This is a genomic window from Psychrobacter sp. N25K4-3-2 (genome assembly GCF_015351755.1).
Taxonomy (GTDB): domain Bacteria; phylum Pseudomonadota; class Gammaproteobacteria; order Pseudomonadales; family Moraxellaceae; genus Psychrobacter; species Psychrobacter glaciei.
In genome coordinates this window covers 403,700-519,042 of the sequence record NZ_JADKLX010000002.1, presented here as the reverse complement: position 1 = coordinate 519,042, position 115,343 = coordinate 403,700, and the positions used below count along the sequence as shown (strand labels likewise).

The 115,343-nt window shown below is 43.6% G+C and carries 96 protein-coding genes, 2 tRNA genes, 2 other RNA genes and 2 pseudogenes (2 of these 102 running past the window's edge); 49 read left to right on the top strand and 53 right to left on the bottom strand.

Translation table 11 applies throughout. The annotated features are described in order from the left end of the window. The 4 genes from secB to rsgA form a co-directional block, all read right to left on the bottom strand. A protein-coding gene (gene secB / locus IOD06_RS07190; protein ID WP_010199239.1) for a protein-export chaperone SecB crosses the window boundary here: on the bottom strand, positions 1-192 show its start. 261 nt of this gene lie to the left of the window's left edge; 192 of the gene's 453 nt are visible here — the first part of the coding sequence; it begins with the start codon at positions 190-192; its stop codon lies beyond the left edge, outside the window. A 205-nt stretch (positions 193-397) separates the two neighbouring features. Continuing rightward, on the bottom strand, positions 398-661 hold the full coding sequence (grxC, locus tag IOD06_RS07185) for a glutaredoxin 3 (RefSeq protein ID WP_010199242.1): 264 nt from the start codon (positions 659-661) through the stop codon (positions 398-400). Positions 662-963: 302 nt separating this feature from the next. After that, complete coding sequence (locus tag IOD06_RS07180) at positions 964-1,419, bottom strand: rhodanese-like domain-containing protein (RefSeq protein WP_010199245.1); 456 nt, start codon at positions 1,417-1,419, stop codon at positions 964-966. Positions 1,420-1,560: 141 nt separating this feature from the next. Continuing rightward, on the bottom strand, positions 1,561-2,664 hold the full coding sequence (gene rsgA, locus IOD06_RS07175; protein WP_194620202.1) for a ribosome small subunit-dependent GTPase A: 1,104 nt from the start codon (positions 2,662-2,664) through the stop codon (positions 1,561-1,563). Positions 2,665-2,893: 229 nt separating this feature from the next. On the opposite strand from rsgA, the gene orn reads away from it, so the two are divergent. Further along, positions 2,894-3,481, top strand: coding sequence for an oligoribonuclease (gene orn, locus IOD06_RS07170; RefSeq protein WP_037033272.1), 588 nt, complete (start codon positions 2,894-2,896; stop codon positions 3,479-3,481). A 115-nt stretch (positions 3,482-3,596) separates the two neighbouring features. Here orn and IOD06_RS07165 read toward each other — a convergent pair whose 3' ends face one another. Beyond that, a complete protein-coding gene (locus tag IOD06_RS07165; protein WP_194620201.1) occupies positions 3,597-4,439 on the bottom strand; it encodes a UDP-2,3-diacylglucosamine diphosphatase in 843 nt (280 codons plus the stop codon). Between the two features lie 101 nt (positions 4,440-4,540). Further along, positions 4,541-5,056: a peptidylprolyl isomerase gene (locus IOD06_RS07160; protein ID WP_010199251.1), complete on the bottom strand. Its 516-nt coding sequence runs from the start codon at positions 5,054-5,056 to the stop codon at positions 4,541-4,543. 326 nt (positions 5,057-5,382) lie between these two features. Here IOD06_RS07160 and IOD06_RS07155 point away from each other — a divergent pair, with 326 nt between their 5' ends. The 5 genes from IOD06_RS07155 (at position 5,383) to IOD06_RS07135 (ending at position 11,078) form a co-directional block, all read left to right on the top strand. Beyond that, a complete protein-coding gene (locus IOD06_RS07155) occupies positions 5,383-7,122 on the top strand; it encodes a glutamine--tRNA ligase/YqeY domain fusion protein (protein WP_194620200.1) in 1,740 nt (579 codons plus the stop codon). A gap of 146 nt (positions 7,123-7,268) precedes the next feature. Continuing rightward, complete coding sequence (locus IOD06_RS07150) at positions 7,269-8,015, top strand: phospholipase D family protein (RefSeq protein WP_194620199.1); 747 nt, start codon at positions 7,269-7,271, stop codon at positions 8,013-8,015. A gap of 247 nt (positions 8,016-8,262) precedes the next feature. Continuing rightward, positions 8,263-8,901, top strand: a complete 639-nt coding sequence (locus tag IOD06_RS07145; RefSeq protein ID WP_194620198.1) for a peroxiredoxin — start codon at positions 8,263-8,265, stop codon at positions 8,899-8,901. 230 nt (positions 8,902-9,131) lie between these two features. After that, complete coding sequence (locus IOD06_RS07140) at positions 9,132-9,794, top strand: glutathione S-transferase family protein (protein WP_194620197.1); 663 nt, start codon at positions 9,132-9,134, stop codon at positions 9,792-9,794. Between the two features lie 369 nt (positions 9,795-10,163). Next, positions 10,164-11,078, top strand: coding sequence for a DUF4377 domain-containing protein (locus tag IOD06_RS07135; protein WP_194620196.1), 915 nt, complete (start codon positions 10,164-10,166; stop codon positions 11,076-11,078). Between the two features lie 129 nt (positions 11,079-11,207). Here IOD06_RS07135 and ruvC read toward each other — a convergent pair whose 3' ends face one another. Continuing rightward, on the bottom strand, positions 11,208-11,792 hold the full coding sequence (ruvC, locus tag IOD06_RS07130; RefSeq protein ID WP_010199263.1) for a crossover junction endodeoxyribonuclease RuvC: 585 nt from the start codon (positions 11,790-11,792) through the stop codon (positions 11,208-11,210). 259 nt (positions 11,793-12,051) lie between these two features. On the opposite strand from ruvC, the gene IOD06_RS07125 reads away from it, so the two are divergent. Next, positions 12,052-12,675, top strand: a complete 624-nt coding sequence (locus IOD06_RS07125) for an FxsA family protein (protein WP_025652823.1) — start codon at positions 12,052-12,054, stop codon at positions 12,673-12,675. Between the two features lie 140 nt (positions 12,676-12,815). Here IOD06_RS07125 and ssrS read toward each other — a convergent pair. Then, a non-coding RNA gene (gene ssrS, locus IOD06_RS07120) (6S RNA) lies at positions 12,816-13,011 on the bottom strand. Between the two features lie 352 nt (positions 13,012-13,363). On the opposite strand from ssrS, the gene gpmI reads away from it, so the two are divergent. Then, positions 13,364-15,019, top strand: a complete 1,656-nt coding sequence (gene gpmI, locus IOD06_RS07115) for a 2,3-bisphosphoglycerate-independent phosphoglycerate mutase (protein ID WP_194620195.1) — start codon at positions 13,364-13,366, stop codon at positions 15,017-15,019. Positions 15,020-15,444: 425 nt separating this feature from the next. Next, positions 15,445-16,881 carry a S41 family peptidase gene (locus IOD06_RS07110; protein WP_227669945.1) on the top strand — a complete coding sequence of 479 codons (1,437 nt, stop codon included), beginning with the start codon at positions 15,445-15,447 and terminating at the stop codon, positions 16,879-16,881. A gap of 97 nt (positions 16,882-16,978) precedes the next feature. On the opposite strand, the gene IOD06_RS07105 is transcribed toward IOD06_RS07110, so the two are convergent. Genes IOD06_RS07105 through IOD06_RS07095 form a run of 3 tightly spaced genes read right to left on the bottom strand, consistent with a single transcriptional unit; the run spans position 16,979 to position 21,157 of the window. Further along, positions 16,979-18,682, bottom strand: coding sequence for a sigma-54 dependent transcriptional regulator (locus IOD06_RS07105; RefSeq protein ID WP_194620192.1), 1,704 nt, complete (start codon positions 18,680-18,682; stop codon positions 16,979-16,981). A gap of 3 nt (positions 18,683-18,685) precedes the next feature. Further along, the gene (locus IOD06_RS07100) at positions 18,686-20,488 is read right to left on the bottom strand and encodes a PAS domain-containing sensor histidine kinase (protein ID WP_194620190.1); all 1,803 of its coding nucleotides are present in this window, start codon (positions 20,486-20,488) and stop codon (positions 18,686-18,688) included. Positions 20,489-20,521: 33 nt separating this feature from the next. Continuing rightward, on the bottom strand, positions 20,522-21,157 hold the full coding sequence (locus IOD06_RS07095) for a response regulator (protein ID WP_025652828.1): 636 nt from the start codon (positions 21,155-21,157) through the stop codon (positions 20,522-20,524). A gap of 400 nt (positions 21,158-21,557) precedes the next feature. Between IOD06_RS07095 and IOD06_RS07090 the strand changes: the two genes are divergently transcribed. Continuing rightward, on the top strand, positions 21,558-22,652 hold the full coding sequence (locus IOD06_RS07090; protein ID WP_010199283.1) for a serine hydrolase: 1,095 nt from the start codon (positions 21,558-21,560) through the stop codon (positions 22,650-22,652). 112 nt (positions 22,653-22,764) lie between these two features. After that, positions 22,765-23,436, top strand: coding sequence for a thiamine phosphate synthase (locus IOD06_RS07085; RefSeq protein ID WP_194620188.1), 672 nt, complete (start codon positions 22,765-22,767; stop codon positions 23,434-23,436). Positions 23,437-23,495: 59 nt separating this feature from the next. Here the strand turns inward: IOD06_RS07085 and IOD06_RS07080 are convergent, their stop codons facing one another. Continuing rightward, entirely contained in the window at positions 23,496-23,825 is a 330-nt protein-coding gene (locus tag IOD06_RS07080) for a TraR/DksA C4-type zinc finger protein (RefSeq protein ID WP_194620186.1), read from the bottom strand. 386 nt (positions 23,826-24,211) lie between these two features. Here IOD06_RS07080 and IOD06_RS07075 point away from each other — a divergent pair, with 386 nt between their 5' ends. From IOD06_RS07075 to ruvB, 5 genes are all read left to right on the top strand, one after another. Continuing rightward, positions 24,212-25,417, top strand: coding sequence for a phosphoglycerate kinase (locus IOD06_RS07075; protein WP_194620184.1), 1,206 nt, complete (start codon positions 24,212-24,214; stop codon positions 25,415-25,417). A 257-nt stretch (positions 25,418-25,674) separates the two neighbouring features. After that, positions 25,675-26,061, top strand: a complete 387-nt coding sequence (locus IOD06_RS07070; protein WP_189584269.1) for a hypothetical protein — start codon at positions 25,675-25,677, stop codon at positions 26,059-26,061. Between the two features lie 408 nt (positions 26,062-26,469). Beyond that, complete coding sequence (gene fba / locus IOD06_RS07065; protein WP_194620182.1) at positions 26,470-27,507, top strand: class II fructose-bisphosphate aldolase; 1,038 nt, start codon at positions 26,470-26,472, stop codon at positions 27,505-27,507. Between the two features lie 84 nt (positions 27,508-27,591). Beyond that, entirely contained in the window at positions 27,592-28,215 is a 624-nt protein-coding gene (gene ruvA / locus IOD06_RS07060) for a Holliday junction branch migration protein RuvA (protein ID WP_010199297.1), read from the top strand. A 175-nt stretch (positions 28,216-28,390) separates the two neighbouring features. Next, the gene (gene ruvB, locus IOD06_RS07055) at positions 28,391-29,371 is read left to right on the top strand and encodes a Holliday junction branch migration DNA helicase RuvB (protein ID WP_026037210.1); all 981 of its coding nucleotides are present in this window, start codon (positions 28,391-28,393) and stop codon (positions 29,369-29,371) included. A 121-nt stretch (positions 29,372-29,492) separates the two neighbouring features. Here ruvB and IOD06_RS07050 read toward each other — a convergent pair whose 3' ends face one another. From IOD06_RS07050 to IOD06_RS07035, 4 genes are all read right to left on the bottom strand, one after another. After that, the gene (locus tag IOD06_RS07050) at positions 29,493-31,154 is read right to left on the bottom strand and encodes an AarF/ABC1/UbiB kinase family protein (protein ID WP_194620180.1); all 1,662 of its coding nucleotides are present in this window, start codon (positions 31,152-31,154) and stop codon (positions 29,493-29,495) included. A 116-nt stretch (positions 31,155-31,270) separates the two neighbouring features. Continuing rightward, a complete protein-coding gene (locus IOD06_RS07045) occupies positions 31,271-31,975 on the bottom strand; it encodes an SCP2 domain-containing protein (protein WP_194620178.1) in 705 nt (234 codons plus the stop codon). A gap of 98 nt (positions 31,976-32,073) precedes the next feature. Then, positions 32,074-33,192, bottom strand: a complete 1,119-nt coding sequence (ubiE, locus tag IOD06_RS07040; RefSeq protein WP_194620176.1) for a bifunctional demethylmenaquinone methyltransferase/2-methoxy-6-polyprenyl-1,4-benzoquinol methylase UbiE — start codon at positions 33,190-33,192, stop codon at positions 32,074-32,076. A 108-nt stretch (positions 33,193-33,300) separates the two neighbouring features. Further along, positions 33,301-34,014, bottom strand: a complete 714-nt coding sequence (locus IOD06_RS07035) for a hypothetical protein (protein ID WP_194620174.1) — start codon at positions 34,012-34,014, stop codon at positions 33,301-33,303. A 248-nt stretch (positions 34,015-34,262) separates the two neighbouring features. Here IOD06_RS07035 and IOD06_RS07030 point away from each other — a divergent pair, with 248 nt between their 5' ends. Together IOD06_RS07030 and IOD06_RS07025 are read left to right on the top strand one after the other, a co-directional pair. Next, entirely contained in the window at positions 34,263-35,954 is a 1,692-nt protein-coding gene (locus tag IOD06_RS07030; protein WP_194620172.1) for an ATPase, read from the top strand. Between the two features lie 601 nt (positions 35,955-36,555). Further along, complete coding sequence (locus IOD06_RS07025; protein ID WP_194620170.1) at positions 36,556-38,163, top strand: inorganic phosphate transporter; 1,608 nt, start codon at positions 36,556-36,558, stop codon at positions 38,161-38,163. A 98-nt stretch (positions 38,164-38,261) separates the two neighbouring features. Here IOD06_RS07025 and IOD06_RS07020 read toward each other — a convergent pair whose 3' ends face one another. Beyond that, entirely contained in the window at positions 38,262-39,896 is a 1,635-nt protein-coding gene (locus tag IOD06_RS07020) for an aminotransferase class I/II-fold pyridoxal phosphate-dependent enzyme (protein ID WP_194620168.1), read from the bottom strand. Between the two features lie 437 nt (positions 39,897-40,333). Between IOD06_RS07020 and msrB the strand changes: the two genes are divergently transcribed. The 14 genes and pseudogenes from msrB to IOD06_RS06955 all read left to right on the top strand — a co-directional run bounded on the left by msrB (position 40,334) and on the right by IOD06_RS06955 (position 52,935). Continuing rightward, on the top strand, positions 40,334-40,759 hold the full coding sequence (gene msrB / locus IOD06_RS07015) for a peptide-methionine (R)-S-oxide reductase MsrB (protein WP_194620166.1): 426 nt from the start codon (positions 40,334-40,336) through the stop codon (positions 40,757-40,759). A 146-nt stretch (positions 40,760-40,905) separates the two neighbouring features. After that, a complete protein-coding gene (locus IOD06_RS07010; protein ID WP_010199315.1) occupies positions 40,906-41,391 on the top strand; it encodes a glutathione peroxidase in 486 nt (161 codons plus the stop codon). A gap of 213 nt (positions 41,392-41,604) precedes the next feature. Beyond that, positions 41,605-41,680, top strand: a tRNA-Val gene (locus IOD06_RS07005). Positions 41,681-41,733: 53 nt separating this feature from the next. After that, positions 41,734-41,810, top strand: a tRNA-Asp gene (locus IOD06_RS07000). Positions 41,811-42,113: 303 nt separating this feature from the next. Next, positions 42,114-42,252, top strand: a pseudogene (locus IOD06_RS13730) (IS256 family transposase); the annotation flags it as partial. Positions 42,253-42,694: 442 nt separating this feature from the next. Then, complete coding sequence (locus tag IOD06_RS06995) at positions 42,695-43,309, top strand: YceI family protein (protein WP_194620164.1); 615 nt, start codon at positions 42,695-42,697, stop codon at positions 43,307-43,309. Positions 43,310-43,427: 118 nt separating this feature from the next. Next, entirely contained in the window at positions 43,428-44,825 is a 1,398-nt protein-coding gene (locus tag IOD06_RS06990; RefSeq protein ID WP_194620163.1) for a cytochrome c, read from the top strand. A gap of 353 nt (positions 44,826-45,178) precedes the next feature. Continuing rightward, positions 45,179-46,795 (top strand): flavin monoamine oxidase family protein, encoded by a 1,617-nt coding sequence (locus IOD06_RS06985; protein WP_194620162.1) that lies wholly within the window; start codon positions 45,179-45,181, stop codon positions 46,793-46,795. Between the two features lie 77 nt (positions 46,796-46,872). Then, positions 46,873-47,535: a cytochrome c gene (locus IOD06_RS06980; RefSeq protein WP_194620161.1), complete on the top strand. Its 663-nt coding sequence runs from the start codon at positions 46,873-46,875 to the stop codon at positions 47,533-47,535. Positions 47,536-47,678: 143 nt separating this feature from the next. Continuing rightward, positions 47,679-49,355, top strand: coding sequence for a phosphoethanolamine transferase (locus IOD06_RS06975; RefSeq protein ID WP_227669944.1), 1,677 nt, complete (start codon positions 47,679-47,681; stop codon positions 49,353-49,355). Positions 49,356-49,426: 71 nt separating this feature from the next. Further along, complete coding sequence (locus IOD06_RS06970) at positions 49,427-50,116, top strand: response regulator transcription factor (protein WP_194620160.1); 690 nt, start codon at positions 49,427-49,429, stop codon at positions 50,114-50,116. Positions 50,117-50,235: 119 nt separating this feature from the next. Then, complete coding sequence (locus IOD06_RS06965; RefSeq protein ID WP_194620159.1) at positions 50,236-51,582, top strand: HAMP domain-containing sensor histidine kinase; 1,347 nt, start codon at positions 50,236-50,238, stop codon at positions 51,580-51,582. A 218-nt stretch (positions 51,583-51,800) separates the two neighbouring features. Then, positions 51,801-52,187 (top strand): diacylglycerol kinase, encoded by a 387-nt coding sequence (locus IOD06_RS06960; RefSeq protein WP_201591853.1) that lies wholly within the window; start codon positions 51,801-51,803, stop codon positions 52,185-52,187. A gap of 22 nt (positions 52,188-52,209) precedes the next feature. After that, positions 52,210-52,935, top strand: a complete 726-nt coding sequence (locus tag IOD06_RS06955; protein ID WP_194620158.1) for a PAP2 family lipid A phosphatase — start codon at positions 52,210-52,212, stop codon at positions 52,933-52,935. Positions 52,936-52,956: 21 nt separating this feature from the next. On the opposite strand, the gene IOD06_RS06950 is transcribed toward IOD06_RS06955, so the two are convergent. Next, positions 52,957-54,561, bottom strand: a complete 1,605-nt coding sequence (locus tag IOD06_RS06950; protein ID WP_194620157.1) for a phosphatase PAP2/dual specificity phosphatase family protein — start codon at positions 54,559-54,561, stop codon at positions 52,957-52,959. 188 nt (positions 54,562-54,749) lie between these two features. On the opposite strand from IOD06_RS06950, the gene IOD06_RS06945 reads away from it, so the two are divergent. Both IOD06_RS06945 and IOD06_RS06940 read left to right on the top strand, forming a co-directional pair. Continuing rightward, on the top strand, positions 54,750-55,382 hold the full coding sequence (locus tag IOD06_RS06945) for a DedA family protein (protein ID WP_194620156.1): 633 nt from the start codon (positions 54,750-54,752) through the stop codon (positions 55,380-55,382). Positions 55,383-55,726: 344 nt separating this feature from the next. Beyond that, positions 55,727-57,010, top strand: coding sequence for an adenylate/guanylate cyclase domain-containing protein (locus tag IOD06_RS06940; protein ID WP_227669942.1), 1,284 nt, complete (start codon positions 55,727-55,729; stop codon positions 57,008-57,010). A 93-nt stretch (positions 57,011-57,103) separates the two neighbouring features. Here IOD06_RS06940 and fdx read toward each other — a convergent pair whose 3' ends face one another. The 8 genes from fdx to IOD06_RS06900 all read right to left on the bottom strand — a co-directional run bounded on the left by fdx (position 57,104) and on the right by IOD06_RS06900 (position 64,550). After that, entirely contained in the window at positions 57,104-57,442 is a 339-nt protein-coding gene (gene fdx, locus IOD06_RS06935) for an ISC system 2Fe-2S type ferredoxin (RefSeq protein ID WP_010199366.1), read from the bottom strand. Between the two features lie 92 nt (positions 57,443-57,534). After that, the gene (hscA, locus tag IOD06_RS06930; RefSeq protein WP_194620152.1) at positions 57,535-59,415 is read right to left on the bottom strand and encodes a Fe-S protein assembly chaperone HscA; all 1,881 of its coding nucleotides are present in this window, start codon (positions 59,413-59,415) and stop codon (positions 57,535-57,537) included. A gap of 248 nt (positions 59,416-59,663) precedes the next feature. Next, positions 59,664-60,245, bottom strand: coding sequence for a Fe-S protein assembly co-chaperone HscB (gene hscB / locus IOD06_RS06925; protein WP_189584326.1), 582 nt, complete (start codon positions 60,243-60,245; stop codon positions 59,664-59,666). A gap of 149 nt (positions 60,246-60,394) precedes the next feature. Continuing rightward, positions 60,395-60,715 carry an iron-sulfur cluster assembly protein IscA gene (gene iscA, locus IOD06_RS06920; protein WP_025653020.1) on the bottom strand — a complete coding sequence of 107 codons (321 nt, stop codon included), beginning with the start codon at positions 60,713-60,715 and terminating at the stop codon, positions 60,395-60,397. A gap of 395 nt (positions 60,716-61,110) precedes the next feature. Then, on the bottom strand, positions 61,111-61,521 hold the full coding sequence (gene iscU, locus IOD06_RS06915; protein WP_194620150.1) for a Fe-S cluster assembly scaffold IscU: 411 nt from the start codon (positions 61,519-61,521) through the stop codon (positions 61,111-61,113). 169 nt (positions 61,522-61,690) lie between these two features. Beyond that, positions 61,691-62,917: an IscS subfamily cysteine desulfurase gene (locus IOD06_RS06910; protein WP_010199377.1), complete on the bottom strand. Its 1,227-nt coding sequence runs from the start codon at positions 62,915-62,917 to the stop codon at positions 61,691-61,693. Then, complete coding sequence (locus tag IOD06_RS06905; RefSeq protein ID WP_010199379.1) at positions 62,914-63,423, bottom strand: Rrf2 family transcriptional regulator; 510 nt, start codon at positions 63,421-63,423, stop codon at positions 62,914-62,916. The genes IOD06_RS06910 and IOD06_RS06905 overlap by 4 nt, the downstream gene beginning before the upstream one ends. Before the next feature lie 482 nt (positions 63,424-63,905). Next, positions 63,906-64,550, bottom strand: coding sequence for a hypothetical protein (locus IOD06_RS06900; RefSeq protein WP_194620148.1), 645 nt, complete (start codon positions 64,548-64,550; stop codon positions 63,906-63,908). Positions 64,551-65,060: 510 nt separating this feature from the next. Here IOD06_RS06900 and IOD06_RS06895 point away from each other — a divergent pair. Both IOD06_RS06895 and IOD06_RS06890 read left to right on the top strand, forming a co-directional pair. Further along, positions 65,061-65,333 (top strand): HU family DNA-binding protein, encoded by a 273-nt coding sequence (locus IOD06_RS06895; protein WP_045445077.1) that lies wholly within the window; start codon positions 65,061-65,063, stop codon positions 65,331-65,333. Positions 65,334-65,740: 407 nt separating this feature from the next. Beyond that, positions 65,741-67,615: a SurA N-terminal domain-containing protein gene (locus tag IOD06_RS06890; protein WP_194620146.1), complete on the top strand. Its 1,875-nt coding sequence runs from the start codon at positions 65,741-65,743 to the stop codon at positions 67,613-67,615. 216 nt (positions 67,616-67,831) lie between these two features. Here IOD06_RS06890 and purH read toward each other — a convergent pair whose 3' ends face one another. The 6 genes from purH to mrcB all read right to left on the bottom strand — a co-directional run bounded on the left by purH (position 67,832) and on the right by mrcB (position 75,943). Continuing rightward, complete coding sequence (purH, locus tag IOD06_RS06885) at positions 67,832-69,412, bottom strand: bifunctional phosphoribosylaminoimidazolecarboxamide formyltransferase/IMP cyclohydrolase (protein WP_194620144.1); 1,581 nt, start codon at positions 69,410-69,412, stop codon at positions 67,832-67,834. Between the two features lie 152 nt (positions 69,413-69,564). Next, positions 69,565-69,810: a helix-turn-helix domain-containing protein gene (locus IOD06_RS06880; RefSeq protein ID WP_189585244.1), complete on the bottom strand. Its 246-nt coding sequence runs from the start codon at positions 69,808-69,810 to the stop codon at positions 69,565-69,567. A gap of 303 nt (positions 69,811-70,113) precedes the next feature. Continuing rightward, on the bottom strand, positions 70,114-71,262 hold the full coding sequence (locus IOD06_RS06875; protein ID WP_194620143.1) for a DUF3426 domain-containing protein: 1,149 nt from the start codon (positions 71,260-71,262) through the stop codon (positions 70,114-70,116). Positions 71,263-71,459: 197 nt separating this feature from the next. Then, the gene (prmA, locus tag IOD06_RS06870; RefSeq protein ID WP_194620142.1) at positions 71,460-72,386 is read right to left on the bottom strand and encodes a 50S ribosomal protein L11 methyltransferase; all 927 of its coding nucleotides are present in this window, start codon (positions 72,384-72,386) and stop codon (positions 71,460-71,462) included. A 194-nt stretch (positions 72,387-72,580) separates the two neighbouring features. Continuing rightward, on the bottom strand, positions 72,581-73,432 hold the full coding sequence (locus tag IOD06_RS06865; RefSeq protein WP_194620141.1) for a tetratricopeptide repeat protein: 852 nt from the start codon (positions 73,430-73,432) through the stop codon (positions 72,581-72,583). 33 nt (positions 73,433-73,465) lie between these two features. Next, positions 73,466-75,943, bottom strand: a complete 2,478-nt coding sequence (gene mrcB / locus IOD06_RS06860; protein ID WP_194620140.1) for a penicillin-binding protein 1B — start codon at positions 75,941-75,943, stop codon at positions 73,466-73,468. 404 nt (positions 75,944-76,347) lie between these two features. On the opposite strand from mrcB, the gene IOD06_RS06855 reads away from it, so the two are divergent. Further along, on the top strand, positions 76,348-79,182 hold the full coding sequence (locus IOD06_RS06855) for a heavy metal translocating P-type ATPase (protein WP_194620139.1): 2,835 nt from the start codon (positions 76,348-76,350) through the stop codon (positions 79,180-79,182). A 434-nt stretch (positions 79,183-79,616) separates the two neighbouring features. On the opposite strand, the gene IOD06_RS06850 is transcribed toward IOD06_RS06855, so the two are convergent. Next, positions 79,617-80,339, bottom strand: coding sequence for a Bax inhibitor-1/YccA family protein (locus IOD06_RS06850; protein WP_010199412.1), 723 nt, complete (start codon positions 80,337-80,339; stop codon positions 79,617-79,619). A gap of 298 nt (positions 80,340-80,637) precedes the next feature. Here IOD06_RS06850 and IOD06_RS06845 point away from each other — a divergent pair, with 298 nt between their 5' ends. Together IOD06_RS06845 and IOD06_RS06840 are read left to right on the top strand one after the other, a co-directional pair. Continuing rightward, entirely contained in the window at positions 80,638-81,642 is a 1,005-nt protein-coding gene (locus IOD06_RS06845) for an NAD(+) kinase (RefSeq protein ID WP_010199415.1), read from the top strand. 38 nt (positions 81,643-81,680) lie between these two features. Further along, positions 81,681-81,992: a YeaC family protein gene (locus IOD06_RS06840; protein WP_010199419.1), complete on the top strand. Its 312-nt coding sequence runs from the start codon at positions 81,681-81,683 to the stop codon at positions 81,990-81,992. A gap of 110 nt (positions 81,993-82,102) precedes the next feature. Here IOD06_RS06840 and IOD06_RS06835 read toward each other — a convergent pair whose 3' ends face one another. The 5 genes and pseudogenes from IOD06_RS06835 to IOD06_RS06815 form a co-directional block, all read right to left on the bottom strand. Further along, positions 82,103-82,477 carry a HopJ type III effector protein gene (locus tag IOD06_RS06835; protein WP_010199421.1) on the bottom strand — a complete coding sequence of 125 codons (375 nt, stop codon included), beginning with the start codon at positions 82,475-82,477 and terminating at the stop codon, positions 82,103-82,105. 194 nt (positions 82,478-82,671) lie between these two features. Beyond that, positions 82,672-82,839: pseudogene (gene csrA, locus IOD06_RS06830) on the bottom strand (carbon storage regulator CsrA); the annotation flags it as partial. A 325-nt stretch (positions 82,840-83,164) separates the two neighbouring features. Continuing rightward, entirely contained in the window at positions 83,165-84,451 is a 1,287-nt protein-coding gene (locus tag IOD06_RS06825; protein ID WP_189584354.1) for an aspartate kinase, read from the bottom strand. A 310-nt stretch (positions 84,452-84,761) separates the two neighbouring features. Beyond that, positions 84,762-87,434 carry an alanine--tRNA ligase gene (gene alaS / locus IOD06_RS06820; protein WP_194620138.1) on the bottom strand — a complete coding sequence of 891 codons (2,673 nt, stop codon included), beginning with the start codon at positions 87,432-87,434 and terminating at the stop codon, positions 84,762-84,764. Between the two features lie 169 nt (positions 87,435-87,603). Next, positions 87,604-89,439: a DUF389 domain-containing protein gene (locus tag IOD06_RS06815; protein WP_194620137.1), complete on the bottom strand. Its 1,836-nt coding sequence runs from the start codon at positions 89,437-89,439 to the stop codon at positions 87,604-87,606. Positions 89,440-89,749: 310 nt separating this feature from the next. Here IOD06_RS06815 and IOD06_RS06810 point away from each other — a divergent pair, with 310 nt between their 5' ends. Further along, on the top strand, positions 89,750-89,962 hold the full coding sequence (locus IOD06_RS06810) for a hypothetical protein (RefSeq protein WP_189584363.1): 213 nt from the start codon (positions 89,750-89,752) through the stop codon (positions 89,960-89,962). Positions 89,963-90,164: 202 nt separating this feature from the next. Here the strand turns inward: IOD06_RS06810 and IOD06_RS06805 are convergent, their stop codons facing one another. Next, positions 90,165-91,538, bottom strand: coding sequence for a L,D-transpeptidase family protein (locus IOD06_RS06805; RefSeq protein WP_227669941.1), 1,374 nt, complete (start codon positions 91,536-91,538; stop codon positions 90,165-90,167). A 355-nt stretch (positions 91,539-91,893) separates the two neighbouring features. On the opposite strand from IOD06_RS06805, the gene prmB reads away from it, so the two are divergent. Together prmB and aroC are read left to right on the top strand one after the other, a co-directional pair. Then, entirely contained in the window at positions 91,894-93,060 is a 1,167-nt protein-coding gene (gene prmB / locus IOD06_RS06800) for a 50S ribosomal protein L3 N(5)-glutamine methyltransferase (protein WP_194620136.1), read from the top strand. Positions 93,061-93,136: 76 nt separating this feature from the next. Beyond that, a complete protein-coding gene (aroC, locus tag IOD06_RS06795; protein ID WP_194620134.1) occupies positions 93,137-94,240 on the top strand; it encodes a chorismate synthase in 1,104 nt (367 codons plus the stop codon). A 208-nt stretch (positions 94,241-94,448) separates the two neighbouring features. Here aroC and IOD06_RS06790 read toward each other — a convergent pair whose 3' ends face one another. From IOD06_RS06790 to IOD06_RS06775, 4 genes are all read right to left on the bottom strand, one after another. Further along, on the bottom strand, positions 94,449-94,649 hold the full coding sequence (locus IOD06_RS06790; protein ID WP_194620132.1) for a hypothetical protein: 201 nt from the start codon (positions 94,647-94,649) through the stop codon (positions 94,449-94,451). Positions 94,650-94,810: 161 nt separating this feature from the next. Further along, the gene (gene creC / locus IOD06_RS06785) at positions 94,811-96,640 is read right to left on the bottom strand and encodes a two-component system sensor histidine kinase CreC (RefSeq protein WP_194620130.1); all 1,830 of its coding nucleotides are present in this window, start codon (positions 96,638-96,640) and stop codon (positions 94,811-94,813) included. A gap of 214 nt (positions 96,641-96,854) precedes the next feature. Next, on the bottom strand, positions 96,855-97,637 hold the full coding sequence (locus tag IOD06_RS06780; RefSeq protein ID WP_194620128.1) for a response regulator: 783 nt from the start codon (positions 97,635-97,637) through the stop codon (positions 96,855-96,857). 244 nt (positions 97,638-97,881) lie between these two features. Beyond that, positions 97,882-99,267: a glycerophosphodiester phosphodiesterase family protein gene (locus IOD06_RS06775; RefSeq protein ID WP_194620126.1), complete on the bottom strand. Its 1,386-nt coding sequence runs from the start codon at positions 99,265-99,267 to the stop codon at positions 97,882-97,884. 174 nt (positions 99,268-99,441) lie between these two features. On the opposite strand from IOD06_RS06775, the gene IOD06_RS06770 reads away from it, so the two are divergent. From IOD06_RS06770 to IOD06_RS06760, 3 genes are all read left to right on the top strand, one after another. Then, the gene (locus tag IOD06_RS06770; protein WP_194620124.1) at positions 99,442-100,113 is read left to right on the top strand and encodes an alpha/beta hydrolase; all 672 of its coding nucleotides are present in this window, start codon (positions 99,442-99,444) and stop codon (positions 100,111-100,113) included. A gap of 85 nt (positions 100,114-100,198) precedes the next feature. Further along, positions 100,199-100,577, top strand: a transfer-messenger RNA (tmRNA) gene (ssrA, locus tag IOD06_RS06765). Between the two features lie 366 nt (positions 100,578-100,943). Then, a complete protein-coding gene (locus IOD06_RS06760; protein WP_194620123.1) occupies positions 100,944-101,321 on the top strand; it encodes a hypothetical protein in 378 nt (125 codons plus the stop codon). Positions 101,322-101,467: 146 nt separating this feature from the next. Here IOD06_RS06760 and IOD06_RS06755 read toward each other — a convergent pair whose 3' ends face one another. The 3 genes from IOD06_RS06755 to IOD06_RS06745 form a co-directional block, all read right to left on the bottom strand. Continuing rightward, entirely contained in the window at positions 101,468-103,129 is a 1,662-nt protein-coding gene (locus tag IOD06_RS06755) for an alkaline phosphatase (RefSeq protein WP_194620122.1), read from the bottom strand. 148 nt (positions 103,130-103,277) lie between these two features. Then, a complete protein-coding gene (locus IOD06_RS06750; protein ID WP_194620121.1) occupies positions 103,278-103,667 on the bottom strand; it encodes a hypothetical protein in 390 nt (129 codons plus the stop codon). A gap of 108 nt (positions 103,668-103,775) precedes the next feature. Then, positions 103,776-104,009, bottom strand: coding sequence for a hypothetical protein (locus IOD06_RS06745; RefSeq protein WP_194620120.1), 234 nt, complete (start codon positions 104,007-104,009; stop codon positions 103,776-103,778). A gap of 182 nt (positions 104,010-104,191) precedes the next feature. Between IOD06_RS06745 and IOD06_RS06740 the strand changes: the two genes are divergently transcribed. Further along, positions 104,192-104,506 carry a hypothetical protein gene (locus IOD06_RS06740; RefSeq protein ID WP_194620119.1) on the top strand — a complete coding sequence of 105 codons (315 nt, stop codon included), beginning with the start codon at positions 104,192-104,194 and terminating at the stop codon, positions 104,504-104,506. A 115-nt stretch (positions 104,507-104,621) separates the two neighbouring features. Here IOD06_RS06740 and IOD06_RS06735 read toward each other — a convergent pair whose 3' ends face one another. Next, positions 104,622-105,137, bottom strand: coding sequence for a hypothetical protein (locus IOD06_RS06735; RefSeq protein WP_010199475.1), 516 nt, complete (start codon positions 105,135-105,137; stop codon positions 104,622-104,624). Positions 105,138-105,457: 320 nt separating this feature from the next. Between IOD06_RS06735 and recJ the strand changes: the two genes are divergently transcribed. Further along, positions 105,458-107,269 (top strand): single-stranded-DNA-specific exonuclease RecJ, encoded by a 1,812-nt coding sequence (gene recJ / locus IOD06_RS06730; RefSeq protein WP_194620118.1) that lies wholly within the window; start codon positions 105,458-105,460, stop codon positions 107,267-107,269. A gap of 93 nt (positions 107,270-107,362) precedes the next feature. Here recJ and IOD06_RS06725 read toward each other — a convergent pair whose 3' ends face one another. The 6 genes from IOD06_RS06725 to IOD06_RS06700 form a co-directional block, all read right to left on the bottom strand. Continuing rightward, positions 107,363-108,028: a trimeric intracellular cation channel family protein gene (locus IOD06_RS06725; protein WP_010199481.1), complete on the bottom strand. Its 666-nt coding sequence runs from the start codon at positions 108,026-108,028 to the stop codon at positions 107,363-107,365. Positions 108,029-108,117: 89 nt separating this feature from the next. Further along, positions 108,118-108,753, bottom strand: a complete 636-nt coding sequence (locus IOD06_RS06720) for a trimeric intracellular cation channel family protein (protein WP_194620117.1) — start codon at positions 108,751-108,753, stop codon at positions 108,118-108,120. A gap of 14 nt (positions 108,754-108,767) precedes the next feature. Further along, complete coding sequence (locus IOD06_RS06715; protein WP_194620115.1) at positions 108,768-109,904, bottom strand: multidrug resistance efflux transporter family protein; 1,137 nt, start codon at positions 109,902-109,904, stop codon at positions 108,768-108,770. A 70-nt stretch (positions 109,905-109,974) separates the two neighbouring features. Continuing rightward, positions 109,975-110,706 (bottom strand): 7-carboxy-7-deazaguanine synthase QueE, encoded by a 732-nt coding sequence (gene queE / locus IOD06_RS06710; protein WP_194620113.1) that lies wholly within the window; start codon positions 110,704-110,706, stop codon positions 109,975-109,977. Positions 110,707-110,932: 226 nt separating this feature from the next. Beyond that, positions 110,933-111,754, bottom strand: coding sequence for a 2,3,4,5-tetrahydropyridine-2,6-dicarboxylate N-succinyltransferase (dapD, locus tag IOD06_RS06705; RefSeq protein ID WP_010199491.1), 822 nt, complete (start codon positions 111,752-111,754; stop codon positions 110,933-110,935). 165 nt (positions 111,755-111,919) lie between these two features. Continuing rightward, a complete protein-coding gene (locus IOD06_RS06700) occupies positions 111,920-112,861 on the bottom strand; it encodes an alpha/beta fold hydrolase (protein WP_194620111.1) in 942 nt (313 codons plus the stop codon). 302 nt (positions 112,862-113,163) lie between these two features. Here IOD06_RS06700 and IOD06_RS06695 point away from each other — a divergent pair, with 302 nt between their 5' ends. Together IOD06_RS06695 and arsS are read left to right on the top strand one after the other, a co-directional pair. Further along, entirely contained in the window at positions 113,164-114,279 is a 1,116-nt protein-coding gene (locus IOD06_RS06695) for an FAD-dependent oxidoreductase (RefSeq protein ID WP_194620109.1), read from the top strand. 270 nt (positions 114,280-114,549) lie between these two features. After that, positions 114,550-115,343, top strand: partial view of an arsenosugar biosynthesis radical SAM (seleno)protein ArsS gene (gene arsS / locus IOD06_RS06690; RefSeq protein WP_194620107.1) — the 5' portion only. Its footprint extends 205 nt past the window's final position; the window shows 794 of its 999 coding nt (coding positions 1-794); the start codon lies at positions 114,550-114,552; its stop codon lies beyond the right edge, outside the window.

Below are 115,343 nucleotides of genomic sequence, written 5' to 3'. Positions count from 1 at the left end.
AGCCGTGACGCTTACCGTCAAAATTACTTGATAATGATCGTCGTCAAGTTTTTCAGCGTTACTTGATAAGTTGATATCCAGCTCAGGGTTCCACTCTTTGGTGAATACGCCAGCGCCTGGTACTTCAAGTGACATGTCTTTGACATAAATGCGTTCTAGTGCCAATTGTGGTTGTGCTTGTTCTTCAGCCATGATAATTCCTCTAAAAGTTAATCAAATGAGTGGGCAAATAATAATTGTAATATAAATCGAGACTATGTTTCGAGGTTATTTAGACATTATCTCGATATTTTTTTTACCAATTTTTTATTCTTGCCGTTGTTGATCTTCGAATATCAAATCTTTACAAACGCAAAGATAGCACAGGTAAAGAATGACAGTCAGCAAAGTTAACAGATTAACCTGCTAATAGCTCGTCAAGTTTGCCCTGTTGGTTCATTTGATTGAGCTCATCAAAACCACCAACGAAAGTCTCACCGACGAAAATTTGTGGTACGGTGCGATAGTTATTGGTTTTTTGCATCAAAGCACGGCGCTCATCGCTGCTCATGTCATGCATACCGATTTCTTCATAGTCAACGCCTTTAGATTTTAGCAGTTGTTTGGCGTTTGAGCAGTAAGGGCAGATAGGAGTGGTGTAAACTTTAACAGATACAGTCATGGTAAATCCTTATTTATCAGTTTATGCGGCAACAGTTTTATTATAAACACTCATGTTATAAAAAATATTATAATCCGTCACCAACGAGTAAATTACAAACGTAATTGATTATGCTCATTATAAAGTGGGGATGGGTAGCATAAATTCAAGCTGGCTAAGCCCAAAAGGTGTGACAGTAGCATAAATGCCACACAAAAAAAGACACCCAATGAAGAAGTGTCTTTTTTCTAACTTTGCGCTGCTAGTAGTGAGAACGAGCGTGTAGCCTGAGCAAGCTATTTAATTAAGTAGGTTTACGCAAGCTACTTATGCAAGCTCGGTTTTGCCTTACCTTTATTCTTAGATTTGGCATCTTTTACACCGACCAATGGCATGCCAGCACTTTGCCAACCGCCAACACCGCCTTCTAAGCGGTAAACACTGTCTTTGCCAATCATTTGGATGGCTGCGCCTGCTTGCACGCCCATATCGCAAATGATGATGACTGGATGCTCAATCGCACGAATCTCTTCGATGCGGTCTTTGAGATCAGTAAAAGGTATGTTGCGGCTGCCTTGGATATAACCGGTCTCAAACTTCTTTTTGGCTCGAATATCGATAAGCTGCGCGTTTTGCGAGTTCACCATCATCCCAAGGGTATTGGGTGATATTTTCTTACCGCTACGTTTGTTTTCGATGGCAAAGAACAGTACGGCAAGTACGGCTAATATGCCAAATAAAAACGGGTGGTTACCCACAAATTCTAGCGCACGATCCAAAACATACCTCCAAAAATGAGTGTTCTGTTAAGCTGAGAAGACAGCCTAACGATATTGAACAAGGCGCTATTATACCGATAAGGTCATCTATAGTAAACGTGCGATGCTCAACCTAATGTTTAACAGTTAATAAGGCAACGGTTAATAAGGTTTGGTGTCAGCTTCTTCTCTTAGCGTCACCAAATTTTCAACGCGGCGTTGCAGCACTTCACCGTCAGCAACGGCTTGCCATAACGCGCAGCCTTTACTGTTGTGAGTGTGGCGACAATCACGGAATTGGCAGTCACCTGACAGTGGTGCAAGCTCAACGAAGCCTGAGATGATATCATCCGGTGTCAAATGCCAAATACCATATTCGCGAATACCTGGCGTATCAACGATACCGCCTTGGGTTAAATCATCAGGGTTGAAGGGTAACAGACGGCTGGTGGTGGTGGTATGTTGACCAAGCTTTGAGTTCTCAGAGATGATATTGACGATCTGCCCAGAGTCTGGCAATAGCGCATTGATTAAACTGCTTTTACCAACGCCCGATTGTCCGGCAAAAATAACCAGCTTTTTATCTATGTAGCGCTTGAGCTCATCCAGTCCTTCTTGTTCATCGCTATCTGCGACGTTTTCTGGGCAATCAACTGAGGTTAATACGCTCTCATAACCAAGGGCAGCATACTGTGCCAACAGCTCACTGGTATCGACGCCGTTTTCTGCTGCTAGTAAATCGGCTTTATTCAGCACCAATAGTGGCTTTACACCAGCATGATGACAGACGACCAAATAGCGATCGATTAAAGTTGGTGCAGCAGCAGGCAGCGGCGCAAACACAATGGCGAGAATATCGACATTGGCAGCAACCGGTTTGAGCTTATGATAGCGATCAGGCCGTGAGACGAGAGACGTGCGCGGTTTGACTGATTCGATACGTCCAAAGCCCGTATTAGAATCGGCGCTCCAGCGTACTTGGTCACCAGCGGCCAGCATCGGCAAGTTGGTACGTACATGACAGCGCCAAATATCACCCAATTCAAGCGTTTGCCAAAACGGCTCAGGATCATCAGGGGCAACTGCTGGCTGCGCTGGGATGACCGCTGGCAAGCTGGTGACTTGTACTTCTAATTGCTTACCATAGTGCGCCATGACCACGCCATCCATCAAACTCTCATCGATGCTGTCTTGACTGATCAGCTGTTGTTTGTCGATGCGCCGAATCTGTTGTTTGGTCAGCTTGCGTTGCCGGATTAATGCCATGAGAGTGTGACCTATTAAAAAAATATTGCTAAGTGTAGCGTGAAAATTTGCTAACATACAGCCTAAAGCGCCTGTGCCAGACAGTGGTTTTGTAATGTTTAAGTTTTTTTGGATGTTATGAGCTACTAAGCGCACAGCAATGCCATCTGCGCGTTGCCAGCTGGCGATGATTTACGTAAGTAATACTGCGCCAAAGTTGTTCCACACTTTTTTGACCATAGGACAAAATATGAGTACCGATGACCATCCCAATAAGATTAAAATCAGAAACCAAGGCAAAAAAGGGCTGGTATGGATTGACCTAGAAATGACCGGACTTGATACCATCAACGATGAGATTATCGAGATTGCTACCGTGGTGACGGATGAGGATCTCAATGTCCTTGCTGAAGGACCTGTATTCGCTATCAAAGTGTCTGACCGTATTTTAAACGGCATGGATGATTGGAATACCAAGCAGCATGGGCAGTCAGGGTTGGTGGATCGTGTGCGCCGTAGTACCGTGACATTGGCAGAAGCTGAAGCTGAGACGATTAAGTTCCTCAATAAATGGGTCGATAGCGGCAAGTCACCTATGTGTGGCAACTCCATCTGTCAAGATCGCCGCTTTATGGCGCGCCAAATGCCAGAGCTTGAGCGATTCTTCCATTATCGCAACCTCGATGTGTCATCGATTAAAGAGCTGTGTTTCCGCTGGCGTCCTGATATTCTCAGAAACTTTGAAAAAGGTGGCAGTCATTTAGCATTGGATGATATTCGCGATTCTATCCGTGAGCTAAAACATTATCGTCAGCATTTCTTTAAACTCATGCCTTAGGATAATGGTTAGCAGAATAGCGATTCGCAGAATGTGAAATGGTACAAAAAAGGGTCTGTTACTTATGCAACAGACCCTTTTTCTTTTAAATGAAAAGTACTTAATGAGGCGCACCCTACACTAAATAGCTAAACTCAACCAAATCAAATTCTGTATGGTCGTTTTCTACGCTGGCCTCTGTCACAACTGCGCCAATCACCGCACTGACTTTGGGTTGGCGTGTTTCTTCATCGAGCAAGCGCCAATCCCCAAGGACATAACGTATCTTGTCATTATCCCTTTGATGAATGGCAGGACGATGAGTATGTCCATGTAATAGCGCATCATTGTTATTCACTGCGGCTGCCACAGCTTTGTCATTAACATCCATAATATGCGCGGCTTTATTGGCATTGTTCTTTTGACTTTTTTTACGCATGTTATCGGCGATAGCCAGACGTTTTTTTAGCGGTTTGTTCAGCAAATACCATTGGGTCATAGGATTGCGCATTACTTTGCGAAAAAACTGATACTTTTTATCATCAGTACACAAGGCATCGCCATGCTCTAAGCGGTAGTCTTGTTGACCGACTTTTAAGGCGTAAGGCTCAAAAATAAGCTCGCCACCGAATATATTACAAAAAGGCTGCCCCAATAGAAAATCACGGTTGCCATGCATGACTAAAATCTCGCAGCCAGCTACCCGTAGTTTTTTCAACTTAATGATAAGTGGGGTAAGCCAATGACTTTGTCGCTCCTCTTCTGATAAGGACAAATACACATCATCGCCTAGCCAAACTTCGAACCAATCGCCCAAAATGAATAGTCGCTTAAGCGCAGGCAAGGCAAGGCAATCATCCAATAGCGCCAAAAAAGCCTGCACTAAGGCAGGCTCTTCAGGCGATAAATGCAAATCGCTAATCAATACTTGCCGCACCTCATGAGGGCGGGTGGTAATTAGATGGTCAAAACTTTGCATTTATCCTTATCCTCGTGACTTGTCATAAGCTTCTATCAATAATGCTTATATCTTAACTATCACTTAATAACCATTACTTAATAACTATTACTTAATAACTATTACTGAGTAATGATGGTCGCTGAGTTGATAACGACTGGCTCTTTTGGTACGTCAGCATGCATGCCGAAACGACCAGTAGGAACGCCGCGCATTTTTTCGATCACATCCATACCGCTTGTTACTTTACCAAATACAGTGTAGCCCCAACCTTGCATGTTTTTGCCAGAGTGGTTTAGGAAATCGTTGTCTTTTACGTTAACGAAAAACTGACTGGTTGCTGAATGTGGATCTTGGGTACGTGCCATCGCAATCGTACCAGCATCATTTTTTAGACCATTGTCTGCTTCGTTTTCAACTGGGGCATTGGTTGCTTTTTCATTCATTTCAGCGTCCATTCCGCCGCCTTGAATCATAAAGCCGTCAATGATGCGATGAAAAATCGTGCCATCATAATGACCAGATTTTACATAGTTTAAAAAGTTTTCTACGGTTTTTGGCGCTTTTTCTTCATTGAGTTCGATAACGATCGCACCCATATTGGTTTCAAGCTCTACTACTGGTGGCATGTCTACCATAAGATATTCCTTTTTGATTGCAGCGCCTAAAATGACGCTGTTAAGTGGTGGATAAAAAGTTGGTGGTTAAAAGTTATGGCTAGTCTAACGGCTTTTTTATCCCGTGTCATGTATCTGGCTGTTAATGCGTTTGCAAAAGCTGATAGAATAACGCAACTTTCCATTTTTAATGATTTTTGAACGCTGATTTTAACAGCGCCAATTTTAACAATTAGGTTTATGATCATCCATTTTTAGTAGCTTAGTTTTAGTAGTTTGGTTTAAGTTTTCATGAGGCGTGATGGCACGCTGCATGAATGGACAATTTGCGTTAGGAGCAATGCCCGATGAGTGAGCACTCAAGCAACAATGCACAAAAAGATGAACAAAAAAACGACTTTATTCGTAATATCATTCGTGACGATGTCAATGCGCAAAAATACCAGCAGATTGTGACCCGTTTTCCGCCTGAGCCAAATGGCTACTTGCATTTGGGTCACGTAAAGTCTATTTGTCTAAACTTTGGCGTCGCTAAAGAGTTTGGTGGTATCTGTCATTTGCGCTATGACGACACCAACCCAACGGCCGAAAAGCAAGATTACATCGATAATATAAAAAACGATGTGCAATGGTTGGGCTTTGACTGGGCAGGCGAGGCGCTGCATGCTTCTAGCTACTTCGACCAGCTATATGTCTGGGCGGTGCAATTGATCGAGCAGGGCGATGCATACGTTGACCTACAGACCCCTGAGCAAATCAAAGAAAATCGTGGCTCATTCAATGAAGCAGGCAAAGCATCACCGCAGCGTGATGCCAGCGTAGCAGATAATTCAGCATTGTTTGAAGACATGAAAAACGGCAAATATGCAGACGGTACTGCCGTATTACGTGCCAAAATTGACATGACTGATGCCAATATGAATATGCGCGACCCAATTATCTACCGTGTGATGCATCAAGAACATCATCAGACCGGTGATAAATGGTGCATCTATCCTATGTATGATTTTGCCCATCCGTTGTCAGATGCCTTAGAAGGCATTACTCATTCGTTATGTACCCTTGAGTTTGAAGACCATCGTCCGTTTTATGATTGGATTGTCAATAAAATCGGCTTCGAGCAACCGCCGCATCAGTATGAGTTCTCACGCCTCAATGTTGACCATACATTGACCAGTAAGCGTAAGCTCAAGCAATTGGTCGATGAAGCTATCGTCGATGGCTGGGATGATCCACGCATGCCAACCGTCGCTGGTATGCGTCGTCGCGGCTATACGCCTGAAGGCTTGCGTGATTTCTGTGATCGCGTTGGTGTCTCCAAAGCAGATGGCGTGACCGATATGCGTTTGCTAGAATTTAGTATTCGTCAGTCGTTAGACAATACTACAGCACGTGGTATGGCAGTGCTTAAGCCATTAAAAGTGACCATTACTAACTTCAGCGATGCGGTCAGTCAGTGGGAAATGCTAAAAGCGGACAGCGTCAATGCGCGCTTTGACGCTGAGGCACAAACCTTATGGTTGACGCAGCCAAACCATCCTAATATCGATATGGGCGAGCGTGAGATTCCGTTTACCGAGACCCTTTATATCGATAAAGGTGATTATGAGATTGAACCGCCAGCAGGCTATAAGCGTCTATCACCTGAAAAGCCAGAAATTCGTTTGCGTAATACTTATGTATTGGCCGTGACCGAGCATATTACCGATGATAGTGGCAACGTCGTGGAGCTAAAAGCGACGATTGATCCGACGACTTTGGGTCAAAATCCTGAAGGCCGCAAGGTTAAAGGCGTGATTCATTGGGTATCGGCGAGCCAAGGGATTCCAGCCACCGTGCGTCTATACGAGCCGCTATTTAGTGTCGAAGATCCGAGTAATGTCAGTGACGTCCATCAAGCATTGAACCCTAACTCATTGACTAAACTTAATGCCGTGGTTGAGCCATCATTGGTCAATGCTGATGCTGGCACGCGCTTCCAGTTTGAGCGTGAAGGCTACTTTATCTCTGATAGCGAAGAGCACAGTAGTGACCAGCCCGTGTTTAATCAAATTGTCAGCTTGCGTGACAGTTATAAACCAGCTTAATCTGTGTCAGTCGTAGCCTTATCGATAGTATTTTAATCTGATAATCAACAATAGTAGTTTGCAATGTTGCCCATTTCTAGTACGCTAGGGATGGGTTTTTTTGTGACTACGCAAAAATTTTGATAATAGATGTTGGGGGCATTAGAATGGCAAAGTTTTTAAATAGCAGTGGGACGACTTATCATTTAGAAGAGTTGATTAAAAACGCGTCTGACAGATTGATTATTATCAGCCCCTATTTAAAACTCAATGAGCGCATCAAAGAGCTATTAGAGGATCGTAACCGTCTTAAAATCGATATTCGCATTGTCTATGGCAAAAATGACTTGCACCCCGAAGAGATTAATTGGCTGAAAAACCTCACTTTTATCCGTACCAGCTTTTGCAAAAACTTGCATGCCAAATGCTACCTTAACGAAAATGAGTGCATCATTACCAGTCTGAATCTCTATGAATTTAGCCAAGTCAATAATAATGAAATGGGTGTGCTGATTTACCGCAACGAAGACGCCAAGCTTTATGCCGACACTTACGAGGAAGCCCAGCGCATTATTCGTATCAGTGATGAAGTCCGCATGTCCCTTGAAAAAGTAAGCGGATCTGATAACAAGACTGACTCTAATGCTAAAACGGCAAGCGCTACTGTTCAAGCGACGGCTATCGCCACTACAGAAGCGGCAACGCCTAATTACTCCAAGCTTACTACGGCGAAGCTTGCGAAAGAATTAGGCTTGAAGACGCAAGAATTAAACGACAAGCTCCTTGCCGCAGGCTATCTAGTAGAGCAAGAAGGTGAGTTGGTATTGACGGATATTGGACGTACGGCTGGAGGCACTAGCAAACGCGGTAAATTTGGTGAGTTTTGTTTGTGGGATTCAGGAATGGTGGTTTAAATAAAAACTCTATCATCTGTTATTTTTTCAAACCCAAATGGTATAACCGCATTACAATCCGTCACAAGACATTGATAATCAGTTTGTTAAGATAAAGTAAGTTTTTCCTGACGTGTAGCCAGTCCTTTCTTATAGCGGCGCACGTCAATGATAATAATAGAGCGCATGATTTTCTTTATATGCTAATGCTTAAACATTGGCTTTTAGAGACCAGCGCTCATCACTAACAACAGCTAAGGAATTAAGCATGGCACATTTACGTTTAGGTGATAGCGCACCGAATTTTGACGCCACTACGACAGACGGCGACATCAATTTTTATGATTGGGCAGGAGATAGCTGGGTGGTTTTCTTTTCACATCCTGCAGACTACACGCCAGTATGTACGACTGAGCTTGGTCGTACCGCGGCATTAGGCGGCGAGTTTCAAAAGCGCAATGTGAAACCAATTGCTTTATCAGTTGATGGCTTAGAAGATCACAAAGGCTGGGTTGGCGATATTGAAGAGACTCAAGGAACTGCTGTCAACTTTCCAATCATTGCTGATTCTGAGCGCGCCGTGGCCAATCTTTATGACATGATTCATCCCAATGCGGATAATACAGCGACGGTTAGAAGTGTCTTTATTATTGATCCTAACAAAAAAGTACGTTTGACCTTAACGTATCCAGCCAGCTGTGGTCGTAATTTCGACGAGATTATTCGCGTTATTGACGCTATGCAATTGTCGGACAAATATAACGTCGCCACTCCCGTCGACTGGAAAGACGGCGATGATGTCATCATTCCACCAAGCGTAAAAAATGAAGACATTGCGGCCAATTATCCTAAAGGTCATACAGAAATTAAGCCTTATTTGCGCACCACGCCAGCGCCTAACAAATAAAGTGCGCGTTTTTATAATTGCTTAAAAAATAAAAACCCTATAACTTACTGTTATGGGGTTTTTTACTATTCATATCACAAGCAGCGACAAGGTTTTGCTATGATAAAAAAACCAATAGTCACTGCGCTAAGCGAGCAATAATAAACTTCTGTGCTTTGATAATATAACGATAATCATAAAAATTTACCGTTATCGTTCTTTTCGGAAATAATACTTAAAAGGAATTTGCCATGAAAAAACTATATATAACCCGTACTGCACCTAACCCTCGTAAAGCCCTTATTTTGCTTGCATCAAAAGGCATTGATGTCGATGATATGGATGACATCGACGTGATAGACATTGATTTTGCTGCTAACGAGCAGATGTCAGAGGCTTTCACTCAAATGAATCCGATGCAGACGGTACCTGTTTTAACGTTAGATGATGGTACGATGCTCAATGATTCGCAGGCGGTTTGTGAGTATCTTGATCGCGTTTATGGTGAGCGCTCAGTGATGGGTAACGATGTGGTACAGCGTGCCCAAGTTTGTTCTATGCGCCGCATCGCGGAGTTTGAAATATTGTACAACTTGATGCTGGCATTTCAGCACAGTCATCCATTAAAGGCACAACGTGTTGATCAAGTACCAGAATTTGTAGCCCCGTCCATTGCGCGCGCTGTCAAAGCCTTAGCATATTTCGAAACAAGTTTAGAAGGTCATGAGTATCTAGTCGGGGATCAACTGAGCTTTGCAGATATCGTGCTATATCTTGGTTTGGACTTTGGTAAGGCATTAAAAGTAGACCCCAAGGCTCATGGCGCGAATCTTGCGCGATTTTATGAAAAAATGCATGAGCGTTTTAGTATTAAAAAACTGGCAAAAGCAGAACCTAAAGCGACCAATGAGTAGTGGACAGTAAATAAATCTGATTTTTTCTGTGCAATTAGAATATGTTACATCGTCAATCGTGCTTTAGGTTTTAGTGATTTGAAGTGCTAACTATCAACTTTGTAAATAGCTGTATTGAACACCCAAATAGGGATGGTTAACAAGAACTGTTAGCCATCCCTATTTTTTGGAAACTCACTATGTTTATTTATTAAAAAATCATTAATAAAATGAAACGTTTCATTACATACGATAATAGGATCGAGGTTATAGTGGTTAAATTGTATCGGATTGCTGCTATTGGTTTTGTTTTATGAATAGCTATAAGAATCCTTATAAGTTAATACAGTCATAGCAGGCATCAGATAAGCTTAGTAAGAGAGGCGTAGTATGGTAGACATAAAAAGGCAACCAATCACAAAACTACTGTTATTATCCAGCGTATTGGCAGTCAGTCTGACACTAGGTGCTTGTCAAAAAAATGCCCCATCTACGGAGAGCGAAGGGACAGATGCTACGGCAAGTGCAGAGATGAGGGCTACGCTAGCAAACACAGAAGTTGAGCCTGATGCTAATGAGACAGTGGCGGCATCTGAAGTAACTGAGCTCAGCGTCGAACAACAGATGATTGCCAATCTTGCGCGCCATCGTTGGACACTGATGACTGCCAAAGGTGCGAGCGATCAACCATTAGCGCCCCTGATAAATATCAAGGATCAGGTGACGCTGTTATTTAATCAAGGTCAAGATACCTTAAGTTATAGCGTTGGCTGCAATACGATGAGCGCTGCCTATGAATTACAAGCTCAAAGGTTAACGATAGAAGATAGTATGAGCACTAAGATGTCGTGTGGCAATCTTGATAGCGCAGAGAGTCTTTTAAATACGCTCATGCAAGGTAGTAGCGAGTTAACTGTCACTGAAGGTGAGACGCCACTATTGACCCAAGTGACTAATGATTCGATGACCTTGATTTGGACAGGTAGGCTCACTTCACAAGCCAAATATAATAGCAAAGGTGAGACCGTCTTTTGGGCAGTAAGTAGTGAAAAAATCGCTTGTGGCGATGCTGACTCTAGGATGTGTCTGCAAGTCAAGCCTGTCACTTATAATGATCAAGGCCTGAAAACCAGCGAAGGCAAGTGGACAGCATTCAAGGGTGACATTGATGGCTATCAACACGACGGCATGCACGAAGAAGTATTACGCCTACAACGCTACCAGATCGACAATAACGAGAGTGCAGAAGGCGAAGAATATGCTTATGTGTTAGATGCGGTGATTGAGAGTGCCGTCGCAGAGTAGAGGACGGGTGAAGCTATTTTATTATTATAGTTAAATGATTTGAATCATTTAGATGGTTGAAACAAAAAACACGCGCCATTTGATCGCGTGTTTTTTTTATGGTTGTTTGCTGTATTTTGGCTTCTTATCTTATCGTAAATTACCTAAATCTTCTTCTGTCAAACGCCAGCGACCTTTTTTCTTAGATGCCCCGCGTCCACGCATAGCGCTATTTAGGAGCAACTTGTTCATTGAATGGCTTGAATGCGCATGACAAATAGCGCAGGCAAGACCATCAGCGGCATCTTGTTGTGGTACGACATCTAAAGACAGTATCCGGCAGACCATCTCTTGTACTTGCTCTTTGGCTGCGGCACCATAACCGCACACAGCTTGCTTGATCTGGCGTGCGGTATATTCTGATACTTCCAAATCCAGTGCCACCATCGCTGCAATGGCTGCGCCTCGTGCTTGCCCCAGTTTCAGCGCAGAATCTGGGTTTTCTGCCATAAACACCTGTTCAATTGCCGTATAGATAGGCTCTTCTGCATATTTTAAATGATGCTGAGTAATACGCGTCAAGCCATTAAAAATACGCTTTAGGCGTTCAGGCATCTCTTTGGTATCCGTACGAATAGTACCCGCATCAATATACGTCAGCTTATCGCCCGTTTGTTGCACGATACCATAACCCGTCATACGTGAGCCTGGGTCAATCCCGATAATAATTGCCATAATCTTCCGTCTTGCTCTCATTTTGTTTTATATTCAATCCTATATAAATCGGATACGGTGTCAGACTCGCTCAGCCTACTACTCGTAGTACTTTTACTCATCTTCCTTGTATCCAAATTATATTGCCCCGACTATATGGCTTAAAAATAGGCCTTAAGTTTGATAGTATAGCAATCAATCCCCATATACATCATATGTTAGCCATCTTAATTTGCATGGCGCTCAATTTATTGGTTTTTATTTTATAGGACGACACTTTATGGGTCAGATAGTTGGTATTGCCATCGTTTGGTTTATTATCGAGATGCTACTGTGGTATTTAATTGCTCAGTTTATGAGCGGTTGGTGGGTATTCATGTGGTTCATTATCGCCGCTGTCATCGGTATCACCTTTATTCGTAAAGGTATGGCAGCGCTAAATCCGATGGCTCAGCAAATGAAAGCGGGCGGCATGATGAACCCAGCGATGCGTCCACAAGAATCAACCATGCTTAAAAGTGTGGCCATGGCAGCGGCTGGCATTTTGCTACTTATTCCAGGTGTGCTTAGTGATTTGCTCGCGTTATTGGTGGTACTACCGCCGGTGCAAAAGAAGCTCAAAGACTTTGCTAATAATTACGTCATGAACAACCAACAAAAAATGATGGAGATGATGGCCAAACAGATGGGCGGCGGTCAAAACCCGTTCGGCGGTGCAGGTGGTATGGGTGGACAAAATCCATTTGGTGGCGCTGGCGGCGGTATTAATGGTCAAAACCCATTCGGTCAACAACAACAAAATCCGTTTGGGGATGTGTTCAAGCAGCATACAACTGTTGACGGCACGGCAAAAAATATACCTAAAGATGTCAAAAAGATTACCAAATCTGCTAATGATGAATAAAAGTTAGTGAAAAATCGAACATAAAAAAGCCCCTTACGTCAGTGACGAGAGGGGCTTTTTGGTGGTTGTTATCAGCTTTTTACAAACTTATAGGTATTAATAAACCTAGTGAATATAAATAGAGAGACAACTAACCGAATATAACAACCGAAGTGCCGCCGTAAGATGGTGACCCATGAACCGTGAAGTTCAGGGCGGATGCGTCATTGCCTCTGCAGGTTTCCTGATACACCGCAAGCGGTGCAGGCATACACAATGAAGCAATAGGTACCACATCCTGGTAAAGCATTATCGGCTCAGGGAATAAACATCTACTAGCCAACACTTCAGAATAGATTTATCTTAACCAATGGCATAGCTGATTGCAAGCGCGGTTTACAGATTTATACGTCTCTTTAGAAATGCGCAGCAATCATAGCAGCGGTATTTTATGAAGTAACTATAGTCATTCCAATATAAAAGTATTACTGCGTTGACCTCGCTTGAAGTATTAAATATACATTTACACTCGGTTGCCTTGTACTACTTTTAAATTGAATCGAATATAACAGAAAAAGGCTTGAAAGCGTTGAAACAGCAGGATAAACGCGCAGTTTTTCAGCAATTTCAAGATGTATGCTAATATAGACAACTTTCGACATCCTAATATAGCAGTATAGGCGTTCATTCACTTGAGGAGCGGTAATCTATGACCAGTACCCAGCAACAATCTGAATCTATTGACGACAATCAGGCGCAGCTTGATAGCAAGCAAGAAAGCGCACAGCATAAAAAAACACCGCATGTCTTAATGATATTGGACGGCTTTGGTCATCGTGAAGAAGACAAGGATAACGCCATTGCTGCGGCTAATATGCCGAATCTAGATAAGATCTATCAGCAATATCCACATGGATTGATTTCGGCGTCAGGTGAGGATGTTGGTTTGCCAGATGGTCAGTTTGGTAATTCTGAAGTGGGACATATGAACCTAGGTGCTGGTCGTGTGCTATATCAAGACTCAACCCGTATCTCAAGTGAGCTTGCCAATCGCGAGTTCTATAAAAACGAAGCCTTGGTCGATGCTGTCAAAGCGGCTAACGAAAAAGGGGGTAATGTCCATATTATGGGCTTGCTCTCTGATGGTGGCGTGCATTCGCATCAAGACCATATCGAAGGAATGTGTCACTCGGCATTGGTTCACGGTGCCAAAAACGTGTTTGTTCATTGTTTTTTAGATGGTCGTGATACGCCGCCTAAATCTGCTGATAAGTACATCAATCGTTTGCGTGAATACTTGAACAAGCTTAACGCCCATTATGAAGGTCGCGTACAGATTGCCAGTATCATCGGTCGCTATTATGCGATGGATCGTGACAATCGCTGGGATCGAGTACAGAAGGCCTATGAGCTTATTACGGAAGGTAAAGCCGATCGTCTATCTACCCGTGCTGATGGTGCTGTTCAAGCCGCTTACAAAGCCCGTGAAACTGATGAGTTTATCAATCCAACTACCGTGATTGAGAGCGGTGACACGCCCTATACCGTCGATGATAATGATGCACTTATCTTTATGAATTTTCGTGCTGATCGCGCTCGTGAGCTAGCGCAAGCGTTTGTGCTGCCAGATCATGAGTTTTCAGGTTTTGCCCGTCATAAACAGCCAAAACTGGCAGCATTTGTTATGTTGACCAAGTATTCAGATATTTTAGCGGATAGCCCGAAGACTAGTATTGCTTATTATCCGACGTCTTTGACCAATACGCTGGGTGAATATTTGCAAGCGCAAGGTAAAACGCAACTGCGTATTGCCGAAACTGAAAAATATGCGCATGTGACGTTTTTCTTTAGTGGTGGCCGCGAAGCAGAGTATAAAGGTGAGACACGTATTCTTGTGCCGTCGCCAGATGTCGCCACTTATGACTTGCAGCCAGAAATGAGCGCTCCTGAAGTGACCGATAAGTTGGTGGCTGCTATTGAGTCGGGCAAATATGATGTGCTAATCGTCAATTATGCCAACGGTGATATGGTAGGGCATACCGGTATCTTTGAAGCAGCCGTGCAAGCGGTAGAGGCGTTAGATGTCTGTGTTGGCCGTATTGAATCGGCAGTACGAGCAGCTGGCGGCGATATGCTCATTACCGCTGATCATGGCAATGTTGAGCAAATGCAAGACTACGAAAGCGGACAGGTACATACCCAACATACCACCGAGCATGTGCCTCTAATTTATATTGGTGAGCAAAAAGTGCAAGTACGTAGTGGCGGTAAGCTTAGCGATATCGCACCGACCATCTTGTCATTGATGAATATCGATGCGCCAGAAGAAATGACGGGCGAAAACCTATTGATTCCAGTATCGTGATTCAGTCATTCTGATACTTTCGCATGCTGGCTATGATAATGCCTATGATAATGCCATAAGCACAGCTGAAGCAGTCAGCGAATGAAAGATAAAGGGAAGGGTATCTATGCTCCTTCCCTTTTTTAGGATAGGATTTTAGCTTATACCATTCACAAAAATTAGAGCAGCAAGGAAAACGAGTATAAGTGCTACGCATTGTAGACTAAACGAGTTTGACACAGCTAATCGTACTTTTTGGGTTTGGTATCACTTGCAATACTACCCTAGTCTTGGCTGTGATCTTGATGCTACCTTACACGATATCATTCATTAATTACCCGATAACAATAACTTTGCATGTTTTCTTTTTATCTAGGTGAGTTTTTATGCATCCCATCTGTCTTATACGTTCGTCGGCGTCTAAACGACCAGAAAAGCCATCAATGATGACCGCATTGATAACGTCGACCGTCTTTAAACCCGTACTCATGGCCAGTCTCATAGGGTTGAATGTTGTTGGCATGCAAGCACAGGCTGCGACGAATAATGAAAGCAGCCCGACGGCCAGCCTACAGCTTATCAGTCTCGATGCTGATGAGATATCGGCAGAAAACGGTGCAGATAGTTTGTCTGATATCGCTGATATGTTGGATGCTGCTGACGCGTCTGATGATGCGATAGACAGCGTTGCAGATGAAAGTGCTTTGACCGATGAGGCAGACGATATCAATACGGATATCCCTGCTGAAGTAGACCAAGTGTCATTGAATGCTATTTCCCCTGAAACTCTAAAAACGTTTGTAGCGGTCGTAGATTTGGTACGCCGTGAATATGTGGACACGGTCAATGATGAAGAGTTATTTAATAATGCGATGAGTGGTATGTTGACCAAGCTTGATAGCCACGCTGAATTTTTGGATACTGAGGCCTACGAAAATCTGCGGGCTTTTACCGAAGGGGATGTCGGCGATATTGGTATCAAGGTGGTCTATCGACCAAAAGCTGGCTATTGGGTCGTCACAGAAGTTCTTAATGACTCACCCGCAGATAAAAAAGGCATCGCAGTCGGTGACTATCTGCATCAAGTTGATGAATTCAAATTAGATGACGACAGACAAACTAATGATGTTGAACAGCTTTTAACCGGTATTGCGGGCACACAAGTGGATATTGTGACTTCTAAAGCGGGTCGCCGCAAACATACCACGACTTTACAGCGTAACAATAACCACCCGCAAGTTATTGAGACACGGCTTGTTGATGGCATGGCGGTGATGAAATTGCCCGCTTTTCAAAACAACAGTCGTGAAAAGCTGCTGCAAGGTCTTATTAGCTTAGAAGCACCGATATCCGGTATTTTGTTAGACATGCGTGATAATCCAGGTGGTGTTTTAACCTCAGCGGTGAGTGTGGCTAGTTTGTTTATGGCGGACACTGATGTGGTACAAGTGAAAGGTCGGAAAGATGACTCTCGTGTTTTATCGACCCAAGGTGCTGCAATACTCAAGCCATTGCCCGTAGTGGTATTGCAAAACCGTTATTCTGCCTCAGCTGCAGAAGTATTAGCAAGCAGCTTGCAAGCGCAAAAACGTGCCACTATCGTCGGTGAGGTAAGCTATGGGAAAGGCTCGGTACAGTCGGTGATACCTGTGAATGACGAGCAGGCCGTGAAGTTAACCGTTGCCAATTATGTGACGGCGGCTGGCAATAAAATAGACGGTATCGGGGTCGAGCCTGATGTGGCTCTACTGGGTAATGAGAATACATGGGAGCAGCAGGCGCTTGATTTACTCAGGGCAAAAGCGCTCGCTTCGGGTATTCGCTTTGTGAGAAATTCAGCTGTAGAGGATAATACGCTCGAAGATCAGACAGACGAAAAGTAAATAGGTAATGATAGCTCTAAGCGTACTCTAATTGCCCAGCACCATTATTATGCTCAAAATTGATGATGTATTATGTTTAAATCTACAGACTCCAAAATCAATCGGACTGATCTTCAGCAATATCAAGTTTTTTCATGCGATAACGTAAAGAGCGAAACGTCGTTCCTAACAGTTCAGCGGCTTGGGTTTTGTTCCAGCCTGTTTGTTTAAGTGCGGTAATAATCAGATTTTTTTCTTGCTCTTGCAGATAGTGTTCTAGACCTTTGGCAGGCAACAACTGGCTTTGAAAATCCTCTTTTGACTCTGTTTGCTCGTCTTGAGTCGTATTACTGGCTGTTAACTCCTGCTCTATCGAAGAAATGGGGCTACGATCAGACTCGATGTTATTAGCCGTCGACCGCTGAATCGTGGAAGGGTAGTGCTGCGTAATCGTACGATATGGATGTAGGTTGGTCTTTGCTTGCTCAGATTGCTTCACCATCGAGGTTTGACCAATTTCTTCTTTGTTAATTACGGATGCGATTGCTGGCTGGTCGTCTTCTTTATAATTAGATGGGTTGGGAGTGGGCACTTTATGACTGGTTGCGTTGGTATTTTGACTTTGTTGAGTATTAATCTCTTGATGAGTATCAAGCTCTGCTAGACCCAGATGACTGACGTCAATGGTGTACGTTTCCGCCAATGTCACAGCACGTTCGAGTAGGTTGCGTAGCTCACGAACATTACCAGCAAAATCGTGATGCTGCAAGCGCTGGCAAGCCGCTGCTGTCAATGAGGGCGGGGTGTCCAACTGCCACTCTTTTGCGATCAGTGCTAAAAAATGCTTTGCTAAGACAGGAATATCATCACGCCGCGCATTAAGCGTGGGCAGTTTTAGTTCAATCACGTTAATGCGGTAATACAAATCTTGCCGAAACAGTCCGCTTTGTACCAATTGGTTCAAGTCTTTATGGGTCGCAGATAAGATGCGGATATCGACAGGCAGCTCTTTGGTATCACCGATGGCACGTACGGTTTTTTCTTGAATGGCACGTAGTAATTTGACTTGCATTGCCAAGGGCAAATCTGCTACTTCATCCAAAAATAACGTGCCACCGTTGGCTTGTTGGAACAAGCCTTGCTTATCAGCGACCGCTCCCGTAAAGCTGCCTTTTTTATGACCAAAAAATTCCGACTCCATCAGCTCGGAAGGGATTGCTCCGCAGTTCACCGGTACAAAACTGCCATCTCGACGTGGGCTTAAATCATGAATCAGCTTGGCAACCACCTCTTTACCTGTGCCCGAAGCACCGGATAAAAACACTGGCGCTTGTGAGCGTGCCAATTTTAAAATAGTGTTTTTGAGGGGATGCATAACGGCGGAGTCACCGATTAGACGGCTATCCAACATCTGTTGCTCAGGGGAGGATTCAGGTGTGGTTTCGGCTTCGTTATTTTGGTGAATAACCTTTAATGCATTTTCGACTAGCTGACGTAAACGTGGCAGCTCAAGCGGTTTATTGACGAAATCAAAAGCACCCAGTTTCAGTGCTTCAATAGCCAAATCCATACTACCGTGGGCAGTAATTACGGCTATCGGTGTACTAGAATTGTTGCTGATGTCCTTGACCAACTCTAGCCCTGAGCCATCTGGCAATTTGAGATCAGTCAAACAAAAGTCATAGCTGTTTTGCTGCCAGTAGGCGCGCGCCTGCGATAAGGTATAAGCCACATCGCTTTTGATCCCCATCTTGGTTAAGGTAATTTGCATCAAGCGGCACAAATCTACTTCATCATCAACGACTAGCGCGGTTACTGTCATACTTCATCTCATTTTATTATCGGCATCATTATCGACATCGATAGCAGGGGCAATCAAGCGAAAGCAGGTTTTTTGGAGTTCAGGAATATAGAGTAAACGAGCCTGATTGGCTTCACAGAACGCCTGCGATAAATACAATCCCAAACCTGTTCCGGCTTTGTCAGTAGTGAAAAACGGATTGAATAAATGCTGTAAATCACTGGCATTAACGCCCATACCACCATCTAAAATATCGATTATAACATCGTTATCGGCACAATAAATTTCGATTTCCACAAAAGCATGAGGGTGAGCGTAGCTACTGTGACGTAGACCGTTGTTGATTAAATTGATTAATACTTGTTCTAACTGGTGCGTATCGAATGAGATAGTGGGTTGACTATGGACACGCAAAAACACGTCATGATCTCGAAAATAATTGTCCAAAAACACCGGCAACCACTCAGCCAGTAGAATCGATTGCTGATTAGCGGTCTGTTGGCGCGACAGTTTTAAGATGTCTTCAATAATACGGTTGACGCGTTTGGTTTGCGCAAAGATCATTTTATAAAGCTCGTGATTGCCTGTCATATCGCTGTCGGTAGCAGCTGTCGGCGCTACTGAGGGCTCAAGAGTAGAGCTGATAGTATTGTTATTATGATCGGCGGCCTTCTTCTCACCTTCTTCGACATCTTCCATCAGTAGCTGACTGGCCTGTGAAATAGCGGCGAGCGGGTTTCTGATTTCATGGGCGATACTGGCAGTTAGTTGCCCAAGCGAGGCAAGCTTTAACTGTTGAGCGCTGGCTTGCTCACGGCGCAAGTCTTCTAGCAGGATAAGCTTGCTGTTATCTTTTAGCGGGATAATCTGTACGCGTAGCTTGCCGACGACAGAGGCATTTGCGACGGCAGGCAATTCATAAACAAAGCTACGTGATTGCCCTTCAGCGACCGATAAACAAGCATCAAGAAGTTGCAGATGCTGTTCTCTGAGCTGCTGCTGAAAGTCAGCAAGAAGGGCGGCTTCGAGGTTGTTTTGCTCATAACTTAAATGACTAGGCGTATCAATCAGAGACGCCAGCGGAGGATGAGGGATACTGAGTAGCTGATGGGCGGCTAGGTTTGCCAATACAATCTGCTGTCTATCAATCACTATGACCCCATTGACCATTTGGGTGATGACTTCTTGATTTATTACATTCAGTCGTTCGACCTCTTTGGCATGATGCGCGGCGACTTGTTCGACTTGTACCAAGCGCTGGGAAATAGACCAGCTCAAAATTCCTACTGCCAAAAAGCTTGCTGACATCAGCAAGGCATCGCCCAAATTTTCCAAGCTCATGCTATTGGCAATGGCATAAAAAAACTGCTGGTAAATAACAAAAATAATGGCGAGTAAGGTAATGATGAGCGCTTGCGAGCCATGCAGTAGCATGAAGCTGGCGGCAACAACGACCATATAAAGCATGGTGAGCTGTAAATCAGGAGCGCCATTGGTATAAAGCAAAAGGCTCAAAATAATGACGTCTAATGCCAATCCGAAAGCCAACTGGCGCCGCAGATTCTTAGTCACCACATAAAACAAGCCAAGCAAAATTAAACTGATGATGACATAGAAACTAAGCGCTGTTTGCTGCAATAAGCTTGGTAATAATGAGCCACTATCAGATTTGACAGTCACATACACCATCAACATAAAGAATACGCTAACGATAAATCGATAACTGCTATAGATCAGTCCCAACCGCCGTAACTGTGGTAGAGGCAGCGTCTCATCTTGCTGTAGGTAATTGGTGATGGCAGAGACGGCTCTGAGCGCAAGTTTCATAAATTGACCGTAATAAAAAAGGTATGAAGAGGTCTACGGTTGAATGAGACCATGACGAATAGCGAGATGGGTCAACTTCACATCACTATCAACGCCGACTTTTTCATAAATGCGATAGCGATAGGTATTGATGGTTTTGACACTCACAAACAACTGGTCGGCAATTTGCTGAGGACTTTGGCAATTAACCACCATCATCGCCACTTGTTTTTCGCGGTCACTCAACAAGTCAAAAGGTGAGTTGGCATTATCTGACAGTAAAACGTCAGCCAACTGTTCGGCGACATCTTGGCTAAAATAACGCCCGCCTTGATAGATTTTTTTGACCGCGCGTATCATCTCATCAAGTGGTGTGCCTTTAGTGATGTAACCATTGACGCCCGCTTTAATCAACATAGATGGATATGGTTGCGCCGACATACTACTAACGGCCAAAATCTTGATGCCCAAATCCAGCTGAATTAAGCGCTTAGTTGCTTCAAGCCCGCCGATATTAGGCATATTAACGTCGAGCAAAATTACATCGGGGTGCAGCTGTTTGGCCAGTTTAATCGCCATATCACCGCTGTCAGCTTCACCAACGACCTCGATATCAGCACTGTCTGCTAGCATACGGCTAATACCCATCCGCACTAAATCATGATCATCTACTACTAATACTCGTATCATAGTTGTACTCTTTGCTGTCTATCAAAATGAAGGTTGCATGGTGAACGTTAAACCATCTGAAGCAATCTGTATATCTGTAAGAACAATCGAGATTTTTATTATTTTATAATAGGATTGGCAGAGCAATTATTTCTATCCTCTACTATCATCATATATTGCTCTAGTGTTAATTAATATTGCTAGAATCTAATTTGAATGTAGCAAAATTTCAAGCAGGTTAAAAAATACTCATCTAATTGATTTAGTAGATTAAACTTAAATGCAAACCATGATACACTAAAAATACAAAAACTCTATGTGAGTACCTACAAACATAACCACAAACGCTACGTACGTTGTTGCTATTAATGAGTCTGTAACTGACTATCTATTGAATAGCAGCGCGACAGCAGGGGGAAGAATGAAGCACTTACCATTAACCAAACAGCAGTTAGTTGCTGCCATGATTTCATTGAGTTTAGGCAGTATTGCACAAGCTGCACTTACAATTAATGGTAGCGCTGATGCTGGATCGAGTGCTCGTATGAGTTGGGGCGGTGCTGATAGCTTGTCCGAAGCGCGCAATATCATGTACAAGTCTAATGGCTCGGCCATCAAAAAAGTCGATAATGGGTATGGCACTACCAATATTACTAACAGCAACACCAGTAGTTTTGGTAGTAGTAATAACAGCTTCAATAACACCAACAGCTATAACACTACTTATCGTGGGAGCTTTGGCAGCAGTAGTATGATTCCGATCAGCACCGACTCTCGTAGTGTGGCGGTGATCGATGCCGAAACTGGTGAATCTATTTATGAGAAAAACGCTGATGTCGCCCGTCCTATGGCCAGTATTACTAAGGTAATGACGGCAATGGTGGTGTTGGATGCAGGTCTCGATATGAGAGAAGAGATCACCCTCGATCCTGAAGATTTCGTTGGTCCTAAGCGTGCAAGTTCGCGGTTAAAATCAGGCGATCGTCTGAACCGTGCTGAAATGCTGTTAATGGCATTAATGAAATCTGAAAACCCTGCTGCCAAAAGCCTAGCGCGTAACTATCCAGGTGGCTATGATGCCTTTATACGAGCGATGAACCGTAAGTCACAAGAGCTTGGTATGACGACAGCTTATTTCGGTGATCCAACGGGTCTCGATAAACGTAACGTTGCTTCATCAAATGACTTGGTAAAAATGGTTCGTGCTGCTGGTAACTACGATGTGATTCGTCGTTTCTCCACGACTAAGAGCTATGACTTTTACGTGGCCAATTATTCAGCTGGTAACCGTACCTATAAAGCCAACAACACCAGTAGTCTAGTACGTTCAGGTGATTATCCAATCGGCATCTCAAAAACCGGTTTTATTAATGAAGCAGGTCGTTGTGTGGTAATGGAAACACGTGTGAATAACCGTCCTGCGATTATTGTCATCTTAGGGGCGAACAGCTCAGCCACGCGTTGGGGTGATGCTAAAAACATTTTAAACAGTTTGGCAACTCGCCGTACAGTGTAAGCGGATGGGTTTAGTAGGTATAAAAAAGCTGTTATGTGATATAACGGCTTTTTTATTGTGTTGAATTTTTGTCTCCATTTTTAAACTGAGAACACGCCCTAGGAAAAACCATATGACTCAAGCATCGACTACTACACTAGCCCCAAAGTTATATTTGCTGACCAATGATGATGAATTCGCGCTGCTATACCGCAAATTAGAGACAGCGTTTGCCACAGGGTGTATTGCCTTATTGCAAATCCGCCGTAAGCGTATTCTTAGCCTTCCAAATGGTGCCTCAAAGCTCTTTGACGAGGCGCGACAAATTACCGAGTTAGCTAAAATGCACAATGTCCCAGTCGTCATCAATGATGATATTCAACTGGCAGCAAAGCTTGGTGTTGGGGTTCATTTGGGGCAAGAAGATGGCGATATCAGAGAGGCCAAGCAATGTCTATTATCGAATCAGATTATTGGTCGCACTTGTCATGGTGATGTGGCGCTGGTGAAAGAAGCGCAGGATGATGGCGCCAGTTATGCCGCGATGGGCGCAGTATTTTCGTCTACAACTAAGCCTAATGCGGATGTCATCTCGCGTCGAGAGCTTGTCGATGGGTGTCAGCAAGGTATTGAGTTATGTGTGATAGGCGGTCTAACGGCAGAAAACGTTATTGAGCTGGCAGGTTTGCCGATTGCTTATGTGGCAGTAGTGGGGGATATTATGGATTTGCCAGAACACCAAATAGCCGAGCGTTGTGAGCAATGGCAGCAGGCGCTTAGTACGTGGCAGACGCCTGCTTTATAACTGATTTCTAAATTTGAAATCGATGTTTCAAAATATAAGTGCATTGTATAAATGAATCGTTATTCTGCATGTTCCATACATAAGGTGGCATAGGGCAGTGCTTCCAAGCGTTTTTCTTCAATCAGTTTGCCACATACCTCACATTCACCATAAGTCCCATTTTCGATACGGCTCAAGGCATTTTCGACATAGATTAGGCTTTGTCGTGCTTCACCCATGAGATTTTTACGCATATCGTTTTGACGATAAGAGATGGCTTGATCTTCCCAATGCTCATTGAGGTCATCTTGTGGATTTTGGATATGATCTTCGATTTTATCGATTCGAGTTTCATACTCGTCTTTCAGCTTCAATAAAGTCTGTTTGGCAGTGGCTAGATCGATACTCATGGTATTCTCCTAATGGGTTATTTTTATTGTTGAACTTAATTATTATCATTAATAGGCGCTGTATCGTAAAGCTCATATTTACGATAAACATCAATGCCATCATAAACAGCCTGACTGCTGAGTACCACCACGAAATGTTACTGATTTATATAAAAATTAAATAAGTTTGTCTTATTTTTAACCTGCTTAGTAAAATTTAATCATAGGTTCTTTATGAGCGCTTGTTAGAAAACTGCTAGAATACACCGCCTCAGATTCTTGCTAGATCAGTCTCATGAGACCATTAGTAAGAATAATCGGTTAAATAGTTTGATAACTGTCATTCAGTGATATTTAGTAAAAAGCCACACCATAGATTAACAATAGATGATGCATAGGAGCAGGTAATGAATTTTTTGCGTATGAGTGAGCTAAGCTTAACGGACAAAGTGGTATTGATTCGAGAAGACTTGAACGTACCTATTAGAGACGGTAAGGTCACGAGTGATGCGCGCCTGCAGGCCAGTTTGCCTACCATCAAAATGGCACTAGAGAAAGGCGCTGCCGTTATTGTGTGTTCACACTTGGGACGTCCAACTGAAGGTAACCCTGAAACCATATACTCTCTAGCACCTGTCGCTGACTATTTAAGCGACAAATTGGCAGCGCCAGTTAGTTTAAACAATGACTATCTGACTGAAGGCGTTGCAATTAAAGCAGGTGAAGTGGTACTACTAGAAAACGTGCGCTTTAATATGGGTGAGAAGAAAAATAATGCAGACTTAGCACAGAAATATGCATCGCTATGTGATGTGTTTGTGATGGATGCTTTTGGCACTGCTCACCGTGCGCAAGCCTCAACTGAGGGTGTCACTCAGGCCATGCGTCAAGCAGATAAAACAGTGTGCGCAGGGCCGCTATTAGCCGCTGAGCTTGATGCCTTGAGCCTAGCGCTTGAAACCCCAGCGCAGCCCATGCTCGCTATTGTTGGTGGCTCAAAAGTCTCTACAAAATTGCAAGTTTTGCACAGCTTGGCAGAAGTATGCACGCAAATAATCGTTGGTGGCGGTATCGCGAATACCTTCCTAGCCGCGCAAGGTCACAGTGTCGGCGCTTCGCTATATGAAGCGGACTTGGTTGAGACCGCTCGTGAGATTATGACTAAAACTGAGATTTTACTGCCTGAGTATGTGGTGGTTGCCGATAAAAATGAGATCGATTTCGCTGACTTTACAGGCTCCTTACAAAAAGCCACTGCGACTACGAAGTCGGTTGATGCGATTGGTGATAATGACATGATATTGGACATCGCTCCAGAAAGCGCCAAGCAACTGGCTGATGCTATTACCAATGCAAAGACTATTTTGTGGAATGGGCCAGTGGGTGTTTTTGAAGTGGATGCTTTCGGTCAAGGCACTCAAATCGTGGCAAATGCGGTCAAAAACAGTCAAGGTTTTTCGATTGCTGGTGGTGGCGATACTTTAGCAGCGATCGATAAATATCAAGTTGCAGATGGCGTGAGCTACATGTCAACAGGTGGCGGTGCATTTTTAGAGTTTGTAGAAGGCAAAGTGCTGCCAGCTGTTGCCGCACTGCAAATAGAAGCGCGATAATTTAACCAACTTTCAGCAGTTCAGTAACATTAGGCGTACAACGTATCGCAATCATCTAAGGTAGGCTATAAAAATAATATGGTGACTGGCTCTCTTACTTTATTAATTTGACAGCTATGAGTGCAATTGGTCATCAATTATTATCAAGTAGTAATTATTTGTTTTTATACTGAAAATTATTATTGCATGTCTTATTTACTGCCTATAGAATAGCGCAACCATGTATTTTGACATGCTTTATTTACGAGAGGTTTATTATGTTAAAACGTCATTTGTTACTTGCTAGCGTACTTGCTGGTACTTTTGCAATCACTGCATGTAGCCAAGAAACACAAGATAAAACTGAAGCTGCTGCTGATTCTGCTGCTGAAGACACTGCTGCTAACGCTGACGCTGCTGCTGCTGAAACAGAAGCTGCTGCTGCTGAAGCTGAAGTTGCCGCACAAAACGCTGGTACCGAAGTTGCTGAAGGCGCTGACACTGCTGGTGTTGCCGCTACAAATGCACTAGAAAACACGGGTGAAGCGGTTGTGGTCGGCGCAAATGAAGCCGTTGCCAATACTGCTGAAGTGGTTGCCGATGGCGCATCTGCTGTTGAAGATAAAGCCAGTGAAAACGCAGTAGAAGCAGAGCAACAGTACTAATAATCGTACTGAGCAAGTCAGTTATTGATTTGGTGACGTGCTATCGATTGATAGGACGAGGCACTGAATGAGTAGCGAGCATTGATAGTTGCCTTAATTGATAGTTGCTTTATAAGCCCTCAAAATACTAGAAAAGCCTTGGTGATTACCAAGGCTTTTTGCGTTGTGTGTCAGTGTTATAGTTGATAATAATCAAACTCACGTGAAGAGACGTGTAGACTGACAAATAGTCGGGCAACTGCTACGAAGACGGAACAATTTTTGCTATAATCACCGCGTAGCATTCACACCCAAAATGTTTTAGGCTTTATATTACTTTCTATACCGTTAATATGGTCTTCTGCACATTGGGATGATCGTTATGAAGCTTTTTTAAATACTATTCAAAATCTAATCAGAGAGCGTCTTATGGCCCTAATATCCTTACGTCAACTTCTAGATCATGCCGCTGAACACAGCTATGGTGTTCCTGCTTATAACGTCAATAATTTAGAGCAAATGCGTGCAATCATGATGGCTGCGGATGCTTGTGACTCACCTGTCATCGTACAAGCCAGCGCAGGCGCACGTAATTATGCAGGGTCAGCGTTTTTGCGTCACTTAATCATTGCTGCTATCGAAGAGTGGCCACATATTCCTGTAGTAATGCATCAAGATCATGGTATGTCACCAGCGATTTGCCAACGTTCAATTCAGCTTGGTTTTTCATCAGTGATGATGGACGGCTCGCTTGGCGAAGATGGCAAAACGCCAATGGACTACGATTACAATGCCAGTGTCACTCGCGAAGTGGTCAAAATGGCACATGCTTGCGGTGTTTCTGTAGAAGGCGAAATCGGTTGTTTAGGTAGTCTTGAGACTGGTATGGCAGGCGAAGAAGATGGCTCTGGCGCTGAAGGCGTATTGGATCATGAGCAACTATTGACCAGTGCTGACGAAGCCGAACAATTTGTAAAAGACACCAATGTCGACGCGCTAGCCATTGCTATCGGTACTAGCCACGGTGCGTATAAATTCACGCGTCCACCTACAGGTGACATCTTATCTATTGAGCGCGTAAAAGAGATTCATGCTCGTATTCCTAACACGCATTTGGTGATGCATGGTTCTTCGTCAGTGCCACAAGAGTGGCTAAAAATCATCAATGAAAATGGTGGTGATATCGGCGAAACTTATGGCGTGCCAGTTGAGCAGATCGTCGAAGCGATCAAGCACGGAGTACGTAAAGTCAATATCGATACCGATTTACGCTTGGCCTCAACAGGTGCTATCCGTAAATTTCTTGCAGAAAACCCGAGCGAATTTGATCCACGTAAATACTTTAAAGCGTCTATGGTCGCAATGTCAGACATCTGCATCAATCGTTTTGAAGCTTTTGGCTCTGCAGGTCAAGCGCATAAAATTCGTCCAACCAGCCTCGAAGGTATGGTGAGTTTTTACCAGTAAGATTTGTCTGGTGAAAAGAGTCGCGGACAACAAAGTGGCAGCTGATGTTGTTTATATAATAGCCCATATAAGAGGTAGTAAGTGATGATTGGATTGATTACCGGACAAGTGCAATACTTAATGGCACCAACCGCCTGTATCATGACGACCTCTGGTGTGGGTTATGATATTGAGCTGCCATTGCCTTCATTTTGTCAGCTACATCTCAATGAGCAGGCAAGCATTTGGACGCATTTCCATGTGCGTGAAGATGCGCAGTTGCTCTATGGTTTTATTGACCGTAAAGAGCGTGATGTCTTTCGTCAGTTGATTAAAATCAACGGTGTTGGTGCAAAAATGGCACTAGCGATGCTGTCTGCAATGTCAGCGGCTGAGCTAAAAATGCACGTCGAGCAAGACTCTGAAACCGCATTAACTCGTATCCCAGGTATTGGTAAAAAGACTGCGCAACGGTTATTAATTGAGCTAAAAGATAAGCTAAAAAATATCGAAGTGGATAATAGTAATTTAGAGTTTGCTATGCAGCCAGCTGAGATTTCTGCCGAAGACAATATCATCGCCGAAGTAGAAGGCGCTCTGATTAGTTTGGGTTATAAAGAAAAAGAAGCTCAGCAAGCCATCAAAGCTGCCAAAAGTAACGGTGACATTTTTGCAGATACGCAAGGATTGTTAAAAGCCACATTACAGCAGCTGTCAACGTTTAAGTAGTTTTTACTCCTACTGCTATTAATGGTTACATCAGTCAGTATCAAACAAATAAGCGACATTCATTGTCGCTTATTTTCGTTTTGGTATATAACTGTTGATGTTTTGCATGACTTATAGATGGCATTTGGTTATGCTATTTATTACCTAATTTTTTAATATAATGATAAAAACTATGATGCAAGATCGTTTGATTAATCCGCTAGAAGGCGCAGGGGATGCGCCTGATTCCAATATTCGACCAGCACTGTTGGCTGAATATATCGGTCAGCCGGTGGTGCGTGAGCAGATGGAAGTATTTATTGGCGCGGCACGCGGTCGTGGCGAGCCATTGGATCATACGCTCATTTTTGGTCCACCAGGGTTGGGTAAAACAACGCTTGCCAATATCATTGCTCGTGAAATGGGCGGTAACTTACGCTCGACCTCAGGGCCTGTCCTCGAGCGTCCAGGTGATTTGGCGGCCATGCTGACCAATTTGGAGGAGGGTGACGTACTATTTATTGATGAGATTCACCGTTTGAGTTCGGTCATTGAAGAAATACTTTACCCCGCTATGGAAGATTTTCAGCTAGATATTATGATCGGTGAAGGGCCAGCTGCACGTTCTATCAAGCTTGATTTACCACCGTTTACCTTGGTCGCGGCAACCACCAGAGCAGGATTATTGACCTCACCATTACGTGATCGCTTTGGCATTGTACAGCGGCTAGAGTTTTATAATATCGCCGATCTGACCACGATTGTTAGCCGTGCCGCCCGCTTGATGCGTGTGCCTATGAGTGAGGATGGTGCGGTGGAGATTGCGCGCCGTGCCCGAGGCACACCAAGGATTGCCAATCGGTTACTACGCCGTGTGCGCGATTATGCGGAGGTCAGGGGAGATGGCAGTATCAATGGTGCGATTGCGGGTAGTGCGCTAGATATGCTAGCCGTTGACAGACGTGGTCTCGATCATTTAGACAGACGGTATATCGAAATATTGCATGAGCGTTTTGATGGGGGGCCTGCAGGGGTTGAGGCGGTAGCAGCTGCTATGGCAGAGGATCGCGGTACACTTGAGGACGTGATTGAGCCTTATTTGATTCAACAAGGCTATGTGTTGCGTACCGCACGTGGTCGTGTATTGACTCAAATGGCGATTGACCAGATGTTATAGCAATCAGTATTTAGCATAAAAAATGCGCCTACTTCTCATTAAAAGCAGGCGCATTTTTTTGTTTGAGTATCGAGTTACGAGGCTTTTTCTGAACTAAGTAAATAAAAGATAAAGTTGGTCTCTAAGCTAAAATTCGCCAAACAACTACCAAGACAGCCAGTATATAAAATATAGGTGATAGCCAACCGACGACTTGCGTTGCGATGGCAATGAAAATAGCAAAGCCTGCAAGTGCTAGCCAATCACGGCGGCGATCGTTAAGCATGTCCGCGCGAATTTGCTGTATTTCACGTAGTTGGCTGTCTTGACGTGAGCCTTGTGAGGCAAGACTTTGTAAGCCTTGATCTAGTAATTTTGGAATATCAGTTGTAGACAACAACATCTCAGGTAATTGCTGGCGTAGTTGCTGTAGATTACGCATCGGATCTAGCTGTTCTTTGATCCAGCTGCTTAGAATGGGCTTGGCAAGTGACCAAATATCAAGGTCAGGATACAAGTCGCGACCGAGGCCTTCAACGTGTACTAATGTTTTTAGCAATAGCATCAGCTGTGGCGGGATACTCATATGATGGCGACGTGCGATATCCAAAATCTGCATCAATACGCCAGCAAAGTCGATGTCATTAATGGATTTTTGTAGCATAGGGCCGACGGTACGTTTCATATCACGCATCAACGCATGCTTGTCTGCATTTGGTGGTATCCAACCAGCTCGGCTGACGATATCAACCATTGCAGTAAAGTTGTTATTCATAACTGCCAATAACATCCTCGCGACAATGAGCTGATCGTCTTTTGATAAGGTGCCCATGATGGCGCAATCAAGTCCGATATAACGTGGCTCATGACCCAAGTCGACCGCTGCCATACCTGCATGTAGTGTTTGCACAGGCGGGGTCTCTACGAATACATTGCCTGGATGCATATCAGCATGAAAGAAATTATCACGAAAGACTTGGGTGAAAAATATCGTTAGACCTTTTTTTGCCAGCGCCGCACGGTCATAGCCAAGCTGATCGAACATCTCAACTTGCGAGATAGGGACGCCTTGAATACGCTCCATCACCATCACATTTTTGGCAGCATCATAGACTTCAGGCACATACATTAATGCTGAACCCAAGAAGTTATTGCGCATTTGGGTGGTATTATCTGCCTCTAACGTCAAGTCTAGCTCGTTAAGCATGACTTGACGATAATCCTCAACAATATCGATGATATGTACGGCACGCGCCGCTTCAATACGAGCGGATGCCCAGCTTGCCAATTCACGTAGTAGCTCAAAGTCAGAAATAATCGTGGTGCGGATATCGGGACGAACCACCTTTATGACGACTTCACGACCATCATGGAGGGCGGCAGTGTGTACTTGGGCAATAGAAGCAGCCGCTAGCGGTTTGACATCAAAGCGTGCGAACAATGTGCCAATAGACTGCCCAAGACCATGCCTAGGGTCTTGGATTTGGGTAATGGCCACATCAGAGTTAAATGGTTTAACCTTGTCTTGTAGCTGAACCAGTTGAGCAATAATCTTAGGCGGTACCAAATCACGACGTGTTGACAGTAGTTGGCCTAACTTTAAAAACAGCGTACCCATATCCTCAAGCGCGTATTTAATCGCGTTTGGCTGATGTTTTTTACCCCAAGCGGCTGGATGCAAGCGAATTAAACGTGCTAAAGGTTGCAGCTGTGGCGCCTCTTCAATAGAAAAATGCGTATCAATGCGATATATTGCGGCGATACGCCAAAGCTCAAGTAAACGGGCGCGATGGGATAATAGCATGAGGTATAGGTACTCTAGAGAAAGTCAAAAATAAGGTAGGCGCTGTGCTTATCTATAGATAATGTGATCAATAACCCGTTTAACTAATAATGTTTGCTTATTATTAATTAAACGGGTTATTGATGGAACGAGTTATTGATAAAACGTGCCTGCTCCTCTTTGATAGCAGCAAGTTTGGCCTCTTCACGTTCGACATCTGCACGCAGCTTTAGCAGTTGTTGCTTAAGATCATTTACTTCTTCCAGCTCAACGGGGTCAGGGACACTGTTGCCCGCCACATCATTGGCCCAGTCGCTGACATCATTAAAAGCACGTTTGGCACTATGACGCCAACTGCCTTTCAGCTGTGATATGAGCAGATGCAACTGACTCGCCATCGGTTTTCCGATGAAGGGTTCTAACTGGCCAGCGACATCTGGGTCAAAACCTGCCACCAACTGTTTCAGTTGCATCAGCACTTTATAATCACCAGCGATAGGCAAGTTACCTTCAGTGCCTCGCATTAGATTGAGCAGCTGGGCTGGGTTGTCTACGGTAATGACACAATCGGGTCGACTGTGACCGATACGTGCGCGCTCCATACTCGCTTTTTGGCGTTCACTCATGCGGCCACTTGGCTCAAACACACTGTCAGTCGTGACGGGCTCAAAACGCAAACGTTCATGGGTGAATAACACATCCAAATCAATCTCAGGCGACTTCATATTCAGCCGTAACACTTTGCCAGCCAATGGTGCTAGACCTGATTTGGTGATTTCATCGCTAGCAATGGCAAGGTTAATCAGCTTTTCGGCACCAGCCAAAAGTAACACAGTCAGCATAAGGCTCTCGCATATTTAATTGAGCGCCTTTAGAAAAGCGCATGGTTTGTCAGGGTCAATGGTTACGACTATTGGGTGTTAGTATTTTTCTTTTATCATTATGCTTTAAAGCCACGATGCACGGCGACGATACCAGCGGTAAGGTTGTGATAATCACAATTTTCAAAGCCCGCTTGTTGCATCATCTGCTTCAGCGTTTGCTGATCAGGATGCATACGAATCGATTCAGCCAAATATTGGTAACTTTCAGCATCATTAGCAATCAGCTTACCCATAATAGGTAAGGCGGTAAATGAATATAAATCATATGCTTTGGATAATGGCTCAAACACGGGTTTTGAGAATTCCAAAATCAATAAGCGACCACCTGGTTTCAGCACGCGATACATAGATTTTAGAGCAGCATCTTTGTCAGTCACATTACGCAGACCAAAGCTAATGGTAAGCAAATCAAAGCTATTATCATCAAATGGTGCTAATGTTTCCGCATTGGCAAGTACAAAATCGACATTATTGCAGCCAGCATTAATCAAGCGCTCACGACCAACTTCTAACATTGCCGCATTGATATCAGATAACACGACTTTACCGTTGCGACCGACTTCACGGCTAAAGACTTTGGCCAAGTCACCCGTACCGCCAGCGATATCAAGCACATGCTGACCCGCACGTACGCCTGATAAGCTAATCGCATAACGCTTCCATAAGCGATGAATACCAAAGGACATCAAGTCATTCATAATGTCGTATTTTTTGGCGACTGAGGTAAAAACGTCGGCAACACGTGCTTGTTTTTCTGCTTTATTGACTGTTTTATAACCGAAATGCGTTTGCTCATTACCGTCAGTGTCGAGTGTGTGCGGGTTATTAATGTCATCACGCTGGTTAAAAAGCGTTTGCTTGGCGGTCTGCTCTTGTGCAGCGGCGCTATTGTTTGTAGGGTTGTTTGACATAGTGGTTTGTTGGCCTTGTGGCGTTCCAGTTGGCAAGTCTTGGACTTGCGTAAAATCATTACTTTTTTTGACGTTAGCATCACTACCAGTATCAGTCATCGCATTAGGCACAGGACTTTGACGCGCTTTTACTTGTGCAGTGATATTTTGACTGTGAGTGATACTGTCTCTGACCAATTTATCTTGTAAATGACCATTAGTCGTGGTGTTGAGCGCTGGCTTTTGGTCAGAGTGAGCAGTGTTATTATTGGTAATATCGGTCATTGCATTATCCTATTGTTCACTTTTATGATTATTTATTTGAGATATTTTTTGAGTATATATTGTGTTCGTTAACGAGTTTTGGCCAGTTAACTCAGTCTCTCATCAATCCTATGATACATCAAATGACAAGGGCTTACTGCCATTATCCGTGTCATGAACTTCGTCAATAATCTCAAGCTCACGTTCACAAAACGGCTCGATAAAATTGCTCACACTTTTGAGGGGTTTCATGGCCTTAAAACCAGTATCGATGAAGTCGTACAGTGGTTGAAAGTTATAGCGATAGGCGGTGCCTTTTGCTAGGGCAAACGCTTTTTTGAGCATAAATGAGTTCAGATGTTTGTCAGTGCGGTAGCAAACGTCTTTAAGAGTACCAATCTGGACACGGCGTTCATCCTCTTCATCGACAGTACGATAGGCGGCTAGCATATTGTCTTCGGTGACTGGTAAGTCTTGGGCAAGTAGCCATTGGGCCAAATGCAAGTCTAGCTCAATCGCTAAAATGGCTGCTTGAATGCCCATGCTGCCAGCTTCTAAAGCGGACTCTTTAGCAAGACGCTCAAGCTTTTTTGCTTTTGGCAAAATGCGTTCTAACTGTTCGGCCAATAACTTGAACTCATCGCCACCATATAACTGTGTCAGAAAATAGTCTGCCATCAGCTGATTTTTTGGCTGTTCAAACAGCTCACTATGCGTACGTTGGAGTCGCGCTTGTTGCCATGCTTGCACTTCGTTGAGTTTGGTATTCAATTCGGCATCTTGATGATGTGGCAGCGCCCAAAAATTTGTTAGGTGCTGTTGTAAGTCGGTTAAAGCAGACATGGCGTAAAATCCTATATAAAAATAAAGATCATGATTAAGTTGAGAATAAAATGGTCAAAGTTATGCCGTTTTTGGTGCTTATTATAATTTTAAGACTCTTTTAAAACATGCTTTAAAGATTGTGTTCACCTTAAAAGAAAATAAAGCAGAATACAAATGTCAAACTGTTACACAGCAGCGTTATTTACTGAATTGGTCGAATGCTATGATTAAGCTGACACGCTTTCAATCATAGGACGATACCAGTTATGAGCAAAAATAATAATACGACTGAACTTACAGCACCACAAGCGGTCAGTGCGCAATTTAGTGAGCAAGTGATCGAGGAGCGCTTAACGCCCAATCCACTGAGTCAGTTTTCGATGGATAAAGATGACCTTAGATTGGCACTGGTTACTGCCCAATATGCTCTGCGCGCGACACGGCAACAAACGCCGCCACCTGCCAATCAGCCAACTGGGCTGTTGGTACTGGTTAATGGTATGGAGCAGGCGGGCAAGGGGACTGCTGTCAAACAGTTGCGCCAGTGGGTAGATCCTCGGCTGCTTAAGGTGGAGGCAACTATTGGTTATAGTCCCTTAGCGTATCAGCCGATGTGGCAAGCACACACTAAAGCGCTGCCACGTCATGGTGACGTGATGGTTTATTTTGGCAACTGGTATGCTGATTTGCTTTACAACGTCATGCGTATGGCAGCAGACAACAAAAACGATGATAAGTCGTCAAAAGATAGTCAATCACAAGACAAAAAATCCGATAACGATAAAGTGCTACCGATTGCGAAATGGCAAGCGTATCTACAGCAGCAACTTATTAAACTGCAAGCATTTGAGCAAGACCTCGTTGCCAATCAAACCAGACTACTAAAATGCTGGTTTCATGTTGATATCGAAACGTTGCAAGAGCGATTAAATGACGATGAAGCCGATCCGCAGTTTTTGTATCAAATTGATTGGAATAGTGCAGAGATTGTCGCGCAGTTTAACGAAGTAGCCGTGACATTGTTACGGCAACAGGACGACTGGATCATCATCGATGGTGAGGATAAATCACAAGCTGCCGATCATTTTTGCCATGAAGTATTGCATGCGATGCAAACGGCACTTGTAAGTAGTCGAACAGACAGTAACGGAACAACAAAAAATCAGTCTGAGTCCAAGACGCAAAAACCTGCGTCAAAAGTTGATCAGGAACCGTTTGAACCTGTAAAAATACCCAAGTTATTAACCGATATCGACGACTCAGACGTCAGTAAATCTGACTATCAAGAGGCATTGGCAGAAAGACAAGCTCGTCTTGCCGAATTGCTACGTGCGCGCAAAGGTCGTCATATTGTTTTTGCTTTTGAAGGAATGGACGCTGCTGGCAAAGGCGGGGCTATCAAAAGACTGGTGGCAGCGCTCGATCCGCGTGAATACCAAATTTATAATATTGGTGCGCCGATGCTATACGAGTCGCAGCATCCTTATCTCTGGCGTTTTTGGACAAGGCTGCCTGACGAGCAAACAAATCGTATTAGCCGTATTGCCATCTTTGATCGTACTTGGTATGGGCGCGTGTTGGTTGAGCGTATTGAGCAGTTTGCGACTGATGCTGCATGGCAACGTGCTTATGATGAAATCAACCGCTTCGAGGCGGATTTGAGCGCAGCAGGGACGTTGGTTATTAAATACTGGCTGGCGATTGATAAGAAAGAACAGCTTAAGCGCTTTGAAGCGCGAGAAGAAACACCTCACAAGCAGTTTAAGCTCACTGATGACGATTGGCGTAACCGTGATAAATGGTCAGATTATGTACAATCCGCCGCTGATATGCTGGCACGTACTGATACTGAATACGCACCATGGTGTGTCATAGCCACCAATGAGAAGCGTCAGGCGCGTTTGGATGTTTTAGACCATGCTATCAAACAGTTGTCAGTAGCATCTAAAAGCCAGTAGCTCTTTATTAAAATTGAGGGTTAATGGCGGTTTATATTGTTAGCCGTCTTTTCCAAGTGAAGTTTAGTGAAACATACTAGATCTCATCTGTCACTGATAAAGAGTGACATTGAAAGTACACAGTCACAGTTACAAATCTTGCAATATCATTATGCATTATGTGATTATATTTAATATAATAGGGGCATAATTGTCTTTGTTATGTCATATATTGCCCCAATAAGTGTGTATTGTATGATTTGTATAGATATTTAAAAGATATTGTTGCCGTATCAGATATCGGTAAAAACAGTAACATCGCCACAAATATAAGCCGCAAGATGCTGTAATCAGATGATTTAGCAATACCACTTGCGGCTTTGTGACATGTGGAGTGATGGGTTTTTGATAATGTATTGATAATTTGAATCAAACGTCAAACAGCAACAATCGATTCTAAGATACGGCAGCAAAACAAACGTAAAGAGTTCATTGTTTAGAGAGCACGTTGCGCCTTTATATAATGCTATTTTAGTGCGGGATATTAAAACCTGCCTGTATAGCTGCGCAATATTACTAATCGCATATAATTCCAATCAGCTTACGCAGGACGCATCAACGTATGGGTATTAGCAACAGTTCTACAGAGTCAGCTAAATCAGTTGGCTCCATGAGAATAAATCTATTTTTTGCCATTTTATTGGTTGCGATGACCAGCTACTTTTTGTGGTGGGGTCTAGATTACACGATGCGTCAGCAAACGACGCTATTTATTGTGGCGACCGCTTTTGGTGTCTTTATGGCATTCAATATCGGTGGTAACGATGTCGCCAACTCCTTTGGTACTTCAGTAGGTGCAGGGACGTTAACTATCCCGCAAGCATTGGGTATCGCAGCGATATTTGAAGTGTCAGGCGCTGTGCTGGCAGGTGGTGAAGTAACCGATACTATCCGAAGCGGCATTGTCGATCTAGATGGCCTCGCAGTCGAACCCAACCAGTTTATTTATGTCATGCTTTCAGCACTCATTGCTGCTGCCTTTTGGCTGTTATTTGCCACCAAAAAAGGCTTACCTGTTTCGACCACACATGCGATTATTGGCGGCGTGGTTGGTAGCTCCATCGTATTAGGTATCACGTTAGGTGGTACCGAAATGGCATTATCAACCGTGAATTGGGGCAAGATTGGTACTATCGCCATCTCCTGGGTGCTATCACCGCTACTAGGCGGTGTTTTGTCTTATTTATTATATGGACAAATTAAGAAAAATATCATCGAGTATAATGATAAAACAGAGGCGCATATTGGCGAGTTAAAAGCTGATAAAAAAACCTTAAAACAAAACCACAAAGAATTTTTGGACGGTCTAACAGAATCAGAACAGCTGGCTTATACCTCAGCGATGTTACGTGACCAAGAAATTTACAAAGATGATGATTGCGTCGTTGAAGATTTAGAGACCGATTATTACAAACAGCTTTACGAGATTGAAAACGAGCGCAGTAACCTCGATACCCTAAAGGCATTGAAGCAATGGGTACCTATAATTGCGGCTATGGGCGGTGCAGTCATGGCCTCTCTGGTTGTCTTTAAAGGTCTAAAGAACGTCAATAATGGTATGACGACGCTGCAAGGCTTTTTGATCATGGGGATGATCTCAGCGCTAGTATGGCTTGCGACCTATATTTATACCAAGAGTATCCGTGGTAAGCATAAAGAAGATCTGACCAAAGCCACATTTATTATGTTCAGCTGGATGCAGGTATTTACTGCCTCTGCATTTGCCTTTAGCCATGGTTCAAACGATATTGCCAATGCAGTTGGTCCTTTTGCGGCGATTATGGATGTCATCCGTACCAATAGCATCTCTACCGAAGCGGCTGTACCCCCTGCTGTGATGCTGACCTTTGGTGTTGCTCTTATCGTTGGTCTTTGGTTTATTGGTAAAGAAGTGATTCAGACCGTCGGTACCAATCTAGCGAAGATGCATCCAGCTTCTGGATTTTCAGCTGAATTGGCTGCTGCTGCCGTTGTGATGGGCGCATCGACGATGGGTCTGCCAGTCTCCAGTACACATACCTTGGTCGGTGCAGTACTTGGCATTGGTATCGTCAATAGAGACACTAACTGGAAGCTTATGAAACCAATTGGTTTGGCATGGGTGATTACCCTTCCGGCTGCAGCTTCAATGTCTGCTATTAGTTATCTCATATTGATAAATATCTTTTAAGAGTAATGCTATAGAGCCCATTAATAAGGCTTGAATTAGAACCAAAAAATGCTTATCAGCGTGATGCTGATAAGCATTTTTTTATGTTGAATGCAGATTTATTCAGTGCCAAACTGCTGGCGTTTTTTGGCAAAAAAGCGGTCCAAGCGATCCATCGCATTTTCTAAATCAAGCAAGTTTGGCAAGAACACCAAGCGAAAATGATCTGGTTTGTCCCAGTTGAATCCTGTGCCTTGAACCATCAATACGTTTTCTTCAACGAGTAAGTCCATCATAAAATCCATATCATCTTCGATAGGGTAAACTTCAGGATCCATCTTTGGAAAACAATAAAACGCGCCTTGGGGCATGGTACAAGAAATACCTTTAATCGCATTAAGACGTAAGACGGCCATGTCGCGCTGCTTATATAGACGACCGGTCTTAGAGGTTAAGTCTTTCATACTTTGGTGACCGCCCATGGCTGTCTGAATCGCATACTGTCCTTGGACGTTAGAGCAAAGGCGCATGGATGCGAGCATATCCAAGCCTTCGATAAAGTCCGCTGCATGTTGCTTGCGACCAGATACCATCATCCAACCTGAGCGAAACCCTGCAATACGATGCGACTTCGATAAGCCATTGTAAGAGAGTACCAGCACCTCGTCAGTTAAAGTGCTCATCGGGGTATGCACATTATCATCATAGAGAATGCGATCGTAAATCTCATCGGCCATGATGATTAGGTCATGCTCCTTAGCGACTTCAATGATTTGCTTCAGTAGTTCATCACTATAAAGCGAGCCTGTCGGATTATTGGGGTTAATAACCACAATGCCTTTGGTTTTGCTGGTGATTTTAGATTTGATGTCCTCGATATCAGGGTGCCAGTTGTCTTCTTCATTGCAGCGATAGTGTACAGCAGTGCCACCAGCGAGGTTAGCTGCTGCCGTCCAAAGTGGATAGTCTGGCATAGGAATGAGCACTTCATCGCCATCGTTCATCAACGCCTGCATGGTCATGACAATCAGCTCAGAGACCCCATTGCCCAGATATACGTCACGGACATCAACTGCCGAGAGCAGACCTTTAGATTGGTAATACTGCAAAATGGCCTTGCGTGCCGAAAAAATCCCTTGCGAGTCCGAATACCCCGTGGCTTCAGATAAATTCATCGCGACGTCGCGTAAAATCTCATGAGGGGCTTCTAGGCCAAACGGCGCTGGATTGCCCACATTCAACTTCAATATACGTTTGCCTTCTGCTTCCATTTTATTGGCAGTCTGTAATAAGGGACCACGAATGTCATAGCAAACGTTTTGTAATTTATCGGATTTTTTTATCGGATTCATAGCATGACCATTTGTCAGGGTGTTTGGTGAGTTTTTATTAGTATCAATGAAAGCAGTTGATGGCGTCTTGGTCTGATTTCTTTGTGTTTTCTGTGGTGTTATTGCGTCTTGCATTTTTTCATCTTGAGGTGGGCTATTACTGTTAGGCGATGTCTCATCAGAGTTTTCATTTTGAAGCTCACCACGTAACAGATACCCTTCGCTACAGCCCAAAATACGTGCGAGGGTAGGGAGCTTGGATGAGACGATACCGTTGGTACCACGCTCCCAGTTCGAGATAGCACCGCGACTCACCTTGGCACCAGCAGCGGTCATCGCTTGTGCTAGCTGCTCAGCGGTGAACCCTTTCTTACGGCGTAATTGTACCAATCGTGCTGCTTGGGTGCTGTTGTCATCCGACATGGTTGTTTAGGCCTTTATTAACTGATAGTTTTCTAATAAGTAGATGAATTGAGGATTTTAATTAGACACCAATGCAAGATATTATTGCATTGTTAATCTTAATGCAAGAGGTTTTCAAATCACTTACACTTATAAATGCAAGTTTTACTTGCATTTCTCCTTTTATGTATGACGCTCCCGACGATGACAGTCAACTAAATACATGTTTACCTATCAAAATTACATCTTTACTCACTCTAGTTTTAAAGTAATTTGATATATTTTAAATCAGATAAAATTCTATTTAACGACATACTTATTCCAAAATACAGGCATTGCGACTCTAATATTCATCTTGAATAGTGAGTCGATAAGCAACAGATAGGGCACATCGTTTTCATAATAATATGGCGATAAAATAGTGACAGAGATAACAGATACTCTAATAAGGACAAATCATGCAAGACAATCAATTAAGTAAAGAAGAAATCAGCCAATTGACTGAAGCTGACTGGAAAGAGCGTTTGAGTGCTGACGAATATCATGTACTGCGTGAGAAAGGCACAGAGCGTCCATTTACTGGTGTTTATAATGATGCGACTGATGACGGTGTTTACCGTTGTAAAGGCTGCGGTGCCAGCTTATTTGATTCAACCAATAAGTTTGATGCAAGCTGTGGTTGGCCAAGTTTTGATCAAGGCATCGATAATAGCGCGATCGAAGAACACGTCGATAATTCGCTAGGTATGACTCGTACAGAAGTAACTTGTAGCAACTGCAGCGCACATTTGGGTCATGTATTCCCTGATGGGCCGAGTGAGACGACAGGCATGCGCTATTGCATCAACTCAGTATCTATCGATTTAGATAAGTCTGAGAAGTAAGTATTTAGATAGTAGCAGTAATAGTAATGTGGAAGGGAAGTACAGAGTGCTTCCTTTTCAATAACATTTGCCGCTTATATGACTGATAAAGTAAAAGTGTCAAATGAATACCCAAAACAACAAAAACCTCAATTTAAGGATAAATAATGAGTACTATTTATGATTTTACGGCTGAGCGTATGGATGGTAGCCCGCAAGCGTTTTCTGACTATCAAGACAAGGTATTGTTAATCGTTAATACCGCGAGTAAATGTGGCTTTACGCCCCAATTTGAAGGGCTGGAGGCGCTATATGAGCAATACAAAGATCAAGGATTGGTCGTCGTTGGCTTTCCTTGTAATCAATTCGGTAGCCAAGATCCAGGCAGCAATGACGAAATTGGCGCGTTTTGTCAAAAGAATTATGGCGTCAGCTTTCCGATGATGGCAAAAATTGATGTCAACGGAGCAGAGGCTCATCCCATTTATGCATGGCTCAAAGAGCAAAAGGGCGGATTGCTTACCGATGGTATTAAATGGAATTTCACCAAATTTTTAATCGATAGTAAGGGTCAAGTGATTGATCGTTATGCACCAACGACCAAGCCTGACGCGATAAAAAGCGATATCGAGCAAGCACTAGCTAATAAATAAGTATCAAGTCTGAAAATATTGAACATTTATAAAAATATAAAATCAACAAAAACATATGCTTGTCATAATAGTGAATAAAATATTGAGAAAAGTGGTAAATACTGTTTGACACGCACATGTAAATCTATATAATACACACCCACAGCAGCAGAGCTTAGTGACAAACTAAAGAGCTCGGTTGATGTTGAATAAATTGCATAGCAATTGTTCGATGGGTGATTAGCTCAGTTGGTAGAGCGTCTGCCTTACACGCAGAATGTCGGCGGTTCGAATCCGTCATCACCCACCACTTATTTAGCGAAGTGGGCCTCTTCATAAAGGTAAAGTGCTAAAGAGACCTAAGCAGCGGTAGTTCAGTTGGTTAGAATGCCGGCCTGTCACGCCGGAGGTCGCGGGTTCGAGTCCCGTCCGCTGCGCCATATTTAAAACGAATTTAAACTTTCGAGTTTAAGCAAGTTTCGCCTCAAGTATTAGTTTACTTGAGGTTTTTTTGTGTCTAAATTTTAGCTCAAGCTCTTTAATAATATGGTCTTGTCACTTTCTCTTTATCGCTCCAGTAGCGATAGCTAGCTCTTTATTAATGAACCAGATATGAATCTGCATGCAGGTATAGTCAGAGCACTTTTAAACCGCTACGGTGTTACCCGTCCTAGATGTACTCAGTATACTATCTGCGGTCGGTCACCTTGTAGCGATTCTAACATTCCTTGACTATAGTTTTCGTTTCAAAATCGCTGACTATTTGCTCGGTGACCAAACAATGACCTTTTCATCGATGGCATCCTCGCTTGGCAAAATCAGCTTCTCAATAGCATCTATCTCATTGTCTATTTGGACTGTATTGTCACTAAAGTGCGAGAAGACAAGCAAATCATCAACAACGTTGCGCGTATCAAAACGAACCGCACTGGTATCGTCAGAGATTCAACACGTTGAGAGAGTACGACAGTAAAAACGCGCAACTACCTGCCTTAAATTGCTAATGTAATTATCCTTCCTAAACCAAGTTACCGTCTTGACGTTTTAGCATCTTAACGTTTTCTTAACGGCGCGCTATTTATGATAATAGATATATAGCGAAAATTTAGCCTAAGCAAATATTGCCACCTTCGCTAAAATAATACTCCTAAATCTTTGATAAATAGGGTATAAGTCATTAGGGCGTGTTATCACCTAACAGAGTTATCTATTTAGCAGTCTTAAAATGGCTAAATTTTTATTAAGTACAAGCATGGATTGCGTCCATCAATAAAAAAGTCAGTAGTATCAATAAGGCTTACAATGCTTACGAAGGAATGTGGCTATGGGCGCTTCAGACAGCGGTCAAAAAAAATCATATCTTTTTGCCTTTTTAGCACTGCCACTACTAATAATAAGTAACATAACGGGCAGTTATGCCGCTAGCTATGTCATCAATCCCGCCAGTACAAATGTAAGCTTCGCTATCGAACGCTTCAAAACCTCGACCACTACTGGCGGCTTTTATGATGTCAAAGGTAATTTGCAATATAATCCAAGCTCACAGACAGGTGATATCTCATTAGTTATTCCTATTAGCTCTTTGAATACGGGCAATAAGGCATTCAACCATACTTTGACAGGTCCTAATTTTTTTGATGTTAAGCGCTTTCCGTTGGCGCGTTTTGACTCTACCAAATGGTACTTTAATCAGAATAAATCGTTCCCTAAGATTCTAAAAGTGGATGGTGATTTAACCCTGCATGGCGAAACCCATCCTATAAGCTTGACAGCGACTAAGTTTGACTGTCATTTGCATCCCGCACTCAAAAAAGATGTTTGCAATGGTAATTTTACGGCTACCGTTGACCGAACCAAATGGAATATCGATAAATATGCATGGTTTGGAATCACTAAAAACCTCAACTTGGAGATTAAAATTGAGGCCATTAAACAGTAGCTATTACCGATGAATAGTTTTATTTTAGTAGAGTCTGTTTTTAGTAGGATTTATTAGTGAAGAGCAGACAGCTTTTGAAAAGTGATCAAGGATGATTGACTGGTATGATAAGGATATTATGAAGCCACTTTCTATGATGATATCAACACTCGCTCTCAGCGTGCTGAGCATAGCCTCTAACGTTGCCATTGCTGACAGCACAGGCATCGCTAATAGCAATCTGACACCATCCAGCTTACCTCCCAGCATAAGCCTGCCTAATGTTAGCCCAATCAATAACAATTTAGCCAATCGCGGGGCTTATATCGCACGTACAGCCGACTGTATGGCCTGTCATCGTGAGGATTATAGTGGGGGTGTTCCTATCGAAACGCCTATCGGTAATATCTATTCAACCAATATCACGCCTTCTACGCAGTATGGTATCGGTAATTATACGGAAGCTGACTTTACCAAAGCGTTACGTAAAGGTCGCGCGCCAAATCATCAACTTTATCCAGCGATGCCGTATCCGTCCTATCATGGAATGACGGACGATGATATTAGCGCTTTATTTGCTTATTTCCAAACAGTTCCTGTCGTCGATAAACCACCTGAAAAAACAACGCAACTGCCTTTTCCTTTAAATATTCGTAGCTTAATGCTCGCGTGGAATGTCATCAATGTGCCGTCTACTAAAAACCGTACTGGTCTGACATCAACGCAGCAGCGCGGTGAATATCTGGTGAATAATTTAGAGCACTGTGGCACTTGTCATACGCCGCGCAACCTCACCCAAGGTCTCGATAAAGATCGTTATCTCTCTGGTGCGCCGCTTGGTAAATGGTTTGCGCCTAATATTACCCCTGATAACGACACTGGTATTGGGCGTTGGAGTGAACGTGATATTGTGACTTATTTGCGTACTGGAAAAATTGATAAACGTGCGTATGCAGGCGGCCCTATGGCAGAAGCAGTAGGACATAGTACCCGTTATCTCACCGATGAAGATTTGAGCGCGATGGCTAACTATCTAAAAGTCATTCCTGCGATCAAGACTGATGATTATCTGCTGCCAATTAATGTTGCACGTCTACCAAATCCCATCAGCTCCTCTATTACTTATGATTTACTAGAGCAAAAGGACTATCTAGCACAGGCAAAAACGAATACTTCTAAGACTAGTAGCAGCGATTCGTCTAAACCCTCAGCTGAATCCTCATCTAAAGCCCTGTATCTTGCTCATTGCGGGGGTTGCCATGGCGTCGATGGTTACGCTCAGCCCGATGCTCGTTATGCCTCTATCGTCGGTCTTAGTAGTATTCGCCGTGCTAAACCTGATGCGTTGATCGGCGTTATCGCTTTTGGGGCAAAAGGTGCGTTCAATACTGCGCCAAAAATGCCAGGTTTTGAGAAAGACTTGAGCCCTGCACAAATCGCTAGTATCACTAATTATGTGCGAGTCAACTTCGGTGGTCTGCCGAGTAGCGAAGTCAGTGCGGTGGATGTTAAACGTGTAATCAAAGAAAAAAGTTAAATCTCACATCCTTAAATTTAAAGAATTGAATCTAAAAATTTGCTTGTTTGATTAGGGTCTGTTGAATATTCAAATATTAGGACTGCTGATCGCTAAAATCTTCCCAAACTAGGCGTAAACCGACGATAATGTCGAGACCTTAGCTAGGTTTACAACAACGTTTGGGGTGATTCTAGCATCAGCCTTTCAGGGCAGGGCTATTTTTTGCCAATACATGGCGAAATTGTCTAACCTAGAATGACTAGGCGTCAAAAATTTCACTGCGTATTGTCTAAAAAATAGCCACTGCCAGTACCACATTTGAATGTTCAACAGACCCTACTATAAAAACGAAGTGTGCCAAGGATAATTAAATGAACGATTTATTGCATTCCCCTACACGGCGACAATTGCTTTCAATGATCGGTAAGACTGCTGGCGCGACTGCCATGTATCAGGCGATGACCACATTAGGGTTTGCATCCGAGTCGAGTTTTAAGCAAGAAATAGATCTCAAGGGTGCTCCTGCTGGCGCGAGCATCGTTATTTTGGGAGCAGGGTTGAGCGGGCTTACAGCAGCTTATGAGTTACGTAAAGCAGGCTATAAAGTCACTGTGCTTGAATACCAAAATCGTGGTGGTGGGCGCAGTTGGACGCTAAATAGTGGCGATAAATATACTGAGCTTGGCGGTGAGGAGGTGACTTGCGACTTTGAAAAAGGCAATTACTTTAATGGTGGACCGTGGCGATTGCCCGTACATCACTATGCGGTATTCCATTATTGCAAAAAATTTAATGTCGCATTGCAGCCCTTTATCCAAACCAATGATCGTGCTTATCTGCATCGTACTAACCATTTCAATGGTGCACCGCAGCGCTTAGGCGAAGTACAAAGCGATATCCGTGGCTACGTGTCAGAGTTACTATCTAAAGCAGTCAATAAAGGTAGCTTAGATGATACGGTCACCAAAGAAGATAAAGAAAAGTTACTAGAAGGTTTGAAAGGTTGGGGCGTTCTTGATAATAGCTATCGCTACGTCAAAAGCCATGAAACCAGCAAACATCGCGGCTATAGTGTCTATCCGGGTGGCGGTCTGATGCCTGACGCTAAACCATCGACACCAATCCCAATGAAAAAATTATTAGACTCAGGGATGTGGTCTGATCTCTATGCTAATTACACCGTTTACGTGCATCAACCAGCAATGTTTCAACCTGTCGGAGGTATGGGCAAAATAGGCGATGCTTTCACACGTGAATGCCGCGATATGATCAAGTTTAATGCCAAAGTCACCAAAATCAATCAAGATGAGACAGGGGTAACTGTTGATTATATCGATAGCACCAATTCTGCAAGCAATAACCCAGAGGGTAGCGTCAAAAGCGTTCGTGCCGATTGGTGTATCTGTACTATTCCGCTGTCAGTATTAACCCAAATTGACATCAATGTCTCAGAACCAATGAAGCAAGCGATGGCAGCCGTCCCTTATGACAGCTCTTATAAAGTTGGTTTGGAGTTCAAACGGCGGTTTTGGGAGGAAGATGAATGGATCTATGGTGGCATCACTTATACGGATTTGCCTATTACCCAAATCTCTTATCCATCGCAGGACTTATTCACCACAGGATCTGGCGTGCTATTAGGCGCGTATGGTTTTGGTGAAAGTTCTTATAAATTCAATTCTTTAACGCCAAAAGAGCGCATCAAGGCGGCATTAGAATACGGCAAGCGTATTCATCCGCAATATCCCAAAGAGTTTCGTTCAGGTACGTCAGTCGCTTGGCATCGTATCCCGTGGTCGCTTGGTTGTTATGGTATTTGGAGTGAATCGAGCCGTGAGCAATACTACGATACGCTTTGCAGCATTGATCATCGGATTGTATTGGCAGGCGAGCATTGCTCACACATTCCGGCTTGGCAAGAAGGGGCCATATTATCGGGGATGGACGCGGCCAAACGCTTACACCAAAAGGCCAAAAAACTTGGCTAGTATGCCTATTTTGGCCAGCATAGTAACGATCGTATAGTAACAGCTATATAGTAACGATTATAAAGGTGATCATAAACATGATAAAACCACGCTCTTTTAACGGTCTTAAACCGTTTATTTCATATAAGACAGTCATATTATTAACGTTGGTAGGCACATTTACCGTGTCAGGCTGTAGTCAATATAGTAATGATAATGCGGTCACTATTGCCAGTCAACAATCCAGCCCTATGATATTTGACGATCAAGCCAGCCGCAATAACGGGGCGTGGGGCGCGGTTTATATGTCCAAAGAAGCGCTGACCAGATCCTCCAAAAATATCGTTGATGTCAATTCGATACCAAAAATGAGCGAAGATGCCGGCTTGCAAAAATGGCTCACCAAATTTGAAGGTAGCTCACAAGGTAAAAGCGGTTTTTTTTCTACTGATGGTAAAAAGCTTTATGAGGATTCTTGTGCAGGTTGCCATATGCAAAAAGGCGAGGGCGCACAAGGAGCAGGCTACTATCCACCGCTAGCGGATAATACTAAGATGGAGTCAAAGTATTATATTATTAGCGTCGTCATGAATGGTCTACGTGGTATGCCTTCTTTTCATAGCATGATGACCGATCAGCAAATAGCTGCCGTCACTCAGTATGTGCATAGCGATTTGAACAACTATACGGACACGGTCACCACTGCTAATGTCACGCAGCTGCGCCATGACTTTCCACCCGGCGCTGATCCCAGTGAATAGCGCATGACTCATTTTCTAACATCCTAAATTTCTCATTGTCATTTAAAGTATTTTTTTAATTCAAGCAGCTTAACGCCTTCTTAACAAGGTACTTGTTACTTTAATGAATTGGGTCTTCACTCATTCTGTTGAGAAGTATTTGTATGTCAATATCTCAAGCGCTTAGTGCTAGCTTTACCAAAGTTCATGATAGAAAATATGCTATTAGCAAACGCTATCATTTTGAGCTGAATGTTAATGTACTTATCGTCATTACTGCACTATATTTAGTCACTACCGCTAATATTAGTTTTTTTGCGCAAGTCCTAAATATCTACCCACTTGATACAAATGCGGGGTTCATTCTTTCACTGGTGGGCTTGTTGTTTGGTTTGCTGTGGCTAATACTTCAGCTGCTTTGTTATCGTTCAACGGCAAAAGCAGTGTTGATTACCATGGTGCTGGTGGCAGCGGTTTGTGGTTATTTTACCGATGCTTACGGCACGATTTTTGATCGTAATATGCTTATCAATAGCTTACAAACCGATCAAGCTGAGGCTATGGATCTAATGGCACCAAGCTTTGCGATTAGAGTGGTATTATTAGGCATCATTCCAGCATTTATTATTAGCAAAATTCGTTTAAAGCGCCTCTCTTGGCAACGCGCAATACTTCAAAAGACCGCAACCTTAGTTGCCTCTATTGCGCTGATTGCGCTTTGCCTGATACCTTTTGGCGATCAGTACGCCAGCTTTTTTCGTCAGCATAAAGAAGTCCGTTATTATAGCAACCCAATCACGCCCATTTATTCTGTCGTAAAACTAGGAACGGATTATATAGCTGAACGGCAACGCCCTGATACGCTGATACTTCATGCAGCAGATGCCAAGCGTAGCGCAGCTGTGAATAGCACTGCAAAACCTAAGCTGATGGTCTTTGTGGTCGGAGAAACCGTGCGTGCTGACCACATTGGCTTGAACGGCTATACACGCAACACTACGCCACTGCTCGCCAAGCAAGCGGATATCTATAGCTTTAAGAATGTAACGGCCTGTGGCACCTCTACCGCTTATTCAGTCCCTTGTATGTTCAGCTATGCAAACCAAAGTGACTACGATGTAGATACCGCTGCCTATAATGAAAATGTGTTGGATACGCTAAGTAAACAAGGCGTCAAGGTCATTTGGCGAGACAATAACTCTAGCTCTAAAGGCGTGGCAGATCGAGTGGTGTTTGAGGATTACAAAACGCCGGATAAGAATCCCAATTGTGATAGCGAATGCCGAGATATTGGCATGTTGGATGGCTTTGATAAAATGGTTAAGTCGGACTCTAGCCAAAAAGACACTTTGGTTATACTGCATCAAATGGGCAATCATGGCCCCGCTTATTACAAACGTTATCCTAAAGCCTTTGAAAAATTTCAGCCAGTTTGTATGACCAATGAGCTGTCCAAATGTGATGCGCAGTCGGTCATCAATGGTTACGACAATGCGATTGGCTATACTGATTATTTCTTAAATAATGTTATTGAAACATTGAAGCCTTATCAACAAGACTATGAGGTGGTGATGGTATATATTAGCGATCATGGAGAAAGTCTGGGTGAGAACAATATCTACTTACATGGACTGCCGTACAGCATTGCGCCGAATGCGCAAAAGCAAGTGCCGTTGATTGTTTGGTCGCCTGCGAGTAACCGTATCAGTAGCGAGAGTCTCACGAGTATGAGCACTCAGCCAGTATCACATGACTTTATCACGCCAACTTTACTAAGCTTTTTTGATATCACCACCGACGAGGTAGCCTCAGCGCCTACTTTTTTTAAGGTCGCCAATTAAACGCTTATTTATGATAGATAAGCGTTTTTAGGCAGTCATATTTAGGCAATCATCTTTAGGTAGTCATAGCCATGTACAAGATACTTATTATTGAAGACAATCCCGATATCGTTGCCAATATCTATGCGTTTTTTGAGCCAAAAGGTTTTGAGCTCGACAACGCTCACAATGGTTATAGTGGTTTGACCTTGGCATCAACCAATCGTTATGACGTTATATTATTGGATGTGATGCTCCCTGGTATGGATGGCACTCAATTGTGTAAGAAGCTCAGAGAAGAGTTGCATGATAAGACGCCGGTATTGATGCTGACGGCTCGCGATACGATCTTGGATAAAGTTGCAGGATTCGATAGTGGTGCTGATGATTATCTGGTCAAACCCTTCTCATTGGTGGAGCTCGAAGCCCGTATCAAAGCGCTCATACGCCGCCATCAAGATGAGCACTTTCGGCATAGTATAGAGGTCGGTAAACTGTCTCTAAATACAGATGAGCACACTATTCAGCGCGAGGGCATCTTTTTAAAACTGACCCCAACTGGGTTCAAGATACTCGCCGCACTGATGAGCGCCGCTCCTAGAGTGGTCAGCAAAACGGAGCTTGAGGAAAAAGTTTGGGGACGAGATATCCCAAGTAGTGATGCTTTGCGCACTCATCTTCATAGCGTAAGGGCACAGGTCGATAAACCATTTGCTCAACCGATGATAATGACCATACCAGGCGTTGGCTATCAGATCGTCGACCCTGATAATTTGTCGTAACTTGTCTCGCAGATCATTTTGTGAGCCATTTAACGGTCAATAACGATAAACTGGTCGGGCGTATTTATATCCCTGATAACCTATACTTATCTTCTGCTACTATCAAGTAAGCCCATGCCATGTTTAATATAGATTCTATAGCCAATAAGTTTCGTGTGTCCTACCTCTTATTTGCCTTGTTACTGTGCGCCACTTTTGTCAGTATTTTTTTGTATGCCGAAATGCGAATAGAGCAGGATTTGGTTAAAGCTCGTCTGTTACAGCAGCTAGAGCTCAGTCAGAAAGAGTATGGTGAGCAGACGATTTATACGGCAGAACCAGGGATTAAAATTTATCGTTATGATAGTGCACCTGAGAATTTAAAAGCCCTAGCGACTGAAACGGTGCAAGAGATTTCTGTCACTGTTGATACGGGCGCAGACAAAACGAACACTGAACTGCATTTCTTTCACTATCACCGCGACCAACAAAATTACATTTTAACCTATCTAGAAAACACCGATATGGTGATGGAAAATTATCCTGTTTTGGCAATCTTTGAGCATTTAGAGGACATATTTGCGGCTGCCTTGAAAGCTGCTGTCATTTTAAGTTTATTGATTGCTATTGTCTTTTCTCAATTGTCTTCCAAGCAAATCATCAAGCCTTTACTGGCTTTAAAGCGGGCAGTGGAAACAGACCATCGTAACTTGACAGAGTTGACCCATTTGCCGTCGGAAGTCGGAGTGTTGGCTCGAGCGATTGATGAAAAAAACCATAAACTGGAGCAGTATCTAAAACGTGAGCAGCTGTTCACAGGTGATGTCAGCCACGAGCTACGCACACCATTGACAATCATTATGGGCGCGTCTGAAGTGTTGGCCTCACAGTTAGAACATGACAGCCGCTTGAGTGAATTTACCAATCGTATCAGCAATACTGCCAAAGAGACCTCTGAAATTATCACGGCTTTACTATTGCTTTCGCGTGCGCCTGAAGAATTGGATGCGCCGCTAACATCCATTAATAGCATTGTAGCCAATGAAATTGAACGTTTAAAGTATTTGCTGCGTTATAAAACAGTGACCTGCACAGTGGTGGCAGAACAAGAATACACTGCCTATGTGCGACCTGAGTTACTTAAGATGGCGTTGGGTAATTTGATCAAAAATGCGTTTCAGTATACGGATGATGGAGAAGTCATTGTCACTATCGATGCTAAAAAAATAACGGTGATGGACACTGGTCTGGGTATTCCTGAAGTTATGATGCCTCTGCTTTATGAAAGATTTGAGCGTCTAAATCACAGTGATACCGATAATCAAATGGATAAAGATCTATCACCTAACTTTCATTCTGTTTATAAAGTAGAAGGTACGGGGCTAGGGCTCAGTATCGTACATCGTATTATGACTCATATGGGCTGGCAGTTAACCCATCACCCCAATGACAGTGGTGGTAGTACGTTTAGTATTTATTATCAATAGCGCTCATCAGTGCGAAGCATTAAAAAATGTCCATAACTTTTTAATGCTTTCTTAACGTTGTCTTAACCTTTGCTATCTTATACTTAAAACTTGCAGCATATCCTACTATTCATGAGTATAAAGGATTCAATATGAGCAAAGTCACACCCTCTCACTTTGACTATAAAAAGCCCGATTTTGAGCCTATTGGCCAACCGGTTCCTATCCCATTACTTGCAATTGATAGTTATGCCAGTGACGCGAAAGGTAAAAAAGGTCTTGCCCGTATCGTCAAAGCCACCAGTTACTCTATAGATGGTTTTAAAGCAGCTTACCAATTTGAGGCGGCCTTTAGACAGGTTTTGTGGCTCAACTTTGCCTTACTCATGGCACTCATCTTCACGCCTTTTGATCTCAGCATAAAAATGCTGCTGATAGTCGCCTCTTTCTTGTCATTGATCGTTGAGTTATTTAATACGGGTATCGAAGCCAGTGTTGACCATGCTTCGACAGAGCAGCATCCACTTGCCAAAATAGCCAAAGATGTCGGTTCTGCTGCACAATTTTTGGCATTATTGCTTTTGACCCTGCTATGGCTGATAGCGCTATCTAGCACTTTCTTGTGAATCCTATCTTTTGGGTGTATCAATGACTGTAAAAACCAATTCCACTGATTGGGTTTGGCTCAAACTCTTGTGCCTAACCCTCATTGCGACACTGACATTTGAGCATAGCCAATTGGACCTTCGTATCAGTGAGCTTTTCTATGCAAATGGTCGATGGCTGATAGATAAAGGTGCGCAGCCTTACGCGTTTATCTTTTATGATTTACCTAAATTATTGCTGATTTTGCTCGGCGTTTATTTAATAACCGTGTTAATCATCAAGTATAGACAGCCCTTGAGTACAACCTCTCTGCTTAATAAATCAAAATTTGATAGATTACTTACTCCCTTATCGGTGCGTGAGATAAGTTATCTTTTGAGCGTATTGATTATGGTGCCGACTACCATTGCTGTGCTCAAAGGCATGACCCATGTCAGTTGCCCCAATCACTTGATGGTTTTTAACGGTGACTTACCATACCTTAATCTTTGGCAAAACATAGTGGCTATGACACCCGCCAAGTGTTTTCCAGCAGCGCATGCTAGCGCAGGATTTTCTTTATATGGCTTGGCGTTTTTACCGACGCTACGACAATATCGATATAGAATCTTTGAGACAGTCACTGTCTTAGGGTGGACGATGGGAGGGTACAAAATGCTCTTTGGCGACCATTTTTTTAGTCATACCTTGGTATCGATGCTGCTGTCACTGACAATTGCTTGCGCACTCGCAACAGTATGCTTCAAAAAAAGAGAATTTATATATTGATGATATTTTCTTAATGCTTGTTCAAGTATTTTTAGCCAAGCCCCCAACCTTGTCAACGAGCGACTTAGGTAGATAATCGTCATTGATATGCGCTTTTGGATACTGCTCGTTGATCCAAGTAACGTAATTATCGGTAGTCAGATGTCCTCGATATATCAGATATAAAGCGTGCAGGGCGACGCTACGGGATAGTCCCATTACGCATTGGAAGTTGATCAGGATTGTTTTGCTAGGCAGCTGTTTTTTCGTGATATTAGTCGCTATATCAATGGCTGTTAATGTGTCTATCTGTTTAAATAAATGGATAAAGTGTTGAGTATCAACCTCTCTTAACGACTGTAAGTCTAATAGTGGAAAATAAAGATATCTCATCTGAACAGCAGCAAATGATGGATGAAAATCGCAGGATAATGAGCTGTCATGATTAACGTCTAAATTACTGACATCTAAATGACCAGCGCCTAATCTTTGTGCTTGCGCGTAAGTATGGTGGGCATGTAATGCTTGTTTTAAACTCAAACTATGACTGTTGGTCTCTACAGCCGAGTCAACCACAATAATCATCGTAAATTTAGAAAAGTATGAATAATGCCCATCGCTCATTTTAGATAAGCCAAATAATTTTGGGGTAGCAACTGCATATATAGAGTCTGCTATTTTATGTGTTGGACATCTATCAGTATGGTTCAATGAGCCACAATCTGATTTTGTATGTTGAGTGAGCTGATACCGTTGCCCGACATACCACATCAGCCGGTAGCCTAATAGTAAGGGTGCAAACGTCAGCCAAGTAGATAGGAGCAAGCGCCCTTGCTCATCCTTTGCAAACCAACGTTTGTCGCGAGGTTGATTGGAATATTGATAAGCCCAAGCTAAGACAAAAAAACTTAACATCCAATACGTGGCGATTAAATGACATAACCCTGCAAAAGTGATAGAGGTCATGCTTCTATTGAGCATAAACCCTGCTATCGATAGGATTAAAAATCCTGATATCGCCACTGTCAGATACTTCAAAACCAAATTGTTTTGCAGCTTATTGGTTATTACCAGTATCAACGTTGCCAGTAACAACCCACCAGCAATATCTAGTAGATGATGCTGGTAAGTTAGAACGGTGGATATGATGATGAGACTACAGATACAGAAGAGCGTCAGGCGATAGAGCGCAGATTTTGAAAGTTGCCATAATGACGTCCCTAGTAATACAGCATATGTCACATGCAAGGAAGGGAACTGATTAAAAGGTTTGTCTGTTATATGCAAAAACTGATAGCCATAGTGTGTCCAGCCCAAAACTGTAGGGCGCTCAAAAGTGAATTTGGCGGGAAACACATAAAAGATAAAACAAGCAAAAAGGGTAGCTAGGATTAACTTGCGCGTTAATAATGAGAGCTGTGCTGGCGTTTTTACCATGAAAAAACTGGCGCAAAACAGCATGATGGACCAGCTATAAGGCACAATCATCAGCGCAATAAAGGGAATGGCTGTGTCAATCGGTATGGCTAGTATATGAACTTTCTTAGGCCATACATGGTTAATGCTACTTAGCTTAGAAAGCTGAGTAGCATAAAACTGAGTATCATAAAAAAGTGTTTGCGCATAGATATTAGTCAATGAGTACAAAAGAGCAAAGACCCCTAACGCGCACGCTAAGGAGATCCATCTGGAAGTCATTGAAATAGGCGAATTACTGGTCATAGGGTTTGTCTAATCGTTGCCATAGTGCAAGTGCTATAAATAGCATAAAACAGACCCTAATCAAAATTAGAAAAATAAATCGTCTATAGTTTTAATAAGGGGAGGCAGTCATTATGAATCAAATCAGCGAATGGGTACTCAGTATTATGGCAAAGTTTGGCTACTTTGGTATTGTGTTTGCCATGTTTGCCGAAAACGTCTTCCCGCCCATACCTTCTGAACTCATTATGCCAGCGGCCGGTTTTGCCGCGTCAAAAGGCGACTTAAATTTAATGCTGGTTATTGTTGCCGGTACACTAGGTGCCTCACTGGGCGCGTTGCCCTTATATTATTTAGGCCGTGTATTTGATAAAGAACGTTTGGTCGCGTTTACCCAAAAATATGGCAAATACGTTTTCGTTAAACCCGATGACGTTATCTCTGCAAATGATTGGTTCGATAAACACGGCAAAACAGCCGTGTTCTTTGGGCGTATGGTGCCCGGCGTTCGCTCGCTCATCTCTATACCTGCTGGCATGAACAAGATGCCGCTATTGCCTTTTTTAGTATTGACAGCGTTAGGTGCCAGTATTTGGACTACCGTATTAACGTTAGCGGGATATTATCTCGGACAGAACTATGAGGTCATCGAAGGCGTATTGGCCCCTTACTCTAAAGGGTTTGGTATACTGGCTGTCATAATTATCATCGGTTGGCTGATCAAGCATCGTCGGCAAAATAAGTACCGTAATTCCGATTTAAAATAGATTCAAGGTAAAATAAGTGATAGGTGGTATACTTTTGGTTATATATGACATAGTTTTTAACATACTTAAAAAGTATAATATCAATTATAATATAGTGATAACTGATTAATATCCGACTTGATAATAGAGGTAGTTGATGCACCTGTGCTATCTTCGTAGACTTTTAGTCTTTCCAACCATCTGTTTTGCTTAAGCGAACACTTTATATGCCTTTTTTAGACACGCTGAGACCAAATCGCCCTTCAAAAAATGAAGGGGTATATCGATTTGACTATCCAGAAGTCTTCGTCTTAATTCTCACGGTCATACTCCTCGCGTTACATTTTGATTTTAGATCTACCTCAATGGCACTTCTTGTTATTGTTTGTCTGCCAAGCTTAATGATACTAATCTACAATTATCGTCGCCCAAAAAGTTTTTGGACGTCTAATATTGTCATTATTTTATTGTCTGCGGTCATCGGATCAGTACAGTTCTGCATCATTATTTCGCTGAGTTTAGCTGCGCTCATAGGTCTTAGAATTATCATTAGTGGCTCTGAAAATAATTTAAAGCTGATCGCCAGCTCAATCATAACGGTCATTGTTTTTTATTATGTTAGTGTCACTTTGGCCATAGCTGAGATAGATTGTTATGAAGGCTGGACAACACCAATCGTGTTATTGGCAAGTATGGCGGTTATTCTGTGTCAGTTTCAGTATATGTATCAAGAATATCTCGGTTATGAAACGCGTGCTAATCAGGCAGTTGGGCGTCTAAGCAGGATGGTCTCCGTTATTAATAAGTTAACACGCTTCATCCCGCCGCAAATTTGGGAACCCATCGTCAAATCTGATAGCCCAGTCATCGTTTCTAATAAGCGTGCTAAGCTGACGATTATGTTCTCAGACATCGTTGGTTTTACCGAATTGTCCGATAGTTTGAGCGCTGATAATTTGGCTGACATTTTAAATACCTATATGCACTGTATGACTTTAATAGCCAATAAACATGGCGCCGTGCTTGATAAGTTCATTGGCGATGGCATGGTGTGTTTTTTTGGTGAACCAAAGAGCCGCGGTGCTCGCCAAGACGCGCTAGACTGTATCGCAATGGCGATAGATATGCGTCGTGAGATGCGCACTTTAAGACAAAAATGGCGGCTCATGGGTTTTGAAGGACTGTACATACGCATTGGAATTACGACAGGTTACTGCCATGTTGGTAATTTTGGCAGCAACAATCGTCTCAGCTATACCTTGATCGGTAAAGAGGCCAATTTAGCAGCCAGACTTGAAGCGAGTGCTGGTAAAGATGAAATATTAGTTAGTGAGAGTACCTACGACTACGTCTGCCATAATTATGAGTGTCAGCACGCTGGTGCATTTCAGCTAAAAGGCTTTGATGATCAAGTAAATGCTTGGCAAGTGCTTGATCCTGATGCCGATAAGGGTCATCTCTCTAAATGGGTTGATCACACGCTGCCAGGTTTCAACTTGCATTTGAACTTTAAAGATATGAAAGATAATGATTATCAAGATATCAGGGCGCGCTTAAATTTTGCGCTTGAGCGGGTTGAACAAGAGGAAGAAAAGTTGGCAACTGATATAGCAGCAGAATGCAAACGTGACAATAATGGTCATAAATAATCGTCTAAAAGCAATATCTATAATATTAAGCACAAAAAAGCCAGCTATCATGACGATAGCTGGCTTTTTTAACATAACAGTAAGATAGGTTGTTTAATGGTTTTCTTTGGCATGGTTGAGCGTATATTTAGGAACCTCGATGGTTAAATCCTCATCATCGAGCATAACCTGACAAGATAGGCGTGAGTCAGGCTCTAAGCCCCAAGCACGATCTAATAAATCGGCCTCAATGTCGTCCATCTCATCTAAACTATTAAAGCCTTTGCGAACGACCACATGACACGTAGTGCAAGCTTTTGACATCTCACATGCATGTTCAATTTTAATGCCTTTTTCTATTAGCGCCTTACATAGGTTGCTACCAGCTTCTAGCTCGACTTCGGCGCCTTCAGGGCAAATTTCATGATGCGGTAATACGGTAATTTTTGGCATAAATCGTCTTTCCAGTGCTAATCAATTAAAAAAATAAAAATATAAGAGATGAGCTTAGTATGATCGCTAAGCCGCATTCTTAAACGTATCTGCTACCAATCTTGGGCATTCGTACCTGCCATGCTGGCTTTGACGCTTTGATTCATAATACTGGCAGCAAAGGCATCGCTATGAGGCTTGAGCTGAGCCTGCTTAGTTTCGATAAAGCTCAAGTCATTAGTGTCGAGTGCGGCTGCTAGAGCTTTGATTTGCTCTGCTAAAATGCTTTGTTCTTCAGAGGATAGTAATGCTGAAAACTCATTGAGTGCAGATTGTAGAGCGAGTACTTCACGCTCCGCTTCTACTTTGGTTTCGATTAGAGAGCGTGCGTTTTTATCTTCTTCAGCGTACTTAAATCCAGCCACCAGTAATTGCTCTTTTTGCTCGTCAGATAAACCATAAGAAGGCACAATCTCAATCTTACTTTCTGTTTTGGTGGTGGTCTCTTGCGCACTGACAGTTAGCTGACCATTGGCATCAATACTAAAGGTCACTTCGATACGGGCAAACCCAGCTTTCATCGATGGAATGCCATATAACTCAAAACGTCCCAATGAGCGGCAGTTGTCCACCGTCTCGCGCTCACCTTGTACCACATGAATCACCATGCCTGTTTGACCATCTTGATACGTGGTAAATACTTGGCGTTTTTTGACGGGGATAGGCGTATTACGTGGAATCAGTACTTCAACTAAGCCGCCCATGGTCTCAAGACCGAGCGATAATGGCGTTACGTCTAACAATAATAAGTTATTGTCGCTATCACCGTTGACCAACTGATGCGCTGTCTGTGCTGCACCCAAAGCAACCACTTCATCTGGATTCAGACGACACAGCGGCTGCTTGGCAAAAAATTCAGTGACAACTTGCTGCACAGCAGGCATACGAGTAGAGCCACCGACTAAGATAACTTCATCTAGGTCTGAGGTAGATAGCTTGGCATCACGTAGCACTTGTTCGCAGACGCTTATCGTGCGGCGGCTAACAGGTTCTGTAATAGCCAGCAAATCTTCACGGCGCAACACACCTTGATAAGCCTGCTCATTCACAGTGATATCGATATCAACTTGTTGATCGTCAGTCAATGCCTGCTTATAAGCTTTTGCTTGTTGCGCCAGTATTGACTTGTCATGACGACTCACATCTTTAGGATCGATGTTTAATTGTTTGATAAGCCAATTGGTTATCAGACGATCGATATCATCACCACCTAACGCACTGTTACCGCCAGTTGCCAATACTTCAAAAACGCCATCATTTAGCTTCAAGATAGAAACGTCAAAAGTACCACCACCCAGATCGTAAATTAAATAATAGCTTTCTTTATCACCATTTTGCGTAGCTTGGTCGAGACCATAGGCGACTGCCGCAGCGGTAGGCTCATTTAATAGACGCAGCACATTGATACCAGCTGCTTGGGCGGCATCTTTGGTCGCTTGACGCTGAGCTTCATCGAAGTAAGCGGGAACGGTAATCACCGCACCTTCAATACTGTCTGCAGGCAATGCAGTGGCTGCACGTTGTTCAAGCGTTGCCAATATCCGCGCTGATACCTCAACAGGCGATACTTCGCCTTGAGCAGTCACGAATGCTGGCATATCGTCTTTGCTGCCACTTAATTCATAAGGATGAGAGAATTTGATATCAGCTTGGCTACGACCCATAAAGCGCTTAGCCGAGACGATCGTATTTTTTGGATCATCCGCCAAGTGGGCTAGGGCATCGTAGCCGACAAGCGGGTTGCCTGTGCTTGGATAGTAGACCACAGAAGGTAATAGAGTATCGTTAGCTGCGCCTGCTTCTAACACTTGCGCCTTGCCTGAGCGCACCACAGCGACCAATGAGCGCGTGGTACCAAGATCAATCCCTAGGCCAAAACGATGCTGATGGGGTTGGGCACTTTGATTAGGTTCGGCAATTTGCAATAAAGACATAAGATAACTCAAAGATAAAATGAATAAGTGAAATGGGGCAAGTACAACATAGGTGCTATGACAGTCAACGGCTGCGATTCTTCTCTAACATAGAAGAGAGTAGCGTTTAATAGCGCTTAAAATAAGGGATTATACGATATCGTTGGGACTATTTTAACTATCGTTTTAAATATAGCTTTAAATAAGAGCAATAAATTAGAAAAGCGTGTATACATTATTAATAACACAAGCGTTTAAATATTCATTATCTAAACGTATAAATCATCATCATCTGAATGTTCAGACGTCGCAACCTCATCAAGCCCTGTCGTCACGTCAGCATTTAACTTGACCAAGAATTTCAGTTTTTGCGTCGCATCAATCGCCGTTTGCCAGTCCTTGCTTTGGTACGCGTCACTAAAACGCTTAGACTGTTTCGTCAAACGTTCGGTAATCTGCGGATGTAATTGCTGTAAGGTTGGGCGATCTTTGTCTTCAATCGCTTCATCTAATTCGATACGCATCTGCATCGCATCTTCTAAAAAGTCTAAATCTGCGATTGAGTGTTCTAGATTCTGTGCTTGTCCCGCCATATCTAACATATAGCTCGCACGGCTATCAGGCGCACTCAACGCTTGATAAGCTTGGTTAATCAATGCTGACGCTTGCTCAGACTGCTGTTGCGCTTGTGCGGCGTCTGCCAAGTTCTTGGCGACATTGTCAGGGTGATAACGTTTTTGTAGCAGACGTAGATGTTGATCGAGACTACTTTGATTGACTTCAAATTGTACAGGCTGCTCAAATAGGGCAAAAAAGTTATCAAACTGTGCTTCTTGAGTAATATCTGTCATATCATACGCCTTTCTTTTTCTATTTATTTTTAAAGTGTTGTCAATATCAGAATAGGTTTGTTATTTGGTCGACCACACTGACTTAATTGTGGCAGCATTCTTTTATCATTGCTTAAGAGCAAAGTCAGCAACCTTAAGCCATTGAATCATTAAACGGTAAATGACTCACCACAACCACATTCGCCTTTTTGGTTGGGGTTAGTGAACTTAAAGCCTTCGTTCAATCCTTCTTTTTCATAGTCCATCAATAAACCATCTAAATAGACCAAGCTTTTAGGATCAATAAAAATACTGACGTCACGGCTTTCATAACGCGTGTCATTTTCGTCAGGGGTATCTACGAACTCTAAAACGTAAGCCAAACCTGAGCAACCCGCTGTGCGGATACCCACTCGAATGCCTTCACCTTTACCGCGATTGTCCAAAAAATCCCGAACATGTTGAGCGGCGCGTTCTGTCATTTCAATCATGCCAACTCCCATTGACTATTAATTATAAGTATCAATAAAAAATCTGTATAGACTGGCAACTGGAATCACAAGTTTGCCAAAATAATATGATAGGGCGTGTCATCAATTAGCACATTAATACATTTAGTGGCCTTAAAATGGCTAAATTTTGCTAAACATCGTCAGAAATCTTGTCAATATGTTCATATTAACGGCAATTTCTTCCTTGTTTATCTACAATTTTTCTCATTTTAAGACTCACAATCTAATTAATGACACGCCCTAGCGGCTATTAGAAAATAAAAGGTGACAATTACATAAGTGTCATTGTCACCTTTTTAGCATCAGTAGCTGTTTAACATGTTGCTACTTAGCACTGCTAATTCTATGCAGCGCATAGGCCAGTAGGTTTAGCCTTAGATAACAGCTTCTTCGGTTACTGCTGCTGCGGCGTGCTTATCTTTATAGTCGCTAATAGCAGCTTTGATAGCATCTTCTGCAAGTACAGAGCAATGCACTTTTACTGGTGGTAATGCCAATTCTTCAGCAATGTGACTGTTCTTAATTTCACCAGCTTGATCCAAGCTCTTACCTTTTAGCCACTCAGTAACGAGCGAGCTTGAGGCAATTGCTGAACCACAGCCGTAAGTTTTGAAGCGTGCATCTTCGATGATACCGTTATCATCGACTTGGATTTGTAGACGCATCACATCGCCACAAGCTGGGGCACCAACCATACCAGTACCAACGTTTTTGGCATTTTTGTCAAGATTGCCGACGTTGCGTGGGTTTTCGTAATGATCAATAACTTGGTCACTATAGGCCATGGGGTTTTCTCCTAGTTAGATGATGAGCAGTGGCTTCTGAAAGTTGAAACACTACCCACTCATCGATAATTGGGGTCAAACATTTAGTTAATAAAAATGGTATTTATAACTGTCTGATCAATCGTTTAATAAATCTGTTTGATGTTTATATCGCTATATATACTTAAATTTAGTGCTCAGCCCATTCGACTGAATCTAAATCAACACCTTCTTGGTACATATCCCAAAGTGGTGATAGGGCACGTAGTTTATCAACGGCTTCGTGCATTTGCTTAATAATCGTATCGACGTTTTCTTCAGTGGTGTAGCGACCGAAGCTAAAGCGAATAGAGCTATGTGCCAATTCGTCTGGACGACCGATAGCACGTAGTACATATGACGGCTCAAGTGTCGCTGACGTACAGGCTGAGCCTGATGATACAGCTAAGTCTTTAAGGGACATCATTAGTGATTCACCTTCGACGAAGTTAAAGCTGATGTTCACAATGTTAGGAACGCTATGCTCTAAATCACCGTTTAGGTAGATCTCTTCGATATCTTGTAGACCATCCCACAGTTTTTGGCGCAGTTTGGCTGCATGGGCATTGTCTTCTTTGTAGCTATCATTGGCTAAGGCAAATGCCGCGCCAAGACCAACGATTTGGTGCGTCGGTAGTGTACCTGAACGCATTCCACGCTCGTGACCACCGCCATGTTGCTCTGCTTTTAGGCGAACACGTGGCTTACGACTAACAAACAAGGCACCGATGCCTTTAGGACCATATGCTTTATGACCTGAAAAACTCATTAAGTCGATTTTCATCTCTTGAGTGTCGATAAGAACTTTACCAACAGATTGTGCACCATCAACATGAAATATAACACCAGCTTCACGAGTGATTTCGCCAATAGCGGCTACATCAGTAATCGTACCAAGCTCGTTGTTTACCATCATCAGTGACACTAAGATAGTATCATCGCGTAGCGCTTCTTTGACTTGTTCTGGAAAAATAAGACCAGTACTTGGCTGCGGCTCAAGATACGTAATCTCGAAGCCTTCTTGCTCAAGCTCGCGGCAAGTATCTAATACAGCTTTGTGTTCGATTTTACTGGTAATGATATGTTTACCGCGAGACTGATAGAAGTGAGCGGCACCTTTAATTGCTAGGTTGTCAGACTCAGTCGCACCAGAAGTAAAGACGATTTCGCGTGGATCAGCGTTGATGACTTCTGCCACTTGCTGACGCGCTGTTTCTACTGCTTCTTCTGCTTGCCAGCCGTAGCCATGCGAGCGCGAGGCAGGATTACCAAAGATGCCATCTACCGTCAGATATTCGCTCATCTTAGCTGCAACTGACTTAGCAACTGGGGTGGTGGCGGCATAATCTAAGTATATAAGGTTGTTATGTTGGCTCATGCTGGGTTTGCCTCGCTGGTCGATAGGGTAATAGTATTGATGTCTTTTATTGAAATATCTTTGGTAACGGTCTGCTGACGGTCTGAGACTGACTGCACGTTTTCCATGTCTAATAATTGCGCTAATGTTATATTTTTCAAGTACTGTTCGATATGATTGGACAATGCACACCATAAATCATGGGTTAAGCACATTGTACCACCTTGGCAATCACCGCGTCCTTCGCACTGCATCGCATTCACAGATTCATCGACAGCGGAGATAATGCTCATCACATCAATTTCGTGCAATGGCTTGGCCAAGTGATAGCCACCTGCTGCACCGCGGATGCTCGTGACTAAGCCACGTTTACGAAGCTTAGAAAATAACTGTTCGAGATAAGAGATAGATATGGATTGCCGCTTAGCAATATCGGATAGCGATACCGCTGTCTCTTGTTGGCTAGTCTGTAACGCCAGATCTAATAACGCAGTAACGGCATATCTGCCTCGAGTAGTCAAACGCATATGTTATCTCCCAACTTCTCAGTTATAAGTGTATTTAACAACGATCTTAGTAAAGTAATTTTGGTAAAAGCGAATTTTTGCCTCTGTTAATTATCTATCAACTAAGTGTGTCTTATCGCTATTAAACAACAGATGGTGAACCCGATGTGTGCAACGATAGAGTAATTATACTTAATCCCGAGTAATTTAGTCAAGATTAAAGTGTGGTTGAATGGTTAATCCAATTGATTACTATGATTGATAAAAACAATGGTGATTGAGATGCGGCGTAGAAGGGCTTTAGAGCGCATATCGTAAAATATCTGCATCCATTTTAGATTTGTTTCGAATTCACAATGAGTGAATTAAAGCGATAAAAAAGCGTTTGGTAGCTTATTGAAGCTATCAAACGCTTAATGGTTACTAAAGCAATCGCCTAACAGGTGCATTATTATTTATGAATAAGTATGTTTATCAATAAACATCACCATCATTAACAAAAACTAGTTCATCAATAATGCTATGACTGAGCCAATCATAATGACAAGCGCTATAATAGTCACAATCATCAATGTCTTCTGTTTGCTCTGCAATTCTTTTACCGTGGTTTCAAGCTCACGGTTTTTAGTCGTCAATGTACTGATTTGTGTCTGTTGCTCTTTGATACGGAGCTTATAATTGTCCTTCTTTTCGGCCATTTCCGCGTCAGTAGGCTTAGATTTACCTTTGCCGCCTTTTATCTTTTTGATAAGACCCTGAATCAAGTTACCGAGACCGAGCTGCATGATAAATTGCTTAACCAATTGCACTTGTACTGACTCACCGCGCATCTGTAATTTTTCGGTTGTTTCGCTATCGTGAGTGGTGATCGCATTGATGACTTGGATACTGTAAGCATTGATAACCACATCCGGCTCACTACGGCCGATAGGTAGCTGAGCATCTAATAACACGCCTTTGGTACTAAAAGTGGCAAAAATTTCTACATGTGGTAAGTATAGGCGAAGTGCGACGACGGTGCCTTGCTTGGCAAGCGGATAAGCGGCTTTACGTAGCTCGGGATCTAAACGTAACAGTAGTGTCAGAGCCGACTCAATGAACACCAGAATAATATTAAGAAAAGAGTGAGACAACGTAGAACGCTTCATGTAAATAATCCGTTTTTTATTTAGCAAATTAAAATTAAAGTTATCGAATCAACTCAAGTTGATTTTTACTAAAAATTTGCAGTGATATTTTGCTTATAGTAACGCCTTTATAATAAAAAGTAACGCTAGTTTCTGTCAGTAGCAAAATTATTACAGTACAATTTAGCAGTCGATAAAGACACCACTATTTATGACTGGCAATGCACAGACACCAACTGACCAAGGTTTTCAAAGCCTAAAGAGACATGAAGAGGGTGTTTTGAGTTAAAGTAATTGGCTTGTATAGACGTTGCAGATGTTTTGCGTAACATTGGGTGTCAAATACGTAGTACATGGCACAAAAATATGTAAAATCGCTTGCGCTCCTTATGCTGCCTTGATATAAAGACGATAACAAAGCGAAACCTGTTAATACGCCAGTCAGGTAGTTTTTATTGCGTAAGTGCTATGAGAGCGTTACAATGCTTGGCGTGAGCGTTTATTACCCCCCTTAAACTTGAAGGAAATTTTATGAATAAGTCAGAATTGATTGATAGCATCGCAGACAAAAGTGGTCTAAATAAGACTCAAGCTGGTGATGCCTTGAATGCCGTTATGGAAAGTGTTGGCGAAGCTTTAGAAGCTGGCGATAGCATCTCACTAGTTGGCTTTGGTACTTTTAGCGTAAAAGATCGTAAAGCCCGTACTGGCCGTAACCCTAAGACTGGTGAAGAACTTAGCATCCCAGCAAGCAAAGTACCAAGCTTCAAAGCTGGTAAAAACTTAAAAGAGCGCTTAAACTAAGCCGTTATCTTTAAGTTACTCTATTATAGACAAGCGCTGCATAATGACTCGCAAGACGAATAAAAACAGCGTTTGTTGGCAGTTAAGTAATAGATGGTCGCTGATAGTTTAGCGCACATTCTAAGCGCTAAGCGAAGCAGCAAAAAAGCACCTAAATATTAGGTGCTTTTTTTGTAGCCATAGTTTGTATCGTACCACGTGAATATTTTGAGTCTACTGTAAAAATCACGTATCATAGGGCGCGCGATAGATGTGTTGTTTGAGTAAGGCTTTTTCACTCAGCCCTATATTCCTTTATAAAATGCACATGTTCTTCTTCTTACCATTGCCGGCTCAGATAGCATTGATATTAATAATAGTATTACAATGGTTTTTCATCAATATAGGTTAATAAAGCAGAGATAACTATGGATAAATTGCGCGATTTCTTAAAAAGCTGGCCAGGTCGCATTTTATTGATTTTATGCCTATCGCCGCTCGCTCTCTTGGGTGTCGAAAGCTACTTTGGTGGTGGCGTTGATCCCAACCAAATTGCACAGGTAGGTGAGGCAAGTGTCGGATTATCAGAGTATCAGACTGCTGTCAATAACCGGCGTACTGAGACATTAGAGCAAATTGATGATGCCAGCTTATTAAATGAAGATGTGCTGCATGAGCAGGTGTTAAAGGGTTTGATCGATCGGACTTTGTTAGAGCAACAGGCTGGTAAGCTTGGTATGACGGTGTCTGATGACACGATCAATCGTCTGCTGCGTCAAGAAGAAGTTTTTCAGGATGCTGATGGTAACTTTTCAAATGACCAGTTTTCAAACTTTTTGCGTCAGCGCGGCATGACCAAAGACCAGCTATTTACAGAATTTCGTAACCAGTTAAGTCTCGATCAGCTCAATGCCAGTATCGTTGGTACGGCAGTGTATCCGATGCAAGCGGTCAGTCAGTTGATCGATCTGCAGCTAGAGTCGCGCAATATTTGGTTGCATCGCTTTAATTGGCAGGATTACCAAGAGCAAGTGAAGCTGAGCAAAAACGATATACAAGCTTACTATGATGCCAATAAAGACACGCTAAAAAGCGCGGCAATGGTAGACTTGGCTTATCTGCAATTGAGTCCTCAGACCGTTCCAGTGACTGATGTCACAACAAAAGATTTGCAGCAGCAATATGAAGCCTATAAGCAGCAGCTGGCTGTAGTCGATGAGCGCAAAATCAGTCAAATTTTATTAACAGGTAAAGATGCAAAAGCTCGCGCAGACAAAGTAAAAGCCCGTTTGGACAAAGGCGAGGCTTTTGGCAAGCTTGCTAAAACACAGTCAGATGACCCATCAGGAGAGACGGGTGGCGATATCGGCCGCTTTAACCCTTCTGTGTTTGGTAATGACGCAGCAGCAGTTGAGAAAGCTCTGGAAGGGCTGAGTGTCGGCGATGTGAGCGCACCAGTTAAGACCAGCTTTGGTTATCAGATATTTACGGTCACCGAAGACAATGGCAAGAAGATTCCAAGCTTAGAGAGTATGCGTGATGAGCTGACCGCTAAAGCAAAAGAGTATAAGCGTCAGGAGATGTATGCCGATAAAGTGACTGCGATTAACGACTTGGCAGCAGATGGTTTTAGTATCGAAGATATCGCTCAACAAGAGAATGTGACGCTAAGACGTCTCAAGGATTATCGTAAAGAAAACAATCAGTCAGCATTGTCGCAACCAGCAGTTATTAAGCAAGCCTTTGATGAGTTTACGATTCAAGACCAAGCGGTTACCGCCGGTATTGAAGTTGGTAATGGCACGGTATGGGTACAGCCAAGCAATTATCGTCCTACTAAAACACTTGCTTTAGCAGCGGCTACGCCACGAATCACACAGACATTACGTCAGCAAAAAGCCACGGCATTGGCATTAAAAGATGCTAAGAAACTGGCGACTGGTATTAAAACAACGGCAGATATTGCTAAACAACCAGTCAGTTTTCAAGCCTTAGGTGAAATAAACCGTCAAACCACACGATTGACAGAAAAAGAGCGAGGTTTGGCGTTTAGTCAGCAAGCGGCCAATAATGGTGTCGTTGCGATTGCGAGCGAAACAGAAATGGGTGCGACGTTATTGGTCGGTGATCGTATCAAGACCGAGCAACAGTCACCACTGTCTGATATGCAACGCGCGCAAACTGCCTCCATTATCCGTGATAACTTGGGTCAAGATCAGCTACAAGATTACTTAGAGTATCTACGTCTAGTGTATAAAGTCGAGATCAATGAGACTAATATGGCCAATGCGCAAGGGCGCTAGAGATAGAGGTATTGAAATAAGAGTATTAAGGGAAATATGACCTAATTGCTAAATCGTTTTTTCTAAATAATTTTATTAAATTTGACGTATAAAAAAGCCACTATTTATAGTGGCTTTTTTAATGGATATTGCTTTTATCCTAAGAATGTAGCATTAACAGCGATATACAATTCAATACGGCTGTTAATGCCAGTTTTCAAAGTGATAAGACACAGTTTAATGGCGGAAATGGCGCATACCTGTAAATACCATTGCGATACCATGCTCATTCGCCGCAGCAATGGTTTCGTCATCACGCATAGAGCCGCCCGGCTGGATAATCGCTGAGATACCTACTTCAGCAGCATTATCAATGCCATCACGGAACGGGAAGAAGGCATCTGAGGCCATAACAGCCCCTTCTGTGGCCAAGCCAGCATGTTCAGCTTTTATAGCGGCAATACGTGCTGAGTTGACGCGGCTCATTTGACCAGCGCCAACACCAATAGTGCGCTGACCTTTAGCATAAACGATGGCATTAGATTTGACGTATTTTGCGACGTTCCAGCTGAATAGTAAATCAGCAATCTGCGCTTCAGTTGGTTGCACGTCCGTGACGATTCTTAGGTCGTTGGCAGTAATCAAACCCAGATCTTGCTCTTGTACGAGCAGCCCACCGTTAACACGCTTATAGTCGAGCTGGCTTTCGCGCTGCTCAGGCGTTGGTAGCTCGCCACATACCAATACACGCACGTTTTTCTTAGCAGCAGTCGCCTCAAGCACACCATCTTCGATGCTAGGTGCAATAATCACTTCTACAAACTGATTATCGATAATCGCTTTTGCAGCAGCAACGGTCAATGGGCGGTTAAAGGCAATGATGCCACCAAAAGAAGATTCAGGATCCGTGCTAAATGCAGTGTTATAAGCCGCTATTTGGTCGGTATCGACCGCGACACCGCAAGGATTGGCGTGCTTAACGATGACACAGGCAGAGGCGCTGAACGCTTTTACGCACTCAAGCGCCGCATCAGTATCAGCGATGTTGTTATAAGACAGTGCTTTACCTTGTAATTGCTTCGCCGTGGCAATAGAAGCTTGCTGACTTTTTAGTGGATGGTTTTCGGTATAAAAAGCCGCGTTTTGATGTGGGTTTTCGCCATAGCGCAGGTCTTGGGCTTTTTCTAGCTGTACGTTAAAGGTACGTGAAAAGTTCTCTGGCTCTTGAGTCTCATTGACTCGGCTACCTAAGAAGTTGGCAATCATACCATCGTATTGTGCAGTGTGCTCAAAGGCTTTAACGGCCAAATCATAGCGTAAAGCAGTGGTCAGTTCTGTACCATCGCCCAAAGCAGTAAGCACGCGATCGTAATCCACTGGGTCAGTAATAATACCAACGTGAGCATGGTTTTTGGCCGCAGAACGTACCATTGTAGGACCACCGATATCGATATTTTCGATCGCATCATTCATCGTTACATCAGCACGAGCGATGGTTTCTGCGAATGGGTAAAGGTTTACCACGACTAGATCAATACGCTCAATTTGATGATCGCTCATAACAGCATCATCAGTGCCACGGCGCCCTAGAATACCACCATGAATTTTAGGATGCAGCGTCTTAACACGGCCATCCATCATTTCAGGAAAACCGGTGTAATCTGATACTTCGGTCACCGCAACGTTATGCTCTGTCAGTAGTCGATAAGTGCCGCCAGTTGATAGCAAAGCAAAACCTGCTTTAATGAGGCCTTGAGCAAATTCAACGATGTTAGACTTATCGGAGACCGACAGTAGGGCAAGTGGGGCTGTACTCATAAGAACTTTCCATAAAAAAAGCCTGACGTAAACGTCTGGCAAGGTGATAATGGCATTCGCTATAGACGTTATCACTATGGATAAGGTCATGAACGATACATTGCCATACATAATGAGGGTTAATGAGGATCGATAAGCTCATATAGGTGAGGCTACATCAAGTTATAGGTTTTGAGTTTTTTGCGTAACGTACCACGATTGAGACCTAAAATTTGCGCGCATTTGGTCTGATTGCCTCGCGTTTGCTCAAGAACGACGGACAGTAGCGGCTCTTCGATTTGTTTTAAGATGAGCTCATACAAGTCGGTAGGTATCTCATCACCCAACATCACAAAATACTGACGTACCACGCGCTCTACATTTACACGTAAAGGTTCATGAGTCTGGATATGGCTCATACGGTTATCTGAAGGCTCTAAATTGTGAATTGAATGCTGATAGTTGTCGTCATTATAATCGGCAAGATGCTCAGAGCTTTGGGCAAACCGATTGGCATTATGCTGTGCATGAGGTGCCATAAGATAATGTCCTTGGGATTAAAAAGAGTCAAACTATAGGGGTTAGAGGAATATTATAACAAATTAATATCGGCTAGCACTGACAGATTAGACGTTATCTTAGTGATACCATGAAACTAATGTCATCACTAAGATCATTTAATCTAAAATCATCTTATGAAGTCCTATTTGTTAAAGTTTTGCTTAATAAACGGGACTGACACTGACTTCACGAATTTGAGCATTGGCAATGGGTATCGTAAACAGTAACTGTCTGCGACTGTCAGCGGCTATTTGGCTTTGGGTGCTCAATAGATAATCATCTGGCGCTGCAATAAACTCTCCGAGGAGGGCATTTGCACCGTAAACGCTGACCTTAACACTAGGGTAGAGCTGTGCTTGTACGCTTTGGTTGTTTAGTGTCGCACTTACCTCACTAAAAGTACCTGTTGTTTTAATTTGGCTGGGTTTGTGACTGAGTTCAGTGACTGTCAAGGCAGCCAAGTCGGCACTAGGTAGGCTGCAAGCAGCGATTGTACAGAGGGTTTGTAGTCGTTCCGCATGAGCAGGATTTTTTACCAAGGTTTCCAAATTAAAAATAACGTACTGGGCGAAAAGCAGTAGTACCAAGACCAAGCAGCCTAATGTCCACAATAAAGAGGCAATCGAACGTCGCGCTGGTGTCGGAGTGAATTTTGCTTGTGCCTCCATTTTTTTGACCCGCTCTGCATGCGTGCGGTCTTCGTCTTTAAAGGGCACACCCATGCTGAGCAATAGCTGTGATAAGTCCGTATCCTCTTGGACGGTATTGTCATTTTTGTTTTGCTCTTTGAGCAAATCTTCAAGCCATGCGTTGTCAGTCGTATCATCAATATTTGCATGAATATTATTAGCTTCGGCTGAACTAAGCGCAACCTGAGCTGCTGATTCGTCACTTTTATCAGGATTATTGTGCTGCTTACTGGTTATCGAGGTGGTATGACTGTTGTTATCTGCTTTGCTTAGCCAAGCATCCATACTGGCTAACGAGTCATACTCCAAATTGTTTTCATCTGACTCTTCAATATCCATATCGTCATAAATTAAGCCGTCATGAATTAAAGTATTAGAGAATACTGTTGAAGATTGCTTGTTACTGGATGGTTTGGCATTGCTTTTATTATTGGGATTGGTTGTCGTGCTATCTGTAGGATTTGGCGGCGTATCGGTGGTGACGATAAGATGTCTATTGACCAAAAAACTCTGCTGACACTGATCGCAGCAGACGGCTGCATTCACTTTATTTAACTGCGTTTGTTTTAACTTGAAGCAAGCTTGGCAATGAGGGCACTGAGTTTTTATTGGCGTGGTCATAGGGTCGAATCCAAAAAAGTATGGTTATCAATACCGCGTAGCCACTCACCAATAGTTGCCTGCAACGCTCAGGCTTCTACAGTAAACACTCACCGTTAAATGTTTGATACATATATGAGTGATAGATAAGGACAGAGTGGCGTCAAACACATAACATTTGACTGCCTCTCTATCGTAACAGATGTAATTACATGTTGCTAGCCTGTAAATGTACCAGACAAACGCTGCCAATGTTGGTCTTCTTGCGCTGTAAAAGCGTGCTTCGGATCGAGCGCAAAGTAAGGCTGATAAGCAGCAGTCACTTCTTCAGTTTGTGACTCGATTAAGCCAGCTAACACGATACGACTTTTTGGTGCCATTAAGGTGACAAAGTAAGGTGCTAAGCCAATCAGTGGCTTGGCTAAAATATTGGCGACCATCACTTCTACAGGTTTAACGTCGTTTTGTTTCCAGTAATCAGTAAACTCCTCTGGCAAAAATGCTTGCAAGCGATCATCGACATGATTGCGTACGGCATTTTGGTTGGTCGCCAGCACGGCTTGTGGGTCGATATCGACAGCATAAACGTGACGTGCCCCCAACAACAACGCCCCAATGCCCAAAATACCTGAGCCGCAACCATAGTCAATCACGATTTTATCGGTCAGATCTTGCTCTGTTAACCAGTCGAGACAGAGGCGAGTGGTGGCATGATAACCAGTACCAAAAGCCAAACCAGGGTCCATAATGATATTGGTCGCCTCAGGATTAGGCGGCGTTATCCAGTTAGGCACAATCCATAAATTGTTGGCACATGGTATAGGATGGTAATTGCTCATCCATTCGCGTTCCCAGTCTTTATCATCTACCGCACTTAACCAAATACGACTGGCGTGTACCTGTGCGCCAATTTCGTGACTTAACTGTTCAACCGCATGACGACTACCAATGTCTATTGTGGCATCGAACAATCCTGTCAGAATGACCTCATCCCACAAGGGTGATTCGCCAGGTAATGGCTCAAATAGGGGTTGATCCCCTGCGTCGTCTAAGGCGATTGATAATGCACCTGCTTCTAGTAACAATGCCTCGGCGAGATCGACGTTTGCTTTTTCACATTGTAAGTGCAGTTGTTGCCATGCCATAACGATAACCTTAATCTAGAGTAAAAATGAATGGGTGTTCTGGATAAATCCCAGCTTGGAGTAAATAGTGAATGAGCAGCCTACTTAAAGTGAACAGTTTGCATACCTTGCTTTGCTCTTTTAGCTTTTATAAGTGTTTAACAGCCATGAACTTTTAACGCTTGCGAATGCAGTTCTGCTCGTTTAGATGCTAACTAACGCAATGCTCGTTTTGCTTCGCTGACTACACGTGAATTGCCTTGAGCTTGTCCTGATTGCAAAATGACTTGCCAGAGTGCCCGTCTACGATTGGCATTTTGTGAGACGGCAAGACCACGGCGCGCCATCGCTTCTGCCTTGCGCGGCTGGTTCTTTTTGAGGGCAACTTGTGCCAAATAAAAGTATACCGCCGAGGATTTTGGTGCAAGTCGCTGGGCACGGGTAAAGCTACTCTCAGCACTGGTCAATTTTCCTGATTTTAACTGACCGATTCCCGTTTGCATGAGATTACGAAATGCTGGCAAATCACTGTTATTAGTGGCCACCTGCTGACTTTGTTGCTGCGAATTTTGGCGCGCGCGCTCCAACAGTTCATTATGTGACGGCACTGAGGGTTCGGATATCATATAGTCATCAGGAGAAGGTGTAATAATCGCGGCGTCGGGTGTTGTAAATACGGGACTAGGCGGTGTATTAGGCTCTGTAAATACTGGGGTCTGCTGCGTCAATGGGTTTGTCGCTGAAGATGGTTCGGACGGCGTATAAGGGTCGACAGGATAGTTGTTCTTATTTTCGTTATCATTGTCGTAGCCCCTGCTATCAATGATTGGTGCTTGAGTCGCAGGCGTTATGTTGGTAACCGAGGAGGGTGCTTTTGGATTTTGCGTTGCTGGCACCGTTTGAACAGGCGTTGTGTTCGTCGCATTAGGCACCGTCTGACAGGCGCTCAAGCTCATCATGCTGACGAGCGCACTGACAGCAAGGACAGAGTTCACTAGCGTGGTTTTTTTAGCCGCGCGCATAAAGTATTGCTTGACGGATACGCTCTGCTGTATAGATGACACCATGTTAGAACCCTCTTTTAAGTTTTAAAAACAATTTTAGAACCATTCAACCGCACGGTCGTACCAAGTGTCAGCACCGTTCTGCGTATCACTATCATTTTGGTTGTCGGTATCAACGGCTTCGCCATTTGGAATATCTAAGCCTTCGCGGCGGCGTTGCTGATTGATAGCGCCTTGCTCACTCTGTTCTCGAGCGCTATCTTGTTGATACAACCCAATGGCGCAACTGCTGGCTTCTTCGGGTAAATGCGCAGACATCACTGGTAAATAGCGCGCATCAGCACAGCGCTCATTTGACAGCTTGCCAGAATTGTTTTCAAGCCATAACCACTCAATACCTTCAGGCTCAGGCAGCGATACCGGTGTCAACTTTAAGCGACTCATATAGTCGACCCAGACTGGTAATGCACCCGTACCGCCGCTCAGACCAATTGGTTTGTTATCATCACGACCGACCCAAACCACGCTGACATAGTTACCACTGTAACCAGCAAACCAAGCATCGCGGTAATCGTTTGTGGTGCCTGTTTTACCCGCGAGATTTAGGTTACTACCAAGTGATTGTGCTCGTTTAGCCGTTCCGCTGGCGACCACTTGCTGTAGCGCGTAATTGGTCAAAAAGTTAGTCTCAGGTGGAATGCTACGCTGCGTATTAAGTCCTGTACGCTGTAAAATACGACCGCGATCATCAATGACACTACGAATGCTGTGAATAGGTGTCCGAAAGCCACCCGTAGCAAATACTTGATAGATACCAAGCATATCCATGGGGCTTAGATTGACAGAACCTAGCAAAGCAGAAGGATAAGGTGATATTTTCTCTTTAATACCCATACGCTGTAGCTGCTTGGCAAAAGTATTGATTCCAAATTCCATGCCTAAGCGTACCGCTGCTTGGTTATAAGACTGAGACAGAGCGGTGGTAAAGGGGACATAACCATGATCGCGATTGTCATAGTTTTTTGGATTCCATTTCGTACCGTCATTTAGATTGACCGTAATCGGTGAATCATCGACAGAACTCGCCAAATTATAGCGACCACTTTCGAGCGCTGTCATATAAATGATTGGCTTTAACAAAGAACCGACTTGACGTTTGGCATCGACAGCACGGTTAAAGCCGGTAAACTCACTGCCGCTACCGACGACGGAGACCAGCTCGCCAGTCTCTGGATTTGCACTGACCAAGGCCCCTTGTAAGTCTTTGGTTTTGCTGCTACTACGACGTAGCTCGCCCAGTTTTTTATCGACTGCTTTATCAGCAGCTAGTTGGGCAATAGGATCGAGCGTACTAATAATCGTCAGACCTTCGTTTTTGAGGTCATCAGAATAATAGACGGTATTCAATTCACGTTTGACGATATCAAGAAAATCAGGAAACTGGCTTTTGCCTTCGACGGGTTTATCAACGATACCCAGCGATCTCTCTATGGCTTTATCATAGTCTGCTTGACTGAGCGTACCCATCTCTAGCATGTTGCTAAGAACAATGTTACGACGTGCTTTTGAATCGTTTGGATGGCGACGTGGATTATAGACACTTGGGCCTTTTGCCATACCGACGAGTAAGGCTTGCTGATCTAAACGCAGCTCGTTCAGCGGTTGATTAAAATAAAACTGTGCTGCCAAACCAAAACCATTGATAGAGCGGTTGCCGTTTTGTCCTAAGTAAATTTCGTTCAGATACGTTTGCAGGATTTCATCTTTGCTATAATGGAGCTCAAGTAGCACAGCCATCAAGGCTTCATTGGCTTTGCGTTTTAGGGTGCGATCTGAATTCAGATAGAAGTTTTTAATTAGCTGCTGGGTGATGGTCGAACCACCTTGTCTCGAGCCACCAGAGAAGTTGTTGATGACTGCACGAGCGATACCGCGTATCGACACCCCTTTATGCTCATAAAAGCCGCGATCTTCTGTGGCTATTAACGCATCAATCAATGGCTGTGGCACCTCATCTAAAGAGACAACCATACGATCTTCATTGCTGTCTGGGTAAATGCCACCGATACTAACTGGCTCAAGGCGAATAATGCCGCTCTTAGCTGGTAAAGTGCTTTGAATCGACTCAATTTTATTACCGGCAATCGTCATTTTGATGACTTGCTCAGTGTCTATATCGCTAGAGCTATAGGTAAAACCGCGGGTATGGATAAAATAAGTATTGCCGGACTTACGATAAGTACCAGTGCGATCATACGCCTTATTGCTTTGATAATTGAGCAGCTCAAGCCATGTCTTAATCGTGCTGTTATCGACACTGGCACCTTGATAGAGCTCAAGTGGTTGTGAGTATACCTTGGCAGGAATATCCCAACGCTTACCTTCGAACTTGTGGGTAATGGTGCGATCGAGCTTGATCAAATACAGCGCCAGTAGCACCATGCCAGCAATAATGACAATTAATAAAATACTACTAAACACCAAGCCGCGCTGCTGAGAGGGTAGCGTGCTGACAGAAGGCGTAGATGGCGAAGAGAGCTTGGCGTTTGGTAGCTTAGAATTATATTTTTGCACGGATGATGCACCATTTAGGGATAAAAAACTGCCTCATAATGACGCAAATTGACAAATTTTTCAATCAATCATCATCAACGCAGGCATTCATTGGGATTACACTGTGAGGGGTTATACTACTCACAGCACTGGCTTATAGTATAATCGATCTGTTGACAGCTATGTTTATACGAAAACACAGCGCGCTTTTAATTTGCTCTGTGGATGCCATATAAGATAACAATTTACGATTATTCTAACGATGTTTTTTGTATGAATTAGCAGTTGATTCTCCCTCTGTGCTAGCAGTGCCAAACCTATTTAAAATAGCTGTTTTAAGTAAAAGTAAGCACGTTTGATGATAGCAAGTTTACTCAAAGCGAATTGGGTTCGAGCAAACCTGTCTAAAGGAAGTAAGCGCGATTATGTCTAGTGCCCCCTCACCAATGCCAACCTCCAGCCATCATTATAAAGACAACTCTATCACAGAAGGGTTGGTGCTGCCCCTTGCTGGTCATTGTTTTCACTGCGGCGATCCAGTACCGCAGCCGCCATTTTATGCCGATATATTGGGTAAATCCCGTGAGATGTGTTGCATGGGTTGTCAGTTGGCGTCTCAAAGCATCGTTGAGGCTGGGCTTGAGCAATATTATCTTGATCGCTCTGAAATCAATCGTACGGCAAGTTTGCCCACCCAGCTGACGCGGCTCGAAGCCTATGATCACGACGAGATAAAGTCACAGTTCGTCTATGCTCAAGATGGTCTGTCGGTGGCGGAATTGTCCGTTAATAATTTACGCTGTGCTGCCTGTACGTGGCTCATCGAATCGCGTCTTTATGAGATTGATGGCATCAGTAAGTGTCAGGTCAATTTAACCAATCAGCGTATGCGCGTCATTTGGGACGAGAGTAAGCTGCCTATCAGCCGTATTCTAGCCGTTATCAATGAAATTGGCTACGAAGCCAAGCCTTACCGTCAAGACACCCATGAAGCAATGCTGGCTAAGCACAATAACAAGATGCTGCTACGTCTAGGAATTGCTGCTCTTGGCGCGATGCAAGCGATGATGTATGCGGTCGCGCTATATTTTGGTGAATATAGCGGGATGTTGATATTACAGCGCGACTTTTTGCGTTGGGTGTCGTTATTCGTCAGTATTCCCGTGTTCTTTTATGCGGGCATACCGTTCTTTACGTCTGCATGGTCGGCAGTTCGCGCGCGCCAAGTCAATATGGATGTACCGGTCAGTATCGCCTTGATTGTTACATTTTTCGCCAGTTTGTACGCCACCATTACTGGAAACGGTCAGACCTATTATGATTCGGTCAGCATGTTTATTTTCTTCTTATTGGCAGGGCGTTATATCGAGCATAATGCCCGTCTAAAAGCGGCGACGATGGCCAATGACTTAGTAGTGGTGGAGCCAGTTTTAGTACAAAAAATTGCTGAAAACAAAGAAGACGCTGCGCTCATTTTGCAGCAGTTACAGAAAAATTCTTCGAATAAAACAGATACGAGTGCTATTAATCAGGCAGTTCATGAGACAGGTGTTAAAAGTCCAATCGGCGCTGTGGCAAGTGCTCCGATAAAGTACACGCCCAATTTTATGCAGAGTATGGACGCCAATGTCCATCAAATAACCAATCGTATAGCTCAAGACTGGCAACAAACTAGCCGTCAACGAGACCTATCAAAGCCAGATTTATTAAAGCCAGCGTATGTCGCAGAACAAAAACAGATGGTGACCGCTCAAAGCTTGCAAGTGGGTGACATCATCATGGTTGAGGCTGGCTCTGAGATTATAAGCGATGGTATTTTGCTTAGCCCAACTGCGACCGTCTCCCAAAGTCTGCTGACGGGTGAGGGTGATTTAATCATCAAGTCCCAAGGTGACTATATCGTCGGCGGCGCGCAAAACGACAGTCAGCCGTTTGAGATGCTGGTCACGGCACTGCCAGAAGACAGTCAGATTGGGCTGATTGATCGGCTGATGAACCGTGCTATGAGTGAAAAGCCCAAACTGGCGCAGCAAGCGGACAAGCTGGCTCGTTGGTTTGTGGCGCGGATTTTAGTGTTGTCAGCATTGGTATTTATCGGCTGGTATTTTGTCGATCCAAGTCAAGCTATTTGGGCAACGGTCGCGGTATTGGTTGCTACTTGTCCTTGCGCGCTGTCACTAGCCACACCGATTGCGCTGACTGTCTCTACCAATCGATTGGCCAGCTATGGCTTTTTGACCACGCGTGGTCATACGCTGCAAACTTTAGCAGAGATTACTCATGTGGCCTTTGATAAGACGGGGACATTGACTTATGGCAAGCCAAACTTACTGAACATTGAGCTAATAAAACCGGTCAGCCAAAATCAAAACGCTGACTCAAGCGCGTTGCCTTTGCAAAAAGACCGTTTTTTAGGCATAGCCGCGGCCTTAGAAGTAGGCAGTCGCCATCCGATTGCTCATGCGCTACTGACTGCCGCTTATCAATTACATTTGCCACCCACTCAAGCCTTGCAGCATTATCCAGCAGGCGGGGTAGAAGCCATGATTGATGGCGTTCTATATCGTATTGGTCATATGGATTTTGCTTTGGATAAAAGCGCCACTGGTGAAAATGTAGACAATAATTTAACGATTGATTTATTGAGCCATCGTGCCAGCTCAGCGGTTGTGTTGTCTTGTCAAACAAGCTCCTCAAGTGGATGGCAAGCGCTGGCGTGTTTTTACTTTAGCGATAAAGTGCGTGATAACGCCCGCTCAATGCTGGATACGCTCAAAGACTTAGGGATTGAGTCTGTGATGCTGACGGGCGACCCCAGTCCACAGGCGCTGGTCATGGCGGAGAGTTTGGGCATGCAGTCGGCATATAATGGTCTGTCACCAACGGATAAGGTCAATCATATCCAGCAGCTGCAAGCACAAGGGTCAGTCGTGCTGATGGTTGGTGATGGTATCAATGATGCGCCCGTGTTGGCAGCAGCAGATGTGTCGACTTCGATTGCTGGCGCAGCAGATTTGGCGCAGGTGTCAAGCGATAGCATCATCCTTAATGGACAGATTGAAGCCATTACAGCTGCCAAGCGTATCGCGGATAAAACGGAACGTATCATTAAACAAAACTTCCGCTGGGCACTGGCTTATAACAGTATCGTATTATTGCCTGCCGCGTTCGGTTATGTCCCGCCTTGGCTTGCCGCCATTGGAATGTCATTGAGCTCGTTATTCGTCGTATTAAATGCGCTGCGTCTAAAACGTGCTTAGGGTCTGTTAAACATTCAAATATTAGGACTGCTGATCGCTAAAATCGCACCAAAAGTTTTATCAAATCAGGCGTAAACAGACGATAATGTCGAGACCTTAGCTAGGTTTACAACAACGTTTGGGGTGATTTTAGATCAGCCCCAAGTATACAAGCAGGGGCAGGGCTATTTTTTGCCAATACATGGCGAAATTGTCTAACCTAGAACGACTAGGCGTCAAAAATTTCACTGCGTATTGTCTAAAAAATAGCCACTGCCAGTACCACATTTGAATGTTTAACAGACCCTAGTATTAATCCTAAAAAGATGATGGGCTACGTCACACTTGCTTAGCATTCTATAAATAGTATTTACTTTAGTTTCACCCATAAAAAAACCGCCTTTAGCAAAAGACGGTTTTTTATTTTACGTACAATTTTATTAGACGAGTTTATATTAGTCTTGTAGGTAGCTGAGCAGACGCATAAATTCGATATACATCCATACTAGCGTCGCAAGAATACCGATACTAAATAACCACTCGTAGTCTTCAGAAATACCAGCTGCTACGCCGCGATCAATGTTATCAAAATCAAGTAATAGCGTAAAAGAAGCGATAACAATCACGAACAAACTGAAGCCAATAGCGATAACGCCACCTTCAAATAAGAAAGGTAAGCTTGAACCGAACGCTAAAGAAAGAACCCATTGCGCAACATAAACGAGCATGATGGCAATAAGCGCTGAGGTGACGATAGAGCGGAATTTCTGCGTTACCTTAACGAGACCAGAGCGATATAGCCCTAGCATAACGGCTGCTGTCACGAAGGTTGCACACATTGCAGTCACTGGCACGCTTGGATACATTCTCATAAAGAACAGCGAGATGCCGCCTAAGAAGATACCTTCTAAGAGTGCATAAGGGACGGCAAAGGTTTTGGCCTTTTGCGGTTTAAAAGTGATAAAGATCGCGAGACCAAAAGCGGCAAACATACTACCGAAGGCTGCCATGGTAATAAAGCTTTGTGATAGACCTGCCATTAGCGCATAAAAGAAAAAGCCGATACCAGTGATAGCAGATAAACCAAGCAACAAGCTGGTCTTTTGGATGACACCTTTGACGGTCATCGGCTGACCGCCGATCGCAAGCTCTGCGCGACTGACAATAGGATTGGCCATACATATGTCCTTAATTAAAAATGATATAAATTACTGCTACTTTAGCAAAAGCTCGGTTATTGTCAACTGTGTTTGCGTGACGGCTGTCGAGGCCTGATGCAGCCATAGTATGACTTATTTGTGTTTGATAGGCATTGATGCTCAGTAGCGCTGTAAACACGCTATAAAGGGGCGTGTAATGGTAGATATATGGGGTCGATTACGACAGTTAACAACGATAATTGATAAAACATGCTAGTTTAAGCGCTCATTTATCGCTATCATTACTCTGTACTTTACCGTTATTCCGAGTCGTTTTATGGAAAACTCCGCGCAGTCCGAAAGATTGCCACATTTACATGAATCAGAGCTGTTCCACGCCATCAAAAACCCTGCGTTTCGGCGTATTGGGCTAATGGGGCGCGCAGGCAAGCGCAGCGTCACCCAAAGTCTGGTGCAGATTGCCCAAACGATCAATGAGATGAATCTCACCTTGATAATGGACATGCAAACTGCCCATCTACCAACATTGGATCTCACTGAGATCGAAAAAGTCAAAATCGTTAAGCGTAGCTTGATTGGTGAGATTTGTGATTTGGTCATCGTCGTCGGTGGTGATGGCTCTATATTGCATGCTGCTGAAGCACTAGCACGTTATCGCGTACCTGTGTTGGGTGTCAACCGTGGTCGCCTTGGCTTTTTGGCCGATGTCAAACCTGATGAAGCTGCTTTTAAATTGCGTCAAGTATTGATGGGCGATTATCAGTTGGATCATCGGTTTCTACTGACGATGGAGATACGAGAAGGGCGCAACATCATCCATGAAGATATGGCGCTCAATGATATCGTATTGCATGCGGGTAAGTCGGTACATATGATTGATTTTCAACTGAAAATTGATGGTCATGATGTCTATAGGCAACACAGCGACGGCTTGATTGTTGCGACGCCTACTGGCTCGACAGCCTATGCACTCTCTGGTGGTGGGCCTATTATCCATCCGAGTATGGATGCGATATGTTTAGTGCCCATGCATCCGCATACCTTATCTAGCCGTCCAATTGTGGTCAGTGGTAATAGCGAAGTTTGTATTCGTATCCATGAGGACAATCGCACGCAACCGATGGTTAGTGCAGATGGCAAACCCAGCATACCGCTCGATCAAGAGCAGCGGCTTTATATTCGTAAGCACCCTGATAAGCTGACGCTACTGCATCCACCAGGGTTTGATTTTTATGAAGCCTGCCGTACCAAATTACACTGGAATGTCCATGCCGAAGAATTCAGTCTTGATATCGATGATGATATTATGGATGATGAATAAAAGCAGTTGTCGTATAAAAAATAGTAGCGGAGAGTAAGATGGACAAGCAAACAATATTAGCAACACTAACGCCTGACATGGTCGATAAATTTCGTATGGCTATTGAGCTTGGCAAATGGCCGGATGGTCGAAAATTAACGGCTGAGCAGCGCGACACCTGTATGCAAGCAGTGATGGTTTGGGAACATGAGCATCTACCTGCTGCCGAGCGTACCGGTTATATTCATAAACCCGTAAAAGACAATGGCTCCATCGTCGGCGCTGAATGTGATGTGGAGCACGAGCATCATTATCCTAATATGCCCAATCCTAAAGGTGCTATCCAGCCAGTTAAATTTCTTGATAAATAAGTTTTGTGATAATGATAAATAAGCAAGAGTATGGCTAATCACAGCAGTAGTCGCTCAATAAAAAAGCCACGCTATATAATAGCGTGGCTTTTTTGCATGCTTAAAAATAATTAAAGTGCAGTGGTATCAACACTAGGGCGAACGGTCAGTGGATTTTTTTGCATCAAAAACCCTTGCCAACCCCAATGTAAAAAGTTGCGGATATTGGCGTGGTCAGTACCGTTAGGCGTCGCTTGAACCTTGGCATAGTGCTCGCCGAATAGCTTTAGCGTGTCCAACTGATTCAGACCATGGTGCTTAGCAAAACCAAAAATCTTCGCACTACCTTCATTTTCACCCGCTGCATTATGCACCATACCATTAACGAAAGGAGCGGGCGCATAGCGATAAAAATCATCAATAAAACTGATGACATCATTGAATCCAATGGCTTTTTTATTTAAACCATTAAGTAGAGCCGATACATCTGATTGGCGGATACTCATAAATAAATGACCTCAGAGCAGATTAAAAAATACAGTATTTGTGTACACTGCTTATAAAAATATAATGCTTATATATATTCAATAATAATTATTGATTAAGCGTTAACTGTTATAGCTTAGCGATTGAAATAGTCTTCGTCATCAAATGAAGGCGCAAAACTGCCTTGCTCAAGATGCTGCATTTGCGACTGTACAGAACGCTCATGCTGAATACGTTGATAAATTTCTTCGCGGTGTACGGCAATGTCTTTTGGTGCATTAACACCGATACGCACCTGATTGCCTTTAACGCCCAAGACAGTCACACTGACCTCGTCGCCAATCATTAACGTTTCGCCCACGCGGCGTGTCAAAATTAACATGCGTCACACTCCTTATGTCGCATCAACAGATTATTACTCATCAGATTACATCTCAATTGCAGGACATTACCATCGCACTAGACATCTCTTGTATTTAACTTACAAGCTACTATGTCTAAAGTTAGGCGAATAGCGGTAATGATAGGTAGATTCATTTAGCCCAAATGAAAGCCCCATTATAGGGGGCATAACAGATACTGTCACGGGTTTTCACAAAACTATTAGCTATATACGAACCAGAGCAATAATAAAAAATAAAAATAGGATCTAATAAGACCCTATTTAATTGATAACTATTAACTCTGGCATATGCTCGTTATAGCATTTATAGTCCAGCGATTTTGCTTTCACCGTCTTCACGATCAAGGCCAAATGCGGTGTGTAATGACTTAACGGCTTTTTCCAAGTGTTGGTCTTGAATCAGCACAGATACTTTGATTTCGCTGGTCGATATCATTTGAATATTGATGTTGTTTTCGGCTAAGGTTTGGAACATTAGGCTGGCAACACCTGCGTGTGAGCGCATGCCAACGCCAACTAAGGAAACTTTAACAACTTCGCTGTTACCTGATATTTCTTTGGCGCCAATCTCATTTTTGACTTCTTCATTAAGCACTTTTAGCGTCTTGTCTAAGTCAGTGCGATTAACCGTGAAGGTAAAGTCGGTGGTACCATTATCCGAAAGGTTTTGGACGATCATATCGATTTCGATATTGGCACGACCAATTGGGCTTAAGATAGCAGAAGCGATGCCAGGGTGGTCAGGCACGCCGCGTACTAATATTTTTGCTTCGTCTCTATTGAACGCGATACCTGAGATGATTGCCTGTTCCATATTGTCTCCTTCGTCTATCGTAATTAGGGTGCCCACGTTGTCTTGAAACTCTTGGTCAAAGCTGCCGTCAGTATTTTCATCAAAGCTAGAGAGTACACGCAGTGGCACGCCGTACTTACCAGCGAATTCTACCGAACGAATCTGTAGAATTTTAGAGCCAAGACTTGCCATCTCAAGCATTTCTTCAAAGGTGATTTTTTCAAGCTTTTTGGCTTTTGAGGTAACGCGTGGATCAGTGGTATAGACGCCATCGACGTCGGTATAAATCTGACACTCATCAGCACCCAAAGCCGCTGCAATCGCAACGCCTGTCGTATCAGAGCCGCCGCGCCCGAGTGTGGTTGCATTGCCTTCGTCGTCGATACCTTGAAAGCCTGCCACAATGACGATATTGCCAGCATCCAGCTGCTCGCGTATGTTTTTGTCGTCGATACTTTCGATACGCGCTTTATTGTGCGAGCTATCGGTTCTGATCGGCACTTGACGACCAGTAAATGAACGGGCGCCAATACCAAGCTCTTTAATCGCCATGGCCAGCAGTGAGATAGAAACCTGCTCACCCGTTGAGACCATTTGATCGTATTCACGAGGGTCAGGCTGAGAGCTAATTTGGCGGGCCAGATCAATCAAACGGTTGGTTTCGCCACTCATGGCAGAGACCACGACAACCACTTGATGACCATTGTCATGCCAGCGTTTGACTCGTTTCGCGACGTTTTTGATGCGGTCGATACTGCCCATCGAGGTGCCGCCATACTTCTGTACTATTAACGCCATAAAAATCTACCTATTATTCAATAATGACCTTTTATTATCATCGATAAGAGTCAACATGATACTCGTCAATGTTTATATAGATAAAGCCAGATTATAAGAGTTACGCCCTATGTCTTTCATTCACATAGTGGTATTTGCTTCAACCTCAGTGAATGAGTAATATCTTCAAACGTCGACCTTTATACCATATCTACAGCGTAACTTTAAGTCTCAGTACTGCTTAGATATATGGCGATTGGTTATAATGGTTATAACCAATCACGTATTCTATGCGTTATAGACCAGAGTGAAGCTCCGTGTTTTTGCTAGCTTAGCTAAGCTGGGCTTCAATCCAAGCAGGTAGCGCATTGATAACCGCTGCACTGTTACTAGATTTCGGTGCGCCGCCTTGTGCGTAGTCAGGCTTACCACCGCCTTTACCGCCAAGCTCACCTGCCAAATGACGAATGATGTCACCGGCTTTCACTTTAGCAGTGACAGACTTCGCTACGCTAGCTGCTAGCGCTAACTGGTCATCTTTGTCACCAATTAATACAATGACGCTATCAGGCAGTTTTGACTTGATATCGTCCATCAGCGTACGAATCGATTTGCCATCAACACCGCTTAAGGTACTGATAAGAACTGGCGTACCTGCGATAGTCTGTACGTCGTCGAGTAAGTTGGCAGCTTGGGCGCTGGCTATTTTTTGCTGCAAACGCTCTAGTTGTTTTTCTAGATCACGTTGCTTATCTGCCATGGTACGGACACGCTGGGCGACCTCAGGGCGTTTTACTTTAAGCTGACTGGCAAGCTCGCTCAATTGCTGTTCACTTTGCTGAATGTTTTTGACCGCATTCATGCCAGTGACGGCTTCAATACGGCGGATACCAGCTGCAATACCTGATTCGCTAGTAATTTTAAGCACACCGATATCACCAGTACGCTGTACATGCAACCCACCACATAGCTCGATAGAGAAGGGCTTGCGTTGACCATCAACGATAGTGTCTGTACCCATAGTCAGTACGCGAACGTCACTGCCGTACTTTTCGCCAAATAATGCCATTGCACCGTTTTTCATGGCGTCATCAATCGACATATTCTCAATACGGGCAGGAGTGTTGGCTTGGATTTGTTCATTGACGAGACGTTCGATACGGCTGATTTCAGCAGTACTAACGGGCTTGTCATAAGAGAAGTCAAAACGTAAGACTTCGCTTGAAACCAATGAGCCTTTTTGCGTGACCGCGTCGCCCAATACTTCTCTTAGCGCTGCATGCAATAGATGTGTGGCGGAGTGGTTTTTGGCACTGGCTGCACGGATGCTAGAGAGTACTTGTGCTTCAGCGGTTTGCTTAGTGCTAATGTCGCCCATGGTCACAACACCATAGTGAATGATGGCTTGCCCCGATTTTTTGGTATCTTGTACTTCAAAGACCCCTGATGCAGTGCGGATTTCACCAAGCTCACCCACTTGACCACCACCTTCAGCATAAAATGGTGTGCGATCAAGTACCACAACGCCTTCCATACCTTCCGTCAAACTATCTGCTGGATTGCCGTCTTGATAAAGCGCGTCAATAGTTACGCCATTCTCTTCAAGCTGCTCATAGCCGATGAATGTCGTTGGCGTCTCTACTTGGATAACGCTGCTGTAATCGACATCGAATTTGCCAGCATCACGCGCACGCTCACGTTGCGCTTGCATATGCTCGTCAAATTCCGTTTCATCAATAGCAATACCACGCTCACGAGTGATATCGGCAGTCAAATCAAGCGGGAAGCCATACGTATCATAGAGCTTAAAGGCTGCTTCACCAGAGAGCGTATCGCCATCTTGTAACCCTTCAAGTTCGCTGGCAAGCAAACGCAGACCTTGCGCCAAGGTTTTAGCAAACTGTGCTTCTTCTTTTTGAATGGCGTTTTCGATGACGCTTTGTTTGTCTTTTAGCTCAGGGTAGGCTGTGCCCATTTCAGCCACGAGTGGCGCGACCATCTTGTAGAAAAAGTCACTATCAGCGCCCAGCTTATTGCCATGACGTACCGCGCGGCGAATCACGCGGCGCAGCACATAGCCACGCCCTTCGTTGCTTGGCATGACGCCATCAGCGATTAAGAATGACACGGCACGGATATGATCTGCGATGACTTTTAAGGATGATTGCTGTTCATTATCAATCTCTAAAATCTCAGCAGCAGCATCCATCAAATGAGTGAATAAATCTATCTCATAGTTGCCATGCACGCCTTGCATGATGGCACTAATACGCTCAAGTCCCATGCCCGTATCGACACTTGGGGCTGGTAGCGGTAACAATGTACCGTCCTTTTGACGGTTAAACTGCATAAATACGCAGTTCCAAATCTCGATATAGCGATCGCCATCTTCTTCAGGCGTGCCAGGCAAGCCACCTTCGATATCGGCACCGTGGTCATAAAAGACTTCGGTACAAGGGCCGCAAGGACCCGTGTCGCCCATCGTCCAAAAGTTATCAGAGGCATAAGGCGCGCCTTTATTATCGCCAATACGGATAATGCGCTCACTTGGAATACCGATGTTCTTATTCCAAATATCAAAGGCTTCGTCATCGGTTTCATAGATGGTGACATACAAGCGGTCTTTATCAATCGCTAGCCATTTATCTGACGTCAAAAACTCCCAAATGTATTCAATACCTGCTTGCTTGAAATAATCACCAAAGGAGAAGTTGCCAAGCATTTCAAAGAAAGTATGATGACGGGCGGTATAGCCGACATTATCCAAATCATTGTGTTTACCGCCAGCACGTACGCACTTTTGCGAGGTCACCGCACGTGTATAGTCACGTGGTTCCATACCTAAAAAGGTTTCTTTAAACTGATTCATACCGGCATTGGTAAACAGCAATGTCGGGTCATTATGTGGAATCAAACTAGACGAAGAAACAGGGGTATGCTGCTTGCTTATAAAAAAATCGATAAAAGCTTGACGAATATCGGCTGAGCGAAATGGCTGGCTCACAGCGGCTCCTTACTGACGGATGGGATTAAAGATGGCTTTAATATAAAAAAGGATTAAATAATTTTGCAAGCGATTTTAGCACAAACGCCTAAGCTCTTGGTACAAGAGTTACAACTGCTGCGTTATTCTGCGTCTCTAGATAGTCAATGGTTTTGGTAGCGTATAAAAGCTAATTGGTCAAAATCGCCGCATCGGTCTTGTCGAGTTTGTCTTGTATCAATGGATCCGATTCAATAACTTGCACTGGCAAGTAACGTAATTGTATTTTGATCGGTAAATAATCAGGGAAGTTTTCCGCCATGTCTTGGGTAATAGCGGCTTCAATTTGGCGGACATCGTAAGAGCTAGGAGTGGTCTCACCGCGAATAACAGCACGAACGATCTGGTTTTTTTCCGCCGTATCGAACTGGGTATTGGTCAGTACATTACCTTTGTCAATAAAGTAGCTATTGATCGCCTCTTTGACACTGCTCTCAAAGACTTGTTGCTTGGCATTGGTTTGTAGATTGATAGTCAGATAAGTACCCAATCCTGCTAACAACAGCAAAGTCACGGCATTACGTTGCAAAAAAGTCAGATAAGTATTGGATTTATAATCGTCCTTCACCAAACGGCGAAAACCTAAAACCCACAACACAAGCGCATTGGTAAATTGGATCGCAATAATGTTGGTAATGGCTAAGAGTAGGGCGCCAAAGCCAAGCTGAATCTCATTATTAGCAAATAAAATACCACTGGCGGCAAGAGGTGGCACTAAGGCCGTGGCGACTGCCACACCCACGACGGCGACTGATAAGTGCGGTGACACCATCGCATAAGCACCAGCAGTACCACCTGCTAAGGCAATCATTAAGTCCATGGAAGTGGGTTGGGTACGCGATAATATCTCTGTCGTCAACGGTTGATCTTTGTGCAGCCAACCAACGACGAAACCGACCAATACGACCAGTGAGATACCAGCAATAACCGTAATAAGCGACTTACGTAACAGCGGCGCACGGTAGTCGATAATCGCTAGCGCCACTCCTGTGATCGGACCTAACATCATGGCGACCAACATCGCACCAATGACGACAGCGGCTGAATTGGTCACCAACCCGTAACTGGCGATAATGGCAGAAAGTATGTTCATGATGAAATACATTTTGCTGGGCAGCGCATTTGCTTCAATTCTGATGCGTACTTCTGGATAGTCTACCTTTTGATTGTTAAACTGCTCAGCGACAAATTGCTTATAAGACTCTAGTTTGGCTTCTTTTTGTTCTTTGAATTCGTCCTCTTCCTCATCATCGCTATCTTGCGCCTTTACCATAGTATCTGTATCTGTATCTGTATCTGTATCTGTATCTGGCTCAGCGTTGGCGTCATTGATGTTTTCTACATTCGTATTTTCTACAGACATGTTTTCGTCTGTCTTAGAATGAGTTGCATCTGCTGTCGGTTCATTATGACTGGCTTTGCTAGCAGTATTCAGCACCGCAGAATCGTTAGTATCTTCTGCTTCAACTGTGGCTTCATCGACTAGCGTCTCCTGACCATTTTCAGTACCTTGCTTTTCTGCATTATCAGCATTTAACACGCCAACTTCTGTTTTTTCCATGTCGGCAGACGCTTGGGTTTCTGGTTCCGATGTTTCAACGCTCGCAACCACTACATCCGGTCCAAGCGATTCCATCGTTACTTTAGCTTCAGGAGGCTGTGCACCTAGGGTTTTTTGCTCGATACCGTCTTGCTCAATGTCGCTTTCAAGCTTGGTTAAATTTTCACTATTTGAATTTTCATTATTTAAAGCTTCACTATTTACAGTTTCATTATCCAAGGTTCTATTATCCAAAGTCCTATGAGTATCGATTTCATCATTTGGACTCAACGTTGCATCGACCTTAGTTTCATCAGTCACATTTGTATGAGCAACAGACTCTGACGCCTGTTGAAGGTCAATCTCGTCTGAGGCGTCTTTTGTCGTTACTGACTCAACAGGTAACTGTTTATGAGATAAGGTCATAGCGGAAAACTTTCTTAGAGAATGACAGAAAGTCACTATTGTAATGATAAATTTAGAAAAGCGTATAAGTTTTTTACGACTAGGCAGGCGGGAAATAAGCAGATATGAAATCAACTGATAGCTGATAAAAGCAATGTATTTTGCTATTTCTTGCAATAAATAATATCGTAGATAAATCCTTAATTATATTAGGGTTTTTATGCTAGGTCACCCGATATAACTGGCTTGAAGGTTTTAATTAAATACTTACTTTTTTTGTGGGTTTAGTGTATAAAGGTATTATATCCACAACAAAAATGAGGAATAAATTATGAACTGGCCATTATTTTCTGTCATCTATGCAATCGCCTCAACAGTTACCATTGGTGTCTTTATGATTGGCGCCTTGGTCACAGGGTTCAATGAGATACCCCATATCCAAATGGCAGTAGCAGCGGGTATTTTGTGCTCTATTCCTGCAGGCTTATTTTTCACCAAAAAAGTCGGCAGCATCACTGGTAACGAGGAAGGTTACAAAGTATAAGGCGCAGCACGATGGGCGATTCTAAAATTCCTTGACTATATTTTATATTGATATTTTTTCTGCTGATTTATGAACAATGTGTCAGTGTTTGGTGAAATTTAGCCATAAAAAAAGACCCTACCAAGAGGGTCTTTTTTGTTTAGTATTTCTGATTGCTTATTCAATCGACGAATACGAGTGGTACATTCATCGTTAAGCCAGTTTAGTTGAGGACAACGGTTGCGCCGTTTTCGATATTGGCATAAACCTCTAACACATCCCAGTTGGTCAAACGTACACAACCTGCTGACCCTTGGCGACTGATACCTTCAGGTACTGGTGAGCCATGTAAGCCATAAGAAGGTTTAGACATTCCCATCCATACCACACCTACTGGATTGTTCGGTCCTGGCGGTAACATATGGATTTTCTTTTGAGCACCTTCGCCAACGGTTGCTTTATACCAAGGCATTTTGACTTTATTGATGATCTTAAATGTACCTTTTGGTGATGGTGTGGCATCACTACCAACAGTCGTTGGGTAAGTGGCAACCAGTTTATCATCATTGTAAGCGTACAGCGTTTTGTCTGCTTTATTGGCAACCACGCGATTGATACGTTGATTGAGCTTTTCACGAGTGTTCAATACAGTGATTGTCTCACCAGCGGTATACGTTTTATTTTTATTGAGCTTGTCTAAATAACGTACGTCCATGTGGAAGCGTTCACCCAGCATCTCTTTGATATCTTGGTAATACAAGCCTTTCATTTTTGACTTTGCTTCTGAACCAGAAGGAGTGGCCGCGAAGTTGGTTTTTATATCATCTTCAGTCAGCGTATAAGTCACTAGCACCGGCTTATTAGCAGCGATATTTTTAACCAAGGCATTCCAAGTTTTTTGATCCATTTTTCCGGTTGCTGGCAAGCCTTTCATGGTTTGGAAATTAATCAGGGCTTTCTTGCTGTTCATACCCCAGCCGCCATCGATAGGACCAGGAGAAGCATGGTTCCAGTCGAGCAATGCCTGCATCTTAATGGTCATCGCTGAGTTGACCTTCATGCTTGGTGACCAAACAGCATCGTTAACTTGTGTGGCGTAGTTGGACAAGTTTAGTGTGGTATATCTTTTGCCATCTTTGTCTTCGATGTTTTTGATGGTAGGGTCATCACTGAAGTCTTGACGTTTTTCGCTGTCAGGCAATTCAAAAGCTAAAGGGTCAGATGAGTCAATAGACGAGACATCGCTAGGGGCGGCAACAGCCTGACCTTCGCTCATATCATCAGTTCTGTCAGATTGCTCATCCTTACGGGTCAGCTCTTCTGCGCTCATGTTATCAGCAGTGGCTGCTGGCGCTGACGGCTTAGTCTTTTGCTTTGAATCAATCAATTGCGTCATGCGGTCAGCTGGTTTTGCGGCAGTGACGGGAGCGCGACTCTCTTGCACATTAAGGCTGACTTTCTTGGCGATACTAGGCATTGAGTCAGCGGTGCGTACTGGCAATGTGCGAGTACTGTCAGCGGTGGCAGCAAATGCAGTAGCACTGGCGCTAACGACAACGATAGATATGGCAGTAATAAGCGGTTTTATTTTCATCATATTGAGTTACTTGTGGTTGCTACTAATGAAGCTATTATGCGCATAATTAATAAGCTTCGCAAACTTTTGACACATATTTTTATGTCCGTAGGGTGCTAAACGTCAACTGCTGACGTATTCACTACAGTTGGGCAATAATTTAGCCATGGTATGTATGAAGTTTTGCTGGATTTTAACGTAAGTCACTTGTTATATATGCTGTTTTTTTCACACTAAGAAGCACAGTGATTGGCGCTATCTAGCGTTTGCGTCTATAATGGTTGGCTAGATTCTTATTTAATAAGTCAGCTCATTATAAAGAGCAATTTAACTTACCCGCATGTCGTCAGTGGACATGTAACCAGCAAGGTGCAATATGTCAGAAGACCAAACAATGAGCGCAGAAGAGTTTCAAAATCAGTACCTCAACGACGATGGTCTAGAGGGTGGTATGGTATTTGATTCAGAGACTGGGCTTCTCGGTGAAGACGATCAATTTGCCAATTTGCCTGCAGAACTCGAAGAAGCACGCGAGCAGCTGGTCAGTATTCGCGATTTTATACGTTTTTCGGTTACTCAGCTTCGTAATTATGATGTGGTCGTGGCTCAAGGAACGACTGATGAGTTTGCTGAAGCATCGGCGATAGTATTGCATTCTTTGTCGTTAGATTGGTCGGCGAATGAGCAGATCCTAGACTGCCGGTTGACCACATCAGAGAAGCAAGTGGTACTGAGCTTGCTAGAAGAGCGTATCGCTGAGCGTAAGCCTTTGAGCTATTTGATTAATTTATCGTACTTTTGTGACTTGCCTTTTTATGTCGATGAGCGAGTTTTGATTCCGCGTTCACCTGTGGCAGAGCTGATTCGTCAGCAGTTCCATCCGTACTTTGATACCAATGAGCTGGCCAAGCCATTGGGTATGAATGTCAACGATCAGGCAACCGCTTTTTACGATCATGGTTTAGATATTAAGCAACTATCACAGCCTGAGCGTGTTTTAGACTTATGCACGGGTTCTGGTTGTATTGCGATTGCGATTGCAACACGTTTCGTCGATGCATTGGTCGATGCCGTGGATATTGATAAAGGTGCGCTTGAAGTGGCGATGGTCAATGTAGATCACCATGATCTTGGTCATCAAGTGAATGTGATTGAGTCGGATCTGTTTGCCAAGATTCCTGCTGAAAATCAATACGAGCTTATCGTTACCAATCCTCCGTATGTCGATGCTGCTATCATGGCAGATTTACCGCCTGAATTCTTATATGAGCCTGAGCACGCATTAGCGGCAGGTCAAGATGGACTGGATCTGGTACATCGCATTCTTTTTGAAGCACCAGATTACCTAAGCCCAGAAGGTCTACTTGTCTGTGAAGTGGGCGATAGCGAATGGGCACTAAAGCAAGCCTATCCTGAGATTCAGTTTGACTGGTTGAAGTTTGCTCATGGCGGTCATGGGGTGTTTGCGATTACCTATGATGAGCTAATGGCACATCGTCAGCTGTTTGCTCCTTTTGTGCAGATGTTAGACAGTCATCAATAGGTCTAGACTGGCAGTCAATAATTATAAATAATGGGTCAAATTAGCATAAGTTGCGTTTACTTGTTTAAGGATAAATATGGCAGGCAATAGTATTGGGCAGGTTTTTACGGTTACCACGTGCGGTGAGTCGCATGGTGCTGGTCTCATGGCAATCGTCGATGGCGTACCACCGGGTTTAGCATTATCCGCAGAAGATTTGCAGATTGATCTAGATCGCCGTAAACCGGGTACGTCTAAGTACTCGACCCAGCGCCGCGAGTCTGACGAAGTTGAGATTATCTCTGGTGTGTTTGAGGGTAAGACAACTGGCACGTCTATTGGCCTGCTGATTCGTAATACCAATCAAAAATCCAAAGACTATAGCGAAATAAAAGATACCTTCCGTCCCGGTCACGCTGATTATACTTATAGTATGAAGTATGGTTTTCGTGATTATCGTGGTGGCGGGCGCTCCTCAGCGCGTGAGACTGCGATGCGTGTGGCGGCAGGTGCTATCGCTAAGAAATATCTACAAGAACGCCTGGGTGTGCAAGTCCGTGGTCATGTCACGCAAATTGGCAATGAGTACAGCAATATCCTAGAACCTAGCAAAATCGATTGGGACTTTGTAAATAGTAACCCGTTCTTTTGTGCGGATGCCGATGCTGTCAGTCGCTTTGAGACTTTGATAGATAACCTACGCCGTGAAGGTACTAGCTGTGGCGCACGTTTAGATATTATCGCCAGCGGTGTACCCGTTGGACTGGGTGAGCCGGTATTTGATCGTCTCGATGCAGATATCGCTCATGCGATGATGAGTATCAATGCCGTCAAAGGTGTTGAGGTTGGTGATGGTATGGCAGTTGCAGGGCAGTTTGGTCATAGCTCTCGTGATGAGCTGACGCCAGATGGCTTTACTGCCAATCATGCGGGTGGCATCTTAGGGGGTATCTCATCAGGACAAGATATCCGTGTCAGTATTGCACTTAAGCCAACCTCTAGCATTACGACGGCTGGCAAGAGTATCAATACGCAAGGGGAGTCGGTTGATATGCTCACCAAAGGGCGTCATGACCCTTGCGTTGGGGTACGTGCCACGCCCATTGCAGAAGCCATGCTAGCCATTGTTTTATTGGATCACTATCTGCGGCATCGCGGTCAAAACGCGGATGTGATGCAGCCAGTAGAGTCGATTACTTAGGGTAGCTTTTCGAATTATATCCTAGAGATTTAAGCCCTTGATTGTTTCTGATAATTTTATTAGAAACAACCAAGGGTTTTTTTGTGGAAGGTTAAAAATGAGTGACTCAACAGGTAGGGCGCGATCAGCAAACTAATAATGTAGTGGATTTACTTTGAAACAGATGCAGTGCGACTGGGATGAGTTTTTCGTAGCCTTAATAATAGTTCTAAGCAGCTACTTGATAATCATCAACCGCCACACACTGCTGATAGCGAAATACTAGTAGCAATTGCTGACTAGGAATGGCCAACCAATGGCCGAATTCGATACTATCGATGCCTTGGTTCGATAAAGTCTGTGCGCAATGCTGACGATTGTAGCCTAAGCAATTTTTTATCATTTGGTTTTGATTAGTAGATTTTTTCATAGCATTTCTATCCTTAGTTTTGATAACGAATTTGAATGACGCTATCGTAAAACAAGCAGATAGAAAACCTGTGTAGGAACGATGGAAATTTAATGAATTGTCGTTATTAATCATTTTGTTTCTGAGTATAGAAAGTGAGCGCGTCTATTTTAGCCAAACATTTATTCTTTAGCTAAAGGCAAGGTAATACTGACCATCACGCCTGAATACTGCGTAATAGCAGCATTATTTTCAGTGAGAATGCTACTACTGTCATCATTATTTGCTTGAATATTGCTAATAGCAACCTGACCGCCGTGATGCTCAATAACTTGCTTGACCAAGGTTAAGCCAAGTCCCGTCCCTTTTTTTGGCGTATTACCAGACATGCTAGGCTGCGTTTGCTCAGTATCGGGAGTTGAACTTTTCTCTGTTGAAAATATTGATAGAGGCTCTGATGTAGTATCAGTAGATTGACTCTGGTGCGATAAACTGAAATAACGGTCGAATACTTTACCAACGGCGTAATCAGGTAATAATTTACCATTATTAAATATATCGATAGTTACGGTTCGCGCAGAATTGTTTTGCGCGGTGCTGTGCAGATAAATAGCGACTGTACTATCGGCAAAGTGGATGGCGTTATCCAATACGTTTTGCAGCACCTGTACCAACCAAAACTGGTCAGCGCAAACGCTGGTATTTGCCAAGATATCTGGTGATAAAGTCACTGTTTCAGTAACCCGTTTATCATCAAGATAAATGCCGATAGGCGCTAGGTGCTGCTGTTGCAATTTAGCGGTGTTGTCTTTTGCAAGGGTTTGCAGTAACGGTAGTAGAGGTGTCAGCTGCCGATTCAGCTTAAAGCTCGGTTGTTCAACCTTAGCAAGTAATAGCAAACGGTCAATTAATTGCTGCATTTTGATACTTTGTTCACCAATGGATTGGATGAGCATCTGTCGGTCTTCCTCATCAAGCCCGTCGTCTTCTAGCAACTCACTGCTGGCACGGATAGCAGTTAAGGGGCTTTTGAGCTCATGGGTGAGGGTATGGACATAGTCGGTGACATAGGCACGATTTTCCAACCGATGCTTCATGGATTCGATGGTATTTGTTAAGCTGTTAAGCTCATGACCTAAGTAAAAATAGGGCTTTTTGGTATCCTCTGCCAGCGCACTGGTATATTGGGTAACCAAGGTGATGCTTTGCTTAAGCCACCATGCGACCAGTCCTGCTAATATAAGGGCAGCAATACTCATGAGCAGTGCTGTGATAAGCATGCGATTGCGCGTATTGTCCAAATAAGGCAACACGCTCGCGACAGGCTTGCCGACGCTGACGATACCAATCAGGTTGCCAGCGTTATTCTTTATTGGCTGCGCCACATACATGACCGTACCATCGCGCTGACTATGGTCTCGTGTCGTACTTCTAGCACCATATTCACCTTTTAACGTTAAATAAACATCGTTCCAGCGACTATAATCTCGTCCTTCATCATTGTCGGGTTCAGGCAGAGAGTCATATATGACGACGCCTTTATCATCCGTTACGTATATCCGAAAGCTGCTATAATTTTTGTTTTTATACTCAGGCTCTTGAGTTTCGCCAATTACTGGCATGCCAATAAATGCCGTATCAAGTCTTCTTTGATAGGCATCATCGTATAGCTGCCCTGAAGACAGTGGCATCTGTAAACTTGCCGCCAGCAATTTGCTGGTATCTAATAACGTGTCTTCGATGACTTGCTGCGCCGTCGGTTTGACATAACCAAACAGTTGAGTAAATGCGACCACACCGCAGATAATCAATACTAACGCCAACGCAAGCCAAATCCTAAAAAAAATACTCAAATTCAGCAGTCGTTTTGGTTTAGTCGTTTGCTGCGCGGTGCCAATGGGATGCAGTTTTGCATACCAATTGCTTTGGCTGGCATCAGTGCTATTGTCAGCCTTGTTATTAATATGAGTATTAGGGCGGCTATTCACGCTATCACTGGTTTTATGATTCATATTTTTAGGTATGCTACTTGACGTTATAGAAGATCGGTTTTAATCAAAATACGGCTATATGGTCGATACTAAATAAAATGGGTACACGACATGATGATGCGTGACTGGCACAAACTTTTCTTGCTTGCTGTGCCTACGCAGACAGAGGCTACGAAAAATTTATACCAGTCACGCTGTCCCTTTTTTATATTGACCTGACTATAGTTAGTTATGACTAAGCGGGACATAATGCGTAACCCAATCCACGATGAGTATGAATGACCTCAATGCTCGCGTCGACAGTGGCCAGCTGCTTACGAATGGACTTAATATGACTGTCTATGGTTCTGGCCAAGCGATGATCAGGGTAGTCGCTCACAGCGCTGAGTAATTGCTCACGGCTAAAGACTTGATTGGGTGCTTGCAATAATGTCAGCAAAATTTTGCGCTCGGTATTGCTGAGCTCCAGCTTTTGCTCTTGCCACATCAAGGAGTAATTGAGCGGTTGGTAATGCCAAACGCCAGATTGACATTCAAACGTTAATGCTTGTCCTGACATACTATTTGAAGAAGCACGGTTAGTTGTATTATCGGTGGCTGTGGTATGAGTAGCAGATTGCTTAGACAGTAATTGCTCACGTCGCCAAATGGCTTTTAGACGGGCAACCAACTCGCGCGGGCTAAAAGGCTTGGCACAATAATCATCACCGCCCATCTCTAAACCCAAAATCCTATCAACTTCGTCGCTACGAGCCGTCAAAAATACGATAGGGATGTCTTTTAAGCCATCGATATCAGGGGTGTGTCGTATTTGCTGGCAGAGGCTGAGACCATCACCATCTGGCAAGCCAACATCTAAAATAATCGCCGATAGATCTTGCGCCTCAAGGCTATGAAGCATTGGCAACACGCTGCTCGCATTATCTAGCCAAGTGATTTTCCAGCCTTCACGTTTGCAAGTAACTTTGAGTGACATCGCAATAGCAGGATCGTCTTCCACCAGTAAAATATGGGTCATAGTTTCTATATCGTTTTATAATTTTAGTAAATTATCGTAGCACAAAACAGCAGCCTGCTCTTGCTACCACCATCCAAACAGTGTGAAAACTTGATGGAAAAGCAGGGTATTGAGCAAATGGTCTATTATTTAATGATGCTGATACAACCAATGGAAAATAAAAAACCAGCTTAACAATAATTAAGCTGGTATTGGGTGTGTCTTAATATTAGACACTTAGATAAGAAAAAGGAGTCGGATTAACCTATTTTAAGCCTTTACAGTTGGCATAATAACTCACCGTAGCGGGCCAATCTGAAAAGATGCCTTGGACACCGACGTCTTGTGCCAACACATCGATATAATTCATCATATCACCATCATTATTGATAGCCTCGCCAAGACCACTATAATACCAGTCACCGCCATCGGTTAATGGCCCTGAACGCTCTATTGACCACGTAATGATTTTTAGGTCATTGGCTTTTGCTTGTTTTGCATAGGCTGACGGTATCATTTTTCCATTGTCATCAGTTGTGACTAATAGCCAAAGTGCTGGCGCAATGATGTTAATGCCACGGGCTTTGATCTCAGCCAAGGAGTGCTTCCATGTTGTCGCATCATCTTTATCAAACGTCTTGTTTTTAGCGGTTTCATTACTGTCATCGATGAGATAAACGGCATTGGCACCATAAGCTGGCTCATTTTTTATCCAGTAATCAAGGTCTTCTATATTGAATGACTGCGCAAATACATCGTTTGCAGGAACACCCGCTGCCTTATAAGTCTCTATGAGCTGCTGGCGGTAATCATCTAAACGATAGCCATTGAACGGCATGGTCACTGCGGGCGCTTTTAGCTCAGGCGTGTGCTTCATACCCAGTTGGCGTGCCAATGCGATATGCTCTTTCAAAGTCAATACCTTGCCATTTTGCGAGTATAAGTCCGTTCGCCAAGGCGCAGTCGCATTCATATATTCATCGATACTAGTCGCTTTTTTATTCGCGGCGTCCATTTTGCCCGTCAATGTTTTAAATTGATTGGCACTGATGTCTGAGGTACGGCATTCAATACTGTCGGCATTGGTCAGTACACCATTGGCATCTATGATTGGCGGTACGGTGCACTGTTTGGCCAGCGGGGTAGCAAGGATATTAGTAGTGGTATGCAGATCGTCTTGTGCATGGCGGCAGACCAGCTCGCCGTCATTGGTAAAAGCCACGTCACATTCCAAGATACCTGCGCCCATTTGCGCTGAGGCAACATAGCTGTCATAAGTGTGTTCTGGCAGTTGCAGCGGTGCACCGCGATGCGCGATAGAAAAGTTGGTTTTGCTAGGCGTTTGCGCACTACAAGCCAACAGCTCTTCTTTTAATGGGCTCTCATCCATATCATTGATCAAATAAAATGGACGAACACCATAGGTATAAGCTTGAGGCGTGGCAGGCAGGTTTTTTGGTAGTTGTTTTAGTGATGGCTTGATAGTTTGATTGGATGTTTGAGTCAATGTGGTATTGCGTATATCGTCTGCGGCCATTGATAGGGTGCAAGTGGCCCCTAGTGCTATGGCTATACTGACCGTCTTAATGGTTTTAAATGGCGTTTTTTTGAGTTGATTGAGCGTCGCCACTGAATTATCTAACATTGTCATGTAAACTGTCCCTACAAAAAGTGAAAAATAATAAGTACAATATTGCTGTCATTTATCCATCCCTTACGTTACCTGATAATTTTTAAAAGATAATGACAGGCGAGTGATTGTTACAAAAATATTTCACTCCCAATTCTCAAAGCTAAACTATCAAAATTGTATTAAGGATCAGTCATGACTGACTATTTAGACGCTGTTATCGTTGAGCATAACCCTAGCCAAAAAACCATCAACCGTGCTGTTATTTGGCTTCATGGCTTAGGTGCCAGTGGTCATGACTTTGAGCCTGTGGTACCGCAGTTAGGATTGGCTAATGATATGGCAGTACGCTTTATCTTTCCACATGCACCTAAGCGCCCAGTGACCGTGAATGGCGGGATGGTGATGCCTGCTTGGTACGATATTTTAGAGATGAGCCTTGAGCGCAAAATCGATGTGGCTCAAATTGAAGAGTCTGCCCAACAGATCAATGATTTGATTAGCCGTGAGGTTGAGCGCGGTGTTGCTCCTGAGCATATTGTGATTGCAGGGTTTTCGCAGGGCGGGGCAGTGGCTTATCATGTGGCACTCGGCTATCCGAAGCGCTTGGCTGGCCTGATGACGCTCTCTACGTATTTAGCAACCAATGATAATATTGATTATAGTGCTGCTAATAGAGACATGCCAATATTGATTGAGCATGGTACTCACGACCCAGTCGTTCCTGTGATCTTAGGCGAGCAAGCGCAGCAGCTTTTATCAGCAAAAGATTATAATGTGTCTTATAATACCTATCCAATGGCACATCAGGTATGTATGCCACAAATTCAAAATATTGGTAAATGGTTAAATAAAGTATTGGCTTAGAGAATTGAGCTGTAACGTAATGTAATGAGGGTGTTTTATAGGTTGAAAGTTGGTACTTAATTCCTATATAATACTCGACCTTATTGGGGATGTTCTGGCTTCGACGCTGGTGATGAAACTCAATGATGCATGTCGAGAGTATATGTCCTCTCGTTAATCCAACATATATTGTTATAGTCGCAAACGACGAAAATTACGCTCTAGCAGCATAAACCCAGTTTACTTGGTTTAGACCCTGCTTACTAAGTTGCTGATCACCTACAGTTGGTCAACTAAGTTGAAGCGTCCGCATGTAGGCTCGCCACAAGGGATTGTCTCAATCGCTTGGGTTCAAAAGTAGAGAATCGGCTAATCCATCCTGACTGTCGGATCGGTGCAGACTAAAATCAAAGACAGAAACTAAACATGTAGATTCATGAGCGTAATGCTGGCGGACGCGGGTTCAACTCCCGCCATCTCCACCAAATATTTTAAATGAAGTCAGTCACTTAGGTGGCTGACTTTTTTTATGGCAATTTTTTGTTATTAGCTTTCCTGATTAGCTTATATAAGCTTAATCATATCAACTATAAACAATAGTTACTTGGAGGAGTTTAGTTGATGCGGTGTAATGGACATTTTTTATGCTGGCTCAGGTTTTAAATCTATATACCGTCTTACTATTACCAACCGCACACGCAGTTTTACATTTCCTGTCTTAAAAAATAGCCCTCTATCTTATAGGATACATTAACAAAGCACGACCTACCAAGCATGCAAATGAATGCTGGGTGATGGTCATAAAGTCAGGCGTGCTAACGTATATTATAATTTAGGTCAGGGATATATCCATGTTTGATATCAAATCATTTTTTAAAAGAGAAGTAGAAAAAAAACTCATCAATGTAGACGATTATATTTTTATGCCTGAGCGAGTAGAGATGGAGCTGGAGGGCGGATTATTAAATTGTGTACTCAACAGTGATGGTCGAGTCGATATTTTTTATAGTAAGCAAGGCGTGACAGAGGTCAGCTCGGCATCGCGTAAGCATCCCTTTACGGCATTCGAAACCGAACTATATCATGGTGTTTATGATGACGTTATTAATGATTTGATCAAAGAAGTAGACAAGATTATCGATGGCTCTTCTAAGTATTTTAGTCGCAGTAAAATACTGCCTTTTGCAGCAGCTCTGTCACAGAGTCCAGTTGACAAAAACAAGTTCTAAGCCAAAGTAATAAGCTGAGAGGAGTGGATGGTACAAAGGCTCAGCAATAAAAAGGGTGCGTTATTTATAACGCACCCTTTTTGTTGTTTTGTATTCTCAACGAAGATTACTTTGATGCTTTAAATATCTGTAGCACTTAACGATACTTATATTTTCATCCCGACTGCTTTATTTGCAGCAGCTAAAGCAGAGACGTTGGTGATAGGACGAGATTGACTGCCTTCAACCAAGTGATTGGTCTTCGTCTGAGTATACAGCCCTTTGGCAAAGCGAGTACTGTCATCGCGCTCAGTCAGCGTATCGGTATAATACCAGTCGCACTGGCAGGCCTGCTCGGTGATGTCGAGTAGCATATATCCATGATCGGTTTGATTGTTAAACTTCTGATGGGGATTAGCCTCTGGTCCATTGTTATTTTCAGGGAAGGCAAGGGACGTCAGAGCAGGGCAAACGAACTCGACAGCCAGCGACCCTGCACCAGTATTTGGGTTGTAGCTGCTAGCATCAAATGGGTTTTTACAGACATCAAAAGCGAAGGAAGCGTGATAATCGCCAGTCAGCACGACGGTGTTATCGATATTGTTGTCTTCAATAAAATTGAGCAGACGATCGCGCGCACTGGCGTAGCCATTCCAAATATCTCCGGAGTTGGTCGCAGATGCACCTTTGAACGGCGCTAAAATGACTTGTTGTCCCAGTATTTGCCATGTCGCATCGCGGCGCTTTCCCTCTAGCATATTTAGATATAGCCAGTTTTCTTGCTCAAGTCCTAGCAGTTGACGCTCGGGCTCATTACTGGCTGTCGCATCTAGCTTTTCACGGCCAAATATACGCGTGTCTAACATATTTAGATCAAACAACTTACCAAACTCAAAGCGTCGATAAATCCGCAGCTGACTGTCGAGCTCGTTGCTACTATCGTCACGGATAGGCATCCACTCGTGATAGGCGCGAACCGCTGACATTTTGCGCTCTATATAGCTGCCTTTACTGTCAGTATGGAACCGAGCACCACCCTTCCATGAGTTGTCTGCGATCTCATGATCATCCCAAACAGCGATAAAGGGATGTTGGCGATGACATTCTTGCAAGTCAATATCAGTACGATAGCAGGCGTAGCGACGACGATAATCTTCTAAGCTAATGATTTCATTTTTTGGGTCTATCGGACGCTCTTCTATCAAGGATTGATCGCGATAAAAGCCCTCTGGATACTCATAAATATAGTCACCCAAATGCAATACGGCTGATATATCTGCTTGTTTAGCGATATCTGCATAGCCATTAAAATAGCCATAACCATAATTAGAGCAGGAAACCACTGCTAAGCGCACGCGATCTACTTCGCTGGCTGGCAAGTCTGCATTGGGTATCGTACGCGTGCGACCGATAGGGGATGTATAGCCTAAAGCTTCAAAAGCGTAATAGTAAGTGGTATTAGATTGGGGAAGTTTTGGGTCGACTTTGACGGTAAAATCAGACTCTGAGGTGGCCAATGCTCTGCCGCTAGCGACAATGTTTTTGAGCTCTGGATCTGTCGCGATGACATATCCGACTGGAATGCTAGTGGCACTGATACTGCCGTCATTGGTGATTCGTGTCCACAGTATCACTCGATCATGCAAAGGGTCACCGCTGGCGATACCGTGTACGAAAGGTGCTGCACCTTGATAACCTAAATCGTCTACCTTATCTAAGGTATTCGAATTGGTGGAGTCATCGTCTGATGAGCAAGCACTTAGCTGGGTCAACAAAGTACCTGCTACGGTCACCTGACCGCCTAGTTTTATAAACTCACGTCTTTTCATCTATCATCCTTGATATAAAGTGAATTTCATTTACACCTAATTTATACGAGTAAGCTGGGTTAAGCAATCGCTAACCCAGCTTGTGTCAATATTAATATCAATGTCGAAAATACATTGTCAAAAATGTATTTGGCTACTTATTAAAAGTTTATTTGGTGAAACTTGCATAACACGTTTGTAAAGATTTGGCGACGACTCTGGTTACCAACTGTGTGCGATACTGTGTGTCTATCGCTGCATTACCCAATTCAACAAGGGTCACTTGCTGCGGGGCTTGCTCACTGACACAGCCACAGACATTGCTTTTTATGGCTTCTTCTTGCGTTTCAGTCATGGCTACACTGGCAATGCGCCAAGCGCTTTGATTTTCAATCTGACTACGGCACTGATTATCAACTGCTGCTTTAAATACGTTCATACCGATATTATTTGCTGTACCAATCGCATTGCCAGCATTAGTATTCATACCGTCCGTCGTTGTGCAACCCGCTAGGGCGAAGGTAGCAAGCATAGCCGTTGAGATTAAGATTTTTTTCATGGGTTAGTCCTTTAAAGTGTCGGCGCTATTTAGAACTGTATATTATCAGCAAAACCTAATAATGACACCATCAACTATACCGTATCTGATTTTAGAGGATTCACTCTGTTAATCCAGCCATGCATAAGGATGATAATACGTATAGGCTTTATAACCAATGTATCCAATAATCATCAGTAAACCACCCACGATAAATAACCACGTAGTGATGTGTTTCCACGAAAAGTTATCAAAACTGTCATTAAACACCGCAGAAATACTGGCGATGAAAAGCATGATGCAACCCAACAGCAGCATTACTGTTGACGTGAACTCATAACCATCTATTCTAAAATGTGGCATGTAATAATCTACGTATAAAATTCATCTTAATGTAACGAGTTTTATAGATAAGAGAGATGAAATTTACATGGAGTATTTATGTAGTAAATCCACTATAAAAGTTCGCATTGTCGACCCACTTGGATCTGACTATGCACAGAGAAGTGATTCAAAATATATTTTAACTAGGGGTAAAATGTCATATGAATCGTAAGTTACTTATTTTCTGTGTCTTAATTGCTTTAATACCCAGCCTGTTTTTTATAAGAAGTGTATATGTGATGTCTGATTATCATATAGAGCAGTGTCATTGGAAAGGCTCTACATCAAAAGTCATGGGAGATGGATTTAGTTTTGATAACGATGTTCGGCTCGAAGATGGGGTAATTCTCATAGAGAACAAACCAACAGCGAAAATAATGGTTAGAAAGTATCGTCCTTATGCAGATAACATTATTATAATTAGTGATATAGAGTATTCTGAGTTAGAAATGTATTATGAAAAAGGCTGTCATTAAATTGAGAAATTAAACCTATATATGCATATGCGTAACTAAGCACAAAAAAACCAGCTAAGACAATGCGTCTTAGCTGGTTTTACTTTATAGAGCTATTCTCTATTGTTTAACAGAGTTAGACATTCTTGCCGTGTTGCTTTTGCTGAATGTCTTTTGCTAATTTGTAGCACTCTTCGATATGATCATTCGCGATTTTTTTGAAAATCATATAGCCCATCGTAGCAGCAACCATTTGGCCACCTAACGGGATGAATTTCGTCACTTGCTTGGCAGCGATACGACCGCCGAAGCCTTGTACGGTCTTTTTGACGATACCGCGCGTCGCCATTAATCCTGCAAAATCGACAGTACGATCTTTTAGAGCACCCCAATGAATCGCGCGTGACTCTAGGTCAACTGCTGATTGACGTCCTTCAATCAAGCCAAAGCGTTCACTGATTTCTGGCAATAGTTGGGTAAGCATGCCCGCATCCACAGCAACATCAAAAAATGGCACAGGAATGATGGCGACACCGGCAGAATATTTGGCGCGTTTTTTGACCAGCTTTTGGCACTCTTTTTTTACTGTTTCCAAATCTAAGCTAGGATCGATAGTATTTGGTAGTTTTTCAGCGGTTGGTGTGGTTTTCATAACGCATCCTTATAAATAGTTAAAATAAAAAAATCAGATTAAAAGTCTCAATAGATAGCAAGTCTCTCAGTTGGTTACTATTTTATGGATTTATAAGAGGCATACAATCATTGCTTTGTAGCAAAATGCAGAAAAATACGGTCACTATGCACCGTTTTTGTAAATGCGCAGTTATGTGCGCTAGGTAGGTAAGCATGGATAACTTGATTTACGCAGGCAGTAAAGTATGATTTATTACAATGTAATGCAATCAAAAACGATATACCGAGGCATTATAAATTACCATTGTGACCCTCTGCTAAAGCCAGTAGAATAGCCTCATGCTAAATTTAACCCCCCGTTATACCAGCACTCGCATCGACGAGTTGCCCACCGCGTTGCAACCACTTGCCGCCCAATCATTAACGCTCGCTCGCTTATATGCAGCTCGCGGTATTACCCAGCCCGATGAGCTTGAGACTGGCCTGTCAGGTCTGTTGCCCGCAGAGATGCTGCATGGCGTCACAGAAGCAGTGCGTCTATTAGACGTTGCCATCGATGACGGTCAGCGTATCCTTATCGTGGGCGATTTTGACTGTGATGGCGCGACCAGTACCGCGCTGATGATGCGTGCACTCAAAAAAATGGGCGCAGTCGTCGACTTCCTAGTACCAGATCGCTTTAAATACGGCTATGGTCTGACGCCAGAGATTGTCGAATTAGGCATTAAGACGTATCAGCCAGAGTTGATTGTCACGGTAGACAACGGTATATCAAGTCATGAAGGCGTGGCACGTGCGCAAGCCGATGGTATCACTGTGATCATTACAGATCATCATCTGACGACCAAAGAGACACCACCTGCTGAAGCGGTGGTCAATCCCAATCAGCTCGACTGCAACTTTACCAGCAAAGCGCTCGTAGGGGTCGGCGTGGCATTTTATGTGCTCGGACGCTTAGCCAAGCTGCGCCGTGAAGCCGATAAATCTACCGTCCAAGTCAGTCAGTATTTGGATTTGGTGGCGCTTGGGACGATTGCTGACGTTGGTGTACTGGATAAAAACAATCGCATCTTAGTGCATCATGGTCTAGCGGCTATCCAGCAAGGACGCTGCTGTCTGGGTATATTGGCATTGCTTGAGCAAGCGGGCCGTGATCCTAAGAAGATGCAGGCACAAGATTTTGGTTTTGTGTTAGGGCCTCGTATCAACGCTGCCGGACGTATGGACAATATGCGCATCGGTATCGAGTGTCTATTGACCGAAGACTGGAGTACGGCGCAGCGCTTGGCGCAAGAGCTTGAGCAGCTAAACCGTACCCGTCGTCACGTAGAAGGTGAGATGCGCGCGCAAGCGGATAGCATCGTACAAGCATTAGCTGCTACTAATAACGATAATGATGCTGACGAAAGCGGCGATACTATTACTCAGCATAAAACTGAGAGACAGGCTGTTAATAATCAAGATCGCAGCATTATTTTGTATCAAGATGACTGGCATCAAGGTGTTATCGGTATCGTCGCTGGACGTTTAAAAGAAAGTCATTATTTGCCCAGTATCGTTTTTGCGCCAGCAGATACAGAGCGTACAGGTGACGACGATGCCATTAAAGGTTCTGCGCGGTCTATCGCTGGCGTGCATATTCGTGATGCGATTGAACAAGTTGCTGAACGCTATCCTGACTTAATCAGCCATTTTGGTGGTCATGCGATGGCAGCAGGTCTGACCTTGAAGCGTCGCAATTTTGAGGCATTTGCCACAGGGTTCAATGACGTCATGGCAGAGATGGAGGATGACGTATTTGCAGAGCAGAAGTTCACTGATGGAGCGTTGCAGGCGAGCGACTTTAGCTTATGGTTTGCTGAGCATTTGGCCAATGCCAGTATTTGGGGTCATGGCTTTGCACCGCCGATATTTGATGGGGTGTTCGAAGTATTAAGCTTTAAGGTATTAAAAGACAAGCACCTTAAACTATCACTGCGTTATCCTGATGTGCAGTATCCGATTGAAGCGATTTATTTTAACTTCGATAGCGAGGCATGGGACTATCGTGCCGAAAAAGTGCACGTGTTATTTCAATTGGATATTAATGAATGGAATGGCAAACAAAGTCTGCAACTGATGGTAAGGGACTTAGCAGTCGTTAGTGAATAAAGATGTTACCTTATTCTAAGACTACGAAAAGACAATAATAGGGCGTCAACTGTGTTTAAAGTTGACGCTTTTTTAATATTGGCATTGTAGGGTTCAATACTTCCATTCAAGAGCAGGGAATTGCCAATCGTAGCGAATGGCGAGCATTCTTAACGTAAAAATCGTAGTCATGGCAGAGATGTCAGCAATCCAATCCGCCACACCTAAATTGTGCAGGGCAAAGTATAGAATGCCGCCTGTTAAGGCTGCGGTGATATAAATCTCTTGCTGTAGCACCAGCGGAATCTCATTGCAAATCATATCGCGGATGATGCCGCCGACAATAATAGTAATCACCCCAAGCAATAAGGCCACGGGCACATTGGCGCCCATACTATCGGCAACCTTGATACCAATCAAGGTAAAGGCTGACAGACCAATGGTATCGGAGAGCTTGAGAAATCTATCGACGCGTCTAGAATTAGGACGAAAAAATATTTGTGTCGCTAATGAGCAGAAGGTGATGACGGTCAAGTAGCTCATATCTACCATCCAAAACAGTGGATGACGATCCAAAATTACATCACGGACGGTGCCGCCGCCGATAGCGGTCACGATTGATACCAACAAGCAGCCAAAAACGTCGAATTTTTTATGTTTTGCTAGGATAGTCCCTGAGATACTACAAGCCACAATGCCGATCATGTCAAACAAGTAGAGCAAAGAACGCGGGTCGAACGTCGTGATCAGTACCGTAGGGTCCAATGCGATAGCCAACATGTGCGAATCTCAGTAGGTTTTTATGATGATTGGCTAAGCATTATAAGCGAATATAAGAGAGGTTGCTTTTTAAACAATCCAAATCCGTCTTATTTAACCAAGCGAATAGAGGGCAGGTGCCAATCAAAGCGCAACGCTAACATTCGCACTGCAAAGATAACACCCAGCATAACAAATTCATTCAATCCGGCATCCATACCCCAACTGTCAAGCAGCAAATAAGTGACCGAGCCTACAATACTTGCAGAGATATAAATCTCGCGCTGGAGCACCAGCGGTATCTCATTACAAATAATATCACGTAGCATACCGCCAATGATGGCTGTCCAAACACCCATCATAATGGCAATCACGGGCGACATATCTTGGGTCAATGCTATTTTAAAACCAATAACGCTAAAGGCAGCTAGCCCAATGGCATCAAAGAGTTTGAGCGCATTATCAATCTTGTGATACAGATGAAAAAATATCTGTAAGATAAGGGAGGTGACAGTGATGACAATCACATAGTTAAGATCGGTCATCCAAAATAGCGGATGGCGATCTAGCGCCATATCGCGTAGCGTACCACCGCCAATGGCATTGACCATCGAAACTAAGATGCAGCCAGCAATATCGAAGCCCTTGTGCTGCGCCAGCAAAGTACCGGCGATAGCACAAGCAATCACACCAACCATATCGAGTAAATACAGCAGAATATCAGGAAAAATAAAATTATTCATCATAGCGTTATTTGGTCTCACCCATCTTTGGCAAATAGTACCAGTCCCAACATAATCAGCCCAATACCGACCAACCCCAATGTGGAAGGTATCTCGTTGTTGAGCAATAATATACCGCCTATCAAGGCAAATATCACCTCGCTGGCTTGAGTAGAATCAACGCCCGCAACCTCACTTGAGGTAACCGCTTGCTCACGTGCATACAAAAATATGGTGGTCGCTGCCACACCCGCCAATAGAGCAACGAGCAACGTATTAAATATTTGTGAGACTTGCGGTTGATCAGGGCGCACTATAATGCCTAAAAACATCCAAAATGGCAAACTCCCGAGCGTCATTAGCCATACTTTATTAAAGGCATTTTGCAGCAGCGTGGTTTCGATAGAAGGAATGCGAGCAATTAGGTTTTGTAAGGATGATGTTGCCGTCTCACTTTTATATGTACTATTGATATCGGTAGCATCATATGTGGTAGCTGGTAAATCATAGGCTTCAGATATAAGTGGCTCATTATGATTGAGATTGTCTCGTTGAGCCTTTAACGCCGCTGCTTCTTGTAGATGAGTATTACGCTGGCGAGCATTATGAGACGCTTGCCAAACCAATTGATTGCCAATGGGATAGCTAAAAGCGGCGATGAGAGCAGGTAATGCGCCATAGAGCAGCATATCAGACATGGGGACGGCGTCAGCATCGACTATGGCCGCCGCGTGCAATCCTTCGCTGACATTGACCAGTACCACACCGATAAAGACAATAACGGCATAGACGATGAACTTTTTATCAAAACGTTGGCCAAATGCCAGTAAGACGAACAGGCTAGTCACGACGGTAAACATAAAGGTGGCTGCTACCACCCAACCGGCGACATGGTCAGCGGCATAGCAAATACCCGTATAAAATAGCCCGAACCCGATACTGCCAGTCATGCACCAGAAACCCCAGTGCTGAAAAAAAATCGCTGTCAGCGCTTTAATACGACCAAAACCATGTTGCATCACGATAACAGCGGTGATAATCAACCACATAAAGACATAGCGGAGACTGGCTGACCAAAACCAGTGACCGCCTGCATCACTCATCAGCTCGTTTAAAATAAAAGTGGAACTAAAGAACGCACCCGCCAACAAGCCGAGTAAAATGAGTTTGACCATCCCTGTATCCTTACCGTTGGCTATATGTCCGTTCGTTTAGCGATTTTTACCTGCTTTTTTGTGGGCTTTTCTATTTACCTTTAGCATCTGCCCAAATGATTTTGTGCAATTGTAATTGAAAGCGGACAGGCAAGGCATCAGCCAGCATCCATTCAGCAAGTTCTCGTGCTAACACAGGTACGTCAGGGCTAAACTGTTCATCGATATCATCGGCGACGTTAAACATCGGAGAAAACCAAACGGTTCCGACCAATTCATTTAGCTTATGCTCGATTAGCATAGCTTGCGCCCAGTCGTAATCTTTACGGTTCATGATGACAAACTTGATTTGGTCATGCTGAGTAAGATGGTCCAAATTTGACCATAAGTTTTTATCGACCTCGCCTGAGCTTGGCGTTTTAAGATCCATCACCTTGCTGACCGCTGTTGGTACGTTTTCTACCGTGAGCGCGCCTGCGGTTTCAAGGGATATCTCATAACCATCGCTCAGCAAACGTTTCATCAATTCAATGGCATTCGGCTGTGCTAATGGCTCGCCGCCTGTCAGACAAATACGCTTGCAAGGATAACCTTTGATAGTTTCTATAATGGTCTCTAGCGACTGACGTTCGCCGCCCGTAAATGCATATTCGGTATCACAATAGACACAGCGCAGCGGGCAGCCAGTTAGACGCACAAATATCGTCGGCAAGCCTGACGTTATTGCCTCACCTTGCAAAGAGTAAAAAATTTCAGTCAGACGTAATCCTGCTTCAGGGTCGGTGACAGGAATAGCGGCGGTGCGTAATGGTGATTCACTCATAATATGTCAAATACAGTTAAAGGTTGATAAGGCGATCAGGCACTTATCAATCGTAATAAAAAAGGCAGATGGTTGTGTGGGTGTTTTTATGTTTGCATAAAGCCAAACCAACAAAGGATTATAACGTAACGCCTTATATTAAGCTGCAAAAAAGATGCTGGAGTCATCCTCCAGCATCTTTATATAAAACAATATTATTTAACAACTAATGGTACGTGCTAAATATCTAGGCTAAGCGTAATAGCTCATTTACCGATGTTTTTGCACGAGTTTGCGCATCCACTTTTTTCACGATGATAGCAGCGTACAAGCTGTGTGTGCCATCTTCTGACGGTAAGCTACCCGGTACGACAACAGAACCTGCTGGTACACGGCCGCGATGAATCTCGCCAGTCTCGCGATCATAGATACGCGTTGACTGACCGATAAATACACCCATCGAGATGACTGAGCCTTCTTCGACGATCACGCCTTCAACGATTTCAGAACGCGCACCGATGAAGCAGTTGTCTTCGATGATCGTTGGATTCGCTTGCAATGGCTCCAATACACCGCCGATACCAACGCCGCCTGATAGATGCACGTTTTTACCGATTTGGGCACATGAACCGACCGTTGCCCACGTATCGACCATCGCGCCTTGATCGACATATGCGCCGATGTTGACATACGACGGCATTAATACTGCGCCTGCCGCGATGAATGAGCCTTTACGAGCGACTGCCGGTGGTACAACGCGTACGCCTGCTTCTTTAAACTGTGCTTCAGTCCAGTTAGCAAATTTAGTCGGTACTTTGTCATAAAACTGTACATGTTCGCCAGCTGCTTGAACGTAGTTGTCGTTTAAGCGGAATGATAGTAATACCGCTTTTTTTGCCCATTGATTGACGACCCATTCGCCATCTTTCTTTTCGGCAACGCGCAAGCTACCGTTGTCTAGTTGCTCAAGGACTTGATTGATAGCATCACGTACGTCTTGTGGCATAGTGCTTGGGCTGTATTCATTGCGGTTTTCAAAGGCTTGTTCGATGGTTTGTTGTAATGACATGGATAAAAATTCCTAAGATGGATGAAAGGTAAATAAAAAGATTTTATCGTTAACTATATCGTAAAGAATCGACTAAAAATATTGCCTGCCACATTGTCGCTAATTTGGCAGCTTTTAGCAAATAAGTTGGGCGTAATGGTCATTGCTTATAATAAATAATGCCGTCTAGACCGTTGAGCTATTATCGTCTATCCATTCTAAGATATCGTGATAGACCACTTTATTAGCCTGCTCATGTAGGGGCTCGTGGCGCATGTTTGGATAGAGCTTTACACTCACGTTATTAAAATTTTGTTTCTTTAGGCGGCTGACAATATTACGAATGCCGCTGCCCATGTCACCGATGGGGTCGCTTTTTCCACTGGCAAAAAGCATCGGAAAGTCTTTGGCAATTGTCGTGGCCCAGCCTTTATGCAAGCTAGTTGCCATCAAGGTAAACAACGTCATAAAACCATTATTGGTAAAGTCAAAACCCGTGAGTGGATCGGCTTCATAAGCGGCGATATTGGCTGGGTTTTCACTGATCCAAGCAAACTGTGAGTCAGAAGTACGGTTATTAAGCTTGCTGTTAAGCACCTTGTTCATTACATTGGCAAATACGGCGTTTGGCTTTCTTGGTGCGGCTTTGGCTAATAGTTTATTAATAGGCAGTAGTACTTTGGTCAACGGATTGGCATCAGCAGTACCCATCAAAATCGCACCGGCAAAGTCTTGAGCATGGTGCTTTAGGACATTACGAACAATAAATGAACCCATAGAGTGTCCCATGACAAAGTGCGGCACATGAGGATGACGAGCCTTTAAGCTATCAGCCATAACGATGACGTCTTTTAACAACGACTGCACCGGATGCTCGCTGCCAAAAAACCCCAAATCAGCGTGTGTTTTTACCGTTTGACCATGACCAAGCTGATCGTAAGTTGCTACGGCAATACCATTATCAGCCAAAAACTGGGCAAAGTCCGTATAGCGACCGCTATGCTCTGACATGCCATGGACGATCAGTAGCGTGGCTGTAATCTTTTTGTCGCTATCGCGCGGCTCAAAGAAGGTATGATGCAGATAGTGAGTATTATCAGAGGAGGTGATCTGGTCAGAATTACTCATAAGCGTAGAATCCTTGCATGGTTAGAGGATAAAAACAAACTGTTTTTATGGTTTTTAAGTGTTTAACGACGAGCACTAAACGTATTGTCGATATGGCTTTGCTAGAGAATAAGCCGTCAGTCAGGTTGTATTATCACGATAGATGATTGCTGCCACCAATTTAATCACAAAGTCTTAGCAGGTCAATATTATTTACTGAATCGTCGTTATCGTACAATAGTCTTGCTTTAAATGCTTTTAACTTATGTTTTAATTTCTATTGCCAAACCATTCAAAAACTATCAAAGACACTGAGCGATGAGATGCCCACAAAAAAAATGCCTGTAAAAAAACTACTGTTGGCAGGTGCTGGTCATGCGCATATTGGCTTGTTGCGTCGACGCTGTATGACACCTTCCATCAAATTAGATATCACATTAATCAGCGCACAGCCGCAGTTTGTTTACTCTGGTATGTTGCCTGGTTGGATGGCGGGACATTATACTTTAGATAATATCCGTATCGATATAAAGTCACTCTGCTCTCAAGCAGGTGTGCGCTTTATTCAGCAGCCAATCACAGCAGTAGACGCTAAATCTCAGCAAGTCATGACCGCTGACGATAGGCATTATAGCTATGATGTATTGTCATTAAACACCGGTGCAGATACCGATATGCGCTGGTTACATAATGCTGAGACGAGTAGTGTTATCGCTATTAGGCCATTATCAGAATTTATCACACATTGGCAGCAGATTCTGACGGAAGCCCGACAATCTAAAAAGTATCAACTGGCTATCATTGGGGCTGGAGCGGCAGCGATAGAGTTGGTCATGGCTGCTCAAGTCGCGCTACAGCAAATCAATACTAACCATCAAGTGACACTGGTGTGCGGTAAGCATCTTTTATCGGGATTTAATCCGCGTTTTCAGCAGCGTGTTATGAAGCAGCTATATCGCCATGGCATTAAGATGGTTCAGGAGCGAGCAACAGATTATCGTGATGGTCAGTTGTCAACCGCTACTGACTCGTTGACGATGGATGCGGTTATCGCTGCGACTGGCGTGATGGGGTCGGCATGGACAGCTGCTACTGACTTGCAAACCATTGATAATGGTTTTATCGCCGTCAATGCCCTGCAACAAAGCGTCTCCCATCCGAATGTGTTTGCTGTCGGCGATGTAGCCACGCGAGTAGATAAAGACATGGCACATTCGGGGGTTCATGCGGTACATGGCGGTGCTATAGAAGCTGGTAACCTACTGGCATATCTGAGAGGCGAGCCTATGCAGAAGTATCAGCCCAAAACACGTACGCTATATTTATTGTCTTGCGGCGATAAATACGCTATCGGCAGTTGGGGCAGATTTAGCGTACAAGGTCGCTGGGTTTGGTATCTAAAGCGGCAAATTGACAAGCGCTTTATAAATGCAAAATAACCCTGTTGACCCGCTTTATGATTTACATTTGACCATGATATTTCCTTTTTAATAAAAATATTAGGGACATAATACGGTATCATTGATTAGTTAAACTGGAAAGAAAGCATAAATTGATTAGCAACTTGTCAATAATAGCTATGATTTCTATTGTGGTTTAATGATGATACTCAAGATTTTTCATTATCAATGAGTTTGCATGACTTCTAAGGCTGAGTCAAAACTGACTTAATCTGCTAATAAAATGCTACTGAATGGATTCAATAATTTATGAAATCTACCATTGAACTACTCGAATTTACCGATTTCCCTGCTATCAAGCGCCGTCAACTGACGATATTACAAGTCAATATGGGCTACTTATGCAATATGTCTTGCGTCCATTGTCATGTGGCTGCCAGTCCCTATCGGACAGAGATGATGTCGCGTGAGCTGGTTGAGATGATACCCAAAGTGCTGCAAGCGCAAAATATTGATACGCTCGATTTGACGGGCGGTGCGCCTGAGATGCATGAGGACTTTAAGTATTTGGTAAAGGCGGCTCGCGCCCTAGGCGTCAAGGTAATAGACCGCTGTAATCTGACTATTCTCATGGAAGATGGGTATGAGGACATGGCGCAGTTTTTAGCAGACAATCAAGTTGAAGTGGTGGCATCCTTACCTTGTTATTCCTTAGAAAATGTAGACAAACAGCGCGGTAAGGGCGCGTTTGATGACAGTATATTGGGATTGCAAAAGCTCAATGCCTTAGGTTATGGCAAGCCTGATTCAGATTTGACGTTGAATTTGGTCTATAACCCACAAGGTGCCACGCTGCCGCCCAATCAACAGCAGCTTGAAGCGGACTATAAGCGCGAGCTAAAAGAGCATTTCGATATTGAGTTTAATCAGTTGTTCGCATTGACCAATATGCCGATTCAGCGTTTTGGCGCGGTGCTGTTGGCCAAAAACCAATTCCACCCGTATATGGATTTGCTCAAAGAAAATTACGTGGCTGCCAATTTAGCCGAAGTCATGTGCCGCTCGACCATCAGTGTCAACTGGTTGGGTGAACTGTTCGATTG

What these genes read in the sequence shown, in the direction of transcription:
- grxC (WP_010199242.1), bottom strand. Translation starts at nt 661, where the DNA reads ATGACTGTATCTGTTAAAGTTTACACCACTCCTATCTGCCCTTACTGC.
- rsgA (WP_194620202.1), bottom strand. Translation starts at nt 2,664, where the DNA reads ATGGCATTAATCCGGCAACGCAAGCTGACCAAACAACAGATTCGGCGC.
- orn (WP_037033272.1), top strand. Translation starts at nt 2,894, where the DNA reads ATGAGTACCGATGACCATCCCAATAAGATTAAAATCAGAAACCAAGGC.
- IOD06_RS07165 (WP_194620201.1), bottom strand. Translation starts at nt 4,439, where the DNA reads ATGCAAAGTTTTGACCATCTAATTACCACCCGCCCTCATGAGGTGCGG.
- IOD06_RS07160 (WP_010199251.1), bottom strand. Translation starts at nt 5,056, where the DNA reads ATGGTAGACATGCCACCAGTAGTAGAGCTTGAAACCAATATGGGTGCG.
- IOD06_RS07155 (WP_194620200.1), top strand. Translation starts at nt 5,383, where the DNA reads ATGAGTGAGCACTCAAGCAACAATGCACAAAAAGATGAACAAAAAAAC.
- IOD06_RS07150 (WP_194620199.1), top strand. Translation starts at nt 7,269, where the DNA reads ATGGCAAAGTTTTTAAATAGCAGTGGGACGACTTATCATTTAGAAGAG.
- IOD06_RS07145 (WP_194620198.1), top strand. Translation starts at nt 8,263, where the DNA reads ATGGCACATTTACGTTTAGGTGATAGCGCACCGAATTTTGACGCCACT.
- IOD06_RS07140 (WP_194620197.1), top strand. Translation starts at nt 9,132, where the DNA reads ATGAAAAAACTATATATAACCCGTACTGCACCTAACCCTCGTAAAGCC.
- IOD06_RS07135 (WP_194620196.1), top strand. Translation starts at nt 10,164, where the DNA reads ATGGTAGACATAAAAAGGCAACCAATCACAAAACTACTGTTATTATCC.
- ruvC (WP_010199263.1), bottom strand. Translation starts at nt 11,792, where the DNA reads ATGGCAATTATTATCGGGATTGACCCAGGCTCACGTATGACGGGTTAT.
- IOD06_RS07125 (WP_025652823.1), top strand. Translation starts at nt 12,052, where the DNA reads ATGGGTCAGATAGTTGGTATTGCCATCGTTTGGTTTATTATCGAGATG.
- gpmI (WP_194620195.1), top strand. Translation starts at nt 13,364, where the DNA reads ATGACCAGTACCCAGCAACAATCTGAATCTATTGACGACAATCAGGCG.
- IOD06_RS07110 (WP_227669945.1), top strand. Translation starts at nt 15,445, where the DNA reads ATGACCGCATTGATAACGTCGACCGTCTTTAAACCCGTACTCATGGCC.
- IOD06_RS07105 (WP_194620192.1), bottom strand. Translation starts at nt 18,682, where the DNA reads ATGACAGTAACCGCGCTAGTCGTTGATGATGAAGTAGATTTGTGCCGC.
- IOD06_RS07100 (WP_194620190.1), bottom strand. Translation starts at nt 20,488, where the DNA reads ATGAAACTTGCGCTCAGAGCCGTCTCTGCCATCACCAATTACCTACAG.
- IOD06_RS07095 (WP_025652828.1), bottom strand. Translation starts at nt 21,157, where the DNA reads ATGATACGAGTATTAGTAGTAGATGATCATGATTTAGTGCGGATGGGT.
- IOD06_RS07090 (WP_010199283.1), top strand. Translation starts at nt 21,558, where the DNA reads ATGAAGCACTTACCATTAACCAAACAGCAGTTAGTTGCTGCCATGATT.
- IOD06_RS07085 (WP_194620188.1), top strand. Translation starts at nt 22,765, where the DNA reads ATGACTCAAGCATCGACTACTACACTAGCCCCAAAGTTATATTTGCTG.
- IOD06_RS07080 (WP_194620186.1), bottom strand. Translation starts at nt 23,825, where the DNA reads ATGAGTATCGATCTAGCCACTGCCAAACAGACTTTATTGAAGCTGAAA.
- IOD06_RS07075 (WP_194620184.1), top strand. Translation starts at nt 24,212, where the DNA reads ATGAATTTTTTGCGTATGAGTGAGCTAAGCTTAACGGACAAAGTGGTA.
- IOD06_RS07070 (WP_189584269.1), top strand. Translation starts at nt 25,675, where the DNA reads ATGTTAAAACGTCATTTGTTACTTGCTAGCGTACTTGCTGGTACTTTT.
- fba (WP_194620182.1), top strand. Translation starts at nt 26,470, where the DNA reads ATGGCCCTAATATCCTTACGTCAACTTCTAGATCATGCCGCTGAACAC.
- ruvA (WP_010199297.1), top strand. Translation starts at nt 27,592, where the DNA reads ATGATTGGATTGATTACCGGACAAGTGCAATACTTAATGGCACCAACC.
- ruvB (WP_026037210.1), top strand. Translation starts at nt 28,391, where the DNA reads ATGCAAGATCGTTTGATTAATCCGCTAGAAGGCGCAGGGGATGCGCCT.
- IOD06_RS07050 (WP_194620180.1), bottom strand. Translation starts at nt 31,154, where the DNA reads ATGCTATTATCCCATCGCGCCCGTTTACTTGAGCTTTGGCGTATCGCC.
- IOD06_RS07045 (WP_194620178.1), bottom strand. Translation starts at nt 31,975, where the DNA reads ATGCTGACTGTGTTACTTTTGGCTGGTGCCGAAAAGCTGATTAACCTT.
- ubiE (WP_194620176.1), bottom strand. Translation starts at nt 33,192, where the DNA reads ATGACCGATATTACCAATAATAACACTGCTCACTCTGACCAAAAGCCA.
- IOD06_RS07035 (WP_194620174.1), bottom strand. Translation starts at nt 34,014, where the DNA reads ATGTCTGCTTTAACCGACTTACAACAGCACCTAACAAATTTTTGGGCG.
- IOD06_RS07030 (WP_194620172.1), top strand. Translation starts at nt 34,263, where the DNA reads ATGAGCAAAAATAATAATACGACTGAACTTACAGCACCACAAGCGGTC.
- IOD06_RS07025 (WP_194620170.1), top strand. Translation starts at nt 36,556, where the DNA reads ATGGGTATTAGCAACAGTTCTACAGAGTCAGCTAAATCAGTTGGCTCC.
- IOD06_RS07020 (WP_194620168.1), bottom strand. Translation starts at nt 39,896, where the DNA reads ATGTCGGATGACAACAGCACCCAAGCAGCACGATTGGTACAATTACGC.
- msrB (WP_194620166.1), top strand. Translation starts at nt 40,334, where the DNA reads ATGCAAGACAATCAATTAAGTAAAGAAGAAATCAGCCAATTGACTGAA.
- IOD06_RS07010 (WP_010199315.1), top strand. Translation starts at nt 40,906, where the DNA reads ATGAGTACTATTTATGATTTTACGGCTGAGCGTATGGATGGTAGCCCG.
- IOD06_RS06995 (WP_194620164.1), top strand. Translation starts at nt 42,695, where the DNA reads ATGGGCGCTTCAGACAGCGGTCAAAAAAAATCATATCTTTTTGCCTTT.
- IOD06_RS06990 (WP_194620163.1), top strand. Translation starts at nt 43,428, where the DNA reads ATGAAGCCACTTTCTATGATGATATCAACACTCGCTCTCAGCGTGCTG.
- IOD06_RS06985 (WP_194620162.1), top strand. Translation starts at nt 45,179, where the DNA reads ATGAACGATTTATTGCATTCCCCTACACGGCGACAATTGCTTTCAATG.
- IOD06_RS06980 (WP_194620161.1), top strand. Translation starts at nt 46,873, where the DNA reads ATGATAAAACCACGCTCTTTTAACGGTCTTAAACCGTTTATTTCATAT.
- IOD06_RS06975 (WP_227669944.1), top strand. Translation starts at nt 47,679, where the DNA reads ATGTCAATATCTCAAGCGCTTAGTGCTAGCTTTACCAAAGTTCATGAT.
- IOD06_RS06970 (WP_194620160.1), top strand. Translation starts at nt 49,427, where the DNA reads ATGTACAAGATACTTATTATTGAAGACAATCCCGATATCGTTGCCAAT.
- IOD06_RS06965 (WP_194620159.1), top strand. Translation starts at nt 50,236, where the DNA reads ATGTTTAATATAGATTCTATAGCCAATAAGTTTCGTGTGTCCTACCTC.
- IOD06_RS06955 (WP_194620158.1), top strand. Translation starts at nt 52,210, where the DNA reads ATGACTGTAAAAACCAATTCCACTGATTGGGTTTGGCTCAAACTCTTG.
- IOD06_RS06945 (WP_194620156.1), top strand. Translation starts at nt 54,750, where the DNA reads ATGAATCAAATCAGCGAATGGGTACTCAGTATTATGGCAAAGTTTGGC.
- IOD06_RS06940 (WP_227669942.1), top strand. Translation starts at nt 55,727, where the DNA reads ATGGCACTTCTTGTTATTGTTTGTCTGCCAAGCTTAATGATACTAATC.
- fdx (WP_010199366.1), bottom strand. Translation starts at nt 57,442, where the DNA reads ATGCCAAAAATTACCGTATTACCGCATCATGAAATTTGCCCTGAAGGC.
- hscA (WP_194620152.1), bottom strand. Translation starts at nt 59,415, where the DNA reads ATGTCTTTATTGCAAATTGCCGAACCTAATCAAAGTGCCCAACCCCAT.
- hscB (WP_189584326.1), bottom strand. Translation starts at nt 60,245, where the DNA reads ATGACAGATATTACTCAAGAAGCACAGTTTGATAACTTTTTTGCCCTA.
- iscA (WP_025653020.1), bottom strand. Translation starts at nt 60,715, where the DNA reads ATGATTGAAATGACAGAACGCGCCGCTCAACATGTTCGGGATTTTTTG.
- iscU (WP_194620150.1), bottom strand. Translation starts at nt 61,521, where the DNA reads ATGGCCTATAGTGACCAAGTTATTGATCATTACGAAAACCCACGCAAC.
- IOD06_RS06910 (WP_010199377.1), bottom strand. Translation starts at nt 62,917, where the DNA reads ATGAGCCAACATAACAACCTTATATACTTAGATTATGCCGCCACCACC.
- IOD06_RS06905 (WP_010199379.1), bottom strand. Translation starts at nt 63,423, where the DNA reads ATGCGTTTGACTACTCGAGGCAGATATGCCGTTACTGCGTTATTAGAT.
- IOD06_RS06900 (WP_194620148.1), bottom strand. Translation starts at nt 64,550, where the DNA reads ATGAAGCGTTCTACGTTGTCTCACTCTTTTCTTAATATTATTCTGGTG.
- IOD06_RS06895 (WP_045445077.1), top strand. Translation starts at nt 65,061, where the DNA reads ATGAATAAGTCAGAATTGATTGATAGCATCGCAGACAAAAGTGGTCTA.
- IOD06_RS06890 (WP_194620146.1), top strand. Translation starts at nt 65,741, where the DNA reads ATGGATAAATTGCGCGATTTCTTAAAAAGCTGGCCAGGTCGCATTTTA.
- purH (WP_194620144.1), bottom strand. Translation starts at nt 69,412, where the DNA reads ATGAGTACAGCCCCACTTGCCCTACTGTCGGTCTCCGATAAGTCTAAC.
- IOD06_RS06880 (WP_189585244.1), bottom strand. Translation starts at nt 69,810, where the DNA reads ATGAGCCATATCCAGACTCATGAACCTTTACGTGTAAATGTAGAGCGC.
- IOD06_RS06875 (WP_194620143.1), bottom strand. Translation starts at nt 71,262, where the DNA reads ATGACCACGCCAATAAAAACTCAGTGCCCTCATTGCCAAGCTTGCTTC.
- prmA (WP_194620142.1), bottom strand. Translation starts at nt 72,386, where the DNA reads ATGGCATGGCAACAACTGCACTTACAATGTGAAAAAGCAAACGTCGAT.
- IOD06_RS06865 (WP_194620141.1), bottom strand. Translation starts at nt 73,432, where the DNA reads ATGGTGTCATCTATACAGCAGAGCGTATCCGTCAAGCAATACTTTATG.
- IOD06_RS06855 (WP_194620139.1), top strand. Translation starts at nt 76,348, where the DNA reads ATGTCTAGTGCCCCCTCACCAATGCCAACCTCCAGCCATCATTATAAA.
- IOD06_RS06850 (WP_010199412.1), bottom strand. Translation starts at nt 80,339, where the DNA reads ATGGCCAATCCTATTGTCAGTCGCGCAGAGCTTGCGATCGGCGGTCAG.
- IOD06_RS06845 (WP_010199415.1), top strand. Translation starts at nt 80,638, where the DNA reads ATGGAAAACTCCGCGCAGTCCGAAAGATTGCCACATTTACATGAATCA.
- IOD06_RS06840 (WP_010199419.1), top strand. Translation starts at nt 81,681, where the DNA reads ATGGACAAGCAAACAATATTAGCAACACTAACGCCTGACATGGTCGAT.
- IOD06_RS06835 (WP_010199421.1), bottom strand. Translation starts at nt 82,477, where the DNA reads ATGAGTATCCGCCAATCAGATGTATCGGCTCTACTTAATGGTTTAAAT.
- IOD06_RS06825 (WP_189584354.1), bottom strand. Translation starts at nt 84,451, where the DNA reads ATGGCGTTAATAGTACAGAAGTATGGCGGCACCTCGATGGGCAGTATC.
- IOD06_RS06815 (WP_194620137.1), bottom strand. Translation starts at nt 89,439, where the DNA reads ATGACCTTATCTCATAAACAGTTACCTGTTGAGTCAGTAACGACAAAA.
- IOD06_RS06810 (WP_189584363.1), top strand. Translation starts at nt 89,750, where the DNA reads ATGAACTGGCCATTATTTTCTGTCATCTATGCAATCGCCTCAACAGTT.
- IOD06_RS06805 (WP_227669941.1), bottom strand. Translation starts at nt 91,538, where the DNA reads ATGATGAAAATAAAACCGCTTATTACTGCCATATCTATCGTTGTCGTT.
- prmB (WP_194620136.1), top strand. Translation starts at nt 91,894, where the DNA reads ATGTCAGAAGACCAAACAATGAGCGCAGAAGAGTTTCAAAATCAGTAC.
- aroC (WP_194620134.1), top strand. Translation starts at nt 93,137, where the DNA reads ATGGCAGGCAATAGTATTGGGCAGGTTTTTACGGTTACCACGTGCGGT.
- IOD06_RS06790 (WP_194620132.1), bottom strand. Translation starts at nt 94,649, where the DNA reads ATGAAAAAATCTACTAATCAAAACCAAATGATAAAAAATTGCTTAGGC.
- creC (WP_194620130.1), bottom strand. Translation starts at nt 96,640, where the DNA reads ATGAATCATAAAACCAGTGATAGCGTGAATAGCCGCCCTAATACTCAT.
- IOD06_RS06780 (WP_194620128.1), bottom strand. Translation starts at nt 97,637, where the DNA reads ATGACCCATATTTTACTGGTGGAAGACGATCCTGCTATTGCGATGTCA.
- IOD06_RS06775 (WP_194620126.1), bottom strand. Translation starts at nt 99,267, where the DNA reads ATGACAATGTTAGATAATTCAGTGGCGACGCTCAATCAACTCAAAAAA.
- IOD06_RS06770 (WP_194620124.1), top strand. Translation starts at nt 99,442, where the DNA reads ATGACTGACTATTTAGACGCTGTTATCGTTGAGCATAACCCTAGCCAA.
- IOD06_RS06760 (WP_194620123.1), top strand. Translation starts at nt 100,944, where the DNA reads ATGTTTGATATCAAATCATTTTTTAAAAGAGAAGTAGAAAAAAAACTC.
- IOD06_RS06755 (WP_194620122.1), bottom strand. Translation starts at nt 103,129, where the DNA reads ATGAAAAGACGTGAGTTTATAAAACTAGGCGGTCAGGTGACCGTAGCA.
- IOD06_RS06750 (WP_194620121.1), bottom strand. Translation starts at nt 103,667, where the DNA reads ATGAAAAAAATCTTAATCTCAACGGCTATGCTTGCTACCTTCGCCCTA.
- IOD06_RS06745 (WP_194620120.1), bottom strand. Translation starts at nt 104,009, where the DNA reads ATGCCACATTTTAGAATAGATGGTTATGAGTTCACGTCAACAGTAATG.
- IOD06_RS06740 (WP_194620119.1), top strand. Translation starts at nt 104,192, where the DNA reads ATGAATCGTAAGTTACTTATTTTCTGTGTCTTAATTGCTTTAATACCC.
- IOD06_RS06735 (WP_010199475.1), bottom strand. Translation starts at nt 105,137, where the DNA reads ATGAAAACCACACCAACCGCTGAAAAACTACCAAATACTATCGATCCT.
- recJ (WP_194620118.1), top strand. Translation starts at nt 105,458, where the DNA reads ATGCTAAATTTAACCCCCCGTTATACCAGCACTCGCATCGACGAGTTG.
- IOD06_RS06725 (WP_010199481.1), bottom strand. Translation starts at nt 108,028, where the DNA reads ATGTTGGCTATCGCATTGGACCCTACGGTACTGATCACGACGTTCGAC.
- IOD06_RS06720 (WP_194620117.1), bottom strand. Translation starts at nt 108,753, where the DNA reads ATGATGAATAATTTTATTTTTCCTGATATTCTGCTGTATTTACTCGAT.
- IOD06_RS06715 (WP_194620115.1), bottom strand. Translation starts at nt 109,904, where the DNA reads ATGGTCAAACTCATTTTACTCGGCTTGTTGGCGGGTGCGTTCTTTAGT.
- queE (WP_194620113.1), bottom strand. Translation starts at nt 110,706, where the DNA reads ATGAGTGAATCACCATTACGCACCGCCGCTATTCCTGTCACCGACCCT.
- dapD (WP_010199491.1), bottom strand. Translation starts at nt 111,754, where the DNA reads ATGTCATTACAACAAACCATCGAACAAGCCTTTGAAAACCGCAATGAA.
- IOD06_RS06700 (WP_194620111.1), bottom strand. Translation starts at nt 112,861, where the DNA reads ATGAGTAATTCTGACCAGATCACCTCCTCTGATAATACTCACTATCTG.
- IOD06_RS06695 (WP_194620109.1), top strand. Translation starts at nt 113,164, where the DNA reads ATGCCCACAAAAAAAATGCCTGTAAAAAAACTACTGTTGGCAGGTGCT.